118 protein-coding genes and 6 tRNA genes (2 of these 124 only partly in view) are annotated in these 108636 nt (G+C 61.4%); 81 read left to right on the top strand and 43 right to left on the bottom strand.

The window, feature by feature from the left end:
• From gatB to JVX98_RS15280, 5 genes are all read left to right on the top strand, one after another.
• A protein-coding gene (gene gatB, locus JVX98_RS15300) for an Asp-tRNA(Asn)/Glu-tRNA(Gln) amidotransferase subunit GatB (protein ID WP_192447242.1) crosses the window boundary here: on the top strand, window positions 1-1326 show its 3' portion. 177 nt of this gene lie to the left of the window's left edge; only the last 1326 of its 1503 coding nucleotides appear in the window; its start codon lies beyond the left edge, outside the window; its stop codon occupies window positions 1324-1326.
• Between the two features lie 2 nt (window positions 1327-1328).
• Window positions 1329-1823, top strand: a complete 495-nt coding sequence (locus JVX98_RS15295; protein WP_205239101.1) for a GNAT family N-acetyltransferase — start codon at window positions 1329-1331, stop codon at window positions 1821-1823.
• 125 nt (window positions 1824-1948) lie between these two features.
• The gene (locus JVX98_RS15290) at window positions 1949-2416 is read left to right on the top strand and encodes a GNAT family N-acetyltransferase (protein WP_205239100.1); all 468 of its coding nucleotides are present in this window, start codon (window positions 1949-1951) and stop codon (window positions 2414-2416) included.
• 108 nt (window positions 2417-2524) lie between these two features.
• Window positions 2525-2920 (top strand): NADH:ubiquinone oxidoreductase subunit NDUFA12, encoded by a 396-nt coding sequence (locus JVX98_RS15285; protein ID WP_043614139.1) that lies wholly within the window; start codon window positions 2525-2527, stop codon window positions 2918-2920.
• A 121-nt stretch (window positions 2921-3041) separates the two neighbouring features.
• Window positions 3042-3494 carry a DUF2155 domain-containing protein gene (locus tag JVX98_RS15280; protein ID WP_043614142.1) on the top strand — a complete coding sequence of 151 codons (453 nt, stop codon included), beginning with the start codon at window positions 3042-3044 and terminating at the stop codon, window positions 3492-3494.
• A 39-nt stretch (window positions 3495-3533) separates the two neighbouring features.
• Here JVX98_RS15280 and aat read toward each other — a convergent pair whose 3' ends face one another.
• The 5 genes from aat to JVX98_RS15255 form a co-directional block, all read right to left on the bottom strand.
• Window positions 3534-4148: a leucyl/phenylalanyl-tRNA--protein transferase gene (gene aat, locus JVX98_RS15275; protein WP_043614144.1), complete on the bottom strand. Its 615-nt coding sequence runs from the start codon at window positions 4146-4148 to the stop codon at window positions 3534-3536.
• 10 nt (window positions 4149-4158) lie between these two features.
• Window positions 4159-5502 (bottom strand): acetyl-CoA carboxylase biotin carboxylase subunit, encoded by a 1344-nt coding sequence (gene accC / locus JVX98_RS15270; RefSeq protein WP_205239099.1) that lies wholly within the window; start codon window positions 5500-5502, stop codon window positions 4159-4161.
• Between the two features lie 12 nt (window positions 5503-5514).
• Window positions 5515-5994, bottom strand: coding sequence for an acetyl-CoA carboxylase biotin carboxyl carrier protein (gene accB, locus JVX98_RS15265; protein ID WP_043614150.1), 480 nt, complete (start codon window positions 5992-5994; stop codon window positions 5515-5517).
• Between the two features lie 25 nt (window positions 5995-6019).
• Complete coding sequence (gene aroQ, locus JVX98_RS15260) at window positions 6020-6466, bottom strand: type II 3-dehydroquinate dehydratase (RefSeq protein ID WP_043614153.1); 447 nt, start codon at window positions 6464-6466, stop codon at window positions 6020-6022.
• A 106-nt stretch (window positions 6467-6572) separates the two neighbouring features.
• Window positions 6573-7340 (bottom strand): DsbA family protein, encoded by a 768-nt coding sequence (locus JVX98_RS15255; protein ID WP_192447238.1) that lies wholly within the window; start codon window positions 7338-7340, stop codon window positions 6573-6575.
• A gap of 233 nt (window positions 7341-7573) precedes the next feature.
• Here JVX98_RS15255 and JVX98_RS15250 point away from each other — a divergent pair, with 233 nt between their 5' ends.
• Complete coding sequence (locus JVX98_RS15250; protein ID WP_205239098.1) at window positions 7574-8731, top strand: pyridoxal phosphate-dependent aminotransferase; 1158 nt, start codon at window positions 7574-7576, stop codon at window positions 8729-8731.
• Window positions 8732-8843: 112 nt separating this feature from the next.
• On the opposite strand, the gene JVX98_RS15245 is transcribed toward JVX98_RS15250, so the two are convergent.
• Complete coding sequence (locus JVX98_RS15245) at window positions 8844-11648, bottom strand: ribonuclease E/G (RefSeq protein ID WP_205239097.1); 2805 nt, start codon at window positions 11646-11648, stop codon at window positions 8844-8846.
• 745 nt (window positions 11649-12393) lie between these two features.
• Here JVX98_RS15245 and JVX98_RS15240 point away from each other — a divergent pair.
• The 3 genes from JVX98_RS15240 (at window position 12394) to prfB (ending at window position 17658) form a co-directional block, all read left to right on the top strand.
• Window positions 12394-13638, top strand: coding sequence for an N-acetylmuramoyl-L-alanine amidase (locus tag JVX98_RS15240; RefSeq protein WP_246765030.1), 1245 nt, complete (start codon window positions 12394-12396; stop codon window positions 13636-13638).
• Between the two features lie 337 nt (window positions 13639-13975).
• Window positions 13976-16429, top strand: a complete 2454-nt coding sequence (locus tag JVX98_RS15235) for a penicillin-binding protein 1A (RefSeq protein ID WP_192447235.1) — start codon at window positions 13976-13978, stop codon at window positions 16427-16429.
• A gap of 97 nt (window positions 16430-16526) precedes the next feature.
• Window positions 16527-17658 (top strand): peptide chain release factor 2 gene (gene prfB / locus JVX98_RS15230; protein ID WP_192447234.1). Its coding sequence is split into 2 segments (ribosomal slippage): window positions 16527-16595 and window positions 16597-17658, totalling 1131 coding nucleotides; the frame shifts between segments, so codons are not numbered across the junction.
• Window positions 17659-17726: 68 nt separating this feature from the next.
• On the opposite strand, the gene JVX98_RS15225 is transcribed toward prfB, so the two are convergent.
• Window positions 17727-18215, bottom strand: coding sequence for a hypothetical protein (locus tag JVX98_RS15225; protein WP_192447233.1), 489 nt, complete (start codon window positions 18213-18215; stop codon window positions 17727-17729).
• Between the two features lie 102 nt (window positions 18216-18317).
• Window positions 18318-19091 (bottom strand): NAD kinase, encoded by a 774-nt coding sequence (locus tag JVX98_RS15220; protein ID WP_192447232.1) that lies wholly within the window; start codon window positions 19089-19091, stop codon window positions 18318-18320.
• A 157-nt stretch (window positions 19092-19248) separates the two neighbouring features.
• On the opposite strand from JVX98_RS15220, the gene JVX98_RS15215 reads away from it, so the two are divergent.
• Window positions 19249-19324, top strand: a tRNA-Thr gene (locus JVX98_RS15215).
• Between the two features lie 106 nt (window positions 19325-19430).
• Here JVX98_RS15215 and JVX98_RS15210 read toward each other — a convergent pair.
• On the bottom strand, window positions 19431-19679 hold the full coding sequence (locus JVX98_RS15210; RefSeq protein ID WP_205239096.1) for a hypothetical protein: 249 nt from the start codon (window positions 19677-19679) through the stop codon (window positions 19431-19433).
• A 163-nt stretch (window positions 19680-19842) separates the two neighbouring features.
• Here JVX98_RS15210 and JVX98_RS15205 point away from each other — a divergent pair, with 163 nt between their 5' ends.
• Window positions 19843-20256 (top strand): hypothetical protein, encoded by a 414-nt coding sequence (locus tag JVX98_RS15205; RefSeq protein WP_205239095.1) that lies wholly within the window; start codon window positions 19843-19845, stop codon window positions 20254-20256.
• 231 nt (window positions 20257-20487) lie between these two features.
• On the opposite strand, the gene JVX98_RS15200 is transcribed toward JVX98_RS15205, so the two are convergent.
• Complete coding sequence (locus JVX98_RS15200; RefSeq protein WP_192447229.1) at window positions 20488-21429, bottom strand: LysR family transcriptional regulator; 942 nt, start codon at window positions 21427-21429, stop codon at window positions 20488-20490.
• Between the two features lie 137 nt (window positions 21430-21566).
• Between JVX98_RS15200 and JVX98_RS15195 the strand changes: the two genes are divergently transcribed.
• A complete protein-coding gene (locus JVX98_RS15195; RefSeq protein WP_205239094.1) occupies window positions 21567-22187 on the top strand; it encodes an FMN-dependent NADH-azoreductase in 621 nt (206 codons plus the stop codon).
• A 131-nt stretch (window positions 22188-22318) separates the two neighbouring features.
• The gene (locus tag JVX98_RS15190) at window positions 22319-22609 is read left to right on the top strand and encodes a hypothetical protein (protein ID WP_205239456.1); all 291 of its coding nucleotides are present in this window, start codon (window positions 22319-22321) and stop codon (window positions 22607-22609) included.
• Window positions 22610-22797: 188 nt separating this feature from the next.
• On the opposite strand, the gene JVX98_RS15185 is transcribed toward JVX98_RS15190, so the two are convergent.
• Entirely contained in the window at window positions 22798-23673 is an 876-nt protein-coding gene (locus JVX98_RS15185; RefSeq protein ID WP_043614183.1) for an RNA methyltransferase, read from the bottom strand.
• A 217-nt stretch (window positions 23674-23890) separates the two neighbouring features.
• Between JVX98_RS15185 and JVX98_RS15180 the strand changes: the two genes are divergently transcribed.
• The 3 genes from JVX98_RS15180 to tuf (JVX98_RS15170) all read left to right on the top strand — a co-directional run bounded on the left by JVX98_RS15180 (window position 23891) and on the right by tuf (JVX98_RS15170) (window position 25525).
• A tRNA-Tyr gene (locus tag JVX98_RS15180) sits at window positions 23891-23975 on the top strand.
• Between the two features lie 23 nt (window positions 23976-23998).
• Window positions 23999-24072: transfer RNA gene (locus JVX98_RS15175), tRNA-Gly, on the top strand.
• A 277-nt stretch (window positions 24073-24349) separates the two neighbouring features.
• Window positions 24350-25525: an elongation factor Tu gene (gene tuf / locus JVX98_RS15170; RefSeq protein WP_034795467.1), complete on the top strand. Its 1176-nt coding sequence runs from the start codon at window positions 24350-24352 to the stop codon at window positions 25523-25525.
• Between the two features lie 124 nt (window positions 25526-25649).
• On the opposite strand, the gene JVX98_RS15165 is transcribed toward tuf (JVX98_RS15170), so the two are convergent.
• On the bottom strand, window positions 25650-26186 hold the full coding sequence (locus tag JVX98_RS15165) for a GrpB family protein (RefSeq protein ID WP_205239093.1): 537 nt from the start codon (window positions 26184-26186) through the stop codon (window positions 25650-25652).
• Window positions 26187-26440: 254 nt separating this feature from the next.
• Between JVX98_RS15165 and JVX98_RS15160 the strand changes: the two genes are divergently transcribed.
• The 9 genes from JVX98_RS15160 (at window position 26441) to rpoC (ending at window position 38886) form a co-directional block, all read left to right on the top strand.
• Window positions 26441-26516, top strand: a tRNA-Trp gene (locus tag JVX98_RS15160).
• Window positions 26517-26713: 197 nt separating this feature from the next.
• Window positions 26714-26914 (top strand): preprotein translocase subunit SecE, encoded by a 201-nt coding sequence (gene secE, locus JVX98_RS15155; RefSeq protein ID WP_034795473.1) that lies wholly within the window; start codon window positions 26714-26716, stop codon window positions 26912-26914.
• A gap of 16 nt (window positions 26915-26930) precedes the next feature.
• Window positions 26931-27461, top strand: a complete 531-nt coding sequence (gene nusG / locus JVX98_RS15150) for a transcription termination/antitermination protein NusG (RefSeq protein WP_034795476.1) — start codon at window positions 26931-26933, stop codon at window positions 27459-27461.
• A gap of 209 nt (window positions 27462-27670) precedes the next feature.
• Window positions 27671-28102, top strand: a complete 432-nt coding sequence (gene rplK, locus JVX98_RS15145; RefSeq protein WP_043626293.1) for a 50S ribosomal protein L11 — start codon at window positions 27671-27673, stop codon at window positions 28100-28102.
• A gap of 4 nt (window positions 28103-28106) precedes the next feature.
• Complete coding sequence (gene rplA / locus JVX98_RS15140; protein ID WP_043626296.1) at window positions 28107-28805, top strand: 50S ribosomal protein L1; 699 nt, start codon at window positions 28107-28109, stop codon at window positions 28803-28805.
• A 329-nt stretch (window positions 28806-29134) separates the two neighbouring features.
• Complete coding sequence (gene rplJ / locus JVX98_RS15135; protein WP_034795485.1) at window positions 29135-29653, top strand: 50S ribosomal protein L10; 519 nt, start codon at window positions 29135-29137, stop codon at window positions 29651-29653.
• Window positions 29654-29711: 58 nt separating this feature from the next.
• Window positions 29712-30089 carry a 50S ribosomal protein L7/L12 gene (gene rplL, locus JVX98_RS15130; protein ID WP_034795489.1) on the top strand — a complete coding sequence of 126 codons (378 nt, stop codon included), beginning with the start codon at window positions 29712-29714 and terminating at the stop codon, window positions 30087-30089.
• 267 nt (window positions 30090-30356) lie between these two features.
• A complete protein-coding gene (gene rpoB / locus JVX98_RS15125; RefSeq protein WP_192447226.1) occupies window positions 30357-34496 on the top strand; it encodes a DNA-directed RNA polymerase subunit beta in 4140 nt (1379 codons plus the stop codon).
• A 184-nt stretch (window positions 34497-34680) separates the two neighbouring features.
• Complete coding sequence (rpoC, locus tag JVX98_RS15120; protein WP_043626302.1) at window positions 34681-38886, top strand: DNA-directed RNA polymerase subunit beta'; 4206 nt, start codon at window positions 34681-34683, stop codon at window positions 38884-38886.
• Between the two features lie 115 nt (window positions 38887-39001).
• Here the strand turns inward: rpoC and JVX98_RS15115 are convergent, their stop codons facing one another.
• The gene (locus JVX98_RS15115) at window positions 39002-39298 is read right to left on the bottom strand and encodes a hypothetical protein (RefSeq protein ID WP_034795498.1); all 297 of its coding nucleotides are present in this window, start codon (window positions 39296-39298) and stop codon (window positions 39002-39004) included.
• 568 nt (window positions 39299-39866) lie between these two features.
• Between JVX98_RS15115 and rpsL the strand changes: the two genes are divergently transcribed.
• From rpsL to rplQ, 31 genes are all read left to right on the top strand, one after another.
• Entirely contained in the window at window positions 39867-40238 is a 372-nt protein-coding gene (gene rpsL / locus JVX98_RS15110) for a 30S ribosomal protein S12 (RefSeq protein ID WP_003507760.1), read from the top strand.
• A gap of 77 nt (window positions 40239-40315) precedes the next feature.
• Window positions 40316-40786 (top strand): 30S ribosomal protein S7, encoded by a 471-nt coding sequence (gene rpsG / locus JVX98_RS15105; protein ID WP_043626305.1) that lies wholly within the window; start codon window positions 40316-40318, stop codon window positions 40784-40786.
• 33 nt (window positions 40787-40819) lie between these two features.
• Window positions 40820-42919 (top strand): elongation factor G, encoded by a 2100-nt coding sequence (fusA, locus tag JVX98_RS15100; protein ID WP_192447224.1) that lies wholly within the window; start codon window positions 40820-40822, stop codon window positions 42917-42919.
• A 70-nt stretch (window positions 42920-42989) separates the two neighbouring features.
• Window positions 42990-44165 (top strand): elongation factor Tu, encoded by a 1176-nt coding sequence (gene tuf, locus JVX98_RS15095; RefSeq protein ID WP_034795467.1) that lies wholly within the window; start codon window positions 42990-42992, stop codon window positions 44163-44165.
• 320 nt (window positions 44166-44485) lie between these two features.
• Window positions 44486-44794 carry a 30S ribosomal protein S10 gene (rpsJ, locus tag JVX98_RS15090; RefSeq protein WP_003507767.1) on the top strand — a complete coding sequence of 103 codons (309 nt, stop codon included), beginning with the start codon at window positions 44486-44488 and terminating at the stop codon, window positions 44792-44794.
• Window positions 44795-44933: 139 nt separating this feature from the next.
• On the top strand, window positions 44934-45620 hold the full coding sequence (gene rplC / locus JVX98_RS15085) for a 50S ribosomal protein L3 (protein WP_034795518.1): 687 nt from the start codon (window positions 44934-44936) through the stop codon (window positions 45618-45620).
• 12 nt (window positions 45621-45632) lie between these two features.
• A complete protein-coding gene (rplD, locus tag JVX98_RS15080) occupies window positions 45633-46253 on the top strand; it encodes a 50S ribosomal protein L4 (protein WP_034795521.1) in 621 nt (206 codons plus the stop codon).
• On the top strand, window positions 46250-46543 hold the full coding sequence (locus JVX98_RS15075; protein WP_034795524.1) for a 50S ribosomal protein L23: 294 nt from the start codon (window positions 46250-46252) through the stop codon (window positions 46541-46543). Before rplD ends, JVX98_RS15075 begins: the two co-directional genes overlap by 4 nt.
• A 43-nt stretch (window positions 46544-46586) precedes the next feature.
• Complete coding sequence (gene rplB / locus JVX98_RS15070; protein WP_043623402.1) at window positions 46587-47423, top strand: 50S ribosomal protein L2; 837 nt, start codon at window positions 46587-46589, stop codon at window positions 47421-47423.
• Between the two features lie 15 nt (window positions 47424-47438).
• The gene (gene rpsS, locus JVX98_RS15065; protein ID WP_018239488.1) at window positions 47439-47717 is read left to right on the top strand and encodes a 30S ribosomal protein S19; all 279 of its coding nucleotides are present in this window, start codon (window positions 47439-47441) and stop codon (window positions 47715-47717) included.
• 2 nt (window positions 47718-47719) lie between these two features.
• Window positions 47720-48109, top strand: coding sequence for a 50S ribosomal protein L22 (gene rplV, locus JVX98_RS15060; protein ID WP_034795534.1), 390 nt, complete (start codon window positions 47720-47722; stop codon window positions 48107-48109).
• A complete protein-coding gene (rpsC, locus tag JVX98_RS15055; RefSeq protein ID WP_113541392.1) occupies window positions 48109-48843 on the top strand; it encodes a 30S ribosomal protein S3 in 735 nt (244 codons plus the stop codon). The genes rplV and rpsC overlap by 1 nt, the downstream gene beginning before the upstream one ends.
• Window positions 48844-48881: 38 nt before the next feature.
• Window positions 48882-49295, top strand: coding sequence for a 50S ribosomal protein L16 (rplP, locus tag JVX98_RS15050; protein WP_011975175.1), 414 nt, complete (start codon window positions 48882-48884; stop codon window positions 49293-49295).
• A gap of 11 nt (window positions 49296-49306) precedes the next feature.
• The gene (gene rpmC, locus JVX98_RS15045; RefSeq protein ID WP_034795543.1) at window positions 49307-49507 is read left to right on the top strand and encodes a 50S ribosomal protein L29; all 201 of its coding nucleotides are present in this window, start codon (window positions 49307-49309) and stop codon (window positions 49505-49507) included.
• Between the two features lie 12 nt (window positions 49508-49519).
• Entirely contained in the window at window positions 49520-49756 is a 237-nt protein-coding gene (gene rpsQ, locus JVX98_RS15040) for a 30S ribosomal protein S17 (RefSeq protein WP_034795546.1), read from the top strand.
• A gap of 178 nt (window positions 49757-49934) precedes the next feature.
• Entirely contained in the window at window positions 49935-50303 is a 369-nt protein-coding gene (gene rplN, locus JVX98_RS15035; RefSeq protein WP_034795548.1) for a 50S ribosomal protein L14, read from the top strand.
• A 14-nt stretch (window positions 50304-50317) separates the two neighbouring features.
• A complete protein-coding gene (gene rplX, locus JVX98_RS15030) occupies window positions 50318-50629 on the top strand; it encodes a 50S ribosomal protein L24 (RefSeq protein WP_025426674.1) in 312 nt (103 codons plus the stop codon).
• Window positions 50622-51179 (top strand): 50S ribosomal protein L5, encoded by a 558-nt coding sequence (gene rplE / locus JVX98_RS15025; protein ID WP_043623396.1) that lies wholly within the window; start codon window positions 50622-50624, stop codon window positions 51177-51179. The genes rplX and rplE overlap by 8 nt, the downstream gene beginning before the upstream one ends.
• 34 nt (window positions 51180-51213) lie before the next feature.
• Window positions 51214-51519 (top strand): 30S ribosomal protein S14, encoded by a 306-nt coding sequence (rpsN, locus tag JVX98_RS15020; RefSeq protein WP_034795562.1) that lies wholly within the window; start codon window positions 51214-51216, stop codon window positions 51517-51519.
• A 12-nt stretch (window positions 51520-51531) separates the two neighbouring features.
• On the top strand, window positions 51532-51930 hold the full coding sequence (gene rpsH, locus JVX98_RS15015) for a 30S ribosomal protein S8 (protein WP_025426677.1): 399 nt from the start codon (window positions 51532-51534) through the stop codon (window positions 51928-51930).
• A gap of 46 nt (window positions 51931-51976) precedes the next feature.
• The gene (rplF, locus tag JVX98_RS15010) at window positions 51977-52510 is read left to right on the top strand and encodes a 50S ribosomal protein L6 (protein WP_043623391.1); all 534 of its coding nucleotides are present in this window, start codon (window positions 51977-51979) and stop codon (window positions 52508-52510) included.
• Window positions 52511-52522: 12 nt separating this feature from the next.
• Complete coding sequence (gene rplR, locus JVX98_RS15005) at window positions 52523-52885, top strand: 50S ribosomal protein L18 (protein ID WP_043623388.1); 363 nt, start codon at window positions 52523-52525, stop codon at window positions 52883-52885.
• A 128-nt stretch (window positions 52886-53013) separates the two neighbouring features.
• Entirely contained in the window at window positions 53014-53583 is a 570-nt protein-coding gene (gene rpsE / locus JVX98_RS15000) for a 30S ribosomal protein S5 (protein ID WP_065776805.1), read from the top strand.
• Between the two features lie 12 nt (window positions 53584-53595).
• Window positions 53596-53799, top strand: a complete 204-nt coding sequence (gene rpmD / locus JVX98_RS14995; RefSeq protein WP_043623384.1) for a 50S ribosomal protein L30 — start codon at window positions 53596-53598, stop codon at window positions 53797-53799.
• Between the two features lie 13 nt (window positions 53800-53812).
• A complete protein-coding gene (gene rplO, locus JVX98_RS14990) occupies window positions 53813-54283 on the top strand; it encodes a 50S ribosomal protein L15 (protein WP_034795576.1) in 471 nt (156 codons plus the stop codon).
• A gap of 233 nt (window positions 54284-54516) precedes the next feature.
• Entirely contained in the window at window positions 54517-55857 is a 1341-nt protein-coding gene (gene secY / locus JVX98_RS14985) for a preprotein translocase subunit SecY (RefSeq protein WP_043623382.1), read from the top strand.
• Entirely contained in the window at window positions 55854-56432 is a 579-nt protein-coding gene (locus JVX98_RS14980) for an adenylate kinase (protein WP_205239092.1), read from the top strand. Before secY ends, JVX98_RS14980 begins: the two co-directional genes overlap by 4 nt.
• A 232-nt stretch (window positions 56433-56664) precedes the next feature.
• Entirely contained in the window at window positions 56665-57033 is a 369-nt protein-coding gene (gene rpsM / locus JVX98_RS14975) for a 30S ribosomal protein S13 (protein WP_034795586.1), read from the top strand.
• A gap of 226 nt (window positions 57034-57259) precedes the next feature.
• Window positions 57260-57649, top strand: coding sequence for a 30S ribosomal protein S11 (gene rpsK / locus JVX98_RS14970; protein WP_003536496.1), 390 nt, complete (start codon window positions 57260-57262; stop codon window positions 57647-57649).
• Between the two features lie 103 nt (window positions 57650-57752).
• The gene (locus JVX98_RS14965; protein WP_034795592.1) at window positions 57753-58763 is read left to right on the top strand and encodes a DNA-directed RNA polymerase subunit alpha; all 1011 of its coding nucleotides are present in this window, start codon (window positions 57753-57755) and stop codon (window positions 58761-58763) included.
• A gap of 44 nt (window positions 58764-58807) precedes the next feature.
• Window positions 58808-59233 (top strand): 50S ribosomal protein L17, encoded by a 426-nt coding sequence (rplQ, locus tag JVX98_RS14960; protein ID WP_034795595.1) that lies wholly within the window; start codon window positions 58808-58810, stop codon window positions 59231-59233.
• Between the two features lie 176 nt (window positions 59234-59409).
• Here rplQ and msrQ read toward each other — a convergent pair whose 3' ends face one another.
• Window positions 59410-60063, bottom strand: a complete 654-nt coding sequence (gene msrQ, locus JVX98_RS14955; protein WP_205239091.1) for a protein-methionine-sulfoxide reductase heme-binding subunit MsrQ — start codon at window positions 60061-60063, stop codon at window positions 59410-59412.
• Window positions 60064-60065: 2 nt separating this feature from the next.
• A complete protein-coding gene (msrP, locus tag JVX98_RS14950) occupies window positions 60066-61007 on the bottom strand; it encodes a protein-methionine-sulfoxide reductase catalytic subunit MsrP (protein ID WP_043623375.1) in 942 nt (313 codons plus the stop codon).
• Between the two features lie 198 nt (window positions 61008-61205).
• Here msrP and JVX98_RS14945 point away from each other — a divergent pair, with 198 nt between their 5' ends.
• The 3 genes from JVX98_RS14945 to sugE all read left to right on the top strand — a co-directional run bounded on the left by JVX98_RS14945 (window position 61206) and on the right by sugE (window position 64454).
• Entirely contained in the window at window positions 61206-62603 is a 1398-nt protein-coding gene (locus JVX98_RS14945) for a DegQ family serine endoprotease (protein WP_205239090.1), read from the top strand.
• Window positions 62600-63913: a replication-associated recombination protein A gene (locus JVX98_RS14940; protein ID WP_205239089.1), complete on the top strand. Its 1314-nt coding sequence runs from the start codon at window positions 62600-62602 to the stop codon at window positions 63911-63913. The genes JVX98_RS14945 and JVX98_RS14940 overlap by 4 nt, the downstream gene beginning before the upstream one ends.
• 226 nt (window positions 63914-64139) lie before the next feature.
• The gene (sugE, locus tag JVX98_RS14935; protein ID WP_034795623.1) at window positions 64140-64454 is read left to right on the top strand and encodes a quaternary ammonium compound efflux SMR transporter SugE; all 315 of its coding nucleotides are present in this window, start codon (window positions 64140-64142) and stop codon (window positions 64452-64454) included.
• A 132-nt stretch (window positions 64455-64586) separates the two neighbouring features.
• On the opposite strand, the gene JVX98_RS14930 is transcribed toward sugE, so the two are convergent.
• The 9 genes from JVX98_RS14930 to JVX98_RS14890 all read right to left on the bottom strand — a co-directional run bounded on the left by JVX98_RS14930 (window position 64587) and on the right by JVX98_RS14890 (window position 71350).
• Window positions 64587-65372 carry an ATP12 family chaperone protein gene (locus JVX98_RS14930; protein ID WP_192445948.1) on the bottom strand — a complete coding sequence of 262 codons (786 nt, stop codon included), beginning with the start codon at window positions 65370-65372 and terminating at the stop codon, window positions 64587-64589.
• A complete protein-coding gene (locus JVX98_RS14925) occupies window positions 65365-66030 on the bottom strand; it encodes an HAD-IA family hydrolase (RefSeq protein ID WP_205239088.1) in 666 nt (221 codons plus the stop codon). Before JVX98_RS14925 ends, JVX98_RS14930 begins: the two co-directional genes overlap by 8 nt.
• Window positions 66030-67022 (bottom strand): RluA family pseudouridine synthase, encoded by a 993-nt coding sequence (locus tag JVX98_RS14920; RefSeq protein WP_192445950.1) that lies wholly within the window; start codon window positions 67020-67022, stop codon window positions 66030-66032. Before JVX98_RS14920 ends, JVX98_RS14925 begins: the two co-directional genes overlap by 1 nt.
• 214 nt (window positions 67023-67236) lie before the next feature.
• A complete protein-coding gene (gene crcB, locus JVX98_RS14915) occupies window positions 67237-67614 on the bottom strand; it encodes a fluoride efflux transporter CrcB (RefSeq protein ID WP_205239087.1) in 378 nt (125 codons plus the stop codon).
• Between the two features lie 73 nt (window positions 67615-67687).
• The gene (gene fghA, locus JVX98_RS14910; protein WP_205239086.1) at window positions 67688-68521 is read right to left on the bottom strand and encodes an S-formylglutathione hydrolase; all 834 of its coding nucleotides are present in this window, start codon (window positions 68519-68521) and stop codon (window positions 67688-67690) included.
• 24 nt (window positions 68522-68545) lie between these two features.
• Complete coding sequence (locus JVX98_RS14905; protein WP_192445953.1) at window positions 68546-69193, bottom strand: DUF1345 domain-containing protein; 648 nt, start codon at window positions 69191-69193, stop codon at window positions 68546-68548.
• Window positions 69194-69241: 48 nt separating this feature from the next.
• Entirely contained in the window at window positions 69242-69682 is a 441-nt protein-coding gene (locus JVX98_RS14900; RefSeq protein WP_043623348.1) for a YaiI/YqxD family protein, read from the bottom strand.
• 81 nt (window positions 69683-69763) lie between these two features.
• Window positions 69764-70891: an S-(hydroxymethyl)glutathione dehydrogenase/class III alcohol dehydrogenase gene (locus JVX98_RS14895; protein WP_043623346.1), complete on the bottom strand. Its 1128-nt coding sequence runs from the start codon at window positions 70889-70891 to the stop codon at window positions 69764-69766.
• Between the two features lie 69 nt (window positions 70892-70960).
• Entirely contained in the window at window positions 70961-71350 is a 390-nt protein-coding gene (locus JVX98_RS14890; protein ID WP_205239085.1) for a helix-turn-helix domain-containing protein, read from the bottom strand.
• A 246-nt stretch (window positions 71351-71596) separates the two neighbouring features.
• Between JVX98_RS14890 and JVX98_RS14885 the strand changes: the two genes are divergently transcribed.
• Window positions 71597-72535, top strand: coding sequence for a DMT family transporter (locus JVX98_RS14885; protein ID WP_246765029.1), 939 nt, complete (start codon window positions 71597-71599; stop codon window positions 72533-72535).
• Window positions 72536-72541: 6 nt separating this feature from the next.
• Here the strand turns inward: JVX98_RS14885 and lipB are convergent, their stop codons facing one another.
• On the bottom strand, window positions 72542-73261 hold the full coding sequence (gene lipB / locus JVX98_RS14880) for a lipoyl(octanoyl) transferase LipB (RefSeq protein WP_205239084.1): 720 nt from the start codon (window positions 73259-73261) through the stop codon (window positions 72542-72544).
• 193 nt (window positions 73262-73454) lie between these two features.
• Here lipB and JVX98_RS14875 point away from each other — a divergent pair.
• From JVX98_RS14875 to JVX98_RS14865, 3 genes are all read left to right on the top strand, one after another.
• A tRNA-Leu gene (locus JVX98_RS14875) sits at window positions 73455-73539 on the top strand.
• Window positions 73540-73927: 388 nt separating this feature from the next.
• Window positions 73928-74012 (top strand) — tRNA-Leu (locus tag JVX98_RS14870).
• A 265-nt stretch (window positions 74013-74277) separates the two neighbouring features.
• A complete protein-coding gene (locus JVX98_RS14865) occupies window positions 74278-75459 on the top strand; it encodes a serine hydrolase (protein WP_205239083.1) in 1182 nt (393 codons plus the stop codon).
• Window positions 75460-75510: 51 nt separating this feature from the next.
• On the opposite strand, the gene JVX98_RS14860 is transcribed toward JVX98_RS14865, so the two are convergent.
• Window positions 75511-75780: a hypothetical protein gene (locus tag JVX98_RS14860; protein ID WP_205239082.1), complete on the bottom strand. Its 270-nt coding sequence runs from the start codon at window positions 75778-75780 to the stop codon at window positions 75511-75513.
• Window positions 75781-75833: 53 nt separating this feature from the next.
• Window positions 75834-76343, bottom strand: coding sequence for a peptide deformylase (locus tag JVX98_RS14855; protein WP_205239081.1), 510 nt, complete (start codon window positions 76341-76343; stop codon window positions 75834-75836).
• 322 nt (window positions 76344-76665) lie between these two features.
• Between JVX98_RS14855 and mgtE the strand changes: the two genes are divergently transcribed.
• Both mgtE and JVX98_RS14845 read left to right on the top strand, forming a co-directional pair.
• The gene (gene mgtE / locus JVX98_RS14850; RefSeq protein ID WP_043624851.1) at window positions 76666-78087 is read left to right on the top strand and encodes a magnesium transporter; all 1422 of its coding nucleotides are present in this window, start codon (window positions 76666-76668) and stop codon (window positions 78085-78087) included.
• A gap of 44 nt (window positions 78088-78131) precedes the next feature.
• Window positions 78132-78545 carry a MerR family DNA-binding transcriptional regulator gene (locus tag JVX98_RS14845; protein ID WP_043624847.1) on the top strand — a complete coding sequence of 138 codons (414 nt, stop codon included), beginning with the start codon at window positions 78132-78134 and terminating at the stop codon, window positions 78543-78545.
• Window positions 78546-78625: 80 nt separating this feature from the next.
• On the opposite strand, the gene JVX98_RS14840 is transcribed toward JVX98_RS14845, so the two are convergent.
• The 3 genes from JVX98_RS14840 to JVX98_RS14830 all read right to left on the bottom strand — a co-directional run bounded on the left by JVX98_RS14840 (window position 78626) and on the right by JVX98_RS14830 (window position 80930).
• Window positions 78626-79099, bottom strand: a complete 474-nt coding sequence (locus JVX98_RS14840; protein ID WP_043624844.1) for an isoprenylcysteine carboxylmethyltransferase family protein — start codon at window positions 79097-79099, stop codon at window positions 78626-78628.
• Between the two features lie 3 nt (window positions 79100-79102).
• Window positions 79103-80110, bottom strand: coding sequence for a heparan-alpha-glucosaminide N-acetyltransferase (locus JVX98_RS14835; protein WP_205239080.1), 1008 nt, complete (start codon window positions 80108-80110; stop codon window positions 79103-79105).
• A 127-nt stretch (window positions 80111-80237) separates the two neighbouring features.
• The gene (locus JVX98_RS14830) at window positions 80238-80930 is read right to left on the bottom strand and encodes a DUF599 domain-containing protein (RefSeq protein WP_043624836.1); all 693 of its coding nucleotides are present in this window, start codon (window positions 80928-80930) and stop codon (window positions 80238-80240) included.
• A gap of 738 nt (window positions 80931-81668) precedes the next feature.
• On the opposite strand from JVX98_RS14830, the gene JVX98_RS14825 reads away from it, so the two are divergent.
• Both JVX98_RS14825 and JVX98_RS14820 read left to right on the top strand, forming a co-directional pair.
• Window positions 81669-83069, top strand: coding sequence for an L-serine ammonia-lyase (locus JVX98_RS14825; RefSeq protein ID WP_192445959.1), 1401 nt, complete (start codon window positions 81669-81671; stop codon window positions 83067-83069).
• 127 nt (window positions 83070-83196) lie between these two features.
• A complete protein-coding gene (locus JVX98_RS14820) occupies window positions 83197-83634 on the top strand; it encodes a DUF1489 family protein (RefSeq protein ID WP_192445960.1) in 438 nt (145 codons plus the stop codon).
• Window positions 83635-83803: 169 nt separating this feature from the next.
• On the opposite strand, the gene JVX98_RS14815 is transcribed toward JVX98_RS14820, so the two are convergent.
• The 6 genes from JVX98_RS14815 to JVX98_RS14790 form a co-directional block, all read right to left on the bottom strand.
• Window positions 83804-84073: a hypothetical protein gene (locus JVX98_RS14815; protein ID WP_034795983.1), complete on the bottom strand. Its 270-nt coding sequence runs from the start codon at window positions 84071-84073 to the stop codon at window positions 83804-83806.
• Between the two features lie 76 nt (window positions 84074-84149).
• Entirely contained in the window at window positions 84150-85682 is a 1533-nt protein-coding gene (locus JVX98_RS14810; protein ID WP_205239079.1) for a D-alanyl-D-alanine carboxypeptidase, read from the bottom strand.
• Between the two features lie 181 nt (window positions 85683-85863).
• Window positions 85864-86598 carry a hypothetical protein gene (locus tag JVX98_RS14805; RefSeq protein ID WP_205239078.1) on the bottom strand — a complete coding sequence of 245 codons (735 nt, stop codon included), beginning with the start codon at window positions 86596-86598 and terminating at the stop codon, window positions 85864-85866.
• Between the two features lie 285 nt (window positions 86599-86883).
• Window positions 86884-87492 carry a transglutaminase-like cysteine peptidase gene (locus tag JVX98_RS14800; protein WP_043624822.1) on the bottom strand — a complete coding sequence of 203 codons (609 nt, stop codon included), beginning with the start codon at window positions 87490-87492 and terminating at the stop codon, window positions 86884-86886.
• 699 nt (window positions 87493-88191) lie between these two features.
• Window positions 88192-88800, bottom strand: a complete 609-nt coding sequence (locus tag JVX98_RS14795; protein ID WP_192445963.1) for a PilZ domain-containing protein — start codon at window positions 88798-88800, stop codon at window positions 88192-88194.
• Between the two features lie 109 nt (window positions 88801-88909).
• Entirely contained in the window at window positions 88910-89539 is a 630-nt protein-coding gene (locus tag JVX98_RS14790; RefSeq protein ID WP_246765049.1) for a PAS domain-containing protein, read from the bottom strand.
• A 367-nt stretch (window positions 89540-89906) separates the two neighbouring features.
• Here JVX98_RS14790 and JVX98_RS14785 point away from each other — a divergent pair, with 367 nt between their 5' ends.
• Both JVX98_RS14785 and JVX98_RS14780 read left to right on the top strand, forming a co-directional pair.
• On the top strand, window positions 89907-90638 hold the full coding sequence (locus JVX98_RS14785) for a rhomboid family intramembrane serine protease (protein WP_205239076.1): 732 nt from the start codon (window positions 89907-89909) through the stop codon (window positions 90636-90638).
• A gap of 261 nt (window positions 90639-90899) precedes the next feature.
• On the top strand, window positions 90900-91328 hold the full coding sequence (locus tag JVX98_RS14780) for a CBS domain-containing protein (protein WP_034795965.1): 429 nt from the start codon (window positions 90900-90902) through the stop codon (window positions 91326-91328).
• A 132-nt stretch (window positions 91329-91460) separates the two neighbouring features.
• On the opposite strand, the gene JVX98_RS14775 is transcribed toward JVX98_RS14780, so the two are convergent.
• From JVX98_RS14775 to folE, 3 genes are all read right to left on the bottom strand, one after another.
• On the bottom strand, window positions 91461-92420 hold the full coding sequence (locus JVX98_RS14775) for a patatin-like phospholipase family protein (protein ID WP_205239075.1): 960 nt from the start codon (window positions 92418-92420) through the stop codon (window positions 91461-91463).
• A 399-nt stretch (window positions 92421-92819) separates the two neighbouring features.
• The gene (gene hisI, locus JVX98_RS14770; protein ID WP_192445967.1) at window positions 92820-93272 is read right to left on the bottom strand and encodes a phosphoribosyl-AMP cyclohydrolase; all 453 of its coding nucleotides are present in this window, start codon (window positions 93270-93272) and stop codon (window positions 92820-92822) included.
• Between the two features lie 24 nt (window positions 93273-93296).
• The gene (folE, locus tag JVX98_RS14765) at window positions 93297-93914 is read right to left on the bottom strand and encodes a GTP cyclohydrolase I FolE (protein ID WP_043616502.1); all 618 of its coding nucleotides are present in this window, start codon (window positions 93912-93914) and stop codon (window positions 93297-93299) included.
• Between the two features lie 340 nt (window positions 93915-94254).
• Here folE and JVX98_RS14760 point away from each other — a divergent pair, with 340 nt between their 5' ends.
• The 6 genes from JVX98_RS14760 to JVX98_RS14735 all read left to right on the top strand — a co-directional run bounded on the left by JVX98_RS14760 (window position 94255) and on the right by JVX98_RS14735 (window position 99175).
• Window positions 94255-94701 (top strand): iron-sulfur cluster assembly scaffold protein, encoded by a 447-nt coding sequence (locus tag JVX98_RS14760; protein WP_034795955.1) that lies wholly within the window; start codon window positions 94255-94257, stop codon window positions 94699-94701.
• 1 nt (window position 94702) lies between these two features.
• Window positions 94703-95077 carry a membrane protein insertion efficiency factor YidD gene (gene yidD, locus JVX98_RS14755; protein WP_205239074.1) on the top strand — a complete coding sequence of 125 codons (375 nt, stop codon included), beginning with the start codon at window positions 94703-94705 and terminating at the stop codon, window positions 95075-95077.
• Complete coding sequence (locus tag JVX98_RS14750) at window positions 95074-95502, top strand: DUF2267 domain-containing protein (protein WP_205239073.1); 429 nt, start codon at window positions 95074-95076, stop codon at window positions 95500-95502. The genes yidD and JVX98_RS14750 overlap by 4 nt, the downstream gene beginning before the upstream one ends.
• A 10-nt stretch (window positions 95503-95512) precedes the next feature.
• Window positions 95513-96052: a DUF1697 domain-containing protein gene (locus JVX98_RS14745; protein WP_205239455.1), complete on the top strand. Its 540-nt coding sequence runs from the start codon at window positions 95513-95515 to the stop codon at window positions 96050-96052.
• 221 nt (window positions 96053-96273) lie between these two features.
• Window positions 96274-98256: a threonine--tRNA ligase gene (thrS, locus tag JVX98_RS14740; protein ID WP_205239072.1), complete on the top strand. Its 1983-nt coding sequence runs from the start codon at window positions 96274-96276 to the stop codon at window positions 98254-98256.
• Window positions 98257-98335: 79 nt separating this feature from the next.
• Window positions 98336-99175 carry a lysophospholipid acyltransferase family protein gene (locus JVX98_RS14735; RefSeq protein ID WP_043616513.1) on the top strand — a complete coding sequence of 280 codons (840 nt, stop codon included), beginning with the start codon at window positions 98336-98338 and terminating at the stop codon, window positions 99173-99175.
• A 33-nt stretch (window positions 99176-99208) separates the two neighbouring features.
• On the opposite strand, the gene JVX98_RS14730 is transcribed toward JVX98_RS14735, so the two are convergent.
• Entirely contained in the window at window positions 99209-100222 is a 1014-nt protein-coding gene (locus JVX98_RS14730; RefSeq protein ID WP_192445972.1) for a hypothetical protein, read from the bottom strand.
• 100 nt (window positions 100223-100322) lie between these two features.
• Here JVX98_RS14730 and JVX98_RS14725 point away from each other — a divergent pair, with 100 nt between their 5' ends.
• Both JVX98_RS14725 and JVX98_RS14720 read left to right on the top strand, forming a co-directional pair.
• Window positions 100323-100907: a nitroreductase gene (locus tag JVX98_RS14725; RefSeq protein WP_034795936.1), complete on the top strand. Its 585-nt coding sequence runs from the start codon at window positions 100323-100325 to the stop codon at window positions 100905-100907.
• On the top strand, window positions 100907-101509 hold the full coding sequence (locus JVX98_RS14720) for a flavin reductase family protein (protein ID WP_192445974.1): 603 nt from the start codon (window positions 100907-100909) through the stop codon (window positions 101507-101509). Before JVX98_RS14725 ends, JVX98_RS14720 begins: the two co-directional genes overlap by 1 nt.
• Before the next feature lie 22 nt (window positions 101510-101531).
• Here the strand turns inward: JVX98_RS14720 and JVX98_RS14715 are convergent, their stop codons facing one another.
• A complete protein-coding gene (locus JVX98_RS14715; protein WP_205239071.1) occupies window positions 101532-102233 on the bottom strand; it encodes an aldolase in 702 nt (233 codons plus the stop codon).
• Between the two features lie 74 nt (window positions 102234-102307).
• Here JVX98_RS14715 and JVX98_RS14710 point away from each other — a divergent pair, with 74 nt between their 5' ends.
• Together JVX98_RS14710 and JVX98_RS14705 are read left to right on the top strand one after the other, a co-directional pair.
• The gene (locus JVX98_RS14710; RefSeq protein WP_205239070.1) at window positions 102308-103444 is read left to right on the top strand and encodes a DUF2336 domain-containing protein; all 1137 of its coding nucleotides are present in this window, start codon (window positions 102308-102310) and stop codon (window positions 103442-103444) included.
• Window positions 103445-103475: 31 nt separating this feature from the next.
• A complete protein-coding gene (locus tag JVX98_RS14705) occupies window positions 103476-104495 on the top strand; it encodes an aldehyde reductase (RefSeq protein ID WP_205239069.1) in 1020 nt (339 codons plus the stop codon).
• Between the two features lie 14 nt (window positions 104496-104509).
• Here the strand turns inward: JVX98_RS14705 and JVX98_RS14700 are convergent, their stop codons facing one another.
• The gene (locus JVX98_RS14700; protein ID WP_205239068.1) at window positions 104510-104923 is read right to left on the bottom strand and encodes a hypothetical protein; all 414 of its coding nucleotides are present in this window, start codon (window positions 104921-104923) and stop codon (window positions 104510-104512) included.
• A gap of 218 nt (window positions 104924-105141) precedes the next feature.
• Here JVX98_RS14700 and JVX98_RS14695 point away from each other — a divergent pair, with 218 nt between their 5' ends.
• Complete coding sequence (locus JVX98_RS14695; RefSeq protein ID WP_205239067.1) at window positions 105142-105612, top strand: GNAT family N-acetyltransferase; 471 nt, start codon at window positions 105142-105144, stop codon at window positions 105610-105612.
• Window positions 105613-105701: 89 nt separating this feature from the next.
• Here JVX98_RS14695 and parE read toward each other — a convergent pair whose 3' ends face one another.
• Entirely contained in the window at window positions 105702-107762 is a 2061-nt protein-coding gene (gene parE / locus JVX98_RS14690) for a DNA topoisomerase IV subunit B (protein ID WP_043616536.1), read from the bottom strand.
• A gap of 212 nt (window positions 107763-107974) precedes the next feature.
• Between parE and JVX98_RS14685 the strand changes: the two genes are divergently transcribed.
• A protein-coding gene (locus tag JVX98_RS14685) for an alpha/beta hydrolase (RefSeq protein WP_205239066.1) crosses the window boundary here: on the top strand, window positions 107975-108636 show its 5' portion. Its footprint extends 259 nt past the window's final position; only the first 662 of its 921 coding nucleotides appear in the window; its start codon is at window positions 107975-107977; its stop codon lies beyond the right edge, outside the window.

Genomic DNA, 108636 nt, shown 5'->3' with positions numbered 1-108636 from the left:
GATGCCGCCATGCCCGGCATGCTGCCTGTTATCAACGAGGAATGCGTGAAGCAGGCGGTGCGCACCGGTCTCGGTCTCAAGGCCGCGATCAACAATCGCTCGATCTTCGACCGCAAGAACTATTTCTATCCGGACCTGCCGCAGGGCTATCAGATCTCCCAGTTCAAGGATCCGATCGTCGGCGAAGGCAAGATCATCATTTCGGTCGGTCCGGACCGCCAGGGCCAGTTCGAAGATGTCGAGATCGGCATCGAGCGCCTGCATCTTGAGCAGGACGCCGGCAAGTCGATGCACGACCAGCATCCGTCGATGTCCTATGTCGATCTCAACCGCTCGGGCGTCGCGCTGATGGAGATCGTCTCCAAGCCGGACATGCGCTCGTCGGATGAGGCCAAGGCCTACATGACGAAGCTGCGCTCGATCGTGCGCTACCTTGGTACCTGCGACGGCAACATGGACGAAGGCTCGATGCGCGCCGACGTCAACGTGTCCGTCCGTCGTCCGGGCGAGGGCTTCGGCACGCGCTGCGAAATCAAGAACGTCAACTCGATCCGCTTCATCGGCCAGGCAATCGAATACGAGGCACGCCGCCAGATCGGAATTCTCGAGGACGGTGGCAGCATCGACCAGGAGACCCGCCTGTTCGACCCGAACAAGGGCGAGACCCGCTCGATGCGCTCCAAGGAAGACGCGCACGACTACCGCTACTTCCCGGATCCGGACCTGCTGCCGCTCGAATTCGACGACGCATTCGTCGAGGCACTGAAGGCCGACCTGCCGGAGCTGCCCGACGACAAGAAGGAGCGCTTCGTGCGCGACCTCGGCCTCTCGGTCTATGACGCTTCGGTGCTCGTTTCCGAAAAGTCGATCGCCGACTATTTCGAGGCGGTGGCGGAAGGCCGCGATGGCAAGATTGCCGCCAACTGGGTCATCAACGACCTGCTCGGCGCCTTGAACAAAGCCGGCAAAGCCATTGAAGAGACTCCGGTTTCGCCGGCCCAGCTCGGCGGCATCATCGACCTCATCAAGGCGGAGACCATCTCCGGCAAGATCGCCAAGGACCTCTTCGAGATCATCTGGAACGAGGGGGGCGACCCGGCCGAGATCGTCGAGACCCGCGGCATGAAGCAGGTGACCGACACCGGCGCCATCGAAAAGGCCGTCGACGAGATCATCGCCGCCAACCCGGATCAGGTCGCCAAGGTGCAGGCCAAGCCCTCGCTTGCCGGCTGGTTCGTCGGCCAGGTGATGAAGGCGACCGGCGGCAAGGCCAATCCGCAGGCCGTTCAGGCGCTGGTCAAGGCCAAGCTCGGCATCGAGGAATAACGATGTTCTTCGTGCGCACGGCAAGCGCGCGCGACCTGGAGAAGGTTCGCGCTCTGCTGATCGAAACGTGGCACGCGACCTATGACACTTTCTACGGTGTCGAGAAGGTCAAGGAACTGAACGAGCGCTGGCATTCGCTGCCAGCGCTCAAAGCCCGGCTCGCGCGCAAGAACGCCGAGTTTCTTGTTGCCGACGATGGAAGGCAGCTGGGCGGCATGGGCTATGCGGCGATGTCCGACACGCAGGCCAAGACGGTGGTGCTGCACCAGCTCTATGTCCTTCCGAAGTTCCAGCGCCAGGGCGTCGGCCGCGATATCTTCGCCGAGCTCGAGACCTGCTTTCCGGACGCCGAACGCATGCGCGTCGAGGTCGAGCCGCAGAACCTGCACGCGCTCACCTTCTATCGGGCGCATGGCTTTGCCGAAGTGGGTGAGACGGCGGGCGACGACCCGTCCGGCCTGCCGGCCATCGTTCTGGAAAAGCCGCTTCTCGGCTAGGCGATCCGCCCGGTTGCCTGACGTTTCGCATGCCTGTGGATAAGCCTGAGAGAAGCGGCGCTGTCATCGCGCCGTTACCTCCGAGTGCTTGATCCGCAGCCGATGAACGATGTGAGCGGAGAACCATGGACGCGACCGAACTCATGATCCGCAAGGCTGAGCGCAAGGATCTCGAAGCGATCGTCGCGCTCTTCGCCAATGATCCGCTGGGCGGTCACGGCGACACGACCGACGCTGAGGCCTTCGCAGACTACGCCGCTGCCTACGACCGGATTGAAGCCTCGACGCTGCAGACGCTGTTCGTCGCGGTTCTCGAAGGGCAGGTCGTCGGCACCTTTCAAACCGCGCTGCACATATCGCTGTCCGGGCGGGGAAGCTCCAGCCTGATCGTCGAAGCCGTTCAGACGCGCGCCGACATGCGCGGCCGTGGGATCGGCGAACGCATGATGCGCCATGCGATTGCTGAGGCGCGGGAGAAGGGGGCCAGGAAGGTGAGGCTCACGTCCAACGCCGTGCGCACCGATGCACATCGCTTCTATGAGCGCCTGGGCTTTGCGCGCAGCCATTTCGGCTTTCAACTACCGTTGAAATGACCGCCTTTACCTCGGAATCACTGGACAAGCCCTGAGCGGCGGGGCATAAGCGGGAACATTGTTTTGGTATCTGGCCGCCTTCCCAACGGCCGGTCAAGGACGGCATCCATGAAGCTCCTGCTGCAGATTTTCACCTGGTGGAACGAACAGACGATCGGAACGCGCTTTCACACCTGGCGCCACGGTCAACGGGTCGGTCAAGACGAACTCGGCAATGTCTACTACCAGGGCGGCAAGGACTCTGAAGGTCGCACCCGCCGCTGGGTGATCTACAACGGCTACGCCGAAGCTTCCGCCATTCCGGCCGGCTGGCACGGCTGGATGCACCACCGGACCGACGTTTCGCCGGCCGATGAAAAGTACACGCCGCGGGAATGGCAGAAGGCGCACCGCGCCAATCCGACCGGCACGGCCAACGCCTACCGCCCACAGGGCTCGATCGCTGCCACCGGCAAGCGCCCGCGCGTAACCGGCGACTACGACGCCTGGACGCCCGGCTCCTGAATAATCTGTTCTCAGTGACGACGACGGACCGCGGAATGGGTTCCTCGATCATGGCGAGGCCACAATTGATGGTTAGCGCCTGAAATCCATGACGAACAGGATACGCGGGAGACAGGCGACGATGGCAGGTTCTGATCTGCGCAAGGCAATCGGCCAAGGAGCACGGCGTTTGGGCTTGTCCCTGCTTGCCGCCTTGCCGCTGGTCGCATCTGCGGAAGCCGTTGACGCAGCCCGCCTTTCCAACGCCGTCGCCGTCTTCTCCGGCATCGACAAGATCACCGGCCGCATCACCACCTTCGACGTCTATATCGGCGAGACCGTGCAGTTCGGCGCCCTCCAGGTCACGCCGCGCGTCTGCTATAGCCGTGACGATACGGAAGCGCAGAAGATCACCACCTTCGTCGAGGTCGAGGAAATCACGCTCGACCGCAAGATCCGCCGTATCTTTACCGGCTGGATGTTTGCCGACAGCCCCGGTCTGAACGCCGTCGAGCATCCGGTCTATGACGTCTGGCTGCAGTCTTGCAAGGCGACCTCGGACCTGCCGCCGCCGGATACCGCGCAGAAGCGCTGAGCGGCGGGGCATATCCCCATTCTTTAGAATTTGCCTTGGTTAGAAGGCGAGGTCGGGCGACGACATCGCGTTCGCGAGCAATACTTCGTATTCCGCCTTCGGCACGTCGACGGCGCCGAACGACTTCAGGTGTTCGGTGGTGAACTGTGTATCGAGCAGTTCGAAGCCGCGCGCCTTCAGTCGCTCGACCAGATGCACGAGGCAGATCTTCGAGGCGTCGGTGCGTCTGGAAAACATGCTTTCGCCGAAGAAGGCTGAGCCGAGCGAAACCCCGTAAAGCCCCCCGACCAGTTGGTCGCCTTCCCAGGCCTCGACGCTGTGGGCATAGCCCATCGAGTGCAGTGTCGCGTAGAGCGTGCGGATCTTATTGTTGATCCAGGTTGTCGGCCGGTCGGGAGCAGGGGCAGCACAGCCGTCCATGACCGCTTCGAAGGCGGTGTTGAAGCGGATGTCGAAAGGCTTTCGGCGGATGGTCTTGGCGAGGCTGCGAGAGGTGTGGAAGCCTGCGAGCGGGATCACTCCGCGAATTTCTGGCTCGACCCAGAAGAGCTCCGGATCATCGGCCGAATCGGCCATCGGGAAGAGGCCGATCGAATAGGCGCGCAGCAGCATGTCCGGCGTAATATCGGGCTGCTTGCTGCGCGTCCCTTTCAATGTCTGGTCCTTACTCGGACGTGGTGGCCAGATGCTTCTCCAGCCAGTGGATGTCGTAGTCGCCGTTGGCAATGTCCTGATTATTGATCAGGTCCTGGAACAGCGGAAGCGTCGTCTTGATGCCGTCGATGACAAATTCGTCAAGCACGCGGCGCAGGCGCATCATGCATTCGACGCGGGTACGGCCATGCACGATCAGCTTGCCGATCAGGCTGTCGTAGTAAGGCGGGATTCGGTAGCCCTGATAGGCGCCCGAATCGACGCGCACGCCAAGGCCGCCCGGCGCATGGAAATGCGTGATCGTGCCCGGGGAGGGGACGAAGGTACGCGGGTCTTCGGCATTGATGCGGCACTCGATCGCGTGGCCGGAAAACACGATGTCTTCCTGCTGGACCGAGAGACCGCCGCCGGAGGCGACGCGGATCTGCTCGTGCACGAGGTCAATGCCGGTGATCGCTTCGGTGATCGGATGCTCGACCTGAAGACGGGTGTTCATTTCGATGAAATAGAACTCGCCGTTCTCGTAGAGGAACTCGACCGTGCCGGCGCCGCGATACTTCAGCTTCTTCATGGCGTCGGCGCAGATCTGGCCGATCTTCATGCGCTGGTCGACGTTGAGGGCCGGCGAATTCGCCTCTTCCCAGACCTTCTGGTGACGGCGCTGCAGCGAGCAATCGCGTTCGCCGAGATGCACCGCATTGCCGGCGCCGTCGCCGACGATCTGGATTTCGATGTGGCGCGGCTTGGAGAGGTACTTCTCCATGTAGACGGCGTCGTTGCCGAAAGCGGCAAGCGCTTCGGTGCGGGCCGTCGCAACGGCCTCTTCGAGGTCCGCCTCGCTGCGGGCGACCTTCATGCCGCGGCCGCCGCCACCGGCGGTCGCCTTGATCAGGACCGGGAAACCGATCTTGCGGGCGACTTCGAGCGCGTTCTCCGGCTTCACTTCGCCGTCGGAACCCGGAACGACCGGGATGCCAAGTTCCTGCGCCGTCTGCTTGGCGGTGATCTTGTCACCCATGATGCGGATGTGTTCCGCCGTCGGGCCGATGAAGGTGATGTCGTGCGCTTCGAGGATTTCGGCGAACTTGGCGTTTTCCGACAGGAAGCCGTAGCCCGGATGCACGGCGTCGGCACCGGTGATTTCGCAGGCGGCGACGATCTGGTGAATGTTCAGATAGCTATCGCGCGAGGGCGGCGGGCCGATGCAGACGCTCTCGTCGGCGAGGCGAACATGCATGGCGTCGGCGTCGGCCGTGGAATGAACGGCGACCGTGGCGATGCCGAGTTCCTTGCAGGCACGAAGCACGCGAAGGGCGATTTCGCCGCGATTGGCAATGAGAATTTTCGAGATCATCGCCGCGCCGCCTTATTCGATTACGATCAGCGGTTCGCCATATTCGACGGGGGCTGCGTCCTGGACGAAGATTTCGGTGACCTTGCCCGAGCGCGGAGCCGGGATCTGGTTCATCGTCTTCATCGCTTCGATGATGAGGATCGTCTGGCCTTCCTTGACCGTGGCACCGACCTCAACGAAGGGGCGGGCTCCCGGTGCGGGGGACAGGTAGGCAGTGCCGACCATCGGCGCGGTCACGGCATTCTTCGATGCGCGGGCGCTCTCGGCGGCGGGAGCGGCAACGGCGTTTGCCGGGGCGGCCGCTGCGGCGGGCATCTGGTAAGCCGGCATCTGCGGCATGGCCATCGGCATCGCAACCGGCGTGCCGTTGCGCGAAACGCGAATGCGCAGGTCGTCCTGCTCGACTTCGATCTCGGTCAGATCGGTGTCCTTGAGAATATTGGCGAGATCGCGGATCAGCGCCTGGTCGATACCTGGTTTCTTGTCAGCCATGGAATATGAGCCTCTTGTGTTCTTTTTATTTCGACGGATTTGTCAGGTTCTTTAGCGCATGCAGCGCAAGAATGTAACTCTGTGCGCCGAAGCCGCAGATGACGCCCTTGACGGCGGGTGCGATCATCGACTTGTGGCGGAACTCCTCACGCGCATGGATGTTCGAGAGGTGCAGTTCGACGACCGGAATGCCGATGGCGCGGATGGCATCATGAAGTGCGATCGACGTGTGGCCATAGGCAGCCGGGTTGATTGCAACGCCTGCGGCGACGTTGCCGGCCTCGTGCAGCCAATCGACCAGCGTTCCCTCATGGTTCGACTGGCGGAAATCGACGTCGAAGCCGAGCGCCTTGCCTTCCGCCTTGCACATGGCCTCGATGTCGGCCAGCGTCTGCCCACCATAAATACCCGGTTCGCGCTTGCCCAGCGCATTCAGGTTGGGGCCGTTCAGCACGAAAATGGTCGATGGCATAAGGGATTCCGGTCCGGTCATGGAGGGTTACCTATAGACTGATGGTCCCGCGAGGAAAAGCCCTTTGGGCCCCCGCGGGATTTGTCCACAGTCATGGGAAGGTTTGTCAGCAGGCTGTCTTGCCGCATTCGCGCATATTGGCGACCTTGCCTTCGATCTCCTCGGCGCCGACTGCTCCGAAGACCGCTTCGTTGCCGATGACGTAGGAAGGCGTTCCGGTGATGCCGAGGTCGTTGGCAAGGCTGTAGGCCTCGCGCACGGCCGCGTCATGCGGCTCCTTTTCCATCTTGGCGCGCAGGTCCTTTTCGGAAACGCCGAGCTTGGCGGCAACCGCAAGCGCCGTCTCCTCCGTGGCGCGGTCCTCGCCGCCGAGCAGCGCCCGGTGGAAGTCGCCGTATTTTTCCGGAGCGACCAGGCGGAAGGCGGCGCTCACCTTGTGGGCGGCCAGCGAATCCGGGCCGAGGATCGGCAGTTCCTTCAGCACAAAGCGCACGTTCTTGTCCTTGGCGAGGATGTCGTCCATGTCGGAAAGCGCGCGTTTGCAGTAGCCGCAATTGTAGTCGTAGAACTCGACGACGGTGACGTCGCCCTTGGGGTTGCCGAGCACCATGTCATAGTCGGAATTGAAGATCGCCTTCTTGTTCTCAGTGATCGCGCCTTCCGCCGCTTCCTGCTGCTTGGCGCGCTGCTTCGTCGTCAGCGCCTCCTGGACCTCGAGCATGATCTCCGGATTGGCGATCAGGTATTCCTTGATGAAGGCGCCGATCTCTTCCTTCTGCTTCGCGTCGAGCGCGAACGCGTTTTGGGGCAGGCTGACCCCGGCCACGAACGCTGCGAGCGTCCCGGCGGCAATCATCTTGGTGCTGAAGTTCATTTCTACCTCGTTGTCCTTGCGTATCCTGTGTGTCGTCCATCGCGTGTCGCCGGGTCAACCGGCTGTTCTGAGTGACAACAGGATTCCTCGTATCCGCAATATGCCGGCAGCATAGGGTGGGTGTTGCGGAAACGAAACGGCAAAATCGGCGGAAATACGGCACTCGCGGACTTGTGAAGGTCATTTTCATCGGGCAAAGGGCTGGAGAACAGCCGCATATCGAGGATTTTCCGTTGGTAGATTTGTCAAAACGCAGTGCCGTCGAACCTTTCCATGCGATGGACGTACTGGCGGAGGCGACTCGTCGCCGCGACGCCGGCCACCCGGTGATCTCGATGGCGGTCGGGCAGCCTGCCCACCCGGCGCCCAAAGCAGCTCTCGACGCTGCGCGCAAGGCGCTTGAGCATGGCAGGCTCGGCTATACCGACGCGCTCGGCACCTTGTCGCTGCGCACAGCAATCGCCCGGCACTATGAAAAACGCCACGGCATCGCGCTCGATCCGCAGCGGGTGGCGGTCACCTCCGGCTCATCCGCCGGCTTCAATCTCGCCTTCCTGGCTCTCTTCGATCCCGGCGACTGTGTTGCCATTGCGCGGCCGGGCTATCCAGCCTACCGCAACATCCTCGCAGCCCTCGGCCTGACGGTCGTCGAGGTCGAGGCCAATGCCGAGACCGGCTTCACTCTGACGCCTGAAAGTCTTTCACGTGCCGCTGCGAAATTAGGCCGTCCTTTGAAAGGCGTGCTTTTGGCGAGCCCGGCCAACCCCACCGGCACCGTGACGGGCAGGGCCGGCCTCAAGGCGCTGGCTGACTATTGCCGAGCCGAATCGATTGCCTTCATCTCCGACGAGATCTATCACGGGCTGACCTTTGCCGGCGAAGAGGCAAGCGCGCTGGAGGTGACCGACGAGGTGATCGTCATCAACTCCTTCTCGAAATACTATTGCATGACCGGCTGGCGGATTGGCTGGATGGTGCTGCCGGCCGACAAGGTGCGCGGTTTCGAGCGCATCGCCCAGAGCCTCTACATCTCGCCGCCCGAGCTCTCGCAGATTGCGGCAGAAGCAGCACTCGACGCCCATGAGGAACTCGACCGCTACAAGACCGCCTATGCCGCCAACCGGGACATGCTGATGAAGCGGTTGCCGGAGATCGGCTTCTCCATCGCCTCGCCGATGGACGGCGCCTTCTACGCCTACGTGGATGTCACGCGCTTTACCAATGACAGCATGGCCTTTGCCAAGCGGATGCTCGCCGAGATCAATGTCGCGGCGACCCCTGGATTCGACTTCGATCCGCTGGAAGGGCACCGCACGATGCGCTTCTCCTATGCTGGTGCCGAGGCCGACATGGTCGAGGCGATGGACAGGATCGGACGCTGGCTGGCGTGACCGCCTGAGCGAACGGGCAGGGGCAAAGCCCCTTCTGTCATCCGTCTATAGGAAAAGGCCCGGATCGCTCCGGGCCTTTCGTATTTTCAGAGTTTGGTACTTGCAGCGCGGCTTAGAAGAAGCCGCGGCGCTGCCACCAGCCACCCTTTTTCGGCTTGGCCGGCTCTTCCTCTTCGGGCTTCGTCGCGCTCGACGTTACCACCGGTTCGGAAGCGATCTTCGAAAGGTCGCGGTTGGCGCGCACCGGTTTGGTCTCGGCAAGGTCGGCCGCAGCCTCTTCCACCGCTTCGACGGCCGGGTCGGCAACGGCGGGCTGGTCTTCGATCGCTGCCTGGGCAACTTCGTCGACGCTGACTGCCGGTTCTTCAGCCTTGACGGCTTTCTTGCGGGTGCGCTTCGGCTTGGCAGGCTTTGCGTCCGCCACCTCGACTTCTTCGGCAACCACAGCCGTTTCCTCGACAGCGACAGCCACTTCGACCTCGGCTGCAGCGGCCGGTGCCTCTACGGCTTCGGCTTCGTCTGCGCCATCGTCGCCGGCTTCCGCATCGGCATCGGCATCGAGCTGGCCTTCACCTTCGCCTTCCGGACGGTTGCGGCGGCCGCCACGCTTGCCCCGGCGGCGGCGCTTGCGCTTCTGATCGCCATCGGCGGTCGCGGCGTCCGCATCGACACCCTCGTCATCGCCTTCATCCTCATCGGAACCGTCGTCAGCATCGCCTGCCGATTCGGAAACCTGGAGGGCGCTGCCTTCGGCCTGCTGGCCACCCTTGCCGCGACGGCGGCGACGGCGCTTGCGCTTGCGTCCATTCTGATCGTCGGACTGGGCAGCAGCCTTCGGCTGTTCCTGGCGCTGTTCGCCGACGACTTCTCCTGCTTCTTCCTCGTCGAGATCCTCTTCGATCACGACGTCGTCTTCTTCCTCTTCCGGCTCGAAGTGCAGCAGCTGCTCGATCTTGACCGGGTTTTCGACCGGCTCGCCGCGATCGATCGCGAAGTGCTGGGCGCCGACATGGGCGTCAGCCTCGATGATGATCGAAACGCCGAAGCGGGCTTCGTAGTCCATGATCGTGCCGCGCTTCTGGTTGAGCAGGTAGAGCGCGATATCCGGGATGGTGCGCACGGTGATGTCGTGCGTCGTGTTCTTGAGCAGGTGTTCCTCGATGCCGCGCAGCACGTGCAGGGCGACGGAGGACTGCGAGCGAACATGACCCGTGCCGTTGCAGTGCGGGCAGGTCTGCATCGTCGATTCGAGCACCGAGGCACGAATGCGCTGGCGCGACATTTCGAGCAGGCCGAAATGCGAGATGCGGCCGACCTGGATGCGGGCGCGATCGTTCTTCAGGCAATCCTTCAGACGCTTCTCGACCGAGCGGTTGTTCCGCTTTTCTTCCATGTCGATGAAGTCGATGACGACGAGGCCGGCAAGGTCGCGCAGACGCAACTGGCGAGCCACTTCTTCGGCAGCTTCCAGGTTGGTCTGGAGTGCGGTGTCTTCGATCGAGTGCTCGCGCGTCGAACGGCCGGAGTTGACGTCGATCGAAACCAGCGCTTCGGTCTGGTTGATGATGATGTAGCCGCCGGATTTCAGCGTTACCTGCGGCTGCAGCATGCGGTCGAGCTGCGCTTCGATGCCGGAGCGCGAGAAGATCGGATGCACGTCGCGGTAAGGCTGAACCACCTTGGCGTGGCTCGGCATCAGCATCTTCATGAAGCCCTTGGCTTCCTTGTAGCCTTCCTCGCCGGAGACGATGATCTCGCTGATGTCCTTGTTGTAGAGATCGCGGATCGAGCGCTTGATCAGGCTGCCTTCCTCATAGACGAGGCAGGGGGCCGTGGAGTTCAGCGTCAGCGTGCGGACGTTTTCCCACAGGCGCATCAGATATTCGAAGTCGCGCTTGATCTCGACCTTGGTGCGGTTGGCACCGGCGGTGCGCAGGATCACGCCCATGCCCTGCGGCACTTCGAGGCCGCGGGCGATTTCCTTCAGGCGCTTGCGGTCCTGAAGGTTGGTGATCTTGCGGGAGATGCCGCCGCCGCGTGCGGTGTTCGGCATCAGCACCGAGTAACGGCCGGCAAGCGACAGATAGGTCGTTAGTGCAGCGCCCTTGTTGCCGCGCTCTTCCTTGGCGACCTGAACGAGCAGGATCTGGCGGCGCTTGATGACTTCCTGGATGCGGTACTGCTTGCGCGGCTTGCGAACCTGACGGTCCGGAACCTCTTCCATGGCGTCTTCGGCGCCGACGGATTCGATGATTTCCTTTTCGCCGTCGTGGCTGTCGTCGTCATCATCGTCGTCGTCATGGCGACGGCGGCTGTCGACATCCTCGGAAATGGCGTCGGTATCGACCATGGCAGCCATCTCGCCGCCATTGCTCTCGTCGCCATCGGCCGACGCGGCAGCGGCTTCTTCCGCAGCCTTGGCCTTGGTCTTGCGGGTGCGCTTCGGCTTCGCCTTCGGCTTTTCGGCCGGGGCTTCCTCTTCGACGACCGGTGCGGCGTCAGCGACGGCTGCGACCGGCTCGGCTTCAGCGTCAGCTTCCGTGACGATTTCGAGATCCACGGGAACGGAGAGTTCGCTTACCGGGGCAGGGGCGGTCTCGACATGCTCGATGTCGTCGTCGCGCCGCGCTTCTTCGGCTTCGGCCTTCAAGAGCGCCTGACGGTCGGCGAGCGGGATCTGGTAGTAGTCGGGGTGGATTTCGGCGAAAGCCAGGAACCCGTGGCGGTTGCCGCCGTAATCGACGAAGGCGGCCTGGAGCGAGGGCTCCACCCGGGTGACCTTCGCCAAGTAGATATTGCCGCGGATCTGCTTCTTGTGTTCCGACTCGAAGTCGAACTCTTCTATGCGGTTCCCGCGAACGACAACGACGCGCGTCTCTTCTGAATGAGACGCATCGATAAGCATTTTCTCTGCCATCTAAGCTGTGCTCCTCGGCGCGCCAGCGGAACGGGAGACAGACCTGCTTCCTTAGGAAGACTGCCAAACACGTCGGAAGGTGCGCCGGATATGAAAGTTCCTGTTTGGCGCAGGCGATGGTGCAGCAGCCAGACGACAGCCGGAACATGTGTGTCCCGGGGCCGCGCTACTTCTGACCGATACTGCTGAGTCAACATCAATGACCAAACAAGAATGCCAATGTCTAAGGTCTCATGAAGACCCGATGAATGCGCCCGCTTGCGGGCGTCGGTGAAAAATCACCATCAAGAACTCCGGCCACCGCCGGAAATTTGCGATCCAGTGTACGGGGAGGAAATGCAGCGACGGCGGATGAACATCTTGCGACCGCAATGCGATAAGTTAACCGGTCAATCCGGTTCGACCGCACCCTGGCGCCAAGCTTTGGAGAAGCTCCGGCTGCCCGGTCGACTGTTCTATCCCGTCAACACTTTCTCCTTGTGACGCTTTTATGTTTTCTATGTCACATTGGCAAGGGAAAAGCCCGTGCCGCCACAATAATGATCGATTCGCTTGTCCACGTGGAGTAGGTCGATAAACGGTAAATCGATTGTCCCCGCTGGCCGGGGAAGATGATCATTGTCAAGCATTGGTTAACCATAAGGGTTCATTGATCAACCTGTGCGTACAGCAGCCGTGCGTCGGCTGCTGTTTGGTTTTCTGAGAAAGTGGTGGAGAGCCCGAGGTGAGGCCTTTGGCGGTTTGTATGCGTGGTTCGCTGTTGTCTTTGATGTCGCGCGCGGGCAGGCTTCTGCTCGGAGCATCGCTGCTAGCCGGCGGTCTTCTTTGGAACGTGCCGGCGGCAGGGGCCGCCGAGCCGGGTCCCTTGCTCGCCTTTGCGGCACGGATCGCAGGTGACGATGCGCGCACGCGCGTCGTCGTCGAGTTCGATCGCAAACCGGAATTCTCCCTGCACTATGTCGCCGATCCCGTTCGTGTCGTGGTCGACCTGCCGGAAACGGCCTTCGGCCTGAAGGCGGACAGCCTTGAACCACGCGGCCTGTTCGATGCGATCCGCTACGGCGGCATGGGGGCGGGCAGTTCCCGCATCGTTTTTTCGGCAAAAGGCCCGGTCGCGGTCACCCATGCGGAAGTTGTCGCGGAAGAGGGGGGCAAGGGTTACCGCCTCGTGCTCGATGCCGAGCGCGTCGACCAGGCGCGCTTCGATGCGCTTCTCGGTGAGCAGCAGTGGACCGGATCGGTTGCCGCCACCAAGACCGACAGGCCGGTTGCCGTCGCCCCCACGAGGGAAGGCGGGCCGTTCATCATCGCGATCGATGCGGGCCACGGCGGCATCGATACCGGCGCGCTCGCCGGCGAAACGAAGACGGAAGAAAAGCACGTTACGCTCGCCTTCGCGAAGGATCTCGTCGAGGCCCTGAACAAGGGCGCCGGGATCGAGGCTTTTCTCACCCGCGACAAGGACGTCTTCCTCTCGCTTCCCCAGCGCGTGCAGATCGCCCGCAACAAGGGCGCCCATCTCTTCATTTCTCTTCATGCGGACGCGCTGCGCCAGAAGGACATCCGCGGCGCGACGGTCTATACCATCTCCGACAAGGCCTCCGACCATCTGGCTGCAAGCCTAGCCGCCCGCGAAAACTTGTCCGACGAAATCGCCGGTGTGCCGCTTCAGAGCGAGCCGGCGGAAGTGGCCGACATCCTGATCGATCTGACACGCCGCGAAACGCAGGCCTTCTCCGTCAACATGGCACGCGCCGTCGTTTCGTCCTTTGAGGGGCAGATCAATCTCATCAACAATCCGCACCGTTTCGCCGGCTTCCGCGTGCTGCAGGCGCCGGACGTGCCCTCGATCCTGCTTGAACTGGGCTTCCTGTCGAACAAGGAGGACGAAAAGCTGCTGCTCGACCCGGAATGGCGCAAGAAGGTTTCCGAGCGTCTTGCAGTCGCCGTGCAGCGCTACCGCGAGCAGGCCGTCGCCAGCGGCGGCTGACGTTTGAAGGCAGGTCCGGGAACGAAGTGATTTGTGTCGCCCCGGTAACAGCGCTATGCTTTTCAACGGGATGCGCACGGGATTATCGCATAACAGCCCTATTTTACGCACAATCCGGGACCTAACCGGAATTGCGCCCGGATTTGTTGAGAAACGAGTTGAAGCCCGGAGTTCCCCGCCATATGAGGAGCCGGGTTGGCGGGACGCTGCGACGCCAGACGATTTCGCGTGAAAGTGTTTGGTCGGGCCGCTGCCATAAAGCCGGCAGGACAGAGCATGGACTGTCAGTCGGGCGGTTCGGCAATTGGACGATAATTAAGGTACCGGTATCTGACTGATGATCAGGCTGATTGGATATTTTTTCGGGATTGGCGCGTTTCTGCTGCTGGGTGTGGCCGGAGCCGTGGCGCTCTATCTTGGTGTCGTCACCAAGGACCTGCCGGACTACGAGGTGCTGGCGAAATATTCGCCACCGGTGACCACGCGCTTCCACGCCGGCAACGGCGCGCTGATGGCGGAATATGCCCGCGAACGGCGCCTCTATCTGCCGATCCAGGCCATCCCGGATCGCGTCAAGGCAGCCTTCATCTCGGCGGAAGACAAGAACTTCTATCAGCATCCGGGCGTTGACATCACCGGTCTCGCGCGCGCCATCGCGGTAAACCTGCAGAACTTCGGTTCCGGCCGCCGCCCGGTCGGCGCCTCGACGATCACACAGCAGGTGGCCAAGAACTTCCTGCTTTCATCCGACCAGACGATCGACCGCAAGGTCAAGGAAGCGATCCTCTCCTTCCGTATCGAGCAGGCCTACAGCAAGGACCGCATTCTCGAGCTCTATCTCAACGAGATCTTCTTCGGTCTGAACTCTTACGGCATCGCCGGCGCCGCGCTGACCTATTTCGATAAGTCGGTGACCGAACTGACCATTGCCGAGACTGCCTATCTTGCAGCGCTTCCGAAAGGCCCGGCCAATTACCATCCGTTCCGCAAGACCGCAGCAGCGCTCGAGCGTCGCGACTGGGTGATCGACCGCATGGTCGAAAACGGCTACGTCACCAAGGCTGATGGCGAAGAGGCCAAGAAGCAGCCGCTCGGCGTCAATCCGCGCCGCGGCGGCGCCCATCTCTTTGCATCCGACTTCTTCGCCGAAGAAGTCCGTCGTCAGATCATCCAGAAGTACGGCGACAACGCGCTTTATGAAGGCGGCCTTTCGGTCCGCACGTCGCTTGACCCGCGTCTCCAGACCGCGGCACGCAAGGCCCTTCAGACCGGCCTGTTGACCTATGACGAGCGTCGCGGCTTCCACGGCCCAGTCAAGTCGATCGAGATCGGCGGCGACTGGGGCGAGCCGCTCGGTGCGGTCGTCGCCTTCAGCGACGTGCCCGAATGGAAGCTCGCCGTCGTGCTTTCCGTTGATGGCCAGGGAGCCGAGATCGGCATCCAGCCGGAGAAGGAAGCTTCGGGCAAGATCGTCGCCGAGCGTGTCACGGGACACATCTCCGCCAAGAACATGCAGTGGGCCTATCGTTCGGCCAACGGCGACCGCAAGTCGGCGAAATCGCCTGAAGGCGTCTTCGGCGCCGGCGACGTGATCTATGTCGAGCCGCTCGCCGAAAAGGGCGAATACCGTCTGCGCCAGCCGCCGAAGGTGCAGGGTGGCCTTGTCGCCATGGACCCGCAGACCGGCCGCGTGCTGGCGATGGTCGGCGGCTTCTCCTATGGCCAGTCGGAATTCAACCGCGCGACCCAGGCGATGCGCCAGCCGGGCTCGTCGTTCAAGCCCTTCGTCTACGCAGCCGCACTCGACAACGGTTATACCCCGGCGTCGGTTATCCTCGACGCGCCGATCGAGATCGTCGCCGGCGGCCAGGTCTGGCGTCCGGAAAACTACGGCGGCGGCTCCGCCGGCCCGTCGACGCTGCGCCTCGGCATCGAGAAGTCGCGTAACCTGATGACCGTTCGCCTCGCCAACGACATGGGCATGAACCTCGTTGCCGAATACGCCGAACGCTTCGGCATCTACGACAAGATGCCGCCGCTCTTGGCGATGTCGCTGGGTTCGGGTGAAACCACCGTCCTGCGCATGGTTTCGGCCTATTCGGTTCTCGCCAATGGCGGCAAGCAGATCAAGCCGTCGCTGATCGACCGCATCCAGGACCGCTACGGCAAGACGATTTTCCGTCACGAGGACCGCACCTGCGACAACTGCAACGCCGGCGATTGGCAGAACCAGGAAGAGCCTGTTCTGACCGACAACCGCGAGCAGGTGCTCGACCCGATGACCTCCTACCAGATCACGTCGATGATGGAGGGCGTGGTGCTGCGTGGCACGGCTGCAGGCAAGATCAAGCTCGATCGTCCGGTTGCCGGCAAGACCGGTACCACCAACGACGAAAAGGATGCCTGGTTCGTCGGCTATACCCCCGACATGGTCGCCGGCCTCTATCTCGGCTTCGACAACCCGGCCCCGCTTGGCCGCGGCGCGACCGGCGGCAGCCTTGCCGTGCCGATCTTCAACGACTTCATGACCGAAGCGGTGAAGGGTACGCGCCCGAGCAAGTTCGTCGTGCCCGAAGGAATGAGCATGGTCGCCGTCAACCGCAAGACCGGCATGGCCGCCCAAGAGGGCGAGCCGGACACGATCATCGAGGCCTTCAAGCCCGGCACCGGTCCGGCCGACACCTTCTCGGTCATCGGCGGTCTCGACCAGTACGTGCCGCCGGAAGAGATCCTCAAGAATTCGCCACAGGCGAACCAGGCAGTGACCTCCGGTTCCAACGGCCTGTTCTAGTCCTTATACCCGTCACGCGATGCCCGCCGCCTTTACATCAGCGGCGGGCATCGCTATTTGACGCTCACTTTCCTATCGGTTCACAAGAAGCAGGATCATGCGCAGCGAAATCGAGAATATTGTCGACGAAATCAAGCAGGCCATAAGCCTGCTGAGGAGGCATCTTTGACTGGGATCAGGCGGTAAGACGACTGGACTGGTTGAACAACAAGGCGGAAGATCCGACCCTGTGGAACGATGCTGCGGAAGCGCAGAAGCTGATGCGCGAGCGTCAGCAACTCGACGACGGCATCAATGGCCTGCGTCGTTTCGAGCAGCAGCTCAACGACAACATCGAACTCATCGAACTCGGTGAGGAAGAGGGCGACGCGGCGATCATCGCCGATGCCGAACAGGCACTGCGCGTTCTCCAGGCGGAAGCGGCCAAGAAGCAGGTCGAGGCCATGCTCTCGGGCGAGGCCGACCAGAACGACACCTATCTCGAAGTGCATTCGGGTGCCGGCGGCACCGAGAGCCAGGACTGGGCCAACATGCTTCTGCGCATGTATACCCGCTGGTCCGAGCGCCAGGGATACAAGGTCGAGCTGATGGAAATCCAGGACGGCGAAGAAGCTGGCATCAAGTCCGCGACGTTGCTCGTCAAGGGCCACAATGCCTATGGCTGGCTGAAGACCGAATCGGGCGTACACCGCCTCGTTCGTATTTCGCCCTATGACAGCAATGCCCGCCGTCACACCTCGTTTTCCTCGATCTGGGTCTACCCGGTCGTCGACGATTCGATCCAGATCGACATCAACGAGAGCGACTGCCGCATCGACACCTACCGTTCGTCGGGCGCCGGCGGCCAGCACGTCAACACCACCGACTCGGCCGTGCGCATCACGCACATCCCGTCGGGAATCGTCGTGCAGTGCCAGCAGGAACGCTCGCAGCACAAGAACCGGGCGAAGGCCTGGGACATGCTGCGTGCCCGTCTCTATGAAGCCGAACTGAAGAAGCGGGAAGATGCCGCAAACGCCGAAGCCGCGTCGAAGACCGACATCGGCTGGGGCCACCAGATCCGCTCCTACGTCCTTCAGCCTTACCAGCTAGTCAAGGATCTGCGCACCGGCGTCGAAAGCACGGCACCGGGCGACGTTCTCGATGGTGAACTTAACGAGTTCATGGAAGCAGCCCTTGCACACCGCGTTGCCGGTGGCGCGGATGCCGTCGTGGATGATTTGAACTAAGGCTGACAGCGGTCTGCCGAACTGAAATTGAAGAGGGCCGGATGTTCACATCCGGCCCTTTCTTTTGCTCAGTTGGAAGCGCGCTCGATCTTGATGTCGCCGAGATCATCGATGAGCACGGTCCAGCTCTCAGGTTCTCGCACCGACGGGTCGGTCTTCAGATAGACGGTCGCAAACATGCCGGGCTGTGCGGTGACGCCGGTCGATGTCTCCGGACGGATGTCGGTGACATAGGCCTTGAGCGCGGAGAATTCTTCGAGTTCCGCCGACGAAATCACCACGGGGCCGGCCGAGGTCGCTTCCACCTGCTGCAAATGGACCTGGGCGGTTCCGTCCGCCTGGCGAAGCGCGATCAGCTTGTAGTAGCCGCGCCGGGAGTCGCCCGGCTTCTCGGCGGCGGCGTTCGGGTCGAGTGACGACAGCGGCTCTCCACTTTCCTCCCAGTAGCCGGTGCTGGTCACGAAGGTTGCCTCAGGCGGAACGATGTTGGCATCCTGAGCCTTGGCGCCGGCGCTGCTAAAAATCAGGAACAGCGCGAGGAGGGCGGATCTGTGCATTGGGTCGTCGTCCTTAAGGCGGCGGCTCGGCTGCCGTTTGCTGCGGGCCGGCGGAGACCTGGCCGGCAGGATGATACCATAGGTCGCGCGGAGAACGTGCGCTCAGTTCGAAAATTGCTCGGCCAGGATGCGGTCCGACCAAGAATGATCGGGATCCGAAAGGATACGCGCCGTCATGTTTTCCGATTCGGCGATCTTTACCCTGACCACCGACTTTACTTCCTGATGGTCCGCCACGGCGTTCACCGGCCGCTTGTCGGCCTCGAGGATTTCGATCTCGACCGTGACATGGTTCGGCAGGAGCGCACCGCGCCAGCGGCGCGGGCGAAAGGCGCTGACCGGGGTCATCGCCAGAAGCGGGGCCTCGAGCGGCAGGATCGGTCCGTGGGCGGAGAGATTGTAGGCGGTGGAGCCGGCCGGGGTGGCGACCAGCAGCCCGTCGCAGGTCAACTCCTCCAGCCGTGTCTTGCCATCGATCAGAACGCGAAGCTTTGCTGCCTGGTAGGACTGGCGGAAGAGGTAGACCTCGTTGATTGCAAGTGCCGTGAAGCTCTCGCCATAGACGTCGGTCGTCTGCATCTCCAGCGGATGAAAAGCGTTCTCGACCGCCTGGCAGATCCGGTCCGTCAGGTTCTCGGTGCTGTAGCGGTTCATCAGGAACCCGACAGAGCCACGGTTCATGCCATAGACCAGCTTGCCGCTGTTCATTGTCTGGTGCAGCGTCTGCAGCATGAAGCCGTCGCCGCCAAGCGCGACGATCACATCGGCTTTCGACGGATCATGGTCGCCATAGATCGCCTTGAGATCAGCCGCAGCCTTTTGTGCCTCTTCCGCGGGCGAGGCGAGAAAGGCGAAGGAATTGAACGTTCGGGCCATGAAATTCTAGTCCGCTCGATATGTTATGCGCCGCCAGCGGCAATCTTTCTCCATCGTTTCTGGCATGGCCCGGAACCGAACGCATCTGAAAAATTGGGAGAATTCGCAATTTTGCTTTACACCACATGAGATTATGGTAACTCCCACCAAAGCAAGTGCCCTTATAGCTCAGTTGGTAGAGCGGCTGATTTGTAATCAGTAGGTCGGGAGTTCGAGTCTCTCTGGGGGCACCACTTCATTTCTTCCCCATTGGTTCTTCCGAGTTTTTGGCCGCTACCGTGCCGGATTTTGATTGTTCGGGGCGTTGCTGCGGATACACCGTCAACGCAAAGCGAGCCGTCAGTCACGCATCGCAAAGATGGCCATGAACACAGGCGTGCCGATCACAACGCCGACAATCGAAAACAGCGGTCCATAGATCAGCGCGCTCAGCGGTATGCTGGCGGCGCATGCCGCAATGCCATCCTCCAGGCAGTTGTACGGCCCGCCCTCGAATATGTCGTAGACCGGCAGGAACAGTCCGGCGACGATCAGGCTGACAAGGAATGCCAGGACGGCGGAGACGATCAGTCTTCCAAGAGTTCTCATACTCCTGAACTATAGGGAGTCAGTGGTTTCGGCCACCGCCGATTGTACCTCCCGTTTTTGATAAGCGGCATATGAGCATTCTTCGGCTGCTTCTCGTGGAAAGGTCCTGATCATCGAACACGTTCTTTCAGCAGCGGCCAAGGCCAGCTTCGCCAAACCCGCAGTGCTGGCGCCGATCCGATGGGCGTGCGTTTTGCTGTGCGGTTTTATCGTTTGGAGCCCCGCCAACGCGCAGGAGGGATCCGATTGGGCGGAGATGAGTTCGGGCGCGACGCAAGTTTCCGGCTTGGGGTCGGTCCGGTATTCCGTGGGATACAGCAACATCGGCTATGACCACTTTCGTTCGGAGATCGTGGTTGAGTGGCGTGACGGCGCTAAGCGGACGCAGACGATCTACGAAGGCATCTACGACAGGCCGCCTGCAAAGGTCTGGGGTGTTCAAGGCCATCTTTGCGTTTCGATGCAAGCTTGCGCCCGGTATGAGGACGCCTGCACGGCGCAGGTGATCGCCTACCGATATGACGCCGGCGCCAGATCCTTTGCCGAGCTTGAAAACGGCGAGCAGTGCAGCCGATGACATGCGGCGCCGTCCCCGGTCGGAGTAAGCGGTCAACGTTTGATCGATGAGCGGCTCCACGCATCTTCACTTCGACACTGATACGTCGCGACCGCAGCCAGCCATGCACAGGCCCTCGACGTCGAGATCGTAACGCCAGTGCTGTCCGAGTAATGGTTCACGATCCGCGATCCCGACGGCAATGCGCTGATGATCTGTCGGTACTGATCGGAAAGCCGCACTGCTGCGGCATCAGATGTCGAAGGACGGCCCCATGCGCACCGGAACCTCGCGGCATTTCTGCAGGGCGTTGAGCAGGTTCTCGGCCAGATAGTCGATCAAGGCTCTTGTCGCCGGCAACATGCCCTGGCGGGACGGGAAGACGAGGTGCACGACAACGTCGTTCGACGTCCATTCCGGCAGCACCGGCGCAAGCACGCCGGCGCGGAAGGCGCGCTCGCAGATATGGTCGGGCAAGAGCGCGACCCCCATACCTTCGATCGCGGCGCGTTCGAGAATCAGGAAGTCGCTGCAGCCGATGATCGGGCGGTGGGTGATTTCCGTCGTGTTGCCGTCGATCGAAACCAGCCGCCAGACGTCGGTCGGGTGCTGTTCGTTCATCGAGAGCGTCGCCTGCTGGCTGAGGTTCTCGATGGTGATCTCGCCCGAGCGGGCAAGGAAGGTGGGGCTGGCGGCAAGCCGCTCGCGCACCTCGCCGAACTTGCGGATGATCAGCTGGTTGTCCGTATCGAGCTGACCGCGGGCGCGCAGCGCCACGTCGACCCGCTCCTCGATCAGGTCGATGCGACGGTTGGTGGCTGTAATCAGCAGCCGGACGCCGGGATAGCGGCGGTGAAACGCTGGCAGGATATCGGCAAGCATCGGGGTGAAGCCGAGCGGGCAGGCGAGCCGGACCGTGCCCGAGGGTTCGGCGCGCACGGCGGCGATCTCAGCTTCGGCGGCAGCCACCCCGTCGAGAAGGCTCTGGCAATGCTCGTAGAACACCCGGCCGATGTCGGTGACACGCAGCTTGCGGGTCGAGCGCTCAAGCAGCCGCACGCCGAGCTGCTCCTCCAGGCGGGCCACATGTTTGCTGAGCTTGGATTTGGGTATATTGAGGTCCCGTGCCGCGGCACTGAAGCCGTTGTTTCGCACGACGGCGGCAAAAAGCCCGAGGTCGTTCAGATCCTGCATTGTCCTGTCTCCGAAGTGCGGATGATGCATATGATTGTTTCCGTCTGGAAACAGTATGTCAAATATCCGCTGGCTTATCGGGTCATTGTTTTCCCCTCATATGTGGATCACCGCAACGTAAACACAAAGGTGTTCCCATGAACGTTCTTCATATCGACTCCGGTATCCTTGGCGACCACTCGGTTTCCCGCCGTCTGACGGCCGCCCTTGCCGCCCAGGTCAAGGCTGACCGCCCGGATGCCCAGGTGACCTACCGCGATCTCGCTGGCAGCTCGCTGCCGCATCTGACCGGCGCTCAGATCATGGCCCCGGCCGACCTCGAAGGCGTCGACGCCGGCCTTGCTGCGGACGTCAAGCTCGGCCGCGACATGCTGGAAGAATTCCTGGCCGCCGACACCGTCATCATCGGCGCGCCGATGTACAACTTCGGCATTCCGAGCCAGCTGAAGGTCTGGATCGACCGCATCGCCGTCTCCGGCAAGACTTTCCGCTACACCGAGAACGGTCCGGAAGGCCTCGCCAAGGGCAAGAAGGTCATCGTCGCCTCCACCCGTGGCGGCCATTACTCCGCCGGCCCGGCGGCCGTCATGGATCACCAGGAATCCTACCTGAAGACGGTCTTCGGCTTCCTTGGCATTACCGATGTCGAGTTCGTTCGCGCCGAAGGCCTGAACCTCAGCGCCGACTCCAAGCAGTTTGCGATCGCCGAGGCTGAAAAGACCATCTCCGAAGGCAACGTGCTTCGCCTGGCGAGCTAAAAACCAAGTTCAGCGGATCACCGAGGTGATCCGGTGGGAGGGGCGTATGCCCCGCGTGCGGACGGTGCCGGTTGCGCAAGCAGCCGGCATTGTCCGTTTTCGAATATCGATATCTGCTTTATAATGGCCCCATGATGGACAGGCGGACGATCCTTTGGGGCATGACCGCTGCGGTGGCCTTCTTGTTCGCTGCCGAAGCCACGCTGGCTGCGCCGCCGGATCATGGCTGCACCTGTCGAAACCGAGACGGTTCCAAATATGAGCTTGGGCAGGTCGCTTGCCTGCGCGTCGATGGCAACGCCTATCTCGCGCGATGCGAGATGAACCTCAATGTGACCACGTGGAAGAAATTGCGTGAAGGCTGCCCGACGGCCGGCATGAACACGCCCGGTCGCCTTGCGCAGCAATCCGTCGGTTTGTGACGGGTCGGCGCGGCTTGCCGTCCTCTTTCCCGATCTTTCGAAGCCGCACGGCATCAGGCTCCGCAATCCTAAAGGTGCGAAGATATCCACAGGCGCCAGTTCGCGTTAAGGCCTCGGCTTTGGAGCCGTTGCGGATGACGTGGCCGCCGGCGCCGTAACGCTGAGGCGGCCAGGAGCGTCCGGCGATGTCAGCGCTTCAGATACTGGCGGGCCGCATACATGGCGATCGCCGCTGCGTTCGAGACGTTCAGCGACTTGATCGCGCCAGGCATGTCGAGCCGGGCAAGGTCGTTGACGATCGAGCGGGTCTTCTGCCGGAGCCCCTTGCCCTCGGAGCCGAGTACGAGCGCGATCTTCTCGCCGCTGAACGTTCCTTCCAGCGGCTGCGGTCCTTCCGAATCAAGGCCAATCGTCTGGAAGCCCAGTCGATGCAACTCCTCGATGGCATCACCAAGGTTGGTGATCTGGATATAGGGGATCATTTCCAGCGCGCCGGAGGCCGATTTGGCGAGCACGCCCGATTCGGTTGGGCTGTGGCGCATGGTGGTGATCAGCGCGCCGGCATCGAAAGCCACGGCCGAGCGCATGACGGCGCCGACATTGTGCGGATCGGTTACCTGGTCGAGCACGAGGATCAGCGGGCAGTCGCGCAGCGCCTCCAGCCGGCGATGCGGCAGCGGGCGCGTTTCGAGCATCACGCCCTGGTGGATCGCGTCGGGACCGAGAATCTTGTCGAGATCCTGTGGCGTCACCGTTTCGACCGGGAAGGGCAGGGCCGAAAGCTCCCCGAGTTCCAGCCTTGCGGCGGCGTTCTGGGTCACACTGAGGCCAATGATCTGACGCGCCGGATTGTCCAGCGCGGCGCGAACCGTGTGCAGGCCGTAAAGCAGCACTTGCTCAGGGGCGAGCTGCGGCGCTTTCCAATCGGCTGGGGCCTTTCGGCGCCTGTCCTCTTTCGGGGTTGGAATTTCGCCACGCTCTCGCTTGGCGTCGCGGTGCGCGCGCCTCAGGTTTGCGTAATGGGTGTCCTTGGCGCTCTTGTCGCCGGTGCGATCTTTGCTCATTGGCGTCTTATAGAGGGCTTGCCTGTCCGGCGAAATGGTTTTCCGCGCCGGGGGTAATTTTGCGGCTGTGGAGAAAATCGGATTTTTTGCACCGAGCCGTGTTGACAGGACGAAACGAGGCAGTCATATACCCGGCCACAGATCGAGAGCGGCACCGACAAGTCGCTGGTTGTCTCACGATCTCAAATGCTTGGTCGAAAGATCCCGACAGAATAATGGAGGGATGCCCGAGTGGTTAAAGGGGACGGACTGTAAATCCGTTGGCTCAGCCTACGTTGGTTCAAATCCAACTCCCTCCACCATTCTGCTTCTGGATCGAAGGCCCGCGGGTATAGCTCAATGGTAGAGCAGCAGCCTTCCAAGCTGAATACGCGGGTTCGATTCCCGCTACCCGCTCCAATAGCGGTGTCCTCCTTCCTTTCAGATTAATGTAGCGAATAAACATTCGCCGCTAAGCGCTTGAATGCTCTGCAAACGCAGCGATTCGCGGCGCGATGATGCCCAATCTTGTGCCGGCGTTGCGGGCTTCTTATATATCTGCAGGAAAAGGCCAGCGGTGGCCGGTCCGGGCGCGCGCAATTAAGTCTTGCGCAAATCCCCTGAAACCCTTAAACGGCTCCACAAACCGGCCCTGCCGGCTGATCATTATTCATACTTGACCACAGGAAACGTACCCATGGCAAAGAGCAAATTTGAGCGCAACAAGCCGCACGTTAACATTGGCACGATTGGCCACGTTGACCATGGCAAGACGTCGCTGACCGCAGCGATCACGAAGTACTTCGGCGAGTTCAAGGCGTACGACCAGATCGACGCCGCTCCGGAAGAAAAGGCCCGTGGTATCACGATTTCGACGGCCCACGTTGAGTATGAGACGCCGAACCGTCACTACGCTCACGTTGACTGCCCCGGCCACGCCGACTACGTCAAGAACATGATCACCGGTGCAGCGCAGATGGACGGCGCGATCCTGGTTTGCTCGGCTGCTGACGGCCCGATGCCGCAGACCCGCGAGCACATCCTGCTTGCTCGTCAGGTTGGCGTTCCGGCAATCGTCGTGTTCCTCAACAAGGTCGACCAGGTTGACGACGCCGAGCTTCTCGAGCTCGTCGAGCTGGAAGTTCGCGAACTTCTGTCGTCCTACGAATTCCCGGGCGACGACATTCCGATCATCAAGGGCTCGGCTCTTGCTGCTCTGGAAGATTCGGACAAGAAGATCGGCGAAGACGCGATCCGCGAGCTGATGGCTGCTGTTGACGCCTACATCCCGACGCCTGAGCGTCCGATCGACCAGCCGTTCCTGATGCCGATCGAAGACGTGTTCTCGATCTCGGGCCGCGGTACGGTTGTGACCGGTCGCGTCGAGCGCGGCATCGTCAAGGTTGGCGAAGAAGTCGAAATCGTCGGCATCCGCGACACGTCGAAGACGACGGTTACGGGCGTTGAAATGTTCCGCAAGCTGCTCGACCAGGGCCAGGCTGGCGACAACATCGGCGCGCTGATCCGTGGTGTTAACCGTGACGGCGTTGAGCGTGGCCAGATCCTGTGCAAGCCGGGTTCGGTCAAGCCGCACAAGAAGTTCATGGCCGAAGCCTACATCCTGACGAAGGAAGAAGGCGGCCGTCATACGCCGTTCTTCACCAACTACCGTCCGCAGTTCTACTTCCGCACGACGGACGTGACGGGCATCGTAACGCTGCCGGAAGGCACGGAAATGGTTATGCCGGGCGACAACGTCACGGTTGCCGTTGAGCTGATCGTTCCGATCGCGATGGAAGAAAAGCTGCGCTTCGCGATCCGCGAAGGCGGCCGTACCGTCGGCGCCGGCATCGTTGCCTCGATCGTCGAGTAACGATCGAAAGGCGATGCCGTAAGCTGCCGACGGCAGCAAAAAAGGTGCAAATGGCGCGCAAGCGCGATTTGCACACGGCGCCGGCATCGTTGCGTCGATCGTCGAGTAATCTGCTGATTAGATCTCAGTAGGAAGGCCCCGCCGGCGACGGCGGGGCCTTTTTCGTCGAGCAAGTCGCCAGGACCGCTGCGATGAAGCCGCGCTTGCCGTTGGTGTAGATATCCCAATCGCCCTCAGCCTCGCTCGCGAGCTGCCTTTTCAGCGTCTCGTAGCGGCGGGCGAGATCTGGGTTCTCTCGGAGCGCATCGCGAAAGAGCATGCGCTCCGCATGAGTGGCGTTGTCGTCCCTACAGAGATAGAGCCGCGTACCATAGGGGAACGTTGCCGCCGTAAACGTCCGCAAGCCGTTTGCGTGCGGATCGCCGTGACAGGCGTAGCCTGCCTTGCTGAGGCGCGCGCTGAGCTCCGGCAGTGCCCCTGGGTCCGTGATCACCGCATCGATATCGATTTTCGGCTTCGCAGCCAGTCCCGGTATCGCCGTACTGCCGATGTGATGGATCTCGCGGACGAAAGGCGAGAGCAGGGCGGTGATGAAACGCGCCTGCTCGTCAAAGAGCGACGGCCAGAGGGGATCATATTCGACCAGCGTGATGCGCGACATGCGAATCGATTCCGATGAGGGGTGCTGCCGGCAGCATAGCGAATGCCGGCCGTGCCACGACCATTTCTGAGTGGCGCGGCAATGACTTGCCTTTCACTGTTGGGTGCTCCGACCGGCAGGGCAGGGGATAGATGCAATTGAATGAGGATTTTTTTGCTTCTTCGGTGAAAGGCGCTTGTCATCCTCCGGCAAACTGAATATGAAGCCGCTGACTTGAGGCGGCGACACGTTGTTGAACGGGCACGCAGCCGAATAGGGGTATAGCTCAGTTGGTAGAGCGGCGGTCTCCAAAACCGCAGGTCGGGGGTTCGAGCCCCTCTGCCCCTGCCATTCTCTCCAGGCTTGCATAAGCGCTGAGGGTTCGGCAGAGTAAGTTTAAGGATCGGTTAGCCGATCGACGAAATTCACAGAAAAGACTGATTGGCTCTTGTGGTTTTCAGAATCGGTCTTTATGTAGGGTCCAAACAGACACGCGGTGCGTGGGGCTGAATCATCGGCTTTACGCGCCGTAATGGCGTGAGCATTACATGGCATCCAAAACGAATCCGGTAACGTTTCTGCAGCAGGTTCGCTCTGAGACGTCGAAAGTGACCTGGCCCTCTCGGCGCGAGACGATGATCTCGACGCTGATGGTCTTCGTCATGGTCTTTTTTGCCGCTGCCTTCTTCTTTGCTGCGGACCAGTTGATGGGTTGGGCGATCGGCCTCATCCTCAACGTTGGCGCTTGATTGGGTGGAGGCTAGTATGGCTGCGCGCTGGTACATTGTTCACGCCTATTCGAACTTCGAAAAGAAGGTCGCTGAATCGATCGAGGAAAAGGCCAAGCAGAAGGGTCTCGAGCATCTGTTCGAGAAGATTCTCGTGCCGACCGAGAAGGTTGTCGAAGTGCGTCGGGGCCGCAAGGTCGATGCCGAGCGCAAGTTCTTCCCGGGCTACGTTCTGGTTCGCGCCAATCTGACGGACGAGGCATTCCACCTCATCAAGAACACGCCGAAGGTAACCGGCTTCCTCGGTACCGACAGCAAGCCCGTTCCGATTCCGGACCATGAAGCCGAGCGCATCCTCGGCCAGGTCCAGGATGGTGTCGAGCGTCCGAAGCCTTCGGTCTCGTTCGAGATCGGCGAACAGGTTCGCGTTTCGGATGGTCCGTTCGCTTCGTTCAACGGCGTCGTTCAGGATGTCGACGAAGAGCGTTCGCGCCTCAAGGTCGAAGTTTCGATCTTTGGTCGCGCGACCCCGGTCGAACTGGAATACGGTCAGGTCGAAAAGGTCTGATAAGGCCTTAAAAGGATAGGGTGGGTTTCGGCCCATTCTGGCGGAGAAATCCGCATGCGCGTGGAAGGATGCCGGCCTTAGCCGGGTCGGATGTTCCGCACCACGCAACCGCAGCCGCCGATCCCCCGTGATCGGCACAAGTCGGGAAACCGGCGCAATTGATCCTCGGTGCGATCCGTCGCAAGGGGATTTCAGAAAGGCAGAGAGAAATGGCTAAGAAAGTTGCAGGCCAGCTCAAGCTGCAGGTGAAGGCTGGGTCGGCCAATCCGTCCCCGCCGATCGGTCCTGCGCTTGGTCAGCGTGGCATTAACATCATGGAATTCTGCAAGGCGTTCAATGCCGCCACGCAGGAAATGGAAAAGGGTATGCCGATCCCGGTCGTCATCACCTATTACCAGGACAAGTCCTTCACCTTCGTCATGAAGCAGCCGCCGGTCAGCTACTTCCTGAAGAAGGAAGCGAAGATCCAGTCCGGTTCGAAGACCCCCGGTAAGGGCGGTTCGGCCGGCAAGCTCACCAAGGCTCAGATCAAGTCGATCGCCGAAGCCAAGATGAAGGATCTCAATGCTGCCGATATCGAAGGCGCAATGGCCATGATCGAGGGCTCCGCCCGCGCTATGGGCCTGGAAGTGGTAGGCTAAGACCATGGCGAAGATTGCAAAGCGAGTACAGAAGTCCCGCGAGGGCGTTGACCCGACGAAGATCTACGGCCTCACCGAAGCCGTCTCGATGGTCAAAGAACGCGCAACTGCCAAGTTCGACGAAACCATCGAAGTCGCGATGAACCTCGGCGTTGACCCGCGCCACGCTGACCAGATGGTCCGCGGCGTTGTCAACCTGCCAAACGGCACCGGCCGCTCGGTTCGCGTCGCCGTTTTCGCACGTGGCGCCAAGGCTGATGAAGCCAAGGCTGCTGGTGCTGACGTCGTTGGCGCAGAAGAGCTCGTCGAAATCGTCCAGGGCGGCAAGATCGATTTCGATCGTTGCATCGCCACCCCGGACATGATGCCGCTCGTCGGTCGCCTCGGTAAGGTTCTCGGCCCGCGTGGCATGATGCCGAACCCGAAGGTCGGCACGGTTACGATGGATGTCGCTGGTGCCGTCAAGGCTTCCAAGGGCGGCGCCGTTGAATTCCGCGTCGAGAAGGCCGGTATCGTTCACGCTGGCATCGGCAAGGCGTCCTTCGACGCCAAGGCACTGGAAGAAAACATCCGTGCTTTTGCTGACGCTGTCGTCAAGGCGAAGCCGACGGGTGCCAAGGGCAACTACGTCAAGCGCGTTGCGATTTCGTCGACCATGGGCCCGGGTCTCAAGATCGACCCCGCCACGCTCAGCGTCGCCTAATGAATTTCGGGCTTCGGCCCGAGACTGAATTCCCGGCCTTTCGGGGCCGGGAATCCGGACGTCAAGTCCGGAACTCCTGTCCGAGATTGCGGGTGGTTATACCTTAATCACTTCGGCCTGCATGAGACGGGTAAGATCTGAATTTCACTATGGCGCCGGAGGCGTCGAAATTCGGTTCGAACCTCGCTTGCCTTGTGTCAGACCCGGCTCTTCCGGGAACGCCAAGGGACAGGATCCTTAAGCGTTATCAGGGATCGAGCAGATCTCGGGTGACAAAGGCAAACCCGATGGGGCTGCATTATTGCAACCCTGTCTACTGGAGACAGACAGTGGAAAGAGCGGAAAAACGCGAATTCGTCACGGAGCTGAACGAAGTCTTCAAGGCTTCCGGTTCGGTTGTCGTGGCCCACTATGCTGGTGTCACAGTTGCGCAGATGAACGACTTCCGTTCGAAGATGCGCGCTGCTGGCGGCACCGTCAAAGTCGCGAAAAACCGCCTGGCCAAGATCGCTCTTCAGGGCACCGAGTCGGAAGGGATGACGAATCTCTTCAAGGGTCAGACGCTGATTGCATACAGCGAAGACCCGATCACGGCTCCTAAGGTTGTCATGGATTTCGCCAAGACCAACGACAAGCTCGTTGTTCTCGGTGGCGCCATGGGCACGACCACGCTCAACGCCGAAGCAGTCAAGTCGCTCGCGACCCTGCCTTCGCTCGACGAGCTGCGCGCAAAGCTGCTGGGCCTTCTCAATGCCCCGGCAACCCGCGTCGCAACGGTTGTACAGGCACCGGCAAGCCAGCTTGCTCGCGTGTTCTCGGCCTATGCCAAGAAGGACGAAGCCGCCTAAGGCGGATTTTCGCTGTTGTATTTAAAACCAGTTCGAACCGAACAAAAGGAAAAGTAAAATGGCTGATCTCGCAAAGATCGTTGAAGACCTCTCCTCGCTGACCGTTCTGGAAGCTGCTGAGCTTTCCAAGCTGCTCGAAGAGAAGTGGGGCGTTTCGGCTGCTGCTCCGGTAGCTGTCGCTGCTGCTGGCGGCGCTGCTGCTCCGGCTGCTGCTGAAGAAGAAAAGACCGAGTTTGACGTTATCCTCGTTGACGCTGGCGCCAACAAGATCAACGTCATCAAGGAAGTTCGCGGCATCACCGGCCTCGGCCTCAAGGAAGCCAAGGACCTGGTCGAAGGCGCTCCGAAGCCGGTTAAGGAAGCAGTTTCCAAGGCTGAAGCTGCTGACCTCAAGAAGAAGCTCGAAGACGCTGGCGCCAAGGTTGACGTCAAGTAATTCGGCTACATGCAAGGGGAGGTGGCCTTTTCAGGCCGCCTCTCTTTGACCGTTTTTAGAACATATTACCCAAAAGCCTGTCGAAAAACGGCTTTTGGGTAATGGGTTCTTCAAGAGGATGGTCTCGAACGGAAGGCAGCACAGCAATCCGCGCTGAGCGTTTTTCGTTGGTTGGACGAGATTGAACTACTCATTGATTGACGGGGTCGACTGGCCATCGGTTCCCGTCCGTTGCAGGCCCGGATGCAAGATTGACAAGGAGCGACGATGGCTCAGACCCTTTCGTTTAACGGTCGCAGGCGCGTACGCAAGTTTTTTGGTAAAATTCCAGAAGTCGCAGAAATGCCGAACCTCATCGAGGTTCAAAAGGCATCCTACGACCAGTTTCTGATGGTTGAAGAGCCCAAGGGCGGTCGCCCTGATGAAGGGCTTCAAGCTGTTTTCAAGTCGGTTTTCCCGATCAAGGATTTCTCGGGCGCATCGATGCTTGAATTCGTTTCGTACGAATTCGAGCCGCCGAAGTTCGACGTCGAGGAATGCCGTCAGCGCGATCTGACCTACGCAGCGCCGCTCAAGGTGACGCTGCGCCTCATCGTGTTCGATATCGACGAGGATACCGGCGCAAAGTCGATCAAGGACATCAAGGAACAGAACGTCTACATGGGCGACATGCCGCTCATGACCGACAACGGTACGTTCATCGTCAACGGCACCGAGCGCGTCATCGTTTCGCAGATGCACCGTTCGCCGGGCGTGTTCTTCGACCACGACAAGGGCAAGAGCCACTCGTCGGGCAAGCTGCTCTTTGCAGCCCGCGTCATTCCTTACCGCGGTTCCTGGCTCGATATCGAGTTCGACGCCAAGGACATCGTTCACGCCCGTATCGACCGCCGCCGCAAGATTCCGGTGACGTCGCTGCTGATGGCGCTCGGCATGGACGGCGAGGAAATCCTCGACACCTTCTACACGAAGTCGCTCTACCAGCGCGACGGCGAAGGTTGGCGCGTGCCTTTCCAGCCGGATGCGCTGAAGGGCCAGAAGACGCTCGCCGACATGATCGACGCCGACACCGGCGAAGTCGTTGTCGAATCCGGCAAGAAGCTGACCCCGCGTCTGCTTCGCCAGCTGCAGGAAAAGGGCCTGAAGGCGCTCAAGGCGACCAATGATGATCTCTACGGCAACTACCTTGCCGAAGACGTCGTCAACTTCAGCACCGGTGAAATCTACCTCGAAGCCGGCGACGAAATCGACGAGAAGACCCTTCCGGTCATCCTCTCGGCCGGTTTCGACGAGATTCCGGTTCTCGACATCGACCACATTAATGTCGGTGCCTACATCCGCAACACGCTGACCGTAGACAAGAACGAGAACCGTCAGGACGCCCTGTTCGACATCTACCGCGTCATGCGTCCGGGTGAACCGCCGACCATGGATTCCGCGGAAGCCATGTTCAACACGCTGTTCTTCGATGCCGAGCGCTACGACCTTTCGGCCGTCGGTCGCGTCAAGATGAACATGCGTCTCGACCTCGAAGTGGCCGACACCGTGCGCATCCTGCGCAAGGAAGACATCCTGGCCGTGGTCAAGATGCTGGTCGAGCTGCGTGACGGCAAGGGCGAGATCGACGACATCGACAACCTCGGCAACCGCCGTGTTCGTTCGGTCGGCGAGCTCATGGAGAACCAGTACCGTCTCGGTCTGCTCCGTATGGAGCGCGCGATCAAGGAACGTATGTCCTCGATCGAAATCGACACGGTCATGCCGCAGGACCTGATCAACGCGAAGCCGGCTGCTGCCGCCGTTCGCGAGTTCTTCGGCTCCTCGCAGCTGTCGCAGTTCATGGACCAGGTGAACCCGCTTTCGGAAATCACCCACAAGCGCCGTCTTTCGGCTCTTGGCCCGGGTGGTCTGACCCGCGAGCGCGCCGGCTTCGAAGTCCGCGACGTTCATCCGACCCACTACGGCCGTATTTGCCCGATCGAAACGCCGGAAGGCCCGAACATCGGTCTGATCAACTCGCTTGCAACCTTTGCCCGCGTCAACAAGTACGGCTTCATCGAAAGCCCGTACCGCAAGATCGTTGACGGCAAGGTGACGAACGACGTCGTCTATCTCTCCGCAATGGAAGAGGCGAAGTACCACGTTGCCCAGGCAAACTCGATTCTCGAGAACGACGGTTCGTTCGCTGAAGAGTTCGTTGTTTGCCGTCACGCCGGCGAAGTTATGCTGGCGCCGCGCGACAACATCAACCTGATGGACGTTTCGCCGAAGCAGCTCGTTTCGGTCGCAGCGGCGCTCATCCCGTTCCTTGAGAACGACGACGCCAACCGCGCACTGATGGGCTCGAACATGCAGCGTCAGGCCGTGCCGTTGCTGCGTGCCGAAGCACCGTTCGTCGGTACCGGCATGGAGCCGGTCGTTGCCCGCGACTCCGGCGCAGCAATTGCTGCCCGCCGTGGCGGTGTCGTCGACCAGGTTGACGCGACCCGTATCGTTATCCGCGCCACGGAAGACCTCGATCCGTCGAAGTCGGGCGTCGATATCTATCGTCTGCAGAAGTTCCAGCGTTCGAACCAGAACACCTGCGTCAACCAGCGCCCGCTGGTCACCGTCGGTGACATCCTGAACAAGGGCGACATCATCGCTGACGGTCCGTCGACCGACCTCGGTGACCTGGCTCTCGGCCGCAACGCGCTCGTCGCGTTCATGCCGTGGAACGGCTACAACTACGAAGACTCGATCCTGCTCTCCGAGCGGATCGTGCGCGACGACGTGTTCACCTCCATCCACATCGAAGAATTCGAAGTGATGGCGCGTGACACCAAGCTGGGTCCGGAAGAAATCACCCGCGACATTCCGAACGTTTCGGAAGAAGCGCTGCGCAACCTCGACGAAGCCGGTATCGTTTATATCGGTGCTGAGGTTCAGCCGGGTGACATCCTCGTCGGCAAGATCACGCCGAAGGGCGAAAGCCCGATGACGCCGGAAGAAAAGCTTCTGCGCGCCATCTTCGGTGAAAAGGCCTCCGACGTTCGCGACACCTCGATGCGCATGCCCCCGGGCACCTTCGGTACCGTCGTCGAAGTTCGCGTCTTCAACCGCCACGGCGTTGAGAAGGACGAGCGCGCGATGGCGATCGAGCGCGAGGAAATCGAACGCCTCGCCAAGGACCGTGACGACGAACAGGCGATCCTGGACCGCAACGTCTATGCCCGCCTCGTCGACATGCTGCGTGGTCACACGGCCGTTGCCGGCCCGAAGGGCTTCAAGAAGGGCACCGAGCTTTCGAACCTCGTCGTCAGCGAATACCCCCGCTCGCAGTGGTGGATGTTCGCCGTCGAAGACGAAAAGGCTCAGGGCGAGATCGAAGCTCTGCGCGCCCAGTACGACGAATCCAAGTCGCGCCTTGAACAGCGTTTCATGGACAAGGTCGAGAAGGTCCAGCGCGGCGACGAAATGCCTCCGGGCGTCATGAAGATGGTCAAGGTCTTCGTCGCTGTGAAGCGCAAGATCCAGCCGGGCGACAAGATGGCCGGCCGTCACGGCAACAAGGGTGTCGTGTCGCGTATCGTGCCGATCGAAGACATGCCGTTCCTGGAAGACGGCACGCATGTCGACGTCGTTCTGAACCCGCTCGGCGTGCCTTCGCGCATGAACGTCGGCCAGATCCTCGAAACCCACCTTGGCTGGGCTTGCGCCGGCATGGGTCAGAAGATCGGCGCGATGCTTGACGCCTACAAGGCAGGTGCCGATATCCAGCCGCTGCGCGACACCATCGACAGCGTCATCGGGTCGGGCCCGAAGGGTGAGCCGATCAAGCAGTACGACGACGAGTCGATCGTGCGCCTGGCCGAGCAGACCCGTCGCGGCGTTTCGATCGCAACGCCGGTCTTCGACGGTGCTGTCGAAGCCGACGTCAACGAGATGCTGGAGCAGGCAGGTCTGAAGGTGACCGGTCAGTCGACGCTCTATGACGGCCGTACCGGCGATCAGTTCGACCGCCAGGTGACCGTGGGCTACATCTACATGCTGAAGCTCAACCACCTGGTCGACGACAAGATCCACGCCCGTTCGATCGGTCCGTACTCGCTCGTCACCCAGCAGCCGCTCGGTGGTAAGGCGCAGTTCGGCGGTCAGCGCTTCGGGGAAATGGAGGTCTGGGCGCTCGAAGCGTACGGCGCCGCCTACACCCTGCAGGAAATGCTGACGGTGAAGTCGGACGACGTTGCCGGTCGTACCAAGGTCTACGAAGCGATCGTCCGTGGCGACGATACCTTCGAAGCGGGCATTCCGGAGAGCTTCAACGTTCTCGTCAAGGAAATGCGCTCGCTGGGCCTTTCGGTCGAGCTCGAAAACTCGAAGGTCGACGAGGCTGGCGCGGCGCAACTGCCCGACGCAGCCGAGTAAAGAGACCCAAGGTGCGTGCCGCTCATGCGGCGCGCACCGTTTCCGCCGGAAGACGCTGACGTCTCCGGCAGGAACGAAGCCGCAGCCAATGCGGTTTTAGCTGTTTATGGGGCAGGGGCCGGCGCCCGGGATTTGTCGGCACCCTCGCCAAGCTCAGGGCGTATAGCCCGTAAAGGAGACAGGCATGAACCAAGAGGTCATGAATCTTTTCAATCCGCAGGTGCCTGCACAGACCTTCGATTCCATCCGGATTTCGATCGCCTCGCCGGAGAAGATTCTTTCCTGGTCTTACGGTGAGATCAAGAAGCCGGAGACGATCAACTACCGCACGTTCAAGCCGGAACGCGACGGTCTGTTCTGCGCGCGCATCTTTGGACCGATCAAGGACTACGAGTGCCTGTGCGGCAAGTACAAGCGCATGAAGTACAAGGGCATCATCTGCGAAAAGTGCGGCGTCGAAGTGACGTTGTCGCGCGTTCGCCGTGAGCGCATGGGCCACATCGAGCTCGCCGCTCCCGTTGCCCACATCTGGTTCCTGAAGTCGCTGCCGAGCCGCATTTCGACGCTGCTCGACATGACGCTGAAGGATGTCGAGCGCGTTCTCTACTTCGAAAACTACATCGTCACCGAGCCGGGTCTGACGTCGCTGAAGGAAAACCAGCTCCTCAGCGAAGAAGACTACATGCTCGCCGTTGACGAATTCGGCGAAGACCAGTTCACCGCCATGATCGGCGCCGAAGCGATCTATGAAATGCTCGCTTCGATGAACCTGGAAAAGATCGCCGGCGACCTGCGCGCCGAGCTCGCTGAGACGACCTCGGATCTGAAGCAGAAGAAGCTGATGAAGCGGCTGAAGATCGTCGAGAACTTCATGGATTCCGGCAACCGCCCGGAATGGATGATCATGAAGGTCGTTCCGGTGATCCCGCCGGATCTGCGTCCGCTCGTGCCGCTCGACGGCGGCCGATTCGCGACGTCGGATCTGAACGATCTCTATCGCCGCGTCATCAACCGTAACAACCGTCTGAAGCGCCTGATCGAACTGCGCGCTCCGGGCATCATCATCCGCAACGAAAAACGCATGCTGCAGGAATCTGTCGATGCGCTGTTCGACAACGGCCGTCGTGGCCGCGTCATCACCGGCGCCAACAAGCGTCCGCTGAAGTCGCTGTCCGACATGCTTAAGGGTAAGCAGGGCCGCTTCCGTCAGAACCTGCTCGGCAAGCGCGTCGACTATTCCGGCCGTTCGGTCATCGTGACGGGTCCGGAACTGAAGCTGCACCAGTGCGGCCTGCCGAAGAAGATGGCGCTCGAGCTGTTCAAGCCGTTCATCTATGCGCGTCTTGACGCCAAGGGCTTCTCGTCCACCGTCAAGCAGGCCAAGAAGCTCGTCGAAAAGGAAAAGCCGGAAGTCTGGGATATCCTCGACGAGGTCATCCGCGAGCACCCGGTTCTCCTGAACCGTGCGCCGACGCTGCACCGCCTGGGCATCCAGGCCTTCGAACCGACCCTGGTCGAAGGCAAGGCGATCCAGCTGCACCCGCTCGTCTGCACGGCCTTCAACGCCGACTTCGACGGCGACCAGATGGCCGTTCACGTGCCGCTGTCGCTCGAAGCTCAGCTCGAAGCCCGCGTGCTGATGATGTCGACGAACAACATCCTGCACCCGGCAAACGGCGCACCGATCATCGTTCCGTCGCAGGACATGGTTCTCGGTCTCTACTACTTGTCGATCCTGAACCAGAACGAGCCGGGCGAAGGCATGGCGTTCTCGGACATGGGCGAGCTGCACCACGCGCTCGAAACCAAGGCCGTGACGCTGCACGCCAAGATCCGTGGCCGCTTCAAGACCGTCGACGCCGAGGGCAACCCGGTTTCGAAGATCTATGAAACCACGCCTGGCCGCATGATCATCGGCGAGCTGCTGCCGCGCAACGTCAACGTGCCGTTCGACACCTGCAACCAGGAAATGACCAAGAAGAACATCTCCAAGATGATCGACACGGTCTACCGCCATTGCGGCCAGAAGGACACGGTCATCTTCTGCGACCGCATCATGCAGCTCGGCTTCGCCCATGCTTGCCGCGCCGGCATTTCGTTCGGCAAGGACGACATGGTCATTCCGGACACCAAGGTGAAGATCGTCGGCGACACTGAAGCGCTCGTGAAGGAATACGAGCAGCAGTACAACGACGGCCTCATCACCCAGGGCGAAAAGTACAACAAGGTTGTCGACGCCTGGGGCAAGGCGACCGAAAAGGTCGCCGAAGAAATGATGGCCCGCATCAAGGCGGTCGAGTTCGACGACAATGGTCGCCAGAAGCCGATGAACTCGATCTACATGATGTCGCACTCGGGTGCTCGTGGTTCTCCGAACCAGATGCGCCAGCTGGGCGGCATGCGCGGCCTCATGGCCAAGCCGTCGGGCGAAATCATCGAGACGCCGATCATCTCGAACTTCAAGGAAGGCCTGACCGTTAACGAGTACTTCAACTCGACCCACGGTGCCCGTAAGGGTCTGGCAGACACCGCCTTGAAGACCGCGAACTCCGGTTACCTGACCCGTCGTCTCGTCGACGTGGCGCAGGATTGCATCGTCAACTCCGTCGATTGCGGCACCGACAAGGGCCTCACCATGACGGCGATCGTCGATGCCGGTCAGGTCGTGGCTTCGCTTGGCGCTCGTATTCTCGGCCGTACGGCCCTGGACGACATCGATCACCCGGTCACGGGCGCTCGCATCGTCGATGCCGGCCGGATGATCCTTGAACCGGATGTCATCGAGATCGAAAAGGCTGGTATTCAGTCGATCCGTATCCGCTCTGCGCTGACCTGCGAAATCCAGACGGGCGTTTGCGGCGTCTGCTACGGCCGCGACCTGGCACGTGGTACGCCGGTCAACATGGGCGAAGCGGTTGGCGTTATCGCCGCACAGTCGATCGGTGAACCGGGCACCCAGCTCACCATGCGTACCTTCCACTTGGGTGGTACGGCGACCGTGGTCGACCAGTCGTTCCTGGAAGCGTCTTACGAAGGTACGGTTCAGATCAAGAACCGCAACATGCTGCGCAACTCTGACGGCGTTCTCGTCGCCATGGGTCGTAACATGGCCGTCCAGATCCTGGATGAACGTGGCGTCGAGCGCTCTTCGCAGCGCGTCGCCTACGGCTCGAAGATCCTCGTCGACGATGGCGACAAGGTGAAGCGCGGTCAGCGTCTCGCCGAGTGGGACCCCTACACCCGTCCGATGATGACGGAAGTGGAAGGTACCGTTCACTTCGAAGACGTCGTCGACGGCATCTCGGTTCTGGAAGCGACCGACGAGTCCACCGGCATCACCAAGCGTCAGGTTATCGATTGGCGTTCGACGCCGCGCGGTACCGATCTGAAGCCGGCGATCGTCATCAAGGACAAGAACGGCGCAGTCATGAAGCTGTCGCGTGGTGGCGACGCCCGCTTCATGCTTTCGGTCGACGCCATTCTGTCGGTCGAGCCGGGCACGAAGGTTTCGCAGGGTGACGTGCTTGCACGTTCGCCGCTCGAAAGCGCCAAGACCAAGGACATCACCGGTGGTCTGCCGCGCGTTGCCGAACTGTTCGAAGCACGTCGTCCGAAGGACCATGCCATCATCGCTGAGATCGATGGTACGATCCGCTTCGGCCGCGACTACAAGAACAAGCGTCGCGTTCTGATCGAGCCTGCTGAAGACGGTGTCGAGCCGGTCGAATACCTGATCCCGAAGGGCAAGCCCTTCCATCTTCAGGATGGCGACTACATCGAAAAGGGCGACTACATCCTCGACGGTAACCCGGCGCCGCACGACATCCTGGCGATCAAGGGCGTGGAAGCACTTGCTTCCTACCTGGTCAACGAAATCCAGGAAGTCTACCGACTGCAGGGCGTTGTCATCAACGACAAGCACATCGAGGTGATCGTCCGTCAGATGCTGCAGAAGGTTGAAATCACCGACGCCGGTGACTCGACCTACATCGTCGGCGACAACGTCGACCGCATCGAGCTCGAAGACGTCAACGACGGCCTGATCGAACAGGGCAAGAAGCCGGCTTACGGCGATCCGGTCCTGCTCGGCATCACCAAGGCCTCGCTGCAGACGCCATCGTTCATCTCGGCAGCGTCGTTCCAGGAGACCACGAAGGTCCTGACGGAAGCCGCAATCGCCGGCAAGACCGACGGCCTGCAGGGTCTGAAGGAAAACGTCATCGTCGGCCGTCTGATCCCGGCCGGTACCGGTGGCACGATGACCCAGATCCGTCGCATCGCAACCGCGCGCGACGAAATGATCCTGGAAGAGCGTCGTCGTGGCACGGGTGCGGATGTCGCAACGCCGATGCTCGCCGATCTCGCCAACGAGAACGCGGCAGCCGAGTAATCGGGGAGGGCGGTCTCGCCCTCTTGATCCCAAAAAAGAAGCCGCCGGGAGCAATCCCGGCGGCTTCTTCATGTGTGATGTCTCGTAGCAGGCGGCGGATTTCCCCTCTGCCGGGTCAGCTGAAGCGGATAATCGCGACTTCGCCTTCGAGTGCGCCCTGATAGGCGGAGGCGTGCGGCTCTTCGCTCGGGACGTCGGTCAATGTGCCGATCTGGTCCAGGTCGGCCTCCAGAAAACCTTCTTCGGCGAGCGCGTTGAGCGCTTCGCGCACCGCGGTGTCGTCGTCGGGCGCCTTCAGCATCACGTGAATGTCCACGCCGTCCTCGTCGCCGTCGGTCTCGTAGGCCTTGCCGATGATGATGAACACCATCGGCTCGTCCGGGGCATTGTCGTTGTCTGGGGTGACGGCCATTTTGTTTCCTTTCGAATGGGCTTGGCGCGACCTTAGCGTCCTTTTTGAATCAGCGCGATGGAAATGCAGTGCCGCGCGGACGCTTGCCGTGGAGAGCGAGTCGATCGTGGTGGAAAACCCCCACAAAGTGGTTGCCGATTCCTTAATCCCGTCAGACACTCCGGGCATAGAGGGGCAAACGAGGCGGGCGCCAAGCGCCAAACCATGTGCAAAAGCCTTGTTTTTCAGGCATGCCGGGCGAACGCGCCCGGGAATATTTCTTAATTGCCCTTGACTGTTCGCCTTGAAATCAGTACACCCCGCCGCATCGGAGCCCATGTGAGGCTGGCTGGTTCGGAACGTCGCGTTCTGAAGTTCGCCTCAAACAAGGTTCGAAACGCACGCTGACGACTACAATGCTGCACGCACGACGCACACGATAGTGCGTCCTCTGCTTTATTTGGGGCCATCTGCGGAAAAGGCGGATCGGCCCTTGTTTTGCGCATTTCATGAGGCGTTCGAAACTGCCGGCGACGGCAACGATCCGCCCGCAAGGGTAATGTGACAAGATTTTGCAAGGGATGGGTATATGCCTACCGTAAACCAGCTGATCCGTAAGCCTCGTCAGGCACAGGTAAAGCGCAACAAGGTTCCTGCTCTGCAGGAAAACCCGCAGAAGCGTGGCGTTTGCACCCGCGTTTACACGACGACCCCGAAGAAGCCGAACTCGGCTCTGCGTAAGGTTGCCAAGATTCGCCTGACGAACGGCTTCGAAGTCATCGGCTACATTCCGGGTGAAGGCCACAACCTTCAGGAACACTCGGTCGTGATGATCCGTGGCGGCCGCGTTAAGGACCTTCCGGGCGTTCGTTATCACATCATCCGTGGTGTTCTCGATACCCAGGGCGTCAAGAACCGCAAGCAGCGCCGTTCGAAGTACGGTGCGAAGCGTCCGAAGTAATTCGGTTTTGAAAATCCCGGCGCTGCGCGAGGTCCTCCGCGTGGTAGAGCGCTAAATAGTTTGAAGAGACGAGAAGTATGTCCAGACGTCATAGAGCAGAAAAGCGTGAGATCAACCCGGATCCGAAGTTCGGTGATCTGGTTGTCACGAAGTTCATGAACGCGATCATGCTGCACGGCAAGAAGTCGGTCGCTGAAAGCATCGTTTACGGTGCGTTCGATGCGGTTCAGACCAAGCTGAAGCAGGAGCCGATCGCTGTATTCCATTCCGCGCTCGACAACATCGCGCCGCACGTTGAAGTGCGTTCGCGTCGCGTTGGTGGTGCAACCTACCAGGTTCCGGTCGACGTTCGTCCGGAGCGCCGTCAGGCTCTCGCCATCCGTTGGCTGATCACGGCTGCACGCAAGCGCAACGAAACGACCATGGTTGATCGCCTCTGCGGCGAACTCATGGACGCAGCGAACAACCGTGGTAGCGCCGTGAAGAAGCGCGAAGACACGCACAAGATGGCTGATGCCAACCGTGCGTTCTCGCACTATCGCTGGTAATTCTGGCGCGAACGTCTCAAGAGGCAGTCCACTATGGCACGCGAATACAAAATCGAAGATTACCGTAACTTCGGTATCATGGCGCACATCGACGCCGGCAAGACCACGACGACCGAGCGCATCCTTTACTACACCGGCAAGTCCCACAAGATCGGCGAAGTCCATGACGGCGCCGCTACCATGGACTGGATGGAGCAGGAGCAGGAACGCGGCATCACGATCACGTCTGCTGCGACGACCACCTTCTGGAAGGGTCGTGACGGCAAGGCTCGCCGCTTCAACATTATCGACACCCCCGGCCACGTTGACTTCACCATCGAAGTCGAGCGTTCGCTGCGCGTTCTCGACGGCGCTATCGCGCTTCTCGATGCCAACGCCGGTGTTGAGCCGCAGACGGAAACCGTCTGGCGTCAGGCGGAAAAGTACAACGTTCCGCGCATGATCTTCTGCAACAAGATGGACAAGACCGGCGCGGACTTCTACCGCTCGGTCGAGATGATCAAGACTCGTCTGGGCGCGATTGCCGTCGTCATGCAGCTGCCGATCGGCGCTGAAACCGAGTTCAAGGGTGTTATCGACCTGGTCGAGATGAACGCTCTCGTCTGGCGCGACGAATCGCTCGGCGCCCAGTGGGACGTCGTCGAGATCCCGGACGACATGAAGGACAAGGCTGAAGAATATCGCGAAAAGCTGATCGAGACCGTTGTCGAGATCGACGAAGCCGCGATGGAAGCCTACCTCGAAGGCAACATGCCCTCGAACGACAAGATCCGCGAACTCGTTCGCCGCGGCACCATCGACGTGAAGTTCCACCCGATGTTCTGCGGTACCGCGTTCAAGAACAAGGGCGTTCAGCCGCTTCTCGACGCGGTTGTCGACTACCTGCCGTCGCCGCTCGACATTCCGGCGATCAAGGGCATCGACGCCAAGACCGAAGCTGAAATCGAACGTCATGCTGACGACGCCGAGCCGCTTTCGATGCTCGCGTTCAAGATCATGAACGACCCCTTCGTCGGTTCGCTGACCTTCGCACGCATCTACTCGGGCAAGCTCGAAAAGGGCTCGTCTGTGATGAATACGGTCAAGGAAAAGCGCGAGCGCGTCGGCCGCATGCTGCAGATGCACTCGAACAGCCGTGAAGACATCGAAGAAGCCTTTGCAGGCGACATCGTTGCTCTGGCCGGTCTCAAGGAAACCACCACGGGTGACACGCTCTGCGACCCGCTGAAGCCGGTTATCCTCGAGCGCATGGAATTCCCCGAGCCGGTCATCCAGATCGCGATCGAGCCGAAGTCCAAGGGCGACCAGGAAAAGATGGGCCTCGCGCTCAACCGCCTGGCAGCTGAAGACCCGTCGTTCCGCGTCAAGACCGACCAGGAATCCGGCCAGACGATCATCGCTGGCATGGGCGAACTTCACCTCGACATCATCGTCGACCGTATGCGTCGCGAGTTCAAGGTTGAAGCCAACGTCGGTGCTCCGCAGGTTGCCTACCGCGAAACCATCACGCGTCAGCACGAAGAAGACTACACGCACAAGAAGCAGTCCGGTGGTACCGGTCAGTTCGCGCGCGTCAAGCTCGTGTTCGAACCGAACCCGGATGGCGAAGATTTCGTCTTCGAATCCAAGATCGTCGGCGGTGCTGTTCCGAAGGAATACATCCCGGGCGTTCAGAAGGGTATCGAAAGCGTTCTGTCTTCGGGTCCGCTCGCTGGCTTCCCGATGCTCGGCGTCAAGGCGACGCTCATCGACGGTGCATTCCACGACGTCGACTCGTCGGTTCTCGCCTTCGAAATCGCATCGCGTGCTTGCTTCCGTGAAGCGGCCAAGAAGGCTGGTGCACAGCTTCTCGAGCCGATGATGAAGGTCGAAGTCGTAACGCCGGAAGACTACGTCGGCGACGTTATCGGCGACCTGAACTCCCGCCGTGGCCAGATCCAGGGCCAGGAATCGCGTGGCGTTGCCGTTGTGATCAACGCAAACGTTCCGCTGGCGAACATGTTCAAGTACGTCGACAACCTGCGCTCCATGTCTCAGGGCCGCGCGCAGTACACGATGACCTTCGATCACTACGCGCCGGTTCCGTCGAACGTCGCGCAGGAAATCCAGGCGAAGTATTCCGGTCAGAAGTGACCGGAATACCCAGACGCTGACAGAAGTTAAAAGTTTTCCCCGGTAGGGGATAGAAAACGGAGAGCCGGAAATGGCAAAGAGCAAATTTGAGCGCAACAAGCCGCACGTTAACATTGGCACGATTGGCCACGTTGACCATGGCAAGACGTCGCTGACCGCAGCGATCACGAAGTACTTCGGCGAGTTCAAGGCGTACGACCAGATCGACGCCGCTCCGGAAGAAAAGGCCCGTGGTATCACGATTTCGACGGCCCACGTTGAGTATGAGACGCCGAACCGTCACTACGCTCACGTTGACTGCCCCGGCCACGCCGACTACGTCAAGAACATGATCACCGGTGCAGCGCAGATGGACGGCGCGATCCTGGTTTGCTCGGCTGCTGACGGCCCGATGCCGCAGACCCGCGAGCACATCCTGCTTGCTCGTCAGGTTGGCGTTCCGGCAATCGTCGTGTTCCTCAACAAGGTCGACCAGGTTGACGACGCCGAGCTTCTCGAGCTCGTCGAGCTGGAAGTTCGCGAACTTCTGTCGTCCTACGAATTCCCGGGCGACGACATTCCGATCATCAAGGGCTCGGCTCTTGCTGCTCTGGAAGATTCGGACAAGAAGATCGGCGAAGACGCGATCCGCGAGCTGATGGCTGCTGTTGACGCCTACATCCCGACGCCTGAGCGTCCGATCGACCAGCCGTTCCTGATGCCGATCGAAGACGTGTTCTCGATCTCGGGCCGCGGTACGGTTGTGACCGGTCGCGTTGAGCGCGGCATCGTCAAGGTTGGCGAAGAAGTCGAAATCGTCGGCATCCGCGACACGTCGAAGACGACGGTTACGGGCGTTGAAATGTTCCGCAAGCTGCTCGACCAGGGCCAGGCCGGCGACAACATCGGCGCGCTGATCCGTGGTGTTAACCGTGACGGCGTTGAGCGTGGCCAGATCCTGTGCAAGCCGGGTTCGGTCAAGCCGCACAAGAAGTTCATGGCAGAAGCCTACATCCTGACGAAGGAAGAAGGCGGCCGTCATACGCCGTTCTTCACCAACTACCGTCCGCAGTTCTACTTCCGCACGACGGACGTGACGGGCATCGTCACGCTGCCGGAAGGCACGGAAATGGTTATGCCGGGCGACAACGTCACGGTTGCCGTTGAGCTGATCGTTCCGATCGCGATGGAAGAAAAGCTGCGCTTCGCGATCCGCGAAGGCGGCCGTACCGTCGGCGCCGGCATCGTTGCCTCGATCGTCGAGTAATCGACGAGACTGAGGGCGGGAAGACACAAGGCGCATGTGCTATGCGCCTTGGACATACCCGCCCCGAAAGATTTAGTTGGTCGCACGGCTTGCCGAAGACGACGAAATAGTGCAAATGGCGCCCACGCGTGATTTGCACGGTGCTTCGGCGTTGTGCGCTCACAGAAAGACAGGCCGGCCACGGCCGCTCAAATAGGAAGGGGCAGGGGAAACCCTGTCCCTCCGATCTTTGAAAAGTTAGCGGACTGGCCGAAATTAAACGAAGTTCACTGCGTGTTTTTCCACGGAAACCGCAAGTAACCTGAACAAGGATAAGTCGTATGAACGGCCAGAACATCCGCATCCGCCTCAAGGCGTTTGATCACCGGATCCTCGACGCCTCGACGCGTGAAATCGTGTCGACTGCAAAGCGTACCGGTGCAAGCGTGCGCGGTCCCGTACCGCTGCCGACGCGCATTGAAAAGTTTACGGTCAACCGCTCGCCGCACGTCGACAAGAAGAGCCGTGAACAGTTCGAAATGCGCACCCACAAGCGCCTTCTCGACATCGTAGACCCGACCCCGCAGACCGTTGACGCGCTGATGAAGCTCGACCTGGCTGCCGGCGTCGACGTGGAAATCAAGCTTTAATAAACAAGGAAGGTACGTGGACCTCGGTCCAACGGCTTCCAAAAACGGGCGACCTCAAGATCGGATGATCTCAAGGAAACCTTAAACCAGAGATGTGAAGGGGCTCGCTCCGTCACTAACTCTCAAGAGGAATGAACCAATGCGTTCAGGTGTGATTGCACAGAAAGTGGGAATGACCCGCGTCTATAACGACGCCGGTGAGCATATCCCGGTTACAGTTTTGAAGCTGGAAAGCTGCCAGGTGGTAGCCCAGCGTACGGAAGAAAAGAACGGCTACGTTGCTGTCCAGCTCGGTGCTGGCCGCTCCAAGGTCAAGAACACGCCGAAGGCGATGCGCGGCCACTTTGCCGCTGCCAACGTCGAGCCGAAGGCGAAGCTCGTCGAGTTCCGCGTTTCCGCGGACAACCTGATCGACATCGGTGCAGAACTGACGGCGAACCATTTCGTTGCCGGTCAGCTCGTCGACGTCACCGGTACCACGATCGGTAAGGGCTTTGCCGGCGCCATCAAGCGCCACAACTTCGGCGGTCTGCGTGCAACGCACGGCGTTTCCGTATCGCACCGTTCGCATGGTTCTACCGGTTCCAACCAGGACCCGGGCCGCGTTTGGAAGGGCAAGCGCATGGCTGGTCACATGGGCCAGACGCGCGTTACCACCCAGAACCTGGAAGTCGTATCGACCGATGAAGACCGCGGTCTGATCCTGGTCAAGGGCGCTGTCCCCGGCTCCAAGGGTGCCTGGATCGTCGTTCGTGACGCCATCAAGTCGGGCACCCCGGAAGGCGCTCCGCGTCCGGCCGCTGTGCGCGCCGAAGCATCGAAGTAAGGGAGCCGAGTAATGGATCTCAACGTCAAAACCCTCGAGGGCAAGGACGCAGGAAAGGTTTCCCTTTCGGACGCCATTTTCGGCCTCGAACCCCGTGAAGACATCATTGCCCGCGTCGTTCGCTGGCAGCTCGCCAAGAAGCAGCAGGGCACGCACAAGGCCAAGGGCCGCGCGGAAGTTTCGCGCACCGGCGCCAAGATGTACAAGCAGAAGGGTACGGGCCGCGCCCGCCACCACTCCGCTCGCGCTCCGCAGTTCCGCGGCGGTGGTAAGGCTCATGGCCCGGTTGTCCGCAGCCACGCACACGACCTTCCGAAGAAGGTTCGTGCTCTCGGCCTGCGCCATGCACTCTCGGCCAAGCTGAAGGCTGAAGAGATCATCGTCATCGACGATCTCGTTGCCAAGGAAGCCAAGACCAAGGCACTCGCCGGGGTGTTTGCCTCGCTCGGCCTCACCAACGCTCTCATCATCGGCGGCGCCGAGATCGAGAACAACTTCAAGCTCGCAGCCCAGAACATCCCGAATGTGGACGTTCTGCCGGTTCAGGGCATCAACGTTTACGACATTCTGCGCCGTGGCAAGCTCGTGCTTTCCAAGGCTGCCGTGGAAGCTCTGGAGGAGCGGTTCAAATGACGGATCTTCGCCACTACGACGTGATCGTGTCCCCCTCGATCACTGAAAAGTCGACGCTGGTTTCCGAACAGAACCAGGTCGTCTTCAACGTTGCCAAGGACGCTTCGAAGCCTGAGATCAAGGCTGCTGTCGAAGCTCTGTTCGGCGTCAAGGTTACGGCCGTGAACACGCTGGTCCGCAAGGGCAAGACGAAGCGTTTCCGCGGCTTTGCCGGAAAGCAGAAGGACGTGAAGAAGGCGGTCATCACGCTCGCCGACGGTCAGTCCATCGACGTCTCCACCGGTCTCTAACGGATAGGCCCATTAGGGTAAAAACCCAAAAGGGAACAAGAAAATGGCATTGAAAAATTTCAATCCGACGACCCCGAGCCAGCGTCAGCTGGTCATCGTTGACCGGTCCGGCCTCTACAAGGGCAAGCCGGTCAAGGCGCTGACCGAAGGCCTGTCTTCCAAGGGCGGTCGCAACAACCTCGGTCGCATCACCGTTCGCTTTCAGGGCGGCGGTCACAAGCGCACCTATCGTCTGGTAGACTTCAAGCGTCGCAAGTTCGACGTTGAAGGCACCGTCGAGCGTCTGGAATACGACCCGAACCGCACCGCGTTCATCGCGCTCGTCAACTACGCCGACGGCGAAAAGGCCTACATCCTCGCTCCGCAGCGCCTCGCTGCCGGCGACAAGGTCATCGCTTCGGAGAAGGCCGTTGACGTGAAGCCCGGTAACACGATGCCGCTGCAGTACATTCCGGTCGGCTCCATCATCCACAACGTGGAAATGAAGCCGGGCAAGGGCGGCCAGATGGCCCGCTCCGCCGGTACCTACGCACAGCTCGTTGGCCGCGACCAGGGCATGGCGATCCTTCGCCTGAACTCTGGCGAACAGCGCCTGGTGCATGGTTCCTGCCTCGCATCGATCGGCGCCGTGTCGAACCCCGACCACGGCAACATCAATGACGGTAAGGCTGGTCGTTCGCGTTGGCGTGGCAAGAAGCCGCACGTTCGCGGCGTCGTCATGAACCCGGTTGACCACCCGCACGGCGGTGGTGAAGGCCGTACCTCGGGTGGTCGTCACCCGGTTACCCCGTGGGGCAAGCCCACGAAGGGTAAGCGTACGCGCTCGAACAAGTCGACCGACAAGTTCATCATGCGCTCGCGCCACCAGAAGAAGAAGTAAGAGAGGAAGTCTCGAATGACTCGTTCAGTATGGAAAGGTCCGTTCGTTGACGGTTATCTTCTCAAGAAGGCTGAGAAGGTCCGCGAAGGCGGTCGCAACGAAGTGATCAAGATCTGGAGCCGCCGCTCCACGATCCTTCCGCAGTTTGTCGGTCTCACCTTCGGCGTCTACAACGGCAGCAAGCACGTTCCGGTCAGCGTCAACGAAGACATGGTCGGCCACAAGTTTGGTGAATTCTCTCCGACCCGGACCTACTACGGTCACGGTGCGGACAAGAAGGCAAAGAGGAAGTAACAATGGGCAAGGCAAAAGCCGAACGCCGGCTGAAGGATAATGAGGCGCAGGCAGTTGCGCGCACGATCCGCGTCAGCCCCCAGAAGCTCAACCTGGTTGCCGCGATGATCCGCGGCAAGAAGGTCGATCGCGCTCTGGCCGAACTGGAATTCTCCCGCAAGCGCATTGCAGAGACGGTCAAGAAGACCCTTGAATCTGCCATTGCAAACGCAGAGAACAACCACGATCTCGACGTCGATTCGCTCGTCGTTGCAGAAGCTTACGTTGGCAAGTCGATTGTCATGAAGCGCTTCCACGCTCGTGGTCGCGGCCGTGCATCGCGTGTCGAAAAGCCGTTCTCGCACTTGACGATCGTCGTCCGTGAAGTGGAAGCCAAAGGGGAGGCCGCATAATGGGTCAGAAGATTAATCCAATCGGCTTCCGTCTCGGTATCAACCGGACCTGGGACAGCCGCTGGTTCGCGGACAACGCCGAATACGGCCAGCTTCTTCACGAAGACCTGAAGATCCGCGCTTACCTGATGGAAGAACTCAAGGCTGCCGGCATTGCCAAGGTGGTTATCGAGCGTCCGCACAAGAAGTGCCGCGTCACGATCCACTCTGCTCGTCCGGGCCTGATCATCGGCAAGAAGGGCGCTGACATCGAGAAGCTCCGCAAGAAGCTTTCCGAGATGACCAACTCTGAGACGCACCTCAACATCGTTGAAGTGCGCAAGCCGGAAGTCGACGCAACGCTCGTTGCTCAGTCGATTGCCCAGCAGCTCGAGCGCCGCGTGGCTTTTCGCCGTGCGATGAAGCGCGCTGTTCAGTCGGCCATGCGTCTTGGCGCCGAAGGCATCAAGATCACCTGCGCCGGCCGTCTCGGTGGCGCCGAAATCGCTCGTACCGAATGGTACCGCGAAGGTCGCGTTCCGCTGCACACGCTGCGTGCGGACATCGACTACGGCACGGCTGAAGCGGAAACCGCTTTCGGTATCTGCGGCATCAAGGTCTGGATCTTCAAGGGCGAAATCCTTGAGCACGATCCGATGGCTTCCGAGCGTCGCGCGATCGAAAGTGACAACCAGGGCCCGGCAGGCCGTGATCGCGACCGTGGCGATCGTGACCGCCGTCGTGAAAACGCGTAACATTCGCGTTTGGCAGCCAATATCGGAGAAGTAAAAAAATGTTGCAGCCAAAGCGTACGAAGTATCGCAAGCAGTTCAAGGGCCGCATCAAGGGCGTAGCCAAGGGCGGATCTGATCTCGCTTTCGGTGAATTCGGCCTTAAGGCTCAGGAACCCAACCGCGTGAATGCACGCGAGATCGAAGCGGCCCGCCGCGCGATCACGCGCCACATGAAGCGCGCCGGCCGCGTCTGGATCCGTGTGTTCCCTGACGTTCCGGTTACCGCCAAGCCGACGGAAGTCCGCATGGGTAAGGGTAAGGGGTCGGTCGAATACTGGGCATGCAAGGTCAAGCCCGGCCGAATGATGTTTGAGATCGATGGTGTCAGCGAAGAACTTGCCCGTGAGGCACTTCGTCTTGGCGCTGCCAAGCTCTCTGTCAAGACGCGCTTCGTGCAGCGTATCGCAGAGTAAGGAGTGAACTCATGAAAGCTGTAGATGTTCGCGCCCTGAGCGCCGATCAACTCAACGAAGAGCTCGCCAAGCTGAAGAAGGAGCAGTTCAACCTGCGCTTCCAGAAGGCAACCGGCCAGCTCGAGAAGTCTTCGCGTATCAACGAAGTCCGCAAGGACATCGCACGCGTCAAAACCATTGCCCGCCAGAAGGCGGCAGAAGCCAAGGCCTAAGGACCAGAAAATATGCCGAAACGCATTCTGCAGGGCACTGTTGTCAGCGACAAGAACGACAAGACCGTCGTCGTACGGGTCGAGCGCCGCTTTGCGCACCCGATCCTCCAGAAGACCGTCCGTCGCTCGAAGAAGTACAAGGCGCATGACGAAAACAACCAGTACAAGGTTGGTGACGTCGTTTCCATCGAGGAATGCGCGCCGATCTCGAAGGATAAGCGCTGGACGGTAGTCGCCGCCCACGCTTGATTTCAGCAGGTTTTGACGCCAAGACCCTTGCGTCTTGGGAAAATACCTGTATGAAGCACGCAATTGAAGCAGGGGAACGCTCGATTCCGGGCGTTCTTTTGCTTTGAGATGAGCACTATAAGCCGGGCGAGGGGGTTTCGACCCAACCGGCCTGGTAACAACAAGAAGGCGACCTGACATGATTCAGATGCAAACAAACCTCGACGTGGCGGATAATTCCGGCGCACGTCGTGTCATGTGCATCAAGGTGCTGGGCGGCTCCAAGCGCAAGTATGCGTCGGTCGGCGACATCATTGTCGTTTCGATCAAGGAAGCCATTCCGCGCGGCCGCGTAAAGAAGGGTGATGTCATGAAGGCTGTTGTCGTTCGCACTGCGAAGGACATCCGCCGTCCGGATGGCTCTGTCATCCGTTTTGACACCAACGCAGCCGTTCTTATCGATAACAAGAAAGAGCCGATCGGCACCCGTATCTTCGGACCGGTTCCGCGCGAACTTCGCGCCAAGAACCACATGAAGATCATCTCGCTGGCTCCAGAAGTACTCTAAGGGAGCGTTAAGAGATGCAAAAGATCCGTAAAGGCGACAAAGTCGTCGTTCTCACCGGTAAGGACAAGGGTCGTACCGGCGAAGTCGTACAGGTAATGCCGAAGGAAGACCGGGCTGTCGTGCGTGGCGTAAACATGGTGAAGCGTCACCAGCGCCAGACCCAGAGCCAGGAAGCCGGCATCATCAACAAGGAAGCCTCGATCCATCTTTCGAACATCGCGATTGCCGATCCGAAGGATGGCAAGCCGACCCGCGTCGGTTTCAAGATCGATGGCGACAAGAAGGTCCGCGTGGCCAAGCGTTCGGGAGTAGTGATCGATGGCTAAGTCCGCTTACGAGCCGCGGCTCAAGAAGGAATATGTCGAGCGTATTCGTGCGGCTATGCAGGAGAAGTTCTCCTACGCCAACGAAATGCAGATCCCGCGCCTCGACAAGATCGTCATCAACATGGGTGTTGGCGAATCGACGGGCGACTCCAAGAAGCCGACCGTTGCTGCTGCCGACCTCGCAGCGATTGCTGGCCAGAAGCCGGTAATCACCCGCGCTCGCAACTCCATCGCAGGCTTCAAGCTTCGCGAAGGCATGCCGATTGGTGCCAAGGTTACCCTGCGCGGCGTTCGGATGTTTGAGTTCCTCGATCGTCTCGTGAACATCGCTCTTCCGCGTGTTCGCGACTTCCGTGGCCTCAACCCGAAGTCCTTTGACGGACGTGGCAACTTCGCCATGGGCGTCAAGGAACACATTGTGTTCCCTGAGATCAACTACGACAAGGTTGATCAGATGTGGGGCATGGACATCATCGTTTGCACGACGGCTACTAACGACGACGAAGCTCGTGCTCTGCTCGCAGAGTTCAACTTCCCGTTCCGTCAGTAATCCGTAACGACAAGCGTAAAGAAGGATAACTTTAATGGCGAAAACGAGCGCAGTTGAAAAGAACAAGCGCCGCCGCAAATTGGTTGCCTCGCAGGCTGCAAAGCGTGCCGCTCTGAAGGCGACCATCATGAACCAGTCTCTGCCGATTGAAGAGCGGTTCAAGGCAACCATCAAGCTGGCAGGCCTGCCGCGCGATGGATCCAAGACCCGCATCCGCAACCGTTGCGAAGTTACCGGCCGTCCGCGCGCCTTCTATCGTAAACTTCGTATGTCGCGTATTGCGCTTCGCGAACTGGGCAACCTCGGCAAGGTGCCGGGTATTGTCAAGTCGAGCTGGTAAGGAGACGGGCACATGGCAATGACTGATCCGCTGGGCGATATGCTCACCCGTATCCGTAACGGCGCGGCTCGCCGCAAGTCGAGCGTTTCCACGCCGGCTTCGAAGCTCCGTGCACGTGTTCTGGATGTTCTTCAGGCTGAAGGCTACATCCGCGGGTACTCCGAAGTCGTATTCGGCAACGGCAAGGCCGAGCTGAACATCGAACTGAAGTACTACGAAGGCGCTTCCGTGATCCGTGAGATCGGCCGCGTTTCCAAGCCGGGCCGCCGAGTTTATGTCTCGGTTAAGTCCATTCCGCAGGTCGCGAACGGCCTCGGCATCACCATCCTTTCGACCCCGAAGGGCGTGATGGCCGATCATCAGGCACGCGAACAGAATGTTGGTGGCGAGATCCTTTGCTCCGTCTTCTAATCGAAGACGGTAGCAAGTTCTCCATAGCGAACAGACAGGTATAAAAATGTCTCGTATCGGTAAGAAGCCCGTTCAGGTTCCGGCAGGCGTCACGGCAAGCGTTGATGGCCAGAAGGTAACGGCGAAGGGCCCGAAGGGCGAACTGTTCTTCGTTGCAAACGACGAAGTCTCGGTAAAGCTCGAAGAAAATGCGGTTGTTGTACAGCCGCTCAGCCAGAGCAAGGATGCTCGTTCGAAGTGGGGCATGTCCCGCACGATGATCGAGAACATCTTCAAGGGCGTCAAGGACGGTTACGAGCGCAAGCTCGAAATCAACGGCGTTGGTTATCGTGCGTCGATGCAGGGCAAGAACCTGCAGCTGGCGCTCGGCTTCAGCCACGACGTCGTCTACCAGACGCCGGAAGGCATCACGATTGCTGTTCCGAAGCCGACCGAAATCATCGTGTCCGGCATCAACAAGCAGCAGGTCGGCCAGGTTGCCGCGGAAATCCGCGAATACCGTGGCCCCGAGCCCTACAAGGGCAAGGGCGTCAAGTATGCCGAAGAGCGGATTGTCCGCAAAGAAGGCAAGAAGAAGTAAGGATCACGCGAAATGGCTAGCAGGAAAGATACTCTTGTGCGTCGCGCCAACCGCGTGCGCCGTCAAATCAAGGCGGTCGCCAATGGCCGTCCGCGCCTGTCGGTTCATCGCTCGTCGAAGAACATCTACGTACAGGTCATCGACGACGTGGCCGGCAAGACGCTTGCGTCTGCCTCCACCCTCGATACCGATCTGCGTTCGTCGTTGAAGACGGGCGCCGACACGGCAGCTGCTGCTGCCGTCGGCAAGCTCATCGCTGAGCGCGCCGTAAAGGCTGGCGTCAAGGACGTTGTCTTTGATCGTGGCGCCTTCATCTATCACGGCCGCATCAAGGCTTTGGCCGATGCTGCCCGTGAAGGTGGTCTGAACTTCTGATCGGTTGCCAGGCGGGCGTTGCGCCTGCCTGGCACTCTCATAGGTTTCCGGTCGCATCCGATCCATCGGACGGGGGCGACTTTTGTCAATCTGCCGATTGCACCCGGAAAAGAAAAAGGAAAAGGACAATGGCACAGGAAAGAAAGGGTTCTCGCGAAGATCGCCAGAACCGCGAAGAGCGCGACAGCGAATTTGTCGATAAGCTCGTAGCAATTAACCGCGTCGCCAAGGTGGTGAAGGGCGGTCGTCGTTTCGGTTTCGCCGCTCTCGTCGTCGTTGGCGACCAGAAGGGCCGCGTTGGCTTCGGTCATGGCAAGGCACGCGAAGTGCCGGAAGCCATCCGCAAGGCAACCGAAGCCGCAAAGCGCGACCTGATTTTCGTCCCGCTGCGTGGTGGTCGTACCCTGCATCACGACGTTCACGGTCGTCATGGCGCCGGCAAGGTGCTGCTGCGTTCGGCCAAGGCCGGTACCGGTATCATCGCTGGTGGCCCGATGCGCGCCGTCTTCGAAACGCTCGGCGTTCATGACGTCGTTGCCAAGTCGACCGGTTCGTCGAACCCCTACAACATGGTTCGCGCAACGTTCGACGCCCTCAAGAACCAGATGCACCCGAAGGACATCGCAGCTCAGCGCGGCATGAAGTACGCCACGCTCCAGGCTCGTCGTGTTGCCTCCGGCGCTGCTTCCGAAGAATAAGGGAGCTGACAGATGGCTAAGAAAGAAGTCGCAGCGAAGACCGTTACCGTCGAGCAGATCGGTAGCCCCATTCGCCGTCCGGCCGTACAGCGTCAGACGCTGATCGGCCTGGGCCTCAACAAGATGCACCGGGTTCGCACGCTGGAAGACACTCCGTCTGTCCGCGGCATGATCCGGACGGTCCAGCACCTCGTTCGCGTCGTCGACGAGAAGTGAGGGGGATAAGCTCATGAAACTGAATGAAATCAAGGACAACGAAGGCTCGACCCACAGCCGTAAGCGTCTTGGCCGTGGTATCGGCTCGGGCTCCGGCAAGACCGCCGGTCGCGGTGTGAAGGGTCAGAAGGCTCGTTCGGGCGTTGCGATCAACGGCTTCGAAGGCGGCCAGATGCCGATCTACCGTCGTCTGCCGAAGCGCGGCTTCAACAACATCTTCGCTTCGGAGTTTGTTGTCGTGTCGCTCGGCCGTATCCAGACGGCAATCGACGCCAAGAAGCTCGACGCTTCCAAGACCGTTGACGCAGCTGCCCTCAAGGCTGCCGGCGTCATCCGTCGCGAAAAGGACGGCGTCCGCGTTCTGGCCGACGGCGAACTGAAGGCGAAGGTTTCGCTCGAAGTTGCCGGCGCTTCCAAGTCTGCGATCGAAAAGATCGAAAAGGCTGGCGGCTCGATCAAGCTGCTCGCAGCGGCTGCTGAATAATATTATTGATGAACCGCCCGGGGTGCTTCACTCCGGGCGGTTTTGCTCCCATATGTGAGCCTCACGTCCGCAAGCGCGAATCGCTCGCCGCGGCGGACATAGCGGAAACCACGGTGAGGCATCCGATTGCAGACACAATCGCCTCGCGTCCGGTTTTCAAGACGAAAAGTTAGTCCTTCCGGAACGGACCGGGTGTTCCCGCTGATTCCGAGATTTGGTACGCGGAGAATTGCATGGCTTCTGCAGCGGAACAGCTCGCCTCGAACCTGAATTTCTCGACTTTCGCCAAGGCGGAAGATCTGAAGAAACGGCTCTGGTTCACGCTTGGTGCGCTTCTGGTTTACCGTCTTGGCACCTATATCCCGCTGCCCGGTCTTAACCCGGAAGCGTTTGCCCAGGCATTCCGCGGCCAGAGCGGCGGCATCCTCGGCCTCTTCAACATGTTTTCCGGCGGTGCAGTTGAGCGCATGGCGATCTTCGCGCTCGGCATCATGCCCTATATCTCTGCGTCGATCATCGTTCAGCTGATGACCTCTGTCGTTCCTGCACTGGAACAGCTGAAGAAGGAAGGCGAGCAGGGCCGCAAGATCATCAACCAGTACACCCGTTACGGCACGGTGCTTCTCGGCACGGCGCAGGCTTACGCCATCGCGGTCGGCCTCGAGAGCGGCAACGGCCTCGTCAACGATCCGGGTTGGTTCTTCCGTATTTCGACCGTCATTTCTCTGCTTGGCGGCACCATGTTCCTGATGTGGCTCGGTGAGCAGATCACATCGCGCGGCATCGGCAACGGCATCTCGCTGATCATTTTCGCCGGTATCGTCGCCCATCTGCCGACGGCTCTGGCCGGCACGCTCGAACTCGGACGCACCGGCGCACTGTCGACCCCGCTGATCCTCGCGATCATCGTCATGGTCGTCGGCGTCATCGCGCTCATCGTGTTCGTTGAGCGCGCCCAGCGGCGGCTTCTGATCCAGTATCCGAAGCGACAGGTCGGCAACCGCATGTTCCAGGGCGACACCTCGCACCTGCCGCTGAAGCTCAACACATCGGGCGTCATCCCGGCAATCTTTGCGTCGTCGCTGCTGCTTCTGCCGGCAACGCTTGCAGGCTTTGCCAATACCGCGACGCTGCCGGGCTGGGCGACCACCGTTGTTGGCGCGCTTGCGCACGGCAAGCCGCTCTACATGGTGCTCTACGGTGCGATGATCGCGTTCTTCGCCTTCTTCTACACGGCGATCGTCTTCAATCCGAAGGACACGGCCGACAATCTGAAGAAGCACGGCGGCTTCATCCCGGGCATTCGTCCGGGCGAGCGTACCGCGGAATACATCGATTATGTCCTGACGCGCATCACCGTGATCGGTGCGGCCTATCTGATCTTCGTCTGCATTCTGCCGGAAGTTCTGATCGCTCAGACCGGCGTGCCGTTCTACCTTGGTGGTACGTCGCTTTTGATTGTTGTCAGCGTCACCCTTGATACGGTAGCACAGATCCAGGGCCACCTCATCGCACAGCAATATGAGGGGCTGATCAAGAAGTCGAAGCTGCGCGGAGGAAAGAGGGGACGATGAGACTGATTTTTTTGGGACCGCCGGGCGCTGGCAAGGGGACACAGGCCAAGCTTCTGACGGAGAGATACGGCATTCCGCAGCTTTCCACAGGAGATATGCTGCGGGCGGCCGTCGCCCAGGCGACCGAAGTCGGCAAGCGTGCCAAGGCGGTCATGGATGCCGGTCAGCTGGTATCCGATGAGATCGTCAACGAAATCGTGTCGGATCGCATCGACCAGCCGGACTGTGTGAAGGGGTTCATCCTAGACGGTTACCCGCGCACGGTTCCGCAGGCGATCGCGCTCGGCAAGATGCTCGAGGGCAAGGGCCTGAAGCTCGATGCCGTAATCGAGCTCAAGGTCGACGAGGCAGCCCTTGTAAAGCGGATGGAGAATCGCGTAGCGGAAACCATCGCAGCCGGCGGCACCGTTCGTTCGGACGACAATCCGGAAGCCTTCAAGCGCCGGTTGACCGAGTACCGCGAAAAGACGGCGCCGCTCTCTGAGCATTACGCCGGAACGGGGCAACTCAGAACGGTCGATGGCATGGCGGAAGTGAACACCGTCACCGCCGAGATCGAGAAGATTCTGGCTTAGACACTGGTCTTTGCCGAAAAGGAAGTGCCGGGGAGTTGACTTTTCCGGCCGATTCCGCCAAAGACAGCGCCAACTCGCGACATGAGAGCGGTCGGCGCGGTCTTCAAAGAAAATGAAGTCCGGGTACGGTCGTTTTTGACGTGTCTCGAACCTCAATCAACGTGCGGCTCTTCGAGGTCGCGTAACGAAGCACCTATTGCCGGATGGCAACTGGAACGCAAGGAGAATAGACGTGGCACGTATCGCTGGCGTCAACATCCCGACGGCAAAGCGCGTAGTTATTGCGCTGACCTACATTCACGGGATCGGCCCGAAATTCGCACAGGAAATCATCGAGAAGGTCGGTATCCCGGCTGATCGTCGCGTGCATCAGCTGACGGACGCTGAAGTCCTGCAGATCCGCGAAACGATCGACCGCGACTACCAGGTCGAAGGCGACCTGCGTCGCGAGACCTCGATGAACATCAAGCGCCTGATGGACCTCGGCTGCTACCGCGGCCTGCGTCACCGTCGTGGCCTTCCGGTTCGCGGTCAGCGCACCCACACCAACGCTCGCACCCGCAAGGGTCCGGCGAAGGCGATTGCCGGTAAGAAGAAGTAATTTCCCGAAAAGGGAGATTGGGAGGCTGGTGTCAAACACCGGCCTCCTTTTGCAGTTTGGAAGGGCGTTTGCCTGACCTTTGTTCGGCCGATCCGGCCGGGCGATATGTTCGCAGGGCGATACTTCGTCCTGCGGGAAGTGAAGATGCAGGGCAGGGGACGTCAAATCCTTTTCCCGGTGGAGCCGCTGGAATTACGGCGGTGCAGAGATCTAAGAAAGGGATCCTATGGCCAAGGAAGCCACCCGCGTTCGCCGTCGCGAACGCAAGAACATCACGTCTGGCGTTGCGCACGTCAATTCGTCGTTCAACAACACCATGATCACCATCACCGACGCACAGGGCAACGCGATTGCCTGGTCGTCTGCCGGTGCCAAGGGTTTCAAGGGTTCGCGTAAGTCGACCCCGTTTGCCGCACAGATCGCCGCTGAAGACTGCGCCAAGAAGGCTCAGGAACACGGCATGAAGTCGCTGGAAGTCGAAGTTTGCGGTCCGGGTTCCGGCCGTGAATCCGCTCTTCGCGCGCTGCAGGCTGCGGGCTTCATGATCACCTCGATCCGCGATGTGACCCCGATCCCGCACAACGGCTGCCGCCCGCGCAAGAAGCGCCGCGTCTGATCATATGCATTCAACATGCCGGTGAGGGCGCAGACGCGCGCTCCCGGTCTTCGGGGCTCGGTTGTCACGATTGGATGGTGGCAACGAACGGAAGGCAGAAAACATGATCCAGAAGAATTGGCAGGAACTGATCAAGCCGAACAAGGTGGAGTTCGTCTCCTCCGGCCGCACCAAGGCAACGCTGGTTGCGGAACCGCTTGAACGCGGCTTCGGTCTGACGCTCGGCAACGCGCTTCGCCGCGTGCTGCTGTCGTCTCTGCGCGGTGCTGCTGTCACCGCAGTGCAGATCGACGGCGTCCTGCACGAGTTCTCCTCTATCCCGGGCGTCCGGGAAGATGTGACGGACATCGTGCTCAACATCAAGGAAATCGCCATCAAGATGGATGGCGACGACGCAAAGCGCATGGTTGTGCGCAAGCAGGGCCCAGGCGTTGTAACCGCCGGTGACATCCAGACGGTTGGCGATATCGAAATCCTCAACCCGAACCACGTGATCTGCACCCTCGACGAGGGCGCCGAGATCCGCATGGAATTCACCGTCAACAACGGCAAGGGCTACGTTCCGGCAGATCGCAACCGTTCGGAAGATGCTCCGATCGGCCTGATCCCGGTCGACAGCCTGTACTCGCCGGTCAAGAAAGTGTCCTACAAGGTGGAAAACACCCGCGAAGGCCAGGTTCTTGACTACGACAAGCTGACGATGTCCATCGAGACGGACGGCTCCGTCACCGGTGAAGATGCGATCGCATTTGCGGCCCGCATCCTTCAGGACCAGCTGTCGGTCTTCGTCAATTTCGACGAGCCGCAGAAGGAAGCAGAGGAAGAGGCAGTTACCGAACTCGCCTTCAACCCGGCGCTTCTCAAGAAGGTCGACGAACTGGAACTTTCGGTCCGTTCGGCCAACTGCCTGAAGAACGACAACATCGTCTACATCGGCGACCTCATTCAGAAGACCGAAGCAGAAATGCTCCGCACGCCGAATTTTGGTCGCAAGTCGCTGAACGAAATCAAGGAAGTTCTCGCTTCCATGGGCCTGCACCTCGGCATGGAAGTGCCGTCCTGGCCGCCTGAGAACATCGAAGATCTCGCCAAGCGTTACGAAGACCAATACTAACCATTAGACTGCGGGCGAATGCCTGCAAGTGAAGGAGAATAGCCATGCGCCACGGTAAAGCCGGCCGCAAGCTGAATAGAACCGCCAGCCACCGCAAGGCGATGTTTGCCAACATGGCAGCTTCGCTGATCGAACACGAGCAGATCGTTACGACCCTGCCGAAGGCTAAGGAAATCCGCCCGATCGTCGAGAAGCTCGTCACGCTCGGCAAGCGCGGTGACCTGCATGCTCGCCGCCAGGCGATCTCGCAGATCCGCGACGCCGCTGTCGTTGCCAAGCTGTTCGACACGATCGCATCGCGTTACGCCACCCGCAACGGCGGCTACCTGCGCATCATGAAGGCTGGCTTCCGTCACGGCGACAACGCCGCGCTCGCCGTCATCGAATTCGTTGACCGCGACGTCTCGGCAAAGGGCGCGAAGGATCTCGCCCGCGTTGCCGCAGAAGCTGAAGCTGCCGAAGCAGCCTAAGCCAATCGAAGGCAGAAAATTGAAGCGGCCGGGTGTTCGTCACCCGGCCGCTTTTTCTTTGGGCGTATTTTCGTTGGCCCCGTCGTTTGAGCGCACGCCTGACAGCGCGCCCGCTCAGACGCCGTTTCGCTGACATGCGATCGGGGGGCGTTGTTGAGGGCGGGACGAAGAGCGCCTCAGGCGCTTTCGGTAGCGGTCCTCGTCGGCGCATTGGCGGCCTGGCGCTTGCGCCGCAGATAGGGTTTGCGCACCAGCCGCCAGGCGAGCAACAGCGCAACGAGCCCGAGATAAAGCAGCTGTTCCGGGCCGATGACCTTCACCGACATCGAGAAATGCAGGGCGCCGGCGGCGGTGATCACGTAGGCCAGGCGGTGAAGTTTGTTCCACCGCGCACCGAGCCTGCGGATCGACCAGTTGTTGGACGTGAGCGCCAGCGGGATCAGCATGACGAGCGCGGCCATGCCGATGGTGATGAAGGGGCGGCGGGCGATATCGGCCAGTATGCTCGGGAAGTTTAGCCGCTGATCGAGCAGCATGTAGGCAAAGAAGTGCATCAGCACATAGTAGAAGGCGAGTAGCCCGACTGCCCGGCGGTAGCGCAGCCAGTTGATGCCGAAGAGGTCGCGGATCGGCGAGATCGCCAACGTCGCGACGAGGAAGCGCAGCGCCCAGAGGCCGAGCAGGTGTTCGAATTCCTTGACCGGGTTTCCGGGCAGTTGGCCCGTAGCGCCGAGATAGAATGCGTAGGCGGCCGGCAGCAGCCCGAGGCCGTAGAGCGCCCAGACCGAGGCTGAATGGTAACGCTTTGCAAGGGTGGGCAGGCGGGCCATGATCAATAGTTCGCTCTGAGATCCATGCCGGCATAAAGCCCGGCCACCTCGTCGGCATAGCCGTTGAAGGGCAGGGTGTCGCGCCGGTTGGAGCCGAAGAAGCCACCACCGCCGATGCGGTTTTCCGTTGCCTGGCTCCAGCGGGGATGATCGACCGCCGGATTGACGTTGGCAAAGAAGCCGTACTCGTTCGGCGCCGAGAGGTTCCAGGTCGAGGGCGGCTGTGTTTCCGTCAGGGAAATGCGCACGATCGACTTGATCCCCTTGAAGCCGTATTTCCACGGAGTGACCAGCCGAACCGGCGCGCCGTTCTGGTTGGGAAGCGTCTTGCCGTAGACGCCCACGGACAGCAGTGTCAGCGGGTGACGGGCCTCGTCGAGCCTCAACCCCTCGCGATAGGGCCAGGGCAACGGCTGGAAGAAACCGGATTGGCCCGGCATTTCGGATGGCCGCACCACGGTCTCGAACGAGACATATTTGGCGCTGCCGAGCGGCTCGACCTTGTCGAGCAGCGCCGAGAGCTGAAACCCGGTCCAGGGGATCACCATCGACCAGGCTTCGACACAGCGCATGCGGTAGACGCGCTCTTCGATCGGCAACGCCAAGAGCTCTTCGAGCCCGAATTCCTTCGGCTTGCCGACGAGGCCATCGACCTTCACGGTCCATGGCGTTGGCTTGAAGCTGTTCGAATTGGCCGCAGGGTCGCCCTTGCCGGTCCCGAACTCATAGAAATTGTTGTAGCTGGTGACGTCGGCCTCGGGCGTCAGGTCCTCGTCGACGGTGTATTTGCCCTTGGGCGCGCTGAGTGCGGCCGCGAGCCCCGTACCGCTTCCCGCAAGCAGCACGCCGCCGGCGGCAGCCCCGAGGAAGGTGCGGCGGTTGAAAAAGATGGCCTCCGGGGTGATTTCGGAGGAAACGATTCGCGGCGGACGGTAAGATGGCATGGTCTTTTCCGAAGTGATTTATGAGCCTTGTCTTGTATGAATTCAGCAGACTTTCGATCACCGTGAAAGGGGTTGCGAACCACGTTTTTGTGCGTAGCGCGTGAAGCCGGCGACTTTGCGTATCCTGCGCCAACATTTGCCTTTTTTCCCGCGAAATCCTATCTGAACGTAGCCGCGACGAATAGGAGAATGCTTTACATGATCGTAGGTCGAAGAGCGCTTGTTTCGCTCGTCATCGCTGTTTCTCTCGCCTGTCCGGCATTGGCCCAGGAGGCCAAGAGCGTTCCGCAGTCGCGGACCGAAATGCAGCTTTCTTTTGCCCCCCTCGTCAAGCAGACGGCGAACGCCGTCGTCAACGTCTATGCCGAACGGGTGGTCGAGCGCCGGTCGATTTTTTCCGGCGATCCCTTCTTCGAGGAGTTCTTCGGCCAACGTATGCCGAACCGATCGGAGAAGCAGTCTTCGCTGGGTTCCGGCGTGATCGTCGGCAAGAACGGCATCGTGGTGACCAACAACCACGTCATCGAGGGCGCCGACGATATCAAGGTGGCGCTGGCCGACGGCCGCGAGTTTCCTTGCAAGATCGTTCTCAAGGACGACCGGCTCGACCTCGCGGTTCTGAAGATCCAGTCGGACGGTCCCTTCGACATCGTGCCGCTTGGTGATTCCGATGCGGTCGAGGTCGGTGACCTCGTGCTCGCGATCGGCAACCCCTTCGGCGTCGGCCAGACGGTGACGAGCGGCATCGTTTCGGCGCTTGCGCGCAACCAGGTCTCGTCGGGTGACTTCGGCTTCTTCATCCAGACGGATGCGGCAATCAACCCGGGCAATTCCGGCGGCGGCCTCATCGACATGAGCGGCCAGCTCATCGGCATCAACACGGCGATCTTCTCCAAGGGGGGCGGCTCGAACGGCGTCGGCTTTGCCATCCCCGCCAATCTGGTTAAGGTTTTCGTTGCGTCGGCCGAAGGCGGCAACGGCGCGTTCGTACGTCCGTTCATCGGCGCGAGCTTCGAGCCGGTCACTTCGGAAGTGGCCGAGGCCCTTGGCCTCAACCGCGCCCGCGGTGCGCTGGTGACCGCTGTCGTGGCGGGCGGCCCGGCCGAACAGGCGGGGATCAAGCCCGGCCAGGTGATCACTGCCGTCAACGGCATCGAGGTCGAACATCCCGATGCCCTCGGCTATCGCTTGACGACGGTCGGCATCGGCCACGAGGCGCGGGTCACCGTATCGGAAAACGGCAAGCAGCGGGAAGTGACGCTCAAGCTCGACCGGGCGCCGGAGACCTCGCCGCGCGACGAACGTCTGATCGAAGGGCGCAACCCCTTCGCCGGCGCAGTCGTCGCCAACCTGTCGCCGCGCCTTGCCGACGAGTTGCGCATGTCGACCTCGCTGCAGGGCGTCGTCGTCATGCAGGTCAACCGCGGTTCGCCCGCCGCCCGCATCGGCCTCGAGCCGAAGGATATCGTGCGGTCGGTCAACGGCACGACGATCGACACGTCGAAGACGCTGGAACAGGTCATGGCCGACGATGCCTCCTTCTGGCGCGTCGAGATCGAGCGTGACGGTCAGCTCATCCGTCAGTTCTTCCGATGAGCGACCTGTTCACCGCCCACGAGCCACCGGAAATGGCGTCGGCAAGGCCGCTTGCCGACCGGCTTCGCCCGCGAACGCTTGCCGAAGTCACCGGTCAGGATCACCTGACCGGTGAGGACGGCGTGCTGTCGCGGATGATTGCATCGGGTTCGCTCGGGTCGATGATCTTCTGGGGGCCGCCCGGAACGGGCAAGACGACTGTGGCGCGGCTGCTTTCGGGGGAGGCGGGGCTTGCCTTCGAGCAGATCTCGGCGATCTTCTCCGGCGTCGCCGATCTCAAGAAGGTGTTCGAGGCGGCGCGGGCAAGGCGCATGTCCGGTCGCCAGACGCTGCTCTTCGTCGACGAGATCCACCGTTTCAACCGAGCGCAGCAGGACAGCTTCCTGCCCGTCATGGAAGACGGAACCGTGATCCTCGTCGGTGCAACGACGGAAAACCCATCCTTCGAACTCAACGCCGCTCTTTTGTCGCGCGCCCGGGTGCTGACGTTCAAACCGCACGGTGAAGACAGCATCGAGGAACTGCTGTCGCGAGCCGAAGAGACCGAGAGCAAGAAACTGCCGCTCGATGCGGACGCGCGCGCCAGCCTCATCCGCATGGCCGACGGCGACGGCCGCGCTGCGCTGACGCTGGCCGAAGAAGTCTGGCGCGCTGCGCGGCGCGACGAGATCTTCGACGCGGCAGCACTGCAAAACATCGTCCAGCGCCGGGCGCCGGTCTATGACAAGGGCCAGGACGGCCACTACAATCTGATCTCGGCCCTGCACAAATCTGTGCGCGGCTCGGATCCGGATGCCGCGCTCTATTATCTCTGCCGCATGTTTGATGCCGGCGAGGATCCGCTCTATCTCGGGCGGCGGCTGGTGCGCATGGCAGTGGAGGACATCGGCCTTGCCGACCCGCAGGCGCTGGTGATCTGCAACGCCGCCAAGGATGCCTATGACTATCTCGGTTCGCCCGAGGGCGAACTGGCGCTTGCCGAGGCTTGCGTCTATCTCGCGACCGCGCCGAAATCGAACGGCGTCTACACCGCCTACAAGGCTGCGATGCGGGCGGCGAAGGAAAACGGCTCGCTGCTGCCGCCGAAACATATCCTCAACGCCCCGACGAAACTGATGAAGGGCGAGGGCTACGGCGACGGCTACCGCTACGACCATGACGAGCCGGACGCCTTTTCCGGCCAGGACTATTTCCCCGAGAAGATGGGGCGCAGGACCTTCTACGATCCGCCGGAACGCGGTTTCGAGCGTGAGATCCGTAAGCGGCTGGAATGGTGGTCGAAACTCCGCCGGGAGCGCAACTCTCCATAGAGCGCCCACTTGCAGAACCTCAGCGCCCCCACGCGTTTTGATGGTTTCAACGACTGCGTGAAATGGTTTAGCTTTGCCGCGGACGCAAGGCTGATTTGCCCATGACCGCCTTGCCGGCGTAACTGGAGTGTGAGATAGAACCCGCGTTGCAGACGGCTGCACGGTTCGCATAGGTGATACCGAACATCCGCGGGGACGGCCTCGCTCCAAACTTTAGGAGTTTGATATGGCCTGGTTCCTTCTTCTGCTTGCCGGCATTCTCGAAATCGGCTGGGCAATTGGTCTCAAATACACGGATGGTTTTACGCGGGTAACACCGACGATCCTGACCGTCGGCTCGATGATCCTCAGCATCGCGCTGCTTGGTCTCGCCGTGCGCACCCTGCCGCTCGGTACGGCTTACGCTGTCTGGACCGGCATCGGCACCGTCGGCACTGTGATCCTCGGCATCTTCCTGTTTGCCGAGCCGGCAACCTTCGTTCGCCTCGGCTGCATCGCGCTCATCGTCAGCGGTATCGCCGGCCTGAAGCTGGCCGCCTAACTTTACGGCTCTCCGCTCTCGTTACGCTAGCGTACGAGTGGAAGCGCCTTGGCGCTAAAATCTTGAACAAAAGAAACGGGCTGCGCGTCGGAAGACACGCAGCCCGTTTCGTATTCCGTTGATCCGGGTTCGTCAGCGTAGGGCGCCAAGAACCGCGGCGACCGCCTGCATTTCCTGCCAGCGGTTCTCGCGGCGGCGGAAGGCTTCCTCGTCGGTTCCCCAATGCTCGATCTGCCAGTCCTCGTCGACATGCGCAGCCGTCCAGGCTTCTTCGGCTGTCAGACGGCCGGAAGCGAAGGCGAGTGCCAGCAGGGCGGAGCCGGTCAGGCTCGTCACCGTGTGGACGCAGGTGAGGCCGAGCGGGGTCGCGAAGGCGCGCAGCCCTTCCGCATAGGCGGAAAGCGCTTCTTCCGGCTGCTCCTGGTGGATCACGCCTTCGGCGAGGATGAAGCGGGCGCCGAGCGTCTGCTGCGCCCAGTCGAGCACCGGGTTCCAGATCTCGTTCTGGCGGGCGACGAGGCCTTCCGGGCTGTCGGCGCGATAGCAGAGCATGTCCGTTCCGGCAAAACGCAGGATATCGTCGAAAACCGAGCGCTGGTCCTTGGCGACGCCGTCAAGTGCGGTGTTGACGATGCGCGTGATCGGCATCTTGCCGGGATCGATGACCTCTGCCTGCGCATCCCATTCGGCGGCGAGCATGTCTGCGAGCTTGCGCGTCGGCACGGCAAGCGGCTGCTTTGCCGGCGTGCGCACGGTGCGGCCGTCGAGCAGCACGGCGTGCGTATCGCCTTCCGCGGCCGCGACGCTGACGTCCTTGTAGAAGCGCTTCGGCAGCGGCTTCAGCATCTGGATTTGTGCCCGGCGGACCGGATCCTCGTGGCTCATCGCACCGCTGAGTTCGTCGCGAATATCAGGCATGATTGTGTTCCATCCATTCAATGATGTCGGCCGGCGTCCGGGCAACGAAATCCGCGCCCGCCTCGATGAGGTCGGGAACCGAAGCATAGCCCCAGGCAACGCCGATGGCGGCAGCGCCTGCGGCCTTGGCCATCTGCATGTCATAGATCGCATCGCCGATGACGACAGTATCCTTCGCGTCGATGCCGGCTTCAAAGCAGCATTCCGTCACCATGGCCGGATGCGGCTTGGAGGGGCAATCGTCGGCGGTCCGCGATACGAAAAAGACGCTGTCGAAGCCGTGGGTCTCGGCGATATGGGTCAAGCCGCGGCGCGACTTGCCGGTCACCGCGCCGATCAGCAGCGCGTCGCGCGAGGACAACGACTGCATCATATCGGCAATGCCGGGAAACAACAGTTCCTGAAAGCCGCCTTCGCCGCGCACCCCGGCAAAGATCGATTTGTAATGTGCCGTCATCGCCAGCGCCTGATCGTCGACATGTTCGCGGCCGAGCAGGCGCGCAATGGCGATGTCGAGGGTCAGGCCGATAATGCTCTTGGTCGCCGAGAGGGGCGGGCGCTCGAGGTCGAATGCCTCGAAGGTCCGCGCCATCACTTCATGGATCAGTCCACCGCTATCGACCAGCGTGCCGTCACAATCGAAAAGCGCCAGTTTCATCAGTCGTCCTCGCCAGGCTCGTTCTCTTCGAAGCCCAACAGGTTCCAGCTCTGGACCATGTGCGGTGGCAGTGGCGCGGTCACGCGCAGGCGGCCACCGTCCGGGTGAGGAATATCGATATGGCGCGCGTGCAGATGCAGACGGTTCTGCATGCCGCCGGGGAGGCTCCAGTTGATGTCGGCATCGAAATACTTGGGGTCGCCGAGGATCGGGTGTCCGATGTGCAGCGCATGGACGCGAAGCTGGTGGGTGCGGCCGGTATAGGGCTCCATCTCCAGCCAGGCGAGGTTCTGTGCGGCCTGCTCGCGAATACGGTAGTAGGAAATGGCGTGGTCGGCACCGTCTTCGCCATGCTTGGCGATGCGCATGCGGTCGCCGTCGGGCGTCTGCTCCTTGACGAGCCAGGTCGAGATCCGGTCCTCGCGCTTGCGCGGAACGCCCTTTACCAGCGCCCAGTAGGTCTTCTTGGTGTCGCGCTCGCGGAAGGCGGCGGTCAGCTTCTGCGCTGCCCCTCTCGTGCGGGCAATCACCAGCACCCCTGAGGTGTCGCGGTCGAGCCGGTGGACGAGACGCGGCTTTTCGCCCTTCTGGTTTGTCCAGGCCTCAAGCATCTTGTCGATATGCCGGTTGACGCCCGAGCCGCCCTGAACGGCAAGGCCGGCCGGCTTGTTGAGCACGATCACCTTCGCGTCCTCGTGCAGCACCATGCGCGACAGCAACTCGCCGTCCGGCGAATTTCTGAGGTCTCGACCGGCGATCGGCCCGGTCTTGACTTCCTTGGGATCGACCCCGAGCGGCGGAATACGGATCGTCTGGCCGGGCTGGATCCGCGTGTCGGATTTGGCGCGGGCACCATCGACGCGGACCTGGCCGGAGCGCAGCAGCTTCTGCAGCGGGCCGAAGCCCAGTCCCGGAAAATGCACCTTGAACCAGCGATCCAGGCGCATGCCTGCCTCGTCACCGTCCACCTGCCTGTGTTCTATGCCTGCCATTTGAGCGAACCTGCCTTCTGTTTGGTCGCAGCGTCGCGCGTCGGTCCGAAGCCCCTGCGTTGGGATGACGCAAAAGAGGAAGCTTCAGGCGCGCAAGGGCTGCCGCAATATTTTCGGTGCTGCATGATAATGGCCTCGAAGCGACAACGGTCGAGGGACAATGCAGCAATGCGCCGCGTGTCCCCTGGATACGCAGCGCCTGTAAGACGAGCCTTTAGACTATTGCGCGCATGAGAGCCAGCCCGCTGAAGACCGCGAGGATCGAAAGCGCGACACTGGCAAGTACATAGGCGGCCGAGAGCATGACATCGCCGCGCTCGAAGAGCTTGATCGCGTCGAGAGAGAAGGCGGAGAAGGTGGTGTAACCGCCGAGGACGCCCGTGATGAGGAAGACACGCATGTCCGGCGAGGCGCCGAACTTGCGCATGATCACTTCGGCCAGCACGCCGATCAGGAACGAGCCCGTTATATTGACTCCAAGCGTGCCCCAGGGAAAACCGGATCCCAGGCGGTGGACGGCCCAAAGACCGACGAGATAGCGCAGCATCGAACCGATTGCGCCGCCGGCGCCAACGAGGAGAAGATGGGTCATCAGTGGCTCCGGGTCAAAATTGGCGGCGCAATTCCGCGAAAGCGGCTTTTGCTCGGAATTGCGCCTTCGATTATCAGACCAGCCGCTCGGCATGCCAGCGCAGATGATCGTCCATGAAAGTCGAGATGAAATAGTAGGAATGGTCGTAGCGTTCGTGCATGCGCAGCGTCAAATCGATGCCGGTGCCCTTGACCGCCTCCTCGAACAGCCAGGGGCGCAGGCCGTTTTCAAGGAAGCTGTCCGCCTTGCCCTGATCGATCAGGAACTCGGGGAAGCGCGCACCGTCCTTGACGAGCGCGCAGGCGTCATATTGGCGCCAGACGGCGCGGTCCGCGCCCAGATACTTCTCGAAGGCGCCGACCGACCAGTCGGCGGTCGAAGGTTCGACGATCGGGGCGAAGGCCGAGCAGCTCTTGAAACGGTCCGGGTTCTTGAGCGCGATGGTCATGGCGCCGTGACCGCCCATCGAATGGCCGAAGATACCCTGGCGGCTCATGTCCATGCGGAAGTGCTGGCCGACGAAGGCGGGCAGTTCCTCGGTGATGTAGCTATACATCTGGTAGTGCTCGGCCCAGGGCGTTTCGGTGGCATCGAGATAGAAGCCTGCTCCCTTGCCCATCTGCCAGTTCGTCAGTTCGTCGGGAACATCCGTGCCGCGCGGGCTGGTATCCGGGCAGACGACGATCAGCCCGAGCTCGGCGGCCATGCGTCGGTACTCGCCTTTCTCCATGACGTTTGCATGCGTGCAGGTAAGGCCGGAGAGATACCAGAGCACCGGCCGCGGTTCGCTGATCGCCTGCGGCGGCACGAAGACGGCGAAGGTCATCTCGCCCTTGCAGGCCTCGGACTCGTGCGAAAAGACGCCCTGCATGCCGCCGAAGGCGGTGTTTTGCGAAAGGACTTTCATGGGATGCTCCTTGGATAAAGATGCTCAGCCGGCAAGCTGCACGGCCGCGTTGACGGCGGCGGCGACGAGCACGGTGTTGAAGAAGAACGAAACGATGGCGTGCATCAGGTTGATGCGCCGCATGGCGGTCGTGGTGATGGCGACGTCGGATGTTTGCGCCGTCATGCCGATGACGAAGGAAAAATAGAGAAAGTCGTATCCGCCGGGCTCCGGCGTGCCTGGAAATTCGAGGCCGCGCGCCGGCTCTGCCGTCTGCTGGTCCTGGTTCGCGATCCAATAGGCATGGGCATAGTGCATGGCCGCCATCATGTGGATTGTTGCCCAGCCGAGCACGACGGAGGCAAAGGCGAGGCCGAGCGCCAGCGCCGAGCCGGACTTCTCGCCGTTCAGCGCGAAAAACAGGGAAACGAGCGAACTCGCTGCTGCCCCGAACGTCACGAGCAGGATCACGACCTCGGGCTCGTCGGTGTTTCTGGCATGGGTCTTCAGATGCCGGCCGGTCATCATTCGCAATCGCCGCCAGCACATGACGAGATAGACGCAGAAGAAGGTGATCGCAGCCCCCTCAAGGGCGAAACGCTGCGCCACGAACCAGAGGACGGGCACGCTTGCGAGCGCGCACAGAATGGCGGTGTAAAACGGCCAGTGCCTGAGCTTCGTCGTCGTTGCCATGCTAGTGCCCCTGCGGTTGCGGGCCCCATGATCCCGCCCGTTGCGCGTTCATTTTTTCGACTGCCGCGCGAGTCGGTCAAGGGTTTCGAGGAAAGCGGATCGATCGCGCGGCGTGAAGGCGGCGTTGTAGCCCTTGCTTTCGCCGGTCTCGCGCAGGTGCTGTCCGAGGTCACGCATCGCAGAGGCCATGCCGATATTGCCTTTGTCGAAGACCCGGCCGGAGGGGCCGGTGACGAGCGCGCCGGCGGCAACGCAGCGAACGGCAAGCGGCACGTCGGCGGTAACGACGATGTCGCCCTCATGCGCCCGTTCGGCGATCCAGTTGTCGGCCGCGTCGAAGCCCGCCGAGACGATGACATTGTGCACCATCGGGTCGCGCGAAGGGCGCAGGCCCGAATTGGCGACCAAGGTCACCTCGATCCCGTGGCGCTCGGCCACTTTCAGGATTTCGGTTTTCACCGGGCATGCGTCGGCGTCGACATAGATCATCTTGAATCAACTTCTAAACGGGACTGAAAAAGGCGCCGGAAATCAATCGTCTCCGGCGCCTTTCTGAATCAAAATAACAGCTTAGTACAGAACAACCGAGCGGATGCTCTCGCCCGAATGCATCAGTTCGAAGCCCTTGTTGATGTCTTCGAGCGGCATGGTGTGGGTGATCATCGGATCGATCTGGATCTTGCCCTCCATGTACCAGTCGACGATCTTCGGCACATCGGTGCGCCCGCGTGCGCCACCAAAGGCGGTTCCCATCCAGGTGCGGCCGGTAACCAGCTGGAACGGACGGGTGGAGATTTCCTGGCCGGCGCCGGCAACGCCGATGACGACCGACTTGCCCCAGCCGCGATGCGAGGCTTCGAGCGCCTGGCGCATCACCTTGGTATTGCCGGTGCAGTCGAAGGTGTAGTCGGCGCCGCCAATCTGGTCGGCTCCGCGCTTGGTCATGTTGACGAGGTAAGGCACGATGTCGTCGCCGACTTCCTTCGGGTTGACGAAGTGGGTCATGCCGAAGCGTTCGCCCCAGGCCTTCTTGTCGTTGTTGAGATCGACGCCGATGATCATGTCGGCGCCGGCAAGACGCAGGCCCTGGATGACGTTGAGGCCGATGCCGCCGAGACCGAAGACGATCGCAGTCGCACCCATTTCCACCTGTGCCGTGTTGATGACGGCGCCGATACCGGTGGTCACGCCGCAGCCGATGTAGCAGATCTTGTCGAACGGCGCGTCCGGGTTGACCTTGGCAACCGCGATCTCCGGCAGAACCGTGTAGTTGGCGAAGGTCGAGCAGCCCATGTAGTGGTGGATCTTGTCCTTGCCGATCGAGAAGCGCGAGGTGCCGTCCGGCATCAGGCCCTGCCCTTGCGTCGAGCGGATCGCGGTGCACAGATTGGTCTTGCGCGACAGGCACGACGGGCAGGAGCGGCATTCGGGCGTATAGAGCGGAATGACATGGTCGCCCTTCTTCACCGAGGTGACGCCCGGGCCGACGTCGACGACGATGCCGGCGCCCTCATGGCCGAGGATCGCCGGGAACAGGCCTTCCGGGTCCGCACCCGACAGCGTGAAATCGTCGGTATGGCAGATGCCTGTGGCCTTTACCTCGATCAGCACTTCGCCGGCCCTCGGGCCTTCGAGCTGAACCGTCATGACCTCAAGCGGCTTGCCTGCCTGAACGGCAACGGCGGCGCGTACATCCATCTATTTTCTCCTTGGACTGAAACGACTTCGGGCCGCCAGGACGGCGGCCCCACGTGGAATCGCAATGGGTTATCGATTGTTCTGTTGAACGCGATTGAGTTCCATCTCAAGTGCGGCGATCGCCTTGCCGGTCTGTTCGTGCAGCTTCTTGACGAGGGCGAGCTGCTCGCGCAGGCCGTCCTTCTCGGCGTCGGCATCGGGCGCGCGGCCGAGCCCGGCGATCAGCCAGGCCGGGGTGACGCCCAGCACGCCTGCGAGCATGAACAGCCGATTGGTGCGGGGTTCGGCCCGATCCCGTTCCCAGGCCGCGATCGTCTCCGTGCGCACACCGAGTTGGTCGGCCAGTTCCTTGGCGCTGAGATTGGCGGCGTCGCGCGCCCTCCAGATGCGCCCTCCCAGCGTATCACCATCGCTGGTGTCGCGCAGGCGGGCAATCATCGTTTCGGTGGACAAGCGCATGGACATCTCCTTTGCCACGGTCACGTTCAAAGGTCCCGGGCCTTGGCGGCTGATGGCCGACCTTGAGGTCCGGGGCGGAAGATTGTCGTGAGCTTATAGGCATTTGGGCGGCGGGGGACCACCCCGAAGCGCCAAAAACACCGTCAATTGCGGCTAGGGCGCGGATAGTTCTTTTCCCGTCGCATCCTCGGCCGTTGAAAACCAAGGCATAGGCTCTAATCTGCGGCGGCCACAGGAGCATGCCTCATGACAGACGCCCGAACCGCGACCACCGAACGCACCGATACGGTGATGCAGGGCGTCGCCATCATGCTCTTTGCGATGGTCATCCTGCCGGGCATGGACGTGATTGCGAAGTACATGGCCGTCTATGAGGGCATGTCGCCGGGGCAGGTGACCTTCTACCGCTTCTTCTTCCAACTGGTGGCGACGCTGCCGTTGCTGCTTGGCGCCGGCGGCCTGCAGGCGCTGAGAGCAAAGCGGCCCTTCGCCAATCTGCTGCGTGGTGTGCTGCTGGCGACCGCGGCCCTGTTCTTCTTCATATCGGTGAAGTACATGCCGCTTGCCGACACCTTCGCCATCTATTTCGTCGAACCCTTCATCCTGACCTGCCTTTCGGCAGTGTTCCTCAAGGAAAAAGTGGGTTGGCGGCGCTGGCTCGCCATCGTTGTCGGTTTCGGCGGAGCGATGATCGTCATCCAGCCGAGCTTTGCCGCTTTCGGGCTAACCGCGCTGTTGCCGGTTGCCTGCGCGTTCGTCTTTGCCTGCTATCTGCTGCTCAACCGGGCTGTCGGCACCGGCGACTCGCCGCTGACGATGCAGACGATTGCCGGCATCGGCGGCACGTTGACGATGGCACTGGTGATCCTGATCGGCAACGGCATGGGCAGCCCCGATTTCGTGCCGTCGCTGCCGAAGTCGCCGCTTGGCTGGATGCTGGTGGTTGTTCTCGGCGCGCTCTCCGGCTACGGCCACCTGCTGGTCGTCAAGGCGTTCCGGGCAGCACCGGTCTCGTTGCTGGCGCCGTTCCACTACTTCGAGATCGTCACTGCGACGGCGCTCGGTTATCTCATCTTCGGAGATTTCCCGTCGCTCTCGAAATGGCTCGGCATCGCCATCATCGTCGGCTCCGGCCTGTTCATCATCTGGCGCGAGCGGCAGGCGGGACGTCGGGCGTCGAACTGAGCGGGCTTATGTCGCGTCGTTCGTCGTCGGGCCGAACACGGTCTCGAAGGCTTCGCGCAGACGGATGTCGACGTCCGGCATCATCACCGGCAGGCCAAGGTCGACGAGGCTGGTGACACCATAACCGCGGATGCCGCAGGGCACGATACCGCCGAAATGGTCGAGATCCGGATCGACGTTAAGCGCAAAGCCGTGGAAGCTCACCCACTTGCGCAGGCGGATGCCGATCGCGGCAATCTTGTCTTCCGACATCGAGCCGTCGGGCAGGGCGGGCTTTTCCGGGCGCCGCACCCAGACACCGACCCGGTCTTCGCGCCGCTCGCCGCGGACATTCATCGAATCGAGTGTGGAGATGACGACGCTTTCGAGTGCTGCGACGAAGGCGCGGACGTCCTGCTTCCGGCGCTTGAGGTCGAGCATGACATAAACGACGCGCTGGCCCGGGCCATGATAGGTGTATTCGCCGCCCCGGCCGGTGGCAAAGACCGGAAAACGGTCGGGCATGACGAGATCGGCGGCGTCGGCGCTGGTGCCAGCCGTATAGAGCGGCGGGTGCTCGACCAGCCAGACCAGTTCATCCGCGGTGCCGGCGGCAATCGCCGCGGCTTCCTGCTCCATCAACTCGACGGCCTGCGGATAATCGACCAGTTCGGAGGCAATCCGCCAGCGAACCGGGGGTGATTCCGGAGGGGCAAACATGTCCTGGCTCAGATTTTCGCGCTGCATTCGCTCGGCATTCCTGTTTTTTAGAGCCTGTACATGGGATGGCGCGCGGCAAGAGTCCAGCGTTTCCGGGGCTCCTCGGGCGGGCTGTTGAAATAGTTTCGTTTCCCGTCAAATTTCTGTCGTGATGCTCTTGTGCCCCTAAGGGGCTTTTGCTACATGCAGCCCCGTCGACGCAAGTCGGCCCTACCACGATGCGGTCGTGGCGGAATTGGTAGACGCGCAGCGTTGAGGTCGCTGTGGGGCAACCCGTGGAAGTTCGAGTCTTCTCGACCGCACCAAAAAAACCCGGCTTCGGCCGGGTTTTTTGTTTTTAATCCTGGTGTTAGCCAAGTTGGGATTTCTGCCTGGGCGCAACCGGTGCATCCGTTTGCCTCCCAGTCCACATCAAGCATTCGAGTAGGGGTGTGTAGGCCGTCGCTCATCTTGCGCGCGCACACCGAGGGAATTGCCGACGATCCCGTTGTGGCGAGAGCAAGCCTCGAAAGGCATCCGGAACGCCGTTGGCGGGGCGAAAATACACCCGCCGAACGCGGTCTCTTTGCGTCCCATGGTGAATGTTTCGGACTGTACGTCGCCATCGTTCAATTTGTCCACAGCCATCCCTTGTGCACTCAAGGGGCTTTTGCTACATGCAGCCGCGCCGACGCAAGTCGGCCCTACCACGATGCGGTCGTGGCGGAATTGGTAGACGCGCAGCGTTGAGGTCGCTGTGGGGCAACCCGTGGAAGTTCGAGTCTTCTCGACCGCACCAAATACCCGGCTTCGGCCGGGTTTTTTGTTTCAAATCCATGTTTAGCTTTCCCGTTTCTGGCGCGCCTTGTTCGGCGGCAACGTGATGCCGTGCGGCAATCCGAATCTCGCTCGTCTCGCGCTGAGTAGCCGACAGCTCGCTCCTTCCATGGCCGACAGAAAATGGCTTAGGTCGTCCTTCGGTGCTAGGATTTTCACGGTGGTTCGACGTGAAAGGTGGCACGCCCGCCACACGTGTCGAAGCCTTGGCTATGGGGGAGGTTCCTTTGTCCGGCGATCTCAAGACTAGTGCCGATGCAATCCTCAATGCCGCGGTTCGTTCCGCCGATGGCGTGCCAGGCGTTGTCGCGATCGCGACGGATCGACAGGGCAATTTTTACGAGGGCGCGGCCGGAGCGCGCTCTTTGGCTGGCGCGACGGATATGACGGCCGACAGCGTCTTTGCGATCTTCTCTATGACGAAGGCGATCACGGCGACGGCCTGCCTGCAATTGGTTGAGGAGGGCAGCCTCGATCTCGACGCTCCCGCCAGACAATACGCGCCCGAAATCGGCACGCTGCAGGTGATCGAGGGGTTTGATCCCGCGGGGAATCCGAAACTCCGCCCGCCCAAGCGGGACATCACCACGCGCATGCTGCTGCTGCACACGGCGGGTTTTGGCTATGACTTTTTCAACGAGACCTATGCCCGGTTGGCGCGCGAACATGGGCAGCCGAGCGTGATCACCGCATCCCATGCATCCATCCGGACGCCTTTGCTCTTCGATCCCGGCGATGACTGGGAATATGGGAGTAGCCTGGACTGGGCCGGGCAGGTCGTTGAGGGCATCACCGGCAAGCGGCTTGGCGTCGTGATGGCGGAACGCATCCTCCAACCGCTTGGCATGGAGGACACCGGCTTTACCTTGACGCCGCCCATGATCTCCCGCGTGGTCACGCTACATCAAAGGGACGATGCCGGACGCTTGTCGCCGCGGCCTGATTTCAGGCTCCCGCAAGATCCGGAGGTCCAGATGGGCGGGCACGGTCTCTATTCGACGGCTGTCGACTACGCCAAATTTATCCGCATGTGGCTCAACGCCGGGATGTCTCCCGGCGGTCGCGTGCTAAAGGCCGAAACCGTCGAGATGGCGGAAAGGAACGGCCTTGGAGAAAAGAAAATCAAGAGGCTCCCGGGGGTGATCAAAAGCCTGTCGCACGACGCCGAATTTTTCCCCGGCATGCCGAAGTCCTGGGGGATAAGCTTCATGATCAACGATGAGGCAGCGCCGACGGGGAGACCAGCCGGCGCATTGGCCTGGGCGGGGCTTGCAAACCTCTACTACTGGATAGACCGCCAAAACGGTCTCGGCGGCCTGTGGGCAACACAGATACTGCCCTTTGCCGATCCAGCTTCGTTCGGGAGCTATCTCGAATTCGAAACGGCGGTGTACGCGGCTCGAAAATGATTGCGGCGACGGGCGACAGAGGTCGCTGCGCCCGTGCGCCGCTCATTCGTATCAGTTGTTGCCGGCAGGTCCGCTCTGGTCCATGCGGCGGCGGACGAGCTTGTAGGTGCGGTCGGGCTGGACTTCATAGGTCTCGTAGACCATCTGGCCCTCATACATGAAGCGGTTCTGGACCATGGCCCCTGGTGAGGCTTGTGTCTTTCTGCTGGCAGCGTTTTCGCCATAGGTCAGGCTCTGGGGCAGGGGCTCGAGATTTTGCTGGGCGCTGTTGCAGCCGGCAAGCGCGAGGAGGCCGATGACGGCGAGATAGGTCGGTTTCATGGTTCGGTCCTTGGTGACTATGATTTGATGTTGCGGGCAGGGGAACCGGTGCGCTAACCGCGCGCCTGCTCCCTGGTCAGCTTTTCGAACTTCTTGATGGCGCGATCGCGCTTGAGGCGCGACAGCCGTTGTGTCCAGAAGATGCCGTCGAGCTGGTCGATTTCGTGCTGCAGGCAGATGGCCATGAAACCGTCGGCTTCCTCCTCGATCGTCTCGCCGCGAAGCGTGTGGTAGCGGACGCGAACGGCGTTCGGGCGCTCGACTTCCTCCAGGATGCCCGGCATCGAGACGCTGCCTTCCGTGTGGGTCGCCTTCTCGTCGCTGTGCCAGATGATTTCCGGATTGACGAAGATCCTGGCGCCGCTGTCGCGATCGAGCTCGATCACCGTCACGCGCTCCAGGATGCCGATATGCGGTGCCGTGATGCCGACGCCGGGGGCGGCCCGCATCGTGTCGAGAAGGTCCGCGGCCAGCGCCTCGAGTGCCGGGTCGAACCGGGTGATCGTCTCCGCCTTCCGCCTCAGCAGCGGATTGGGAAAGCGGACAATGGGGCGAATGGCCATCAGATCTTCCTTGGCGACGCCAAATGCGTATTGCGCTGCCGATATCTCGACTGAAGTGCTAGCCGATCGCGCGAGCGATGTCGACTGTGCCGAGATGCAGCCGGTTTTTCATGTATTTGCAACAGCTTGAATAAATCTGTTGTTGCGGCTCGCCGGGTGGTATCTGTGCTGTGGACCTCGGCAGGGCTTTGCGCTAGCAGGCTGTAAGGCTCAAATTCCTGTCCGTGGCGGCGGGTGAGGTCCAGGCAACCGTCAGTGGACGCATTCTTTCCGGCTTGCGAGGTGGGCGGCCGGGAAGCAGCAAATCGTTTCGAGGGCGCGCATGAGCAATACTGGCGACGAAGACCGCGGCTCGGAAGACGTCAAGGCCTTTGACGGCTCGGACATTTATGCCGACGACGGTTCTATCCGCTCCGATTTTCTCATGCATGTCGGCGCGGCAATCGCCGATCGCGATACGATCTACCTGCGCCAGCATGTCGCCGGCCTGCACTCGTCGGAAATGGGCGACTTGCTCGAGGCCATCCAGCCCGATCAGCGCCTGGCACTGGTTTCGCTGCTCGGCAAGGAGTTCGACCTTTCGGCGCTGACCGAGGTCGACGAGGCCATCCGTCTCGACATCGTCGAGCACATGCCGAACGAACAGATCGCCGAGGCCATCGGCGAGATGGATTCGGACGACGCGGTCTACATTCTGGAAGACCTTGACCAGGAAGACCAGGACGAGATCCTGGCGAAGCTGCCGTTTACCGAACGGGTTCGCCTCCGTCGCTCGCTGGATTATCCCGAAAGCACGGCCGGCCGGCGCATGCAGACCGAGTTCGTGGCGGTGCCGCCGTTCTGGACCGTTGGCCAGACGATCGACTACATGCGCGAAGACGAGGACCTGCCGGAGAGTTTCACCCAGATCTTCGTGATCGACCCGACCTTCAAGCTGCTCGGTGCGATGGACCTCGACCGCATCCTCAGAACCAAGCGTTCGGTCAAGGTCGACGCGATCATGCACGACACGAGCCATGCCATTCCGGCCGAGATGGATCAGGAAGAGGCGGCGCAGCTGTTCGAGCAATACGACCTACTTTCCGCGGCCGTGGTCGACGACAATGGCCGGCTCGTCGGCGTGCTCACCATCGACGACGTCGTCGACGTCATTCAGGAAGAAGCCGAAGAAGACTTGCTGCGCCTGAGCGGCGTCGGCGACGAAGAGCTTTCGGACTCCGTCGGGGAGGCATCGCGCTCACGCGTGCCGTGGCTGTTCATCAATTCGATGACCGCCTGCATCTCCGCTTCGGTCATCGGCCTCTTCGACGCGACGATCCAGCAGATCGTGGCGCTCGCCATCCTGATGCCGATCGTTGCGGGCATGGGCGGCAATGCTGGTTCGCAGACGATGACTGTCACTGTGCGCGCGCTCGCAACCCGGGGCCTCGACATTCACAACGCGCCGCGCATCATCCGGCGTGAAGCCGGGGTCGGTCTGCTCAACGGCATGATCTTCGGCACGCTGATCGGCCTTCTCGCCGGTCTCTGGTTTCAGGACCCGAACATCGGCGGCATCATTGCGACTGCTATGCTGATCAACATGATGGCTGCCGCCCTTGGCGGCATCCTCGTGCCGCTCTGCCTCGATCGCTTCGGCGCCGACCCGGCGGTCTCCTCCGCCGTCTTCGTGACGGCCATTACCGATATCACCGGCTTCTTCAGCTTTCTCGGCATCGCCACCTGGTGGTTCCACGTTACGTAACGCGGCGTGTTGTTTGACTTTTACGTCAAGGTCAACGATAGTGCATGTGCAGGAACACATGGAATGGCAGCGTGAATAAATACTATAGCATCACCGAATTGACGCGGGAATTCGGCATTTCCACCCGAACGCTGCGCTTCTATGAGGACGAGGGCCTCATCCATCCGGAGCGCCGTGGCCGCACGCGCCTGTTCCGGCCGGCTGACCGGCGGCTCATTCAGGAGATCCTGCGCGGACGGCGCATCGGCTTCACCATCGCCGAGATCCGTGAAATCATTCAGGTCTACAAGGACCCGCCCGGCGAGCTCGGCCAGCTTCAGCTGTTGATGTCGCGCGTCGAGGAAAAGCGCGAAGAGCTGCGCCAGAAGCGCAAGGACATCGACGATACGCTGACGGAACTCGACAATGTCGAGGAGGCATGCCTGACGCGTCTGGCCGAAATCGGCGTCGGCACCTAAAGGTTCGCTGGTTTATCTCTGGATATTTTGAAGGGTAGCGTTCGCGCTGCCCTTTTTGCTGCGCGCAGCCGCGCCTGCGCTCAGATCCAGCGGCTGGTGTGCCGGCAGTAGCGCTCGAACTCGAAACCGAAGCGAGACAGCAGGTGTCGCTCCTCGTTGCGGATGGCAAGGAGCGTCGTCAGCATGACCGCTGTGATCGCCGTGATGAAGAACCAGGGATTGAGCGTCGCCAGACCAAAGCCGATCATCATCAAAGTGTAGCCGAGATAGATCGGGTTGCGTGTGAAGCGGAACGGCCCGTAGGTGACGAGGCAGGTTGCCGACCGAGAGGGAAGGACGGCGGTGTGGCGGTCGAGCAGCGTCTTGACCGCCCAGAGATCGAGCCAGACGGCGACGACCATCAGGATGCCGCCGCTGATCCAGGGAAACCAACCGTGGCCATGGGCGACGGGAATGGGAAAATGTCGCGCCAGGATGAGCGCCGCAAGAGTGGCGACCCCGTAGAGGAGGGCCGGCCATGGGAAGTTCAGCGGCTTGGCACGATAGGCATTCATGTCCTAGTCCCCTGATTGCACGTTCATTGTGCATTGCTGTGCGATTCGCGCAATGCGTTCATCGGTGCTGACGTTGATCTCTCCCCTGTTCAGACTATCGAACAGGTTCTGTTCCACCAGACGGTCGAGCGTGCAGCCGCAGAAGCTGTCGCACGGCACAGCCGGATTGCCCTGGTTGCAGGCCGCAACGCAATTGCTGCGATAGGCTTCCTTGGGATCCGGCAGTGTCGGCGGAGAGATCAGCGAGAAGAGATAGACCAGTCCGATGAGCACGGGCTGGTGAATGAGGTATATGGCCAGACTGTGACGGCTGCCGAAGACGAGGGCCGTCATCCACAGCCGCCCCTTGCCATCTGTGGAAGGCCGGCTTGCGAGCGCGGACACCAGCCGCGCGTGGAAGAGCTTGGCGGTACCTAGGCCGAGCAGGAACGGCCCGAGCCACGGCAACAGCGGCACGTAGTCGTTGGAGCGCGGTAGCGTTTCCGACAGGCCGACCCACCAGAGCCAGGGGGCATCGAAAATCGGTGATCGCAGATAGAGCGGGGCTGCGATGGCCGCGGCGGCTGCAACGAAGGAAACGACGGCAGGAAGCCTGAGGAAGATCAGGCCGACCAGGCTCGCCGCGGCGATCGCATGCAGGATGCCGAAGAAGATGAACGTGTCCGGAAAGGCGAAATAGGTGGCAATCGTGATCAGCGCTGCGGCGCCAGCGATCTTGGCGAAACGGCGCAGGAACGCGTCGATACGGATCGTCGGCCGTTGCCCGAGCACGAGGCTGTAGCCGGCAAGAAACAGGAAGCTGCTGGCAATCAGCCGCGCAAAGATCTTCCAGCCGCCGGTGCCGGCGGTGCCTGCAGCGACATAGCCGAAGAACTCGAGGTCCCAGACGAAGTGATAGGTCGCCATGGCAAGCAGCGCCACACCGCGCGCGACATCGATGAAGGCGAGCCGCCTGCCTGTCGGTTTCGCGGGGGTCTCTGCTGCCGGTGCGGTCACATGGATATCGGACATGGGTATTCGCCATCCTGTTGGCGTGAGGAAGAGTGGCAGGCCTGGCTTGCGCCAGGCACGCGTCCTTGATTGCTGATGGAACGTTGTGGCTGCAAGTCGGCGTTCGGCGCGCCGGGCGCGCGGATCGTCAGGGTGTCGCGTCCTGGAGGAGCGCCGACCGCGCTTCCGAGAAGAACTGTCTGCGGGTCAAGACGAAGATGACGAAGACGGTGAGCGCCACGAACACATAGGGACTGATGAACCAGCCGAGATAGCCGATCGACAGGAAGATCGCCCGGAGACCGGCGTTGAAATGCTTGGCGGCGAGCACGTTCATGCGGATCGCCCGTTCGGCCGCCTTTTCCGCGGCATGTCGATCCCGCTGCATGTCGGCGGTCATCGGGATGCCGCCCATCAGGATCGAGCAATAATTGAACAGCCGGTAGGACCAGCCGAACTTGAAGAAGGAGTAGCCGAACAGGCAGGTGAGGCCGCCGACCTTCAGCTCGAAGGCCGTGCGCCCGCCATGGAAGACATAGGGCATGTCGGCAAAGATCATCTGCGCCTGTTCGGTCGCGCCGAGGAGCGCGAAGCAGCCGCCAAGCGCGAAGATGGTGGTCGAGGCGAAGAAGGCGGTGCCGGCCTGCAGGCCCGCGATGATCTGCGTGTCGATCATCTTCAGGTCGCGGTTCAGCGAATTGCGGATCCAGCGGCCGCGATGCTCGTTCATGAGACGGGTGAGACTCACGCGTTTGAAGCCGCGGGTGCCATCGGTCGCCCAGCTGAAACCCGCCCAAAGCAGGATAAACACGACAAGTGCTATGTAATCTTCGAAGGTCATACACGTGTTTTTGGCATGGCTTTTGGAAATTGCAAGGTGGCCGGGGCGGCGTCTGAATCGGCGACGCGTCAACTACTGTGATGAAAATGCGGCGGAATTTCTCTTCGCCTCTGCCGGGGAATTGAGGGGTTTTCACCAGGATCGTGTGGAGGAGCGCCGAAGCGGGACACTTTTCCGCCACATTCCCCCATTGCGCATTTACGCTTTCTTCAATATGCATGGCCCCAGACGCGGGCGCCTACTGTGCTGCCCGCGGCCGTTGAGAGTGTTTCGGAGACATCATGGACAATACAATTCAGAAGTCTTGCTGGGGCGTGACTGCTCGCGCCGTAGCTGGTTTCGCTGGCGTTCTTGTTCTTGCTTATCTTTTCGGCGGCCTTTGATATCTAGTTTCTAGACAAGTCCACTGATTGACGGCGCGGCTTCCCAAGAGCCGCGCCGTTTTTGATTCCGGGCTACGGCTCGCCGGAACATACGCGGGCGACGATGTCGCATGGATGCGATCGAATGTCGGTTGACCGCCTGAGCGCCGGCCATGGGATCGCTTAGGCTTCGTTCCTATATCTGCTGGTGAATGTCCTTAAATCGGCACCGATCTGAGGATAAAATCGTTCAGTGAATATGAGGATACGGCGCCGGTTCGCATGGACCATGAAGCGTGGTATCGAGGCAATCGTGAATGCGGCGGCGGGCGATCATGCCCGTGCGTCGCGGGTCAGTCTCCGGGGCAGGCAGCTTATGTTTCTTTCCGTCTTCGACGTGTTCAAGATTGGTATCGGGCCTTCGAGCTCGCATACGATGGGGCCGATGTCGGCCGCCAATCGCTTTCTCGATCTCATCCTTTCCGATGATTGGCCGCGTCCGTCCCACGCCGCCGTCGCCGCGATCAAGGTGAGCCTGCACGGTTCGCTCGCCCATACCGGCATCGGCCATGGAACGGGCAGGGCGGTGATCCTCGGCCTGGTCGGCGAGCGCCCGGATCTCGTCGATCCAGATCGCATGGATGCCCTGATCGACGAGGTCGAACGCACGGGCCGCATTACGCCGCCGGGCCATCCGTCCTACGAGTTCCAGCCGAAGACCGATCTGATCTTCGACAAGAAGGTGCCGCTCCCCGGCCATGCCAACGGCATGTCGTTTTCCGCCTTCGACCGTGACGGCCGGCTGCTGTTGAAGCGGATCTACTATTCGATCGGCGGCGGTTTCGTCGTGACCGACACGGAACTGGAGGCCATGCGCGCCTCGAAGAACAAGGCGACGGGCGTCAAGGTGCCGTTCCCGTTCTCCTCGGCACAGCAAATGCTGGATATGTCTGCGCGCTCCGGCCTGACGATCGCGCAGATGAAGCGGGCGAACGAAGAGGCGACGATGTCGCCGGACGAACTGAACGCCGGACTCGACCGCATCTGGGGTGCGATGAGCAATTGCATCGACAGGGGCTTGAGCCAGGACGGCATCATGCCCGGCGGCCTGAAGGTTCGCCGCCGCGCCCGCTCGATCCACGACAAGCTGCAGGAAGAGTGGCGTTCCAACAAGGCCAATCCGCTGCTCGCCAACGACTGGCTGAGCGTTTACGCGATGGCGGTCAACGAGGAGAACGCTGCCGGCGGCCGCGTCGTCACCTCGCCGACCAACGGTGCCGCTGGCGTGGTGCCGGCGACGATCCGCTATTACATGCATTTCCATGACGATGCCGACCAGGAAGGCATTCGCGACTATCTGCTGACGGCTGCCGCGATCGGCGGCATCATCAAGCACAATGCTTCGATTTCCGGCGCAGAAGTCGGCTGTCAGGGCGAGGTGGGCTCGGCGTCCGCGATGGCGGCGGCCGGCCTTGCCGCCGTTATGGGCGGGACGCCGGAGCAGATCGAAAATGCCGCCGAGATCGCGCTCGAGCATCACCTCGGCATGACCTGCGATCCCGTGGCGGGCCTCGTGCAGGTGCCCTGTATCGAGCGCAATGCGCTTGGCGCGGTCAAGGCGGTAACGGCCGCTTCCCTGGCGCTCAAGGGTGACGGCAAGCATTTCGTGCCGCTCGACGCCTGCATCGAGACGATGCGGCAGACGGGCGTCGACATGAACGAGAAGTACAAGGAAACTTCGACCGGCGGTCTAGCGGTCAACGTCGTCGAATGTTGAGGCCTGCAAGCTTGCAGGCCTCGTGAAGCCCGAACGTCGGTGTATCGACCGGGCGTGTTACGGTGATTGTGGATGAACGACGTCTGGCCGCTTGACCGCAACGGCCGGACGGGTGTTCAAAAAAACCATGTCTCTACATCTCATAAAGCTCTGTGTCGGAGCGGAATCGATCGAGGACCTGCGCGAATGGGTTTCGCGCAAGGCAATGGCTGCCATGGCCGCTGGCCTGGAGCCGCACTCGTTCCACACGACGCGCATGGTGCCCAAGCGCGTGGAGGAGTTGCTCGAAGGCGGTTCGCTCTACTGGGTGATAAAGGGCAGCGTGCAGGCGCGCCAGCCGCTGATCGGCATCGAGACCTTCACCGACGGCGAAGGCATCGGCCGATGCAATCTGCTGCTGGGTCCGGAAGTGGTCGAGACGGAACTGCAGCCGCGCCGTGCGTTCCAGGGCTGGCGTTACCTGACCGACAAGGACGCCCCGCGCGACCTGGCGTCGCTCTCGGGCAGCGGTTCCGAGATGCCGCTCGAATTGCGGCGCGAACTGGCGGAACTCGGACTTCTCTAGAATTCCTGTGCCGCCGGTACCTTTGCAATCGTGCGGCAACCAGCGTGTTCCTTGAAAGCAGTGCCCGCTTTCGCACTCGACCGTGCGCGAAGCGGCTTCACCGAGGCCGCACCATCACCCAGCCAGAATGCAAAAAGGCGGCCGTAGCCGCCTTTCGAACTGTGGATGTTCAGGTGATCCGCATCTTCAGCGGATGGCGCCGGTTCGGCGCCGTCACGTGAAGGTGGATGCCGGCGCGCGGCTGGGTCGAGCGCCAGGCGCGCGCCCCGTGCGTCAAGAGCATGCCGACGAGATCGCGTGTCTTGGCCTTCGATCGATTGAGGCCGAGATCGGCGATGCGCATGGCCGCCTCGTGCAGGGGGTGCAGATTGATGCGCGACGGTTTAGCCCGTCGCCCCGGCAGCGGGGTGACACCCGGAACGTTCTCGTTCATTGCCATGTTTAACCTCGTTACGCTGTACAAATCCGAGGAAGGCGGCCGAAAAACAAACACATCCGGCCGCCAAATTTCGTCGTTACTGCTGGCTGGCCCAGCAGGAGATGCCTTTCTTCTTCAAGGCCTTGCAGGCGTTGATTGCGGAATTCTGGTCGTCGAAGCCGCCGAAGCGGGCGCGGTATACCTGGCCGAAGGCAACGGTGAACGGCTGCGCGTTGCGAAGTGCCTTGCCGCCCTTGTCCTTGGCGTTGCCGAGCAGCGTCATGGCCTGGTCCTTGTCCGGCGTGGCACCGATCTGGATCACCCAGCCCTGCGGCTGAGCCGGCATCGGCTCGGCCTTTGCGACTTCGGCGGGCTCTGCCTTGGCGGCAGCGTCTGCCTTCTTCGGCACGGAATGGGTGATCTGCGTGTCGACCATCGCTGCGGTCGCGGGCTGACGAAGCTTCAGGCTCTGTGCGTCGAGCGTGTTGGGAACGATCTTCGAGGAAAGGACAGGGTTGTCCGATGCGCGCTTGTTGCCGGCATAGGCCATCTGCACGCTGCTGGCGCTTTCACCATTGTAGCGGAAGTCCGGAACGGGACCGGTGTTGGGCAGGTCGTGGCCTGTGGCGACGGCCGTGACGACCGGCGTCTCGGCAACGGGCGCTGCGGCTGCAACCTGGGTCTCTTCTGCCGGAACCGGGGTCGGCTTCGTCTCGGCAATCAGGTTGCCGTTGCCGCGACGCGACGCGTCCGGCATGTACTTCGCGACCAGGCGGCGCATCTGCGCATCGCGGCTCGCGCCCGAGGTGCCGCCCATGACGACGGCGACGATGCTGCGACCGTCAATCTGGGCCGAGGTCACGAGATTGAAGCCGGAGGCGCGGGTGTAGCCGGTCTTGATGCCGTCGACGCCGCGCACATTGCCGAGCAGGCGGTTGTGGTTGCCGATGGTCTGCTTGCCGAAGCGGAAGCTGCGGGTGGAGAAATAGTCGTAATACTGCGGGAAATGCTGGCGGAGCGCGAGACCGAGGCGAGCCTGGTCACGTGCGGTGGTGCGCTGTTCCGGATTGGGCAGGCCGTTGGCGTTGCGGTAGGTCGTGCGCGTCATGCCGAGCGCGCGCGCCTTGTTCGTCATCATGCGGGCGAAGCGCTGCTCCGAGCCGCCGAGATACTCGCCAAGCGCCGTGGAGGCATCGTTGGCCGACCGGGTGACGAGCGAAAGGATCGCCTGCTCGACGGTGATCGACTGGCCGGCGCGCACGCCGAGCTTCGACGGCGGTTCCGCGGACGCGTTCTTCGAGAAGGGAATCTGCGTGGACTTGCTGATCCGGCCGGCTTCGAGTGCCTCGAAGGTAAGGTAGAGCGTCATCATCTTGGTGAGAGACGCCGGATAGCGCAGTTCGTCGGCATCCTCGCCATAGAGGATCTTGCCGGTCTTGGCATCGACGACGATGCCCGAATATTTGGGATTGGCGTAGGTCGACGCCGCAAAGCCGGGCAACACAAAGGCGACCGAGGCAATGGTGCCTGCCAGGACGACCCGCTTTACCATCTTTGAAAGAGCGCCGAACGGGCGCTTCGCGAGATCAAAAAAACCGGTTTGGGACACTACGCTGCTCTTTATTCTCATGTCATGGGGTTGTCCGGACGCCGCCTCCGGGAACGACCGTTCTCGAGACAGTATCGGCATAGCGTTACCAATCGGTTTATGATGAATGATTGGTTTCCGGAATCGGACGCATTCGTACAAAGACAATTCCGGTGTAGCGCAATGGCGCGGCGACAGCCTCGACCACATCAGTTGGACGAAATCAGGGCACGATTCGGCTTTTGATGAAAGCCGTTATCGCGTCGTCGATCTCCTTCCACCGTGGCAGCAGTTTATTGGCGAAGCGGTAGAGCACCACGAGGTCTTTGCCGGCATGAATGTCGCGCTGGCAGTCGGCGCTCGTCGATATGGTTTGCGTGTCGGATTTCAGGCAGCGCACCACGTAGGGTGCCTGGCCTGTCCGCTCCGCAGTATAGAAGACTTCGCCCGCATAGCTGGAGGCAGTTTTGGTCGCGTGCAACTGTAGTCCGTTCGGCCCGGGGGACGGAGCGCCGTCGAAGACTTGCGTGTAGATCGGCTCCAGCCGGCCCGACATGTCGCGGGACATGGTGCTTTGCGAAATCTGCAGGAAGATCAGATTTTCAGGCGCGTCGACGTCGTTGAAGAGGTCGCGGTTTTCGTCGCTGTAACCTTCGATGCCCGGCCATGTCAGGTAGACGTCGACACGCCCGACGATCGAAGTGGCACGTTGCGCCTCGAAGCGGATCATGTTCGCCGGCAGCCGCAGGTGATCCTGTCCGATGAAGATATCGTAGGTCTCGCGGCTCGCAGTGTGGCCGGCGAGAGCAAGGTTTTCGCCGAACCATCGTCCCGCGAAGGCGATTGCCGCCGTCAGTCCGGCAAGTACAACGACGATCGCCGTCACCCGATAGACGAAACGGGTGGAGAGAAGTGGCCGGAGTTCCGGTTCGTCTATCCCGTTTGGAGAATTGCTCATCGTGGCCGTCCCGTCGCGTTGGCCGCGCCCAAGTCGAGTGTCGACCCCTTGGCTCGTGGCAGGCCGAACTGTGGCGGGGGCCGCTTGCCCGACGCTGGTCGAAGACGGTTAACTTTCGATGAATGCCCTATGCCTGCAGGTACTCGGCGAGGAGGGGCCTCATAAAAAAACGGCCGGTTCCGAGGGACACGGAACCGGCCGAGGCTCGGTCTGGACGGGGAAAGTGACTGACCGAGGCCCGTTGGGAGGCGTCCGCCGGGTGGCGGCCCGCCTGTGTTTCGGATCTTACTGTGTGCGAACGCTACCGACGGCGACGGTGCGGCCGTCCTGAAGCTTGACCCAGCGGCCGGAATGTTCGGTCGATTGGCGCTTGAGGTAGGTGTATTCGGTATCAGACCACAGCAGCACCTTGTTGCGCATGTTGTCGAGGATGAAGTCGCCGCGGTCAGTGCGAACGGTAAGGACGGCGTGGCCGTCGCCATTCGGCTGCAGCACGACGGTGATCAAGAGGTCGGATGCGGAGAAACCGCTTTCGATCAGCTTGCGGCGCTTCAGGAGGACATAGTCTTCACAATCGCCGACGGTTTCCGGATAGGACCACTTCTCTTCGACGCCATGGATTTCCATGTCGGTCATCGGGGTGATCGCCTGGTTGACGTCGTAGTTGATCTCGAGAATTTTCTGCCAGCCTTCGCGGGTCAGCACCATCGGGCCGCGATCCTTGCCGTTGGAGGTGCACTCCGACGCATAGATCTTGCAGAACTCGTAGTGGCCGATCGGCGGGTTGGTCGAGCCGGTCACGACCATGTTGGCCGTAAGAGCCTGGGCCGTGCCGAAAAGGCCGCCGGTGAAAAGGACCGCAATCGCGATCAGCTTGGTGATTGTCTTGAGCATGATTGTCTCCCCGTTATGGTTCGACAATGGCACAGACGTTTTTATCGCTCGCGAACTTGCGAGCTAAAAACAAGTACAAATGAAAGTCGTATAAGAATAAAACAAGAATAGAATTTTATTTGTATTTGAATCGAATTTGAATCAAATTTTATCTATTTCAGCTTCCTTCGCAGATGGAGAGGTGATTTGTTAAGCAACCAACCCTCTGTATTTATGTGGCTTTATGAGGGGAGGGCCGTCGGTTTTTGCAAAAGTCGCGGCGGGGGCGCGGCGGGAAAGGCGGATTTTCCGTGTCAGCCCACGGTTCTTCCGGAGACTTTTGACTTGAAATATGCGTTTTCGCTGGAATTCTGCCGGAAAAAATATTTGCAGACGGCGAATGCGTTTGCGTGTTGCGCCGTACCTGTCTCGAAATGATCCAGGCGCAGGTGCGGCGTGTCGCAGCCTGCGAAAACCGCTCCGGTTGTCGCTGCTCATCCTGTGCGTTCGGGCTACGCGGACGTAGGGCTAAGTGAGTGCGCTTCTGGCGCGTTCGCTGGGCCGCGGACGGGCGGAGCGCGTTGATGCAGGAGCGGGGGTGTTGCCGCACAAGAGAAGCACGAAGACGGCTTCAGGCCGGGTGCATGGATGGCGGGGCGGCCGGGCTGTGAGCCTTGCCCGATGCGGGGCGATCGGGCAACGAACGGCGCAGGCCCGCCGTTAGAGGAATTCGGTCAACGCTTCACGGGACTGGATACCCGAGAACTCGATGGCGCAGCCTTCCTGGAAGTGGCGGACGATCCGGCCCTTCATGTTGCCGAGCAGAATGGCGGTGCCGATCGGCGGGCGGTTCTCGATGTCGACGGCGGCACCGGACAGCGAAAGGTCGATGATGCGGCACGGGAACTTCTCGCCGGTGTCGAGCGTCAACTCAGTCACCGTCTTGCGCGGCGCAAGGCGATCGTGGCGGCGGTCTTCCGGCAGTCCGAGCTCGTGCTTGTTGGCGATCCAGGTGAGCTGGGCCGCGAGCTTCTCGCGCTTGCGCTCGGTCGCGTTGAGCTGGATGACGAAAGCGCCGTCGGCGATGCGCGATACGGTCCCTTCGAGACGCCCGACATGATCGACATAGGCGATGATGCGTTCGCCCGCGCGCGGCTGGGCCGGCGAGGAAAGCAGGACGTCGCCGGGCGACATGTCGATGGCGGTGCACTCAAACTCGTCATGATTGGCAAGCATCAGCCGCCCCGCCAGATTCACGGAAACGCGCTGGAACGCACCTTCGTGGTGCGGTTTCGGAGCGGTATTCTGTGCGTGCTGAAACGAGAACATGATGACTCTGTGGCGACATAGCTTGGCTGGCGGAGATTAGCCTTTTCAAGTTAATAGAAGGTTCGTCCTCCGGTTGGTCCAGGGCGTCATCTCGGCACAGCGCTCCGGATCAGTCGCGGCGGCCGCCTTCGAGAATGCGGAGATGCCCGAACTGGCGGAATTCGCTCGAAAATGCGCCCGCGGCCGGCGATTTTGCAACGGTACCGCTCGGTTGCTGTGCTTCCTCTTCGCGAAAGACGGCGGTGCGGTCGGGGTCGAGAACCTTCATGCCCGTCGCGTCGAGACACTCGATCGCGGTTGCATGCAACCAATACGGGCGAGAAAGGGGTGAGAGGGCGCCAAGGACCCGGTCGCTCTCTCCTTCGCTGGAGGCCAGCGGCAAGAGCAGGGTTTCGATGTCGACCTCCCGTGCGTCGGCGGTGCGGCCCTTGGCCGAGAGCACCAGCGGCACACGGTGCGTCATGACCTGGCCGGTGATGCGGTGCGTTTTCGCCGCCTGGCTTCCGAGCCACAGCATACCGAATTGCCGCCCGCGCAGCTCCTGGCCGAAGAGGGCGCACACCTGGGTTCCCGCCAGGCGAAACGAGATGCCGGCATTGCGGTCGCGCTCGAGAATGAACAGGTTCGGCAGCAGCATTCTGATATCCGAGGGTTCAAGCTCGTCGCGGCGCGGAAGCTCGCGCTTCCCGCGAATGGTGTTCCAGTATCGGAAAAGCTCCGTCGTCGTATTGCTGCGCATCGTTTCGTTCATTCCATTCCTGCGGCCCGGTGTGTCCCGGTTCGGGACATCTTCGGCCGTGCATTGCGGTTCTGAGGATTAAGGAGCGAAAACCGTGCCAGCCGGAAATTAAGGTTAACAAACGGTTTCCGTTGCAGTGGGCCGCTGCAACTGGCAGGGGAGGACATCACTTTACGAAGCGTTGTCTTCGGCACTTGAACTGGAGCTCGGATCTGAGCTTGGCGACCGTTCAGTTTTTGCTGGACGGTCTTTTTTTGTTTGCTTATGGCTGGTCGCCCCAATTCCAGTCCTAATGCCGGCGATGCCATGCCATCGCCGTGATCGAGCAGGAATGTGTGGACCGCATTGAGAGGAGAGAGCAGCAACCATGGAACGAGATCAGACGGCGACGCCACCGGAAGCAGAGCGCGAGAGCGCCGCGAGCCCGGCGCGCGAGCCGGCCTTTAATCTGCCGGCGGGGCTGACTTTCATCCTGCTGTTTCTGATCGCAATCCATGTTCTGCGAACCTACGTGCTGCCGCCGGCGATCGATCAGGAGATCATCTTCAATTTCGCCTTTCTCCCGGCGCGTTACGATCACCCTCTGGCAGAGCAGGGGCTTGCGTGGCTGTGGAGCCCCGTCACCTACTCCTTCCTGCACGGAAGCTGGGAGCATCTGATCTTCAACATCTTCTGGATGGTTGCCTTCGGTGCGCCGGTGGTGCGGCGGATCGGTATGGGGCGCCTTGCCGTGTTCTGGTGCCTGTCGGCTGCGGCCGCCGTCGCGCTGCATACGGTCTTTCACTGGGGGGAAATGATCGTCGTCGTCGGTGCTTCCGGCGTAGTGTCGGGCTTCATGGGGGCTGCCGCACGCTTCGTCTTCTCGCCGAGCGGACGCATCAGTCGGCAGTTCGCCCATCTCAATCGCCGGCTCGATGTCGGTGAGGCGCTGGCCAACCGCTCGGTCGTGGTCTTCGCCGGCATTTGGTTCCTGACCAACTTCCTGATCGGCCTTGGCATGTTTACCCCTGGCGGGGCGGGCAGCGTCGCCTGGGAAGCGCATATCGGCGGCTTCCTCTTCGGCTTTCTGCTCTTCAGCCTTTTCGATCCGCGCGACTGATGGAGCGAAAGATCGGCGGACAGCGCTTGTGAGCGCTTGATTTCCCCAAGGCGCTGGCGCACCATTTGTTACGGTCGCCTGTGATCGAAAGACAGGGCGGCCCGTGTAGGCCGGGTATCGAATGCCATCCGCGTCTGAGGAGCACGCGAGACGGCTTTCGCAAGCGGCCAGGGTACAGGTTCCATCGCCCGACCGTACCGCACGTGAGATGGCTGGACCTTTCCCTGCCGACCCGGTGTTGTCGCAACGGGAGATGTGCGCATGTCAGTAAAAGCCATACTCGATGAAAAGGGCCGGAATGTCGTAACGGTCGGCCCTCAGATGACAGTCCAACAGGCTGCCATCCTCTTGCGTGACAATCATATCGGTGCGGTCGTCATCCTCGACGCGGACGATCAGATCGCAGGCATCCTCACCGAGCGCGACATCGTCGCGGCGATTGCCAAGCAGGGCTCGACCTGTCTCGAAAGACCGGTAGCAGCGGTAATGTGGCAGAATGTCTACTGCTGCACCGAGGATATGTCCGTGCAGACCCTGATGGAAATGATGAGCAAGCTCAGGGCCCGTCATTTGCCGGTCGAAAGAAACGGTCAACTCGCCGGCATCGTCTCGATCGGCGACGTGATCAAGCATCACATCCGCGCCATCGAGCACGAGACCGAACAGATCAAGGCCTATATCGCTGGCTGACGGGAAAGGGCGGCACTCCGCCGCCCTCCTAATCCCCTGGGGGCCGCGAGGCACCCTTGTGTTCATCATGGCCTATGGGCGACCGGCAAGGTGCACCGCCCGTCTCGGGCCTTTCACGCCGCAAACGAGCCGTCAGCGAACGAGCACTTCCTGCATGCGGCGAATTTCAACCAGCCTGGCCTTTGCCTCGTGGTAGCCGCGATCGATGGCTTCGCCCGCGCGATGGAACTCCGAAAGACCGATGTCGTTGAGTTTCGGGTGCAGCGCCAGATCTGGCGGGTCGCCGGCAAGCCGGGCGCGGGAAATCCGGTCCTGAATGATGTTGAAGGCCTGGACCATGACGCTGGTCATGCCGAGGCGCGACTGGTGCGGCGCTTCCTTGGCGGGCGCATCCAGGGATTCGGCGCCGGCGCTGTGTTTGACTACGGCCGAGCGGCCATAGAGATCGTAGTTGAGGTTCACCGCGACGACGAGCTGCTGTTCGTGGGCGCGGCACACCGAAACCGGAACCGGATTGACGAGCGCGCCATCGATCAGCGTGCGTCCGTTCGCCTTTATCGGTTCGAAAATGCCGGGCAGGGCATACGACGCACGGATCGCGGTAATCAGCGATCCTTTTTCGAGCCACACCTCGTGGCCACTGTGAACCTCTGTCGCAACCGCAATGAATGGCCTGTCGAGGCTCTCGATGCTGAGACCTTCGAGATGTTCCTGCATGCGCTTGGTCAGCCGCAGGCCGCCGAAAAGACCGCCGCCGCCGATGGCGAAATCGAGCAGCCCGGCGATGCGGCGCACGGTGAGGGAACGGGCGAAGGTTTCGAGTTCGTCGAGCTTGCCGGCAAGGTAGCAACCGCCGACGAGCGCGCCGATCGAGGTGCCGGCAATCATGCCGACTTCGATGCCTTCTTCGTCGAGGGCGCGCAGCACGCCGATATGGGCCCAGCCGCGCGCGGCACCGCCGCCAAGCGCGATTGCGATCTTCGGTTTTTGCGGAGGTGGCGCCGGTTCAGGCGGCGCCGTCGAAATCGATGTTCCGTCCGGTCCGGACAGATCCGTAATCTGGTTGCTACGCGTAAACGTCCAATTCAACATCCGGCACCTCCAACACCGCCGAATACTCCGCAGCGCGACACGTCGATGAGAATGCGCGAAGGTCGCTGTGGCATTTCATCACTGACTAAACTTCCCAGGGGTCGGGATTGATCCTGGAGAGACGCAATTTCGTGCGCGCGTCCTGGGGAGGCTCCGCCAAGCCGGCGCCGGTGCCGGCCTTGTCCTGCTTCATCGCTGAAAGACTGGCACCATTCTTAAGGTATATCACCGATCCCACCGACGAATGCGGCGCGACCGATAAACATTGGATACAGTTTGCAATACAGTTTGGAACGGGATCGTTCCGATTGCGCCGCATCCTTGCTTAAGGATTAGGCGCCCGGTTGGTTTCCAAAAGATAAATATAGCATGTAGCCGCGCCAAAAAGATGCGCGATGCTTAATTTTTATCGTAGATCTCTGCGGGGTCGAAATGCCTGTGGTCGTCGGTGATTTTGACCGCGGCCTTGCCGTCTTCGATGCCGACGGTTCGGTAGAAGCAGGAACGGCGCCCGGTGTGGCAGGTCGCGTCGTGGCCGGCGACGGAAACCTTCAGCCAGATCGCATCCTGGTCGCAATCGGTGCGGATTTCCTTGACCGTCTGCAGGTTTCCGGAGCTTTCGCCCTTCTTCCAGAGGCTTTTGCGCGAGCGGCTGTAGTAGTGCGCCACCCCGGTCTCGATCGTCAGCGCGAGAGCCTCGGCATTCATGTGGGCGACCATCAGCAGCTCTCCATCCCTGGCGTCGGTGACGACAGCGGTGATCAGCCCCTTTTCATCGAAACGCGGGGTGAAGGCCGGACCCGTTTCCAGTTCGGCCTTGTTGGAGGAGGGAGCGTCGAAGGTGAGCGTCATGGAAAGGCTCCGTCTGTCGGAGCCTTACTTGAAGCCCCTGATCATCGTCATGAACCGCACCTGCTCGGCCGGCTCCGTCTGGAACGTACCCGTAAATGTGGTCGTCAGCGTTGTCGAGCCTTGCTTCTGCACGCCGCGCATCGCCATGCACATATGCTCGGCTTCGATCATCACGGCAACGCCGCGCGGGGCGAGCGACTCGTCGATCGCCTTGGCGATCTGCGCGGTCATCGATTCCTGCGTCTGCAGGCGTCGGCCGTAGATATCGACCACGCGGGCGATCTTCGACAGGCCGAGCACGCGCCCGTTCGGCAGGTAGGCGACATGCGCCTTGCCGATGATCGGCACCATGTGGTGTTCGCAATGCGAATAGAACGGGATGTCCTTGACGAGCACCATGTCGTCGTAGCCGGCGACTTCCTCGAAGGTGCGGCCGAGCACGTCTTCGGCAGCAAGTTCATAACCGCTGAAAAGCTCGCGGTAGGACTTGGCGACGCGCGCAGGCGTATCCAAAAGTCCTTCGCGCTGCGGGTCTTCGCCGGCCCAGCGCAAAAGAACACGTACAGCGTCCTCCGCTTCCTTCTGGGTCGGACGGCCGCTCGCATCGTCGAGCACAGGAAAATTCTTCACTATGGCATCCATAATGGCCTCTTTGAGCAATACGGGATTGCTTGACGTTTTATCTTTCGGACAACTCGCCACTGGCCATTCGCCTAACCCTGCAGGCTTGGGTTCCGTTGGCGGGCTCCGGGGCTTTCCGGTCCTGGCTTAGCAGTGCACTGGACCTTCCGGCACGGTTTCCCAAACAACAGGCGACATTGTTCCTCTTGCGGAACTGTCGCCCCAACACGACATAGCATATAGTATGGTGCCACAGAGATGAAAGAGGCGGAGCGTGTCGCGTCGTGCTTTTTTCCCGTCTACCGGAGAAAATCATGCGTCGATCACTCAAAACCGCGAAAAATCAGTCGGATCGCGTCAAATGATGGATGACATCTACAACAGCCGAATTCTCGAATTTGCCGGCAATATTCCCCGTATTGGGACGCTCGGCGATGCCGATGCGGACGCGACGGCGCATTCCAAGCTGTGCGGTTCCAAGGTGCATATCTGGCTGAAGATGGATGGTGACGTCGTCACCGATTTTGCCCATGACGTGAAAGCCTGTGCGCTCGGCCAGGCGTCCTCTTCGATCATGGCGCGCCATGTCGTCGGCGCCGGTGCCGAGGAGATCCGCCAGGCGCGCGAAGACATGCTGGCCATGTTGAAGGCGGACGGCGAGGGGCCTTCGGGCCGCTTCGAGGATATGCGCTTCTTGCGTCCGGTGAAGGACTACAAGGCGCGCCATGCGTCGACCATGCTGACCTTCGATGCCGTCGTCGATGCTATTGAGCAGATCGAGGCCAGGCGACTGCTCGCGGCCGTCTGAAATGTGCGGCGAACCGAATTGCCGGCACGGTGCACAGGAGAAGGCAGCGCCAGCTGCCCGTGGCCGAAACTGGTCGGGGCCGTTTCGCAAGACCCCCGGGCGGCTCGCTGGCATGGCGCTGATCCGCGCCTATCAGTTGACCCTTTCGAGCTTCATCGGCAATTCGTGCCGGCACCTGCCGACCTGTTCGGAATACGGTTACGAGGCGATTGCCCGCCATGGCTTCTGGGCCGGAGGCTGGATGACGCTGTTTCGCGTGGCGCGCTGCGGGCCGGGCGGAACGCATGGTTTCGATCCTGTGCCGGAGCGGCTTGAACCGCGCCTCGTATGGTACGCGCCGTGGCGCTTCTGGCGGACACGGCCGAAGATTGGATGACCGCCATGCCCATGCCGATGGAGTACCGTCAGGCCTCCGCGGACTTCGAGCGCTTCATTCTCGATGCCCGCGACTTGGCCGGGCTGCAGACGACGAACCAGGCCTATACGATGGTGCAGGCGGTGCTGCAGACGTTTCGGCGGCGGCTCGACATCGAAGACGCCATCCTGTTTGCCGACATCCTGCCGCCTGTCATCCGCGCGATCTTCGTCGCCGAGTGGGATCTTGAAGAGCCGAGACTCCCGTTTTCGGGCCGCATCGCCATGACCCGGGAGGTGCAGGCGCTGCGCCCGGATCACAATATTTCCCCGGACAGCGCCATTGTCGATGTCGCTGGCGCCTTGCGTCGCAACATCGACGAGGCGAAACTCGACCGGGTGCTTGCCCGTCTGCCGGCGGGCGCTGCGGATTTCTGGCGCGCCTGACAGGGGAATGATGAACAGCTACGTCGCCTTGCTTTATAGTATCGTTCTCGGGCCCGGCCGTCGGGTCGTCATGGCTGACCTCAAGAAGATGGCGGAAACGCTCGGCTATCAAGCGCCGCGGACCTTGGTCGCAACGGGCAATCTGGTGTTTCAGACCGGACAAACGTCCACTCGGGACCTCGAAATGCCGCTTGAGACGGCCTTTGTCGAGACGTTTGGCCGGCATGTCGACATTCTCGTCCGGTCGGGCGCCGATTGGCAGACGCTTGCCGCGTCCAATCCCTTCCGTCAGGAGAGCGAGGCGGACGCGACGCAGGTCCATGTTCGGGTGATGCGGGATCCCCTAACGGAAACGGCGCTCGAAGGACTTCGGCGCTACTGCACCGCCGGCGAGCGACTGGCGATCGTCGACGGCGATCTCTGGGTGCATTTCCCCGGCAAGGCGAGCGAATCGAAGCTGCTCGGCGCGATGACCACGAAGCGACTGGGCATCGGGACGTTCCGCAACTGGAACACGGTGAAGGGGCTTTCCGAGATGCTGCGCAGCTAACGCCCGCTACAGCCTCGCCTTTACTCACTTTCGAAAACCCTTTATCAGGCTACGGCGGATTTCCACGGGTCGTTCTGCGATCTGGGGAAACACGCAGCAATCCAAAGCACTACAGCGATCTCTGCGCGTCTGACGGATGCGACGCTGTATCGTCAATTCACCGGCACCGCCGGCCAACTATACCACCCGCATTCGTTGGCGGGACTGGATAGGAGATCATTATGTCGAATCCTGTTTCCCTAACTTTTCCTGATGGCTCGGTCCGCGAATACCCCGCGGGAACGACCGGCCGCGACGTCGCCGAGGCGATTTCGAAGTCGCTGGCCAAGAAAGCCGTCGCGATCGCGCTCGACGGCGAGCTGCGCGACCTGTCGGATCCCGTGACTGATGGTCGGCTGGAAATCGTCGTTCGCGACGACAAGCGCTCGCTCGAACTCATCCGCCACGATGCCGCGCACGTGATGGCGGAGGCGGTGCAGGAGCTCTGGCCGGGAACGCAGGTGACCATCGGCCCGGTCATCGACAACGGCTTCTACTACGACTTCGCCAAGAACGAGCCCTTCACGCCCGACGACCTGCCGCTCATTGAAAAGCGGATGAAGGAGATCATTGCGCGCAACAGGCCCTTCACCAAGGAAGTCTGGTCGCGCGAAAAGGCCCGCCAGGTCTTTGCCGAGAAGGGCGAGGCCTACAAGGTCGAGCTCGTCGATGCGATCCCCGAGGGGCAGGACCTTAAGATCTATTACCAGGGTGACTGGTTCGATCTCTGCCGCGGCCCGCATCTGGCCTCGACCGGCCAGATCGGCACCGCCTTCAAGCTGATGAAGGTGGCCGGCGCCTATTGGCGCGGTGACAGCAACAACGCGATGCTGACCCGCATTTACGGCACGGCCTGGCACACCCAGGAAGAGCTCGACCAGTACCTGCACGTGCTTGCCGAAGCCGAAAAGCGCGACCACCGTCGCCTCGGCCGCGAAATGGACCTGTTCCATTTCCAGGAGGAGGGCCCGGGCGTCGTCTTCTGGCACGGCAAGGGCTGGCGCATGTTCCAGACGCTGGTTGCCTATATGCGCCGGCGGCTCGCCAACACCTACCAGGAAGTCAACGCGCCGCAGGTGCTCGACAAGTCGCTTTGGGAAACCTCGGGTCACTGGGGCTGGTACCGCGACAACATGTTCAAGGTGACGGTTGCCGGTGACGAGACCGACGACGAGCGCATCTTTGCGCTGAAGCCTATGAACTGCCCGGGCCATATCCAGATCTTCAAGCATGGCCTGAAGTCCTATCGCGAACTGCCGGTTCGTCTCGCCGAATTCGGCAACGTTCATCGCTACGAGCCCTCGGGCGCCCTGCACGGACTGATGCGCGTACGCGGCTTCACCCAGGACGACGCGCATGTCTTCTGCACCGACGAGCAGATGGCCGAAGAATGCCTGCGCATCAACGACCTGATCCTGTCGGTGTACGAGGACTTCGGCTTCAAGGAAGTCGTGGTCAAGCTCTCCACCCGTCCGGACAAGCGTGTCGGCTCCGACGAACTCTGGGATCGCGCCGAAAGCGTGATGACGGACGTGTTGAAGACCATCGAGGCGCAGTCGGAAGGCCGCATCAAAACCGGCATCCTGCCGGGTGAGGGCGCTTTCTACGGTCCGAAGTTCGAGTACACGCTGAAGGACGCGATCGGCCGCGAATGGCAGTGCGGCACGACCCAGGTCGACTTCAACCTGCCGGAGCGTTTCGGCGCGTTCTATATCGACAAGGAATCGGAGAAGCGCCAGCCGGTGATGATCCACCGCGCCATCTGCGGCTCGATGGAACGCTTCCTCGGCATCCTGATCGAGAACTTCGCCGGCCACATGCCGCTGTGGGTTTCGCCGCTGCAGGTCGTCGTCGCGACGATCACCTCGGAAGCCGACGACTACGGTCGTGAGGTTGCCGAACTGCTGCGCGACGCAGGCCTCACTGTCGAGACCGACTTCCGCAACGAGAAGATCAACTACAAGGTCCGCGAACACTCGGTCACGAAGGTTCCGGTCATCGTGGTCTGCGGCAAGCGCGAAGCCGAGGAGCGCTCGGTCAACATCCGCCGTCTGGGCTCGCAGGCCCAGACCGCGATGTCGCTCGACGAAGCGATCGCATCGCTTTCGCTCGAAGCCATGGCGCCGGATCTCAAGCGCAAGGCAGAAAAGAAAGCTCGGGGTTGATACCCCGAGCACTTGCTTTGTCAGCAAACTGTCATATTAGCGGAATATCCGGATAAGATCGTATCCATCGGAGATTTCCGTGCAGTTCAAAGAGCTGTCTTACGCCAATGAAAACGACCGGCGCTTGAAGCGCTGGTTCATTCGCTCCATGGAAGGCCTGTCGGGCCGCAACCGCTATGCCAAGCTTTATACGCGCTGGCGGTCCGACATCGTCGGCAAGAGCGAGCGCGTCTTCGGAGAGATGCTGCAGCTGATCGACGTGACGCTGCAGACGAAGGGCGAGTGGCCGCCGCGGAACCTGCCCGATACGCCGATCGTCATCATCGCCAACCATCCTTTCGGCATCGGCGACGGTATCGCCGTGCTGGCGCTTGCCGAACAGCTCGGCCGTCCCTTCCGCGTCCTCATCAACAACGAACTGCTGAAGGTGCCGGAAATGGCGCCTTACTCGCTGCCGGTATCGTTCGAAGAGACGAAGGAGGCACTGGCCGTCAACATGGCGACACGCCACGAAGCGCTGCGACTGCTCAAGGAAGGCGTGACCATCGTCATCTTCCCGGCCGGCGGCGTGGCGACCGCGCCGAAGGGTTTTGGCCGTGCCGAGGACCTGCCGTGGAAGATCTTTCCGGCAAAACTCATCCAGGCCGCGCGGGCGAGCGTGATCCCGATCTACTTCGAAGGTCAGAATGGCCCGTTCTTCCATCTGGCGAGCAAGATTTCGCTGACGCTGAGGCTGTCGCTGTTGATCCGCGAGTTCCGGCGTCTGTCCGGAACGACGATCGCGGCGCGCATCGGCGGCGTGCTCACGCCCGAGGATCTCGGTGCCTGTGGCGATCGCAAGGACCTTTTGGCGCGCATCTATGAGGCGGTCTTTTCCATGGCGCCGCCGCGTCGGCGGTTCATGCGGCGGGCAAGCTGACGCTAGGTCAGCTGCTTTCCGCAGCGTTAAGGTTTAGTCCTGGGCTTCCGACACGACGCTCGTATTGGTATTCGCATTGTTGCCGCCGCTGCTGAGCAGCACTTCCACGTCCATGTTGACGCCGGCCTTCACCGTGAAGTCGCGCTCGTAGATCTTGTCCTTGTAGCGCGCGACGGCGGAATAGCTGCCTTCGAGCAAAACCTGCGTCGGGAAGGCGCCGTTGGCTTCGCTCACCGTGTCGCCGGCGGAGGTGAGGATCGTCCAGGCCGTATTGGCGATCGCTTCGCCGCCAGGCTCGGAAACCAGCTTGAGCGTGAGTTTCGCGGCGCGGTGCTGCATCGTTGCTTCGGTCAGCTTGCCGGCTTCGACCTGGATGTCTGCCGCAGTCGAGGCGTTGGTCGTGCCGCCATAGCTGGACGTTACGTGATAGGTCCCGGCACCCAGCCGGACCACCGTGTTCGGCTTGACGTCCTCGACGATGAGCGCCCGTTCGCCGTCACTCTTGGTGTCGGCGGAAAAGATGTCGAAGCTGAGTTCGGCCGGTGGGATGCGCACGTCGCTGCCGGAGACGGCATTGAGCTTCATGCCTCCGGCATCGAGCACCAGCACCTGCTTGTCGAGCGCGCCTTGCTCCGGCACGCGGACCTTGCGCGTGGCCGAGGCGCGTCCAAAGGAGACATTGACGAAGTATTCGCCCGGCACCAGGTTGAACGCCGTCGAGCCACCTTCCGATGTTGCGAGAAGCGGCAGCTTGCCGTCGCTTCCGGGGATCGGGCTGAACACACGCCAGGTCAGGCCAGCTTCGACGGGGCCGCCTTTTTCGGTCAGCAGCGCCTCGAGCTTGATATCCTTCAGCGTGCCGTCCGCCAGCGGATCCGATGTCATCGGGCTGAAGCCCGTCAGCTTCGGCATCTTGCGCGGGCCGGCGATCGAGGGGAAACTTTCAAACGCCTGGGTCGCATCCTCTGCGAACACATTTCCCGTAGCGGTGCCGGCGACAAGGATCGCAAGACCGGTCTGAAGGAAAATACGAGAGAGTGCACGCATGAGAACAGTTGACTTCCTGACTGAGTGACTCCACTTGGGACGCCGGTATGGCATTTTCGTGGCTGCCTGTGGGGCGGCAAATTAGTGGAATTCATCTGACATGAAAACCGAAATTAAGCTCGTCGACTACCTGACGTCCCGTCGCTCCATCCCCGCTTTCCAGATGGGAGGCCCGGGCCCCGGCAAGGCCGAGGTCGAGGAAATGCTGAAGCTCGCTTCGCGCGTGCCGGACCACGGCAAGCTCGCGCCCTGGCGCTTCATCGTCTATCGCGGCGAGGAGAGGGTGCGCATCAGCGCCAAGCTGAAGGCGATGGCGCTCGAGCTGAAGCCGGACCTGTCGGAAGAGATGATCAAGGTCGAGGAAACCCGCCTGTCGCGCGCGCCTGTGGTCGTCGCCGTCGTCAGCACCGCCGCGCCGCATTTCAAGATTCCGGAATGGGAGCAGGTCATGTCTGCCGGTGCCGTCTGCCTCAACCTGCTGATGGCCGCCAACGCACTCGGTTACGCCTCCAACTGGCTGACCGAGTGGTATGCCTTCGACGAGCGCGCCTATCCGCTGTTGGGCGTGAAGCCGGGCGAGAAAATTGCCGGCTTCATCCACATCGGCACCGCCATGGTGCCGCCGACGGAGCGGCCGCGGCCCGAACTCGCCGAGATCGTTACCTGGGTGGGCGAGGAAGCCTGATGTTTTACGATACGACCTCGAACAGTCACGGTCTGCCGCATGATCCCTTCAAGGCGATCGTTTCGCCGCGGCCGATCGGTTGGATTGGCACGCGGTCGGCCGAGGGCGCGCTGAACCTCGCGCCCTATTCCTTCTTCAACGCTATCAGCGACCGGCCAAAGCTCGTGATGTTTTCATCCAGCGGCTACAAGGATTCTGTTCGCAATATCGAGGCGACCGGCGAGTTCACGGCGAGCTTCGCCAGTCGTGATCTGGCGGACGCCGTCAACAAGACCTCGATCCCGGCGCCGCATGGCGAGAGCGAATTCGAGATTGCCGGACTGACGCCGGTCGATGGTGCGCTGGTTGGCGCGCCTTTCGTCGGCGAAGCCTATGCCGCGCTCGAATGCCGGATGACCGAGATGTTCCAGCCGAAGGATCTGGATGGCGCATTGTCCGACAACTACGTCGTGATCGGCCAGGTCGTCGGCATCCACATTCGCGAGGATGCGATCCGCGAAGGCCGTTTCGACATGTCGACGGTCAAGCCGCTCGCCCGCCTCGGCTACATGGATTACTGCGACGGCGGCGACGTCTTCCAGATGACCCGCCCGACGCGCTGACCATTGCAGCGCAGGCTCGGCATCATCCGACGCCGGCGATGACTGCCTGCTCGGGCGAACGGCAGACGACCGAAGCGAATCCGTCGTTCCTGCTTTGTGAAAGCGCCCAGCGTGTGGCTGCAGCATCGGCGGTGGGCGGCAGCGCCTCATAGGCGCGGATGCCGGCCTCATGGGCCCTTAGCACCACATTGGCGCGACCCGCGAGCACGGGCGCGGCCACGCCCTGATGCGCGGCACTCGCCGGCTCCTTGCAGCCGACTGCCTTTGCCAGCGCCGAGCCGTTGAAGATCAATCCTTCCAGTCGCTGCGAGCACCCCGCCAGCGTGTGCGACGACAGCAGGCCTTCGGGTGCTGCGCCGTATTCGGCGTAAATACGGGTGCGGTTGGCTGGAAGGCCAATCCTTGCTTCGGCAACCCGCAGCATCACGTCGAGCTTCTGTATGTCCGCGCGGCCGCGGCATCCGGTAAGCACGACGTCCTCGATACCGTCGCCAAGCAGTCGGTTTAGTTCGTCTTCATGGAGCAGTTCGATCGGTTCGACGCGGGCGAGCAGCGCGAACGCGCGTCCCTCCAACTGGGAGAGGGCGGCGATACGTGTTTCGTGTCCGGAGCCGGCATCCAGGATGAGCCCGGCCAATGTGTTGAGGACGCTCATGTCCAGGCTGAGCGCGTCGCCCTCGGCTAGCAGCAGCGGCCTTATGGTTTGGAGGCGGTTAACAGACATGGTGAACCAATCTTAAACCTTTGCTCGCTAGGCTCAGAACATCGGTGGCATTGGCGTGGTCTAGTGGGGCGTAGGTGATCATACAAGCATTTCTTCGCTGGGTGGAAACGGCGAGAACGGGCGAGCGCATTCGCGCCGCAAGCGCGCTCGGCCGCGCCTATGTTGATGCGCAGTTGAATGGCCTCGATCGTCGCGCCGCCGAAATGGCGATGACCTTCCTGTTGGACGATCCGTCGCCGAAAGTTCGCCTTGCCTTGGCCGAAGCCCTTTGCAGTTGTTCCTCGGTGCCGCGCGCCATCATTCTTGGCCTCGCTGGCGATCAGCCTGAAATTGCCTATCTCGTCGTTTCGCATTCTCCTGTCCTGACCGACGACGACTTGGTTGACCTCGCCGCGCGCGGAACGCTGGAGACCCGCGCGCTGATCGCGGCGCGCAGTTTCGTTTCGCGCGGGGTCGCCGCTGCGATCGCCGAAATCGGCGACGAAGACGAAATGCTGATTCTGCTGGAAAACCCCGGTGCTCTTCTGTCGCGCCGTTCGCTGAAGCGCATTGCCGAGCGCCTTGGCCACTCGGCTTCCGTTCGTGATCTGCTTCTTGCGCGCAACGACCTGCCGAGTGCCGCCCGCCACGCGCTTGTCGAAGAAGTCGGCGCAGCACTTGCCGCTTTCGGCCTCGTGCAGGTGACGATTGGCGAAGCCCGCGTGCAGCGGGTCACCCGTGAGGCCTGCGATATCGCCGCCGTCGGCATGGTTGGAGCGACAGCCGTCGAGGAACTGCCGGACCTCGTCACGCACCTGCGCGAGACCGGCCGACTGACACCGGCTTTTCTACTGCATGCGCTGGTGACCGGCCGCGCAGAGTTTTTCTCGGCAGTCATCGTCGACCTCTCGGGCGTTAGCGAAAAACGCGTGCGCTCCATTCTGTCCGGCGGACGCATCCACTCGATCCGTGCCTTGTTCGAAAGCGCCGGACTTGGACGCGACGTCAGCGAAACTTTTGCAACAGCCGTCCTCCTGTGGCGTCAGGACGGGCCGGCGGCAGTCGACGGCCATGCGACGGTCTCGGCAGAACTGCTCGCGCGCCTTCGACGCGGTGGCACCACGTCGCCGGCCGACGCCGCGATGATCGATCTGCTCGAGCGCCTGGCATTTGCCGAGGAGCGCCAGTCGGCCCGCCACTACGCGGAGCTTGCCGCACGCCAGGCCGCCTGAGCGTCACCCGTTTCCAGCGAGGTATGCACATATGAACGCGAGGACCGCGACCGTTGCCGTGACCGGAATTGGCGGCTTCGTCGGACGGCACGTCGCGCTCGCCTTGCTGCGCGAGGGCTATCCGGTGCACGGCACGGTCCGCACGCTCGGGCGTGCCGAGGAGGTCGAGCAATCCATTCGCGCGGCCGGAGGAACCGATGCGGCGCGCCTGACGTTTGGAGAGGCGGATCTCCTGGAGGAGCGGGGCTGGGCCGAGGCCTTTGCCGATGTTTCCTACGTCGTCCACACCGCCTCGCCATTTCCGGCTCGCTTGCCCATCAATGAAGATGATCTGATCGGGCCGGCCCGTGACGGCACGCTGCGGGTGCTCAGGGCTGCCCATGCGGCCGGTGTCAAACGCGTGGTGCTCACGTCGTCGGTCGCCGCGGTCATCTACGGGGCAGGGCAAGCGCCGTTTACGGAGGAGAACTGGAGCGACCCGCAGTCTCCGCTTGCGACGCCCTATTACCGCTCCAAGACCTTTGCCGAGCGCGCAGCCTGGGACTATGCGGCAGAAAGTGGCCTGGAGCTTGCGGTCGTCAATCCCGGCATGGTGCTCGGGCCGGCTCTTGGCCACGATATCGGCACATCCGTCGCCGTGGTGCGCAACCTGCTCAAGGGGAATTACCCAGCCTTGCCGAAGTTCGCCGTGCCTGTTGTCGATGTGCGCGACGTGGCGGATGCGCATGTGCGGGCCTTGACCGTCGCCGCGGCAGCGGGCGAGCGCTTCCTGATCGCGGGAGAGGCGCTTTCCCTTGCGGACATCACGGCCATCCTCCGGCGCCGGTTCCCTGAACACGCGGGCAGGCTTCCGAGGTTCGTCCTGCCCAATTGGCTGGCGGGACTTGCCGCACCCTTCGATGCGGGCTTGCGTCTCATCGTGCGCGAACTCGAGCATGACCCACGCATTTCCAACGAAAAAGCGCCACGCGTGCTCGGGTGGCAGCCACGCTCGGCGGAGGACGCGGTCGTCGCCTCGGCAAACAGCTTGATCTCGGCTGGCCTCATCTGAGGCATGCAGGCGCGTCAGTCGGTAAAGCGGCGCGCGACCCAGGAATAGCCATCTTCGACATAGCGCACTGGTTTCGTCACGATGTTTTTCAGCTTTTCCCGATCGGGGATCGCGCCTGACAGGAAAGCCAGCGTGCGTTTCGGCAATCCTTGCTCGGGTTCTGCCTCCGTCGCCGGAACGGGCAGCGCCTGGTTCTGCTGGGCGCCCGGCGGCGGCGCGGGCATTTCGGCGACGCTGGGCGCCGAGCTCTCGCAAACCGCGACGACAACCGGGTAATTCGCATTGGAAAACTTCGGCAGTTGCGCGTTCGAATCCGTGTCGCACTGCGCGATCGATGGCCAGCTGCCGTTGACCGTCGAGATATACTGGCATTGGCTGACGTCGTGGTCGCAGCCGAGAATGGTCATGACTATCAGCGCCGCTTGCATCGCGTTCCCATCGTCTTTGCAGGTTGTGATGGATCAACCTATGCCTGCATGATTCTCCTCGAAATAGGGCGATGTTGCCGGCAGCGCGGAACAAATTGTTTCAACCTGTTAGGCGGATTGATGGAGCGGCATGCGGACCTGCGCCATTTGACCTATTGGTCCGGGTGTGTGCCGGCGGTAGTTTGGTGCAAGACCATTGGATGAAAAGGAAGAACCGATTGCCTGCCGTAATCATAGCCCAGGAGACGCCGCGCCAAGCTGACGTCCTGCGTCTCCTGGAACTCTCCGACGCCTACGCCGCCTCGCTCTATCCCGCCGAGAGCAATCACATGGTCGATCTGTCGAGCCTGGAAAAGCCGGAGGTATCGTTCTTCGTTGCAAGGCGTGACGGCGATATCGTCGGCTGCTGCGCCCTGGTGGATGCCGGTGATGGGACGGCGGAGATCAAGCGCATGTTCGTCGATCCCGAGGCGAGGGGGCTAAGGGTCGGCAAATTGCTGCTGCAGGCGCTGGAGGCGCGCGCAGCGCAAGTTGGGTTATCGGCAATCCGTCTTGAAACCGGCATCTATCAGCCGGAAGCGATCGGTCTTTACAAGGCGGCCGGCTATATCGAACGCCCGCCGTTCGGTGAATATCAGCCGGATCCGCTCAGCCTCTTCATGGAAAAATCCGTTCGCGCGGCGGCATGAGGTCAGGCTGCCATCAAGCCCGGTAAACGAAAACGGCGGCCGTTGGGGCCGCCGTTTTGATTTGGACTGTTGTAATCCGAAAGGCCGGCTCAGATGTCCAGGTTGTCCGCAAAGACGGCGCGTTCCTGGATGAAGCGGAAGCGCGCATCCGCCTTCGTGCCCATCAGGTTGTCGACCGCCTCGCGCGTGCCCTCGAAATCGACATCGTCGATCTCGACTTTCAGCAGCGTGCGGAACTTCGGATCCATCGTCGTTTCCTTGAGCTGCGCCGGCAGCATCTCGCCGAGGCCCTTGAAGCGGCCGATCTCGACCTTGCCGCGACCGGCAAACTCGGTGCGCATCAGTTCTTCGCGGTGTGCGTCGTCGCGGGCATAGAGCGTCCTTGCGCCCTGGCTGATGCGATAGAGCGGCGGCACGGCGAGATAGAGGTGACCGCCGCGGATCAGCTCGGGCATCTCCTGATAGAAGAAGGTGATCAGCAGCGAGGCGATATGCGCGCCGTCGACGTCGGCGTCGGTCATGACGACGATGCGCTCATAGCGCAGGTCCTCTTCGCGGTACTTGCTGCGGGTGCCGCAACCAAGCGCCTGGATGAGGTCGGCGATCTGCTGGTTGGCGCCGAGTTTTTCGCGACCGGCGCTTGCGACGTTCAGGATCTTGCCGCGCAAGGGCAGGATTGCCTGGTTGGCGCGGTTGCGCGCCTGCTTCGCCGAACCGCCTGCCGAGTCCCCTTCGACGATGAAGAGTTCGGCGCCTTCGGCGGTGTTCTGCGAGCAGTCGGCAAGTTTGCCGGGCAGGCGCAGCTTGCGCACCGCGGTCTTGCGGTTGACTTCCTTTTCCTTGCGCCGGCGCACGCGCTCCTCGGCGCGTTCGACCACCCAGTCGAGCAGTTTGTCGGCCTCGGCCGGATTGTCGGTCAGGTAGTGGTCGAAGGGATCGCGCAGCGCATTTTCGACGATGCGTTGCGCCTCGACGGTGGCGAGCTTGTCCTTGGTCTGGCCGACGAACTCCGGTTCGCGGATGAACACCGACAGCATGCCGGCGGCCGAGATCATCACGTCATCGGTGGTGATGAGCGCCGCGCGCTTGTTCTGCTTCAGCTCCGCGTAGTTCTTCAGGCCTTTGGTCAGCGCGATGCGGAACCCTGCCTCGTGCGTACCGCCTTCAGGCGTCGGAATGGTGTTGCAGTAGGAATGAACCTGCTGGTCGCCGCCATACCAGGTGACCGCCCATTCGAGCGAGCCGTGACCGTTGGCTTTTTCCGACTTGCCGGCGAAGATCTCGCGGGTGACGGTGAATTCCTTGCCGAGCGTCGCCGCCAGGTAATCCTTCAGGCCGCCGGGGAAGTGGAAGACCGCCTTGTCCGGGATCTCCGAGCCTTCCTGCAGCAATGACGGATCGCACGACCAGCGGATCTCGACGCCACCGAAGAGGTAGGCTTTCGAGCGAGCCATGCGGAAAAGCCGGCCGGGCTCGAAATGCGCGTGCGGTCCGAAAATGTCCGGGTCCGGATGGAAGCGGACGCGCGTGCCGCGGCGATTGTGCACGTCGCCGAGTTCCTCGAGCCCGCCCTGCGGAATGCCGCGGGAGAAGCGCTGGCGGTAGAGCTTGCGATTGCGGGCGACCTCGACTTCGAGCGCGTCGGAAAGCGCGTTGACGACGGAAACGCCGACGCCGTGCAGACCGCCCGAGGTCTCATAGGCCTTGCCGTCGAACTTGCCGCCGGCATGGAGCACCGTCATGACGACTTCGAGCGTCGACTTGCCGGGGAATTTCGGATGGTTTTCGACCGGGATGCCGCGGCCGTTGTCGGTGACCGTCAGGAACCCCTCGGCGTCGAGATGGACCTCGATGAAGTTCGCATGGCCGGCGACCGCTTCGTCCATCGAGTTGTCGATGACTTCGGCAAAGAGATGGTGCAGCGCCTTCTCGTCGGTGCCGCCGATATACATGCCCGGACGACGGCGGACGGGCTCAAGGCCCTCGAGCACCTCGATCGCCGACGCATCGTAATCGCTGCCGTCGCTGCCCTTCGGGGCAGGGCGCGGTTCTTCGCGCGCGATGGGGGCTGCAGCCACGGCCGGCTTGGCGCTCGGCTGAACGGGCTTCGGTTGCTCGGGCATTGAGAAGAGGTCGCTGTTGTCGTCCATGGGGCCGTTCGGATCGTTCCTGTCGTTCGGGAATGCCAGAGGCCTTAGCAAGCCCCAGGCTTTGCCGCCATCCCCCGGCGGTCGAATCACCTGAATTCTGCCAGACTCCCACAGGATACGCGAACAAAAGGAGAATTTCTGGCGCCGGCCGCCGGTGATTTATCGCACGAACGGCCGTGTTTCTGGCCAAGTGTTGCTTTGCGGTGCGGCCAATGGCAAGGCTTGCGGCCAAAGAGGGAGCCCGTCATTTGGCCGTGTCCACAGTTGTTTTTCCGTTTCGCGCCTGCCTGTTCGCCGTGGCCCTGGCAATTGCCGCTTCGCCGGCAGAGGCTCAGACGCTCAAGCCCTACAAGGACGAACTGTTCTCCTATGCCAAAGTGCTCGGCCAGGAGGATGGCGGCGACGACCTGACAGTCGATTACCAGGAACTGCGGGACATCAACGAGCGCGACGAAATCCCGGAGCGCCGGGTGAAGCGCGCCTATGTGTCGCTTGGCGTCAAGAGCGAGCAGGTCAACGAAACGCTCGATATCGGCGGCCGCGGGCTGGACGTGACCCGTGTCGGCCCCGATCGCGGCGCCGGGTTTTCGGTCATCTTCATCCACGGGCGCGGCGGCGACCGCCGGCTGGGTGCCAATGACTTTTCCTTCGGAGGAAACTTCAATCGGCTGAAGAACCTCGCCGTTGCCAATGGCGGCGTGTATTACGCCCCGAGCGTCCGGTCCTTCGATACGGCAGGGGCCGCCGATATCGCCGGCCTGGTGCTATACGCGTCCGAACGCTCCGGCGGCCGTCCGGTGGTGCTCGCCTGCGCCTCGATGGGAAGTTTCATCTGCTGGGGTGTCTCGCGCGACGCCTCCGCCGTCGCAGCACT

This window comes from Ensifer sp. PDNC004, from assembly GCF_016919405.1.
In the GTDB taxonomy this organism is placed as follows: Bacteria; Pseudomonadota; Alphaproteobacteria; order Rhizobiales; family Rhizobiaceae; genus Ensifer.
The sequence above is the reverse complement of the archived record's forward strand: the minus strand, read 5'-3'. Positions and strand labels throughout refer to the sequence as shown.

Excerpts from the sequence above, each read along its gene's own strand:
- JVX98_RS14825 (WP_192445959.1), top strand. The coding sequence starts at position 81,669 with ATGTTTCTTTCCGTCTTCGACGTGTTCAAGATTGGTATCGGGCCTTCG.
- JVX98_RS14835 (WP_205239080.1), bottom strand. The coding sequence starts at position 80,110 with ATGTCCGATATCCATGTGACCGCACCGGCAGCAGAGACCCCCGCGAAA.
- rplP (WP_011975175.1), top strand. The coding sequence starts at position 48,882 with ATGTTGCAGCCAAAGCGTACGAAGTATCGCAAGCAGTTCAAGGGCCGC.
- rpsN (WP_034795562.1), top strand. The coding sequence starts at position 51,214 with ATGGCGAAAACGAGCGCAGTTGAAAAGAACAAGCGCCGCCGCAAATTG.
- JVX98_RS14760 (WP_034795955.1), top strand. The coding sequence starts at position 94,255 with ATGATGGATGACATCTACAACAGCCGAATTCTCGAATTTGCCGGCAAT.
- rpsS (WP_018239488.1), top strand. The coding sequence starts at position 47,439 with ATGACTCGTTCAGTATGGAAAGGTCCGTTCGTTGACGGTTATCTTCTC.
- rpsE (WP_065776805.1), top strand. The coding sequence starts at position 53,014 with ATGGCACAGGAAAGAAAGGGTTCTCGCGAAGATCGCCAGAACCGCGAA.
- rpsQ (WP_034795546.1), top strand. The coding sequence starts at position 49,520 with ATGCCGAAACGCATTCTGCAGGGCACTGTTGTCAGCGACAAGAACGAC.
- JVX98_RS15200 (WP_192447229.1), bottom strand. The coding sequence starts at position 21,429 with ATGCAGGATCTGAACGACCTCGGGCTTTTTGCCGCCGTCGTGCGAAAC.
- aroQ (WP_043614153.1), bottom strand. The coding sequence starts at position 6,466 with ATGCCATCGACCATTTTCGTGCTGAACGGCCCCAACCTGAATGCGCTG.
- msrQ (WP_205239091.1), bottom strand. The coding sequence starts at position 60,063 with ATGGCCCGCCTGCCCACCCTTGCAAAGCGTTACCATTCAGCCTCGGTC.
- rplR (WP_043623388.1), top strand. The coding sequence starts at position 52,523 with ATGGCTAGCAGGAAAGATACTCTTGTGCGTCGCGCCAACCGCGTGCGC.
- sugE (WP_034795623.1), top strand. The coding sequence starts at position 64,140 with ATGGCCTGGTTCCTTCTTCTGCTTGCCGGCATTCTCGAAATCGGCTGG.
- JVX98_RS15280 (WP_043614142.1), top strand. The coding sequence starts at position 3,042 with ATGGCAGGTTCTGATCTGCGCAAGGCAATCGGCCAAGGAGCACGGCGT.
- JVX98_RS14790 (WP_246765049.1), bottom strand. The coding sequence starts at position 89,539 with ATGCGCAGCAATACGACGACGGAGCTTTTCCGATACTGGAACACCATT.
- JVX98_RS14845 (WP_043624847.1), top strand. The coding sequence starts at position 78,132 with ATGTGCAGGAACACATGGAATGGCAGCGTGAATAAATACTATAGCATC.
- JVX98_RS14930 (WP_192445948.1), bottom strand. The coding sequence starts at position 65,372 with ATGCCTGATATTCGCGACGAACTCAGCGGTGCGATGAGCCACGAGGAT.
- rplN (WP_034795548.1), top strand. The coding sequence starts at position 49,935 with ATGATTCAGATGCAAACAAACCTCGACGTGGCGGATAATTCCGGCGCA.
- JVX98_RS15220 (WP_192447232.1), bottom strand. The coding sequence starts at position 19,091 with ATGGCCCGAACGTTCAATTCCTTCGCCTTTCTCGCCTCGCCCGCGGAA.
- JVX98_RS14780 (WP_034795965.1), top strand. The coding sequence starts at position 90,900 with ATGTCAGTAAAAGCCATACTCGATGAAAAGGGCCGGAATGTCGTAACG.
- JVX98_RS14800 (WP_043624822.1), bottom strand. The coding sequence starts at position 87,492 with ATGCTCAAGACAATCACCAAGCTGATCGCGATTGCGGTCCTTTTCACC.
- rplV (WP_034795534.1), top strand. The coding sequence starts at position 47,720 with ATGGGCAAGGCAAAAGCCGAACGCCGGCTGAAGGATAATGAGGCGCAG.
- JVX98_RS14820 (WP_192445960.1), top strand. The coding sequence starts at position 83,197 with ATGTCTCTACATCTCATAAAGCTCTGTGTCGGAGCGGAATCGATCGAG.
- rplA (WP_043626296.1), top strand. The coding sequence starts at position 28,107 with ATGGCGAAGATTGCAAAGCGAGTACAGAAGTCCCGCGAGGGCGTTGAC.
- JVX98_RS14795 (WP_192445963.1), bottom strand. The coding sequence starts at position 88,800 with ATGTTCTCGTTTCAGCACGCACAGAATACCGCTCCGAAACCGCACCAC.
- rplQ (WP_034795595.1), top strand. The coding sequence starts at position 58,808 with ATGCGCCACGGTAAAGCCGGCCGCAAGCTGAATAGAACCGCCAGCCAC.
- mgtE (WP_043624851.1), top strand. The coding sequence starts at position 76,666 with ATGAGCAATACTGGCGACGAAGACCGCGGCTCGGAAGACGTCAAGGCC.
- JVX98_RS14900 (WP_043623348.1), bottom strand. The coding sequence starts at position 69,682 with ATGATCTATGTCGACGCCGACGCATGCCCGGTGAAAACCGAAATCCTG.
- JVX98_RS14855 (WP_205239081.1), bottom strand. The coding sequence starts at position 76,343 with ATGGCCATTCGCCCCATTGTCCGCTTTCCCAATCCGCTGCTGAGGCGG.
- msrP (WP_043623375.1), bottom strand. The coding sequence starts at position 61,007 with ATGCCATCTTACCGTCCGCCGCGAATCGTTTCCTCCGAAATCACCCCG.
- JVX98_RS14775 (WP_205239075.1), bottom strand. The coding sequence starts at position 92,420 with ATGTTGAATTGGACGTTTACGCGTAGCAACCAGATTACGGATCTGTCC.
- JVX98_RS14830 (WP_043624836.1), bottom strand. The coding sequence starts at position 80,930 with ATGACCTTCGAAGATTACATAGCACTTGTCGTGTTTATCCTGCTTTGG.
- JVX98_RS15225 (WP_192447233.1), bottom strand. The coding sequence starts at position 18,215 with ATGCACAGATCCGCCCTCCTCGCGCTGTTCCTGATTTTTAGCAGCGCC.
- rpsG (WP_043626305.1), top strand. The coding sequence starts at position 40,316 with ATGTCCAGACGTCATAGAGCAGAAAAGCGTGAGATCAACCCGGATCCG.
- JVX98_RS15210 (WP_205239096.1), bottom strand. The coding sequence starts at position 19,679 with ATGAGAACTCTTGGAAGACTGATCGTCTCCGCCGTCCTGGCATTCCTT.
- rplB (WP_043623402.1), top strand. The coding sequence starts at position 46,587 with ATGGCATTGAAAAATTTCAATCCGACGACCCCGAGCCAGCGTCAGCTG.
- JVX98_RS14980 (WP_205239092.1), top strand. The coding sequence starts at position 55,854 with ATGAGACTGATTTTTTTGGGACCGCCGGGCGCTGGCAAGGGGACACAG.
- JVX98_RS14715 (WP_205239071.1), bottom strand. The coding sequence starts at position 102,233 with ATGTCTGTTAACCGCCTCCAAACCATAAGGCCGCTGCTGCTAGCCGAG.
- thrS (WP_205239072.1), top strand. The coding sequence starts at position 96,274 with ATGTCGAATCCTGTTTCCCTAACTTTTCCTGATGGCTCGGTCCGCGAA.
- JVX98_RS14810 (WP_205239079.1), bottom strand. The coding sequence starts at position 85,682 with ATGAGAATAAAGAGCAGCGTAGTGTCCCAAACCGGTTTTTTTGATCTC.
- secY (WP_043623382.1), top strand. The coding sequence starts at position 54,517 with ATGGCTTCTGCAGCGGAACAGCTCGCCTCGAACCTGAATTTCTCGACT.
- JVX98_RS15165 (WP_205239093.1), bottom strand. The coding sequence starts at position 26,186 with ATGTCGCGCATCACGCTGGTCGAATATGATCCCCTCTGGCCGTCGCTC.
- accB (WP_043614150.1), bottom strand. The coding sequence starts at position 5,994 with ATGGCTGACAAGAAACCAGGTATCGACCAGGCGCTGATCCGCGATCTC.
- rplD (WP_034795521.1), top strand. The coding sequence starts at position 45,633 with ATGGATCTCAACGTCAAAACCCTCGAGGGCAAGGACGCAGGAAAGGTT.
- rpmD (WP_043623384.1), top strand. The coding sequence starts at position 53,596 with ATGGCTAAGAAAGAAGTCGCAGCGAAGACCGTTACCGTCGAGCAGATC.
- JVX98_RS15195 (WP_205239094.1), top strand. The coding sequence starts at position 21,567 with ATGAACGTTCTTCATATCGACTCCGGTATCCTTGGCGACCACTCGGTT.
- JVX98_RS15255 (WP_192447238.1), bottom strand. The coding sequence starts at position 7,340 with ATGAACTTCAGCACCAAGATGATTGCCGCCGGGACGCTCGCAGCGTTC.
- rpsK (WP_003536496.1), top strand. The coding sequence starts at position 57,260 with ATGGCCAAGGAAGCCACCCGCGTTCGCCGTCGCGAACGCAAGAACATC.
- lipB (WP_205239084.1), bottom strand. The coding sequence starts at position 73,261 with ATGCAGCGCGAAAATCTGAGCCAGGACATGTTTGCCCCTCCGGAATCA.
- JVX98_RS14730 (WP_192445972.1), bottom strand. The coding sequence starts at position 100,222 with ATGCGTGCACTCTCTCGTATTTTCCTTCAGACCGGTCTTGCGATCCTT.
- JVX98_RS14945 (WP_205239090.1), top strand. The coding sequence starts at position 61,206 with ATGATCGTAGGTCGAAGAGCGCTTGTTTCGCTCGTCATCGCTGTTTCT.
- accC (WP_205239099.1), bottom strand. The coding sequence starts at position 5,502 with ATGATCTCGAAAATTCTCATTGCCAATCGCGGCGAAATCGCCCTTCGC.
- JVX98_RS15240 (WP_246765030.1), top strand. The coding sequence starts at position 12,394 with ATGCGTGGTTCGCTGTTGTCTTTGATGTCGCGCGCGGGCAGGCTTCTG.
- rplX (WP_025426674.1), top strand. The coding sequence starts at position 50,318 with ATGCAAAAGATCCGTAAAGGCGACAAAGTCGTCGTTCTCACCGGTAAG.
- rplF (WP_043623391.1), top strand. The coding sequence starts at position 51,977 with ATGTCTCGTATCGGTAAGAAGCCCGTTCAGGTTCCGGCAGGCGTCACG.
- JVX98_RS15245 (WP_205239097.1), bottom strand. The coding sequence starts at position 11,648 with ATGGCAGAGAAAATGCTTATCGATGCGTCTCATTCAGAAGAGACGCGC.
- rpsJ (WP_003507767.1), top strand. The coding sequence starts at position 44,486 with ATGAACGGCCAGAACATCCGCATCCGCCTCAAGGCGTTTGATCACCGG.
- JVX98_RS14805 (WP_205239078.1), bottom strand. The coding sequence starts at position 86,598 with ATGAGCAATTCTCCAAACGGGATAGACGAACCGGAACTCCGGCCACTT.
- parE (WP_043616536.1), bottom strand. The coding sequence starts at position 107,762 with ATGGACGACAACAGCGACCTCTTCTCAATGCCCGAGCAACCGAAGCCC.
- JVX98_RS14940 (WP_205239089.1), top strand. The coding sequence starts at position 62,600 with ATGAGCGACCTGTTCACCGCCCACGAGCCACCGGAAATGGCGTCGGCA.
- JVX98_RS14840 (WP_043624844.1), bottom strand. The coding sequence starts at position 79,099 with ATGAATGCCTATCGTGCCAAGCCGCTGAACTTCCCATGGCCGGCCCTC.
- rplE (WP_043623396.1), top strand. The coding sequence starts at position 50,622 with ATGGCTAAGTCCGCTTACGAGCCGCGGCTCAAGAAGGAATATGTCGAG.
- JVX98_RS14890 (WP_205239085.1), bottom strand. The coding sequence starts at position 71,350 with ATGCGCTTGTCCACCGAAACGATGATTGCCCGCCTGCGCGACACCAGC.
- rpoC (WP_043626302.1), top strand. The coding sequence starts at position 34,681 with ATGAACCAAGAGGTCATGAATCTTTTCAATCCGCAGGTGCCTGCACAG.
- JVX98_RS15190 (WP_205239456.1), top strand. The coding sequence starts at position 22,319 with ATGATGGACAGGCGGACGATCCTTTGGGGCATGACCGCTGCGGTGGCC.
- crcB (WP_205239087.1), bottom strand. The coding sequence starts at position 67,614 with ATGACCCATCTTCTCCTCGTTGGCGCCGGCGGCGCAATCGGTTCGATG.
- JVX98_RS15285 (WP_043614139.1), top strand. The coding sequence starts at position 2,525 with ATGAAGCTCCTGCTGCAGATTTTCACCTGGTGGAACGAACAGACGATC.
- JVX98_RS14815 (WP_034795983.1), bottom strand. The coding sequence starts at position 84,073 with ATGGCAATGAACGAGAACGTTCCGGGTGTCACCCCGCTGCCGGGGCGA.
- JVX98_RS14860 (WP_205239082.1), bottom strand. The coding sequence starts at position 75,780 with ATGAAACCGACCTATCTCGCCGTCATCGGCCTCCTCGCGCTTGCCGGC.
- JVX98_RS15295 (WP_205239101.1), top strand. The coding sequence starts at position 1,329 with ATGTTCTTCGTGCGCACGGCAAGCGCGCGCGACCTGGAGAAGGTTCGC.
- JVX98_RS14895 (WP_043623346.1), bottom strand. The coding sequence starts at position 70,891 with ATGGATGTACGCGCCGCCGTTGCCGTTCAGGCAGGCAAGCCGCTTGAG.
- JVX98_RS14720 (WP_192445974.1), top strand. The coding sequence starts at position 100,907 with ATGTTTTACGATACGACCTCGAACAGTCACGGTCTGCCGCATGATCCC.
- tuf (WP_034795467.1), top strand. The coding sequence starts at position 42,990 with ATGGCAAAGAGCAAATTTGAGCGCAACAAGCCGCACGTTAACATTGGC.
- JVX98_RS14925 (WP_205239088.1), bottom strand. The coding sequence starts at position 66,030 with ATGAAACTGGCGCTTTTCGATTGTGACGGCACGCTGGTCGATAGCGGT.
- tuf (WP_034795467.1), top strand. The coding sequence starts at position 24,350 with ATGGCAAAGAGCAAATTTGAGCGCAACAAGCCGCACGTTAACATTGGC.
- rpmC (WP_034795543.1), top strand. The coding sequence starts at position 49,307 with ATGAAAGCTGTAGATGTTCGCGCCCTGAGCGCCGATCAACTCAACGAA.
- folE (WP_043616502.1), bottom strand. The coding sequence starts at position 93,914 with ATGGATGCCATAGTGAAGAATTTTCCTGTGCTCGACGATGCGAGCGGC.
- JVX98_RS15235 (WP_192447235.1), top strand. The coding sequence starts at position 13,976 with ATGATCAGGCTGATTGGATATTTTTTCGGGATTGGCGCGTTTCTGCTG.
- JVX98_RS15075 (WP_034795524.1), top strand. The coding sequence starts at position 46,250 with ATGACGGATCTTCGCCACTACGACGTGATCGTGTCCCCCTCGATCACT.
- rpsL (WP_003507760.1), top strand. The coding sequence starts at position 39,867 with ATGCCTACCGTAAACCAGCTGATCCGTAAGCCTCGTCAGGCACAGGTA.
- fghA (WP_205239086.1), bottom strand. The coding sequence starts at position 68,521 with ATGAAAGTCCTTTCGCAAAACACCGCCTTCGGCGGCATGCAGGGCGTC.
- hisI (WP_192445967.1), bottom strand. The coding sequence starts at position 93,272 with ATGACGCTCACCTTCGACGCTCCCTCCTCCAACAAGGCCGAACTGGAA.
- JVX98_RS14705 (WP_205239069.1), top strand. The coding sequence starts at position 103,476 with ATGAACGCGAGGACCGCGACCGTTGCCGTGACCGGAATTGGCGGCTTC.
- JVX98_RS14965 (WP_034795592.1), top strand. The coding sequence starts at position 57,753 with ATGATCCAGAAGAATTGGCAGGAACTGATCAAGCCGAACAAGGTGGAG.
- JVX98_RS14785 (WP_205239076.1), top strand. The coding sequence starts at position 89,907 with ATGGAACGAGATCAGACGGCGACGCCACCGGAAGCAGAGCGCGAGAGC.
- rplK (WP_043626293.1), top strand. The coding sequence starts at position 27,671 with ATGGCTAAGAAAGTTGCAGGCCAGCTCAAGCTGCAGGTGAAGGCTGGG.
- JVX98_RS14725 (WP_034795936.1), top strand. The coding sequence starts at position 100,323 with ATGAAAACCGAAATTAAGCTCGTCGACTACCTGACGTCCCGTCGCTCC.
- JVX98_RS14700 (WP_205239068.1), bottom strand. The coding sequence starts at position 104,923 with ATGCAAGCGGCGCTGATAGTCATGACCATTCTCGGCTGCGACCACGAC.
- rpoB (WP_192447226.1), top strand. The coding sequence starts at position 30,357 with ATGGCTCAGACCCTTTCGTTTAACGGTCGCAGGCGCGTACGCAAGTTT.
- rpsC (WP_113541392.1), top strand. The coding sequence starts at position 48,109 with ATGGGTCAGAAGATTAATCCAATCGGCTTCCGTCTCGGTATCAACCGG.
- JVX98_RS14745 (WP_205239455.1), top strand. The coding sequence starts at position 95,513 with ATGAACAGCTACGTCGCCTTGCTTTATAGTATCGTTCTCGGGCCCGGC.
- fusA (WP_192447224.1), top strand. The coding sequence starts at position 40,820 with ATGGCACGCGAATACAAAATCGAAGATTACCGTAACTTCGGTATCATG.
- rplC (WP_034795518.1), top strand. The coding sequence starts at position 44,934 with ATGCGTTCAGGTGTGATTGCACAGAAAGTGGGAATGACCCGCGTCTAT.
- JVX98_RS15185 (WP_043614183.1), bottom strand. The coding sequence starts at position 23,673 with ATGAGCAAAGATCGCACCGGCGACAAGAGCGCCAAGGACACCCATTAC.
- JVX98_RS14905 (WP_192445953.1), bottom strand. The coding sequence starts at position 69,193 with ATGGCAACGACGACGAAGCTCAGGCACTGGCCGTTTTACACCGCCATT.
- JVX98_RS14885 (WP_246765029.1), top strand. The coding sequence starts at position 71,597 with ATGACAGACGCCCGAACCGCGACCACCGAACGCACCGATACGGTGATG.
- rplO (WP_034795576.1), top strand. The coding sequence starts at position 53,813 with ATGAAACTGAATGAAATCAAGGACAACGAAGGCTCGACCCACAGCCGT.
- JVX98_RS15290 (WP_205239100.1), top strand. The coding sequence starts at position 1,949 with ATGGACGCGACCGAACTCATGATCCGCAAGGCTGAGCGCAAGGATCTC.
- JVX98_RS14750 (WP_205239073.1), top strand. The coding sequence starts at position 95,074 with ATGACCGCCATGCCCATGCCGATGGAGTACCGTCAGGCCTCCGCGGAC.
- JVX98_RS14920 (WP_192445950.1), bottom strand. The coding sequence starts at position 67,022 with ATGGCAGGCATAGAACACAGGCAGGTGGACGGTGACGAGGCAGGCATG.
- rplL (WP_034795489.1), top strand. The coding sequence starts at position 29,712 with ATGGCTGATCTCGCAAAGATCGTTGAAGACCTCTCCTCGCTGACCGTT.
- nusG (WP_034795476.1), top strand. The coding sequence starts at position 26,931 with ATGGCTGCGCGCTGGTACATTGTTCACGCCTATTCGAACTTCGAAAAG.
- JVX98_RS15115 (WP_034795498.1), bottom strand. The coding sequence starts at position 39,298 with ATGGCCGTCACCCCAGACAACGACAATGCCCCGGACGAGCCGATGGTG.
- secE (WP_034795473.1), top strand. The coding sequence starts at position 26,714 with ATGGCATCCAAAACGAATCCGGTAACGTTTCTGCAGCAGGTTCGCTCT.
- yidD (WP_205239074.1), top strand. The coding sequence starts at position 94,703 with ATGTGCGGCGAACCGAATTGCCGGCACGGTGCACAGGAGAAGGCAGCG.
- rpsH (WP_025426677.1), top strand. The coding sequence starts at position 51,532 with ATGGCAATGACTGATCCGCTGGGCGATATGCTCACCCGTATCCGTAAC.